Raw genomic sequence first — 111,210 nt, forward strand, 5'->3', positions numbered from 1 at the left:
AGCGGCAGTTTTTTGCGCACAAGGCTGGCGAGCAGCGCGAAGTTGCCCCTTGCGCCCGGGCCGTAGACCAGGGGCGGGCGGATGATGACGGCTTCCATGCCTGTGCGTGCTGCGATGTCGCGCAAGCCAATTTCGCATTCCAGCTTCGAAATGCCATAGGGATCGATGGGCTTCGGCGTGTCGTCGTGCCGGAATGGTCGATCGTTTTCTTCCCCGTTGACCTTGATGGTGCTGATGAACACGAACCTTTTTACGCCGGCGCGCGCAGCCTGTTCGGCGAGATTCAAAGTGGCGGCGGTGTTCGTTCGGCGGAATTCCGCAAGCGGGTCGGCCGCCCGGTCGTTCATGATGTGAACGCGGGCGGCGAGATGAACGATGACATCCACGCCCTCAAGAGCCGGCGTCCAGTCGGTCGCCTCGGTCATTTCGATGGGGAAATGCCTGATATCCCCAGGGAAGGCGGAGGCCTGAGATCGCGTCGTCACCGAAAGCTCTGAGATGCTCTCCCTGTGCAGTCTTTCGACGAGGGGACGGCCGACGAACCCGGCTGCGCCGGTGATGAGGCATCGCATGATCTTTTCCCTGTACTGAAGCAGAATTCTGGCTAACCGGAACTGACGATCGCATCAATCAAAAACCGCGGCTATTCCCGCTACCGGCCCGACATGCGTCGGCGTCCGATCCTTGCGTGAAGCTTGCGGTGACGGCGCTCCCCAACTTGACCGGAATCGAATTGCAGCAGATTCATCCTGAACTTTCTGGTTGAGGTGGAGGGACTGCGCATGCAAAAGAGCCTTGTGGCCGAATTTCTCGGCACGTTCTGGCTGGTCTTCGGCGGATGCGGCAGTGCCGTGCTTGCCGCTGCCTATCCCGAGCTCGGGATCGGATTTACGGGCGTGGCACTGGCGTTCGGCCTGACCGTGCTCACCATGGCCTATGCCGTCGGCGGCATATCGGGCGGTCATTTCAATCCGGCCGTTTCCCTGGGTCTTACGGTGGCGGGACGGTTTCCTGCCGCTCGCCTCGTTCCCTATGTCGTCGTGCAGGTGATCGGCGCCATCGCCGCTGCCGCGCTGCTTTATCTCATCGCCAGCGGCAAGGCGGGTTTCGAACTCGGCGGCTTTGCCGCAAACGGATATGGCGATCATTCCCCAGGCGGCTATTCGCTGCTTTCGGCGCTGCTGATCGAAGTGCTGCTGACCATGTTCTTCCTGAGCATCATCCTGGGATCGACCGGCAGCCGGGTGCCGGCAGGCTTTGCGCCGCTTGCGATCGGCCTCGGGCTGACGCTGATCCATCTCGTGTCGATTCCCGTGACGAACACCTCGGTCAATCCGGCGCGTTCCACCGGCCAGGCGCTGTTCGTCGGCGGTTGGGCGCTGCAGCAGCTCTGGCTGTTCTGGATCGCGCCGCTGGCGGGCGGGGCGCTCGGCGGGCTCGTTTGGAAGTTTCTCGACGACGCCGAGTGACTGCAGGATACAGCTATCCCATTGAGCCCGCGCGGTTTTTCCGCGCGGGCTTTTCCGTTTCCGCGGATCGGCGGGCCTGGTTGCTCTGATGGTCCCGAAAAAGCGAAGGTTAAAAAATCAAGGGCGCGGCAAGACGGAGTTAACGAAAGTAAACACTTCATTAACCATAATGATGCTCTAATGAGGGCCGGTCGGACAAAGGCCTGAAACGGCGCAGACAGCTTCGCGCAAGCGTCGATTTCAAAAATAAAGGTTATTTTTGGGGGTGTTGATGAGTCGCAAGCATGTCGCTGTCCTGATGGGCGGATTTTCCTCGGAAAGGCCGGTCAGCCTTTCCTCGGGAAAGGCTTGCGCAGAAGCCCTCGAAGCCGAAGGCTTCGAGGTGACGGTGATCGATGTTGCCCGCGACGTTTCCGAGAAGCTTGCTGCGTTAAAGGCCGATGTGGTTTTCAATGCGCTTCATGGCCCCTTCGGCGAAGACGGCACCATCCAGGGCATCCTCGAATATCTCCAGATCCCCTATACGCATTCCGGCGTGCTTGCCTCGGCGCTGGCGATGGACAAGGACAAGGCGAAGCTGGTTGCCGCCGCCGCCGGCATTCCGGTTGCCGAATCGCAGGTGATCAACCGTTTCGCTTTTCCCTCGACCCATCCGATGAAGCCGCCTTATGTGGTGAAGCCAGTGCGCGAGGGGTCGAGCTTCGGCGTTGTCATCGTCACCGAAGATCAGGCGCATCCGCCGCAGGTCGTGAGCTCCCCCGAATGGCGTTATGGCGAAGAGGTTCTCGTTGAGCGTTATGTCTACGGCCGTGAGCTCACCTGTGGCGTCATGGGCGAGACCCCCCTTGGTGTCACGGAAGTGGTGCCGCAGGGACACAATTTTTATGATTACGACTCCAAGTACGCGGCCGGCGGTTCAAAACACGTCATCCCGGCGAAAATTTCACCGAATATTTACCAAAAAATACAAACATTGGCCCTAAGGGCGCATCAGGCAATCGGTTGCCGCGGCGTCAGTCGGTCCGACTTTCGTTACGACGATCGTTTCTCCGAAGACGGCGAAGTCATCTGGCTGGAGGTCAACACCCAGCCCGGCATGACTCCAACCTCGCTCGTGCCCGAAATGGCCGGTCATGCCGGCTATTCATTTGGTCAGTTTCTCCGGTGGATGGTGGAGGACGCGTCTTGTTTGCGTTGACGGTCAAGAGGATAGGGCGTCCCAGCCATCATGCCGTGCTTCCGATCGTGGAAGCCGAAGAGCGATTCGTGCTGCCGCGGCCGTTGCGCCGCGTTACCCGCTTCCTGATCAGCCTCTGCAGCGGCCGCATCTACATTCCAGCTCATACGGGCACGGTCTCGGCACTTGCATTCCTGGCTGCAACGGGTCTCTACGGCATGTCGCTCGGCGGTCATACCGAGGCCGTCGCGCAGGCAACGACGACGGCGGCGGGTTTTGCGATCGAGGACGTGAAGGTCTCCGGCAATTCGGAGACGTCGGAAATCGAGATCCTGCAGCTGATCGGCCTTGACGGTACGACGTCGCTGGTTGCGCTCGACGTCGATGCGGCCCGGCAGAAGATCGCGCATCTTCCCTGGGTCGAGAGCGTCGAGGTTCGCAAGGTCTATCCCAAGACGATCGAGGTGAAGCTCAAGGAGCGCCAGGCCTATGCGATCTGGCAGCACGGACAGGAGCTTTCCCTGATCGAGAAGAACGGTAGCGTCATTGCGCCGCTGCGCGACAACAAGTTTTCGTCGCTGCCGCTCGTCGTCGGCCGCGATGCGGAAACGGCAGCGGCCTCGCTCGACGATGCCTTCTCGAAGTGGCCTGACGTGAAGGCCCGCGTGAAGGCCTATGTCTGGATATCGGGCCGTCGCTGGGATCTGCATATGGACAACGGCGTCGTGGTCAAGCTGCCGGAAGATGGCATCGACCAGGCGCTCGCCACGCTTTCGAAGTTCGACAAGCAGCAGCAGCTCCTGGAGCGGGATATTGCGGCGGTCGATTTGAGATTGCCTGACAGGACCGCGATCCAGCTGACGCCGGAAGCGGCAGTCCGCAGGCAGGCGGCAGTGACTGAGCGTACCAAGGAATTGAAGAAGGCGGGGCAGAGTATATGAGCTTATTCGGTTCATCCCATTTCGGATTGCCGCGCCTGAAGCCGCTTTCGTCGAAGCGGTCGCATATCGTTTCGGTGCTCGACATCGGCTCGACCAAGGTGGTCTGCATGATCGGCCGGCTGACGCCGCGCGAGGAGAGCCAGATTCTCCCGGGCCGCACGCACAATATCGAGATCATCGGCATCGGCCATCAGCGTTCGCGCGGCATCAAGACCGGCGTCATTGCCGATCTCGACGCGCTGGAAGGCGTGATCCGTCTCGCCGTCGATGCGGCGGAACGCATGGCGGGGCTGACCGTCGAGAGCCTGATCGTCAACCTGACGGCCGGCCGCCTCGGCAGCGACATCTACACCGCGACGATCGATCTCGGTGGCCAGGAAGTCGAACTCAACGACCTGAAGAAGGTGCTGTCGGCAGCCTGCCAGCAGTCGCTGCGGCAGGACCGCTCGGTGCTGCATTCGCTGGCGACCGGCTTCTCGCTCGATGGCGAGCGCGGCATCCGCGATCCGCTGGCGATGTACGGCGATGCGCTCGGCGTCGACATGCATGTCGTCACGGCGGAGCGCTCGGCGCTGAAGAACCTCGAACTCAGCGTCAATCGCGCGCATCTCTCGGTCGAAGGTATCGTCGCGACGCCTTATGCGTCGGGCCTTGCCGCTCTCGTCGACGACGAGGTCGAGCTCGGCTGTGCCGCGATCGACATGGGCGGCGGTACAACGACGATCTCGGTCTTTGCCGAGGGCAAGCTCGTTCATACCGATGCCGTCGGCCTTGGCGGCCATCACGTGACCACGGATCTCGCGCGCGGCCTCTCGACCCGCATCGAGGATGCGGAGCGGCTGAAGGTCGTGCACGCCTCGGCGCTTCTGAATTCCTCCGACGAGCGCGAACTGATCTCGATCCCGCCGATCGGCGAGGACGATCGCGACCAGCCGTCGCAAGTGCCGCGGGCGCTGGTTTCGCGCATCGTGTCGGCCCGTATCGAAGAGACGATGGAATTGATCCGCGACCGTATCCAGCGCTCCGGCTTCAGCCCGATCGTCGGCAAGCGCGTCGTGCTGACCGGCGGGGCGAGCCAGTTGACCGGCCTTGCCGAAGTGGCTCGGCGCATCCTTGCCCGCAACGTTCGCATCGGCCGCCCGATGGGCGTCTCGGGATTGCCGACGGCGGCCAAGGGGCCGGCCTTTTCGACGGCGGTCGGCCTGATGATCTATCCGCAGGTCGCGGACATGGAGACACATGCGTCACAGAGCGGTCTGCTCATGTCGCTTGGGGGAAATAACAGCCGCATAGCCCGCATGGGACAGTGGCTGAAGGAAAGCTTCTGAAGTTTCAGTAATTGGCCGGCGTGGCGATGCGGCCAGAGAGAGAAGGAACAGGTACCATGACCATCAAGCTGCAAAAGCCTGACATCACAGAGCTGAAGCCGCGCATCACCGTGTTCGGCGTTGGCGGCGGCGGCGGCAACGCCGTCAACAACATGATCACCGCTGGTCTCCAGGGCGTCGATTTCGTCGTCGCCAACACGGATGCGCAGGCGCTGACGATGACGAAGGCCGAGCGCATCATTCAGCTCGGCGTCAACGTCACCGAAGGCCTCGGTGCTGGCTCGCAGCCGGAAGTCGGTCGCGCTGCCGCCGAAGAGTGCATCGACGAGATCGTCGATCACCTGAACGGCACGCATATGTGCTTCGTCACCGCCGGCATGGGCGGCGGCACCGGCACCGGTGCTGCTCCTGTTGTCGCGCAGGCCGCCCGTAACAAGGGCATCCTGACGGTCGGCGTCGTCACCAAGCCGTTCCATTTCGAAGGCGGCCGCCGCATGCGGCTGGCCGAAATGGGCATCCAGGAACTGCAGAAGTCTGTCGATACCCTGATCGTCATTCCGAACCAGAACCTCTTCCGCATTGCCAACGACAAGACGACCTTCGCCGACGCCTTCGCCATGGCTGACCAGGTTCTCTATTCGGGCGTTGCCTGCATCACCGACCTGATGGTGAAGGAAGGCCTCATCAACCTCGACTTCGCCGACGTTCGCTCGGTGATGCGCGAAATGGGCCGCGCGATGATGGGCACCGGCGAAGCCTCCGGCTCCGGCCGCGCGCTGCAGGCAGCCGAAGCGGCAATCGCCAACCCGCTGCTCGACGAAACCTCGATGAAGGGTGCCCAGGGCCTGCTGATCTCGATCACCGGCGGTCGCGACCTCACCCTCTTCGAAGTCGACGAAGCCGCTACCCGCATCCGCGAGGAAGTCGATCCGGACGCCAACATCATCCTCGGCGCCACTTTCGACGAATCGCTCGAAGGCATCATCCGCGTATCGGTCGTGGCGACCGGCATCGACCGGGCGATGAACGAAGCTGCCGAGCGCGACCTTCAGCCGGCGGCAAGGCCGGTTATCCGTCCCTCCGCGGCTGTTGCTCCGGCAGCGGCCGCAGTTCAGCCTGCCCCCGTAATGCAGGCACCGAAGGCCATCGATCCGATCGCGCAGACCATCCGCGAAGCCGAGATGGAACGCGAGCTCGAGATTCCGGCCCCGCGTGCCGCCGCACCGCTCCAGCAGCCGGTTGCACAGCAGGAAACCTTCCGCCCGCAGAGCAAGATCTTCGCGCCTGCACCGGAAGCTCCGGCCATGCGTCCCGCACCGGTGCAGCAGGCTCCGGCCCCCGTCATGAGCCAGCCGGTTATCCAGCAGCAGCCGATCCGGCAGGAGCCGATCATCCGCCAGGCGCCGGAACCGATGCGTATGCCGAAGGTCGAGGATTTTCCGCCGGTTGTTCAGGCCGAACTCGACCACCGCACGCAGCCGGCTTCGGCGCATCAGCAGGAAGAGCGCGGTCCGATGGGCCTGCTCAAGCGAATCACCAATTCGCTTGGCCGCCGTGACGACGACGCCGTCGCCGCCGACATGACCGCCGCTCCGCCGGCCGCTTCGCAGCAGCGCCGTCCGCTGTCACCGGAGGCAAGCCTCTACGCTCCGCGTCGCGGCAACCTCGACGACCAGGGCCGCGCGGTTCCGCAGGCCCGCATGATGCAGGAAGACGACCAGCTGGAAATCCCGGCATTCCTGCGTCGCCAGTCGAACTGATCAGGCGAATCGCCGCCGTTTATGCCCGGGATCAAGGTCCCGGGCATTTCCGTTTTGAAGCCTGAAATTTCAGAGCGATTTCAATCATATGACTTCGTAACAAAACGAAAGAAACAGTGATTTGGATTGGAGCGCCGGCGCACGTAAGTATGGTGCAAGGAAACTGCCCCAGGAGTCCCTTCAAAGGCTCCTTTTGCAGAACGAACGATAACCGCGCCGAACGGACAGCCGCTGGTGCGGAAGAATAAAGGCAGAATTAATGGCAATTGGCTTGCTGGGTTTTCAAACGACGGTATCGCGTCCCGTGTCGCTCACGGGCACCGGGGTTCATTCGGGCGCTGAAGTCTCGATCACCCTGAACCCGGCCGAGTCGGATACCGGCGTCGTTTTCCAGCGCCTGCATAGCAATGGCGACATTACCGAACTCAAGGCCGTCTCCTCGCAGGTCGGCAATACCGACCTCTGCACCGTGCTCGGCTTTTCGCCCGTCCATTCGGTTGCGACGATCGAACATGTCATGGCCGCCGTCTATGCACTTGGCCTCGACAATGTGGTGATCGAGGTGCAGGGCGCCGAAATGCCGATCATGGACGGCAGCTCTCTGCCCTTCGTCGAAGCGATCGAACAGGCCGGTCTTGTTTCTCTCGGCGTCAAGCGCCGCTACATCCGCATCACCAAGCCGGTTCGAATCGAACATGGCGGCTCCTGGAGCGAATTCCGCCCCTATGACGGCACGCGGTTCGAGGTCGAGATCGATTTCGAATGCCCGCTGATCGGCCGGCAGAAGTGGGCCGGCGACATGAGTGCTTCCGTCTTCAAGACCGAGCTTTCCCGCGCCCGCACCTTTGGTTTCATGCGCGATGTCGAGCGACTCTGGGCATCGGGCCATGCGCTCGGCTCCTCGCTCGAAAATTCCGTCGTCATCTCGGACGATAACACCGTCATCAACGTCGAAGGGCTGCGTTACGCCAAGGATGAGTTCGTGCGCCACAAGACGCTCGATGCTGTCGGCGATCTCGCGCTTGCCGGCGCCCAGTTCATCGGCTGCTATCGTTCCTATCGCGGTGGCCACAAGATGAATGCCAATGCTCTGAAGGCTCTGCTCAGCGATCCCACCGCCTACGAGGTTGTGGAGACGTCGACGCCGCGCCAGCGCGTCGCCGCCCGCGAAATGATCGCGGTCAGCGCGTCGGAATTCGCTCCCTGGTCGGCATGACCTCCAGCATATTGTTAAGACCAGGCCGCCTCTTTCCCGGGGGCGGTTTTTTTATGTGCCGATATGTCTGCGGCGACGGGCCATCTTTCAGATGCTCCATTTAAGGAATGGCGCATGAAAATCGACCGAGCAGTTCGGCAGCATGCTTTCGCTGCCACAGATCGGGAAAGAAGATGAAAAGCCGGGCATTCCGGCCGCCGTTGCCACAAAAATGCGTTAATGCCTTATCATTGCGTTGCTCTTGATGCACATTTATGGCTAGAAACGCCAGCGAGGCGTGGCTGCCGTGGAGAGAGCGGCGGCAGTGGGGTTCTTTTGAATGGGTTATGCAGGATCTGAAGGTATGATGAAGACAGCGCGCGCTTTGTTGGCATCGCTTCTGGTGCTCAGCGCAGGCGCCTCGATATCCGGCTGCCAGTCGGACCCCGATATCGACATCACCAAGCTCGGTCTCGAAACCGATCCGCCTGACGTGCTCTACACCCAGGGCCTTGCCAACATGAAGGCCGGCAACATGGCCGAAGCGGCGCGCAAGTTCGATGCGATCGACCGCGAGAACCCGTTCTCCGAATGGGCGCGCAAGGCACTCGTGATGAGCACCTTCGTCAAATACCGCCAGGGCCGCCTGGATGATGCGCTTGCATCAGGCAACCGCTACATGGCGCAATATCCGAAGTCCCAGGATGCCGCCTATGTGCAGTATCTCATCGGTCTCACCTATTCCAAGCAGATCGTCGACGTAACGCAGGACCAGCGCGCTTCGGCCAAGACGGTCGAAGCGATGCAGGCCGTCATCGACAATTATCCGAACTCCGAATATGTCGACGACGCGCAGGCCAAGATCCGTTTCGCCCGCGACCAGCTCGCCGGCAAGGAAATGCAGGTCGGCCGCTATTATATGGAGCGGAAGGAATATCTCGCCGCGGTCTCGCGCTTCCGCATCGTCGTCGAGAAATATCCGAACACGAACCAGATCGAAGAGGCTTTGGCGCGTCTCGTCGAAGCTTATTACGCGATGGGCATCGTCGACGAGGCGCAGACGGCGGCTGCCGTTCTCGGCCACAATTATCCCGACAGCCAGTGGTACGCCGATTCCTACAAGCTGCTGCAGACCGGCGGCGCCGAGCCGCGTGAAAACAAGGGCTCGTGGATCGCTGCGGCAGGCAAGAAACTCCTGCTCGGTTCATAAAACCAATGCTGATCCAGCTTTCGATCCGCGATATCGTCCTGATCGAGCGGCTGGATCTTGCCTTCGAGACCGGTCTTTCCGTGCTGACGGGCGAGACGGGGGCGGGCAAATCCATCCTGCTCGACAGCCTGTCGCTGGCGCTCGGCGGACGCGGCGACGGCGGCCTAGTGCGCCACGGCGAGGACAAGGGCCAGGTGACGGCCGTGTTCGACGTCGGCATGGACCACGGCGCCCGCGCGCTGCTGCGTGAAAACGGAATCGACGACGAGGGCGACCTGATCTTCCGCCGCCAGCAATCGGCGGATGGGCGCACCAAGGCCTATGTCAATGATCAGCCGGTCAGCGTGCAGCTGATGCGCCAGGCCGGGCAAATGCTGGTCGAGATCCACGGCCAGCACGACGACCGCGCCCTTGTCGACACCAATGCCCACCGCACCCTGCTTGATGCGTTCGCCGGCCTCACCGAGGAGGTTTTAGAGGTGGCCCGGCTTTACCGCCTGTGGCGCGACAGCGAGCGGATGCTGAAGAAACACCGCGAGAAGGTGGAGAGTGCTGCGCGCGAAGCCGATTACCTCCGCGCCTCCGTCGAGGAGCTGGAGAAGCTCTCGCCGCAGGATGGCGAGGAAGACGAGCTCGCCGATCGCCGGCAGAAGATGATGAAGGCCGAGCGGATCGCCGGCGATATCGCCGAGGCCTCCGAGTTCCTGAACGGCAATGCCTCGCCGGTGCCTCACATCGCTTCGCTGGTGCGCCGTCTGGAGCGCAAGAGCCACGAGGCGCCTGGGCTGCTCGAAGAGACCGTCGCGCTGCTCGATACGGCGCTCGACCAGCTCTCCAACGCGCAGATGGAAGTCGAGGCGGCGCTGCGCAAGACAGAATACGATCCGCGCGAGCTGGAGCGGGTGGAGGAGCGGCTTTTTGCGCTGAGAGCCGCCTCGCGCAAATATTCCGTGCCGGTCACCGAGCTGCCGGCGCTTGCCGTGCGCATGATCGCCGACCTTGCCGATCTCGATGCGGGTGAGGAGAAGCTTGCCCGGCTCGCGGCCGAAGTCGGGCAGGCGCGGGAAAATTACGATGCGGCGGCGCGCGCGCTGTCCGACAAGCGTCATCACGCCGGCACGGCGCTCGCCGAAGCCGTGATGGCCGAACTGCCGGCCTTGAAGCTCGAACGCGCCCGCTTCATGGTGGAGATCACTACGGACGCAGGAGAGGCGCTCGCCGAAGGCATCGATGTGGTCGAATTCCATGTCCAGACCAATCCGGGCACGCGGCCGGGCTCGATCATGAAGGTCGCCTCCGGCGGCGAGCTGTCGCGTTTCCTGCTGGCGCTGAAGGTGGCGCTGGCCGATCGCGGATCGGCGCCGACGCTCGTCTTCGACGAAATCGATACCGGTGTCGGCGGCGCCGTGGCCGATGCGATCGGCCAGCGGCTGAAGCGGCTGTCCGAGCGGGTACAGGTTCTGTCGGTCACACATGCGCCGCAGGTCGCGGCGCGGGCGGCGACCCACCTCTTGATCTCCAAGGGGCCGGCGGCCGACGGCTCTGAAAAGATTGCCACGCGGGTCGCGACGATGGCCCAGAAGGACCGCACCGAAGAGATCGCCCGCATGCTCGCCGGCGCCTCGGTGACCGAGGAGGCGAGGGCGGCGGCGAAGCGGCTGCTCGCCGGCAACGGCTGATTTCCAGCCCTGCTGTCGGTGACGAACTTCTCGCTTCGCGCTATCTGTGACATTCCGATCAGCGACGATCCGCCCGGTCTGCCGCATTGAGCATGCCGACTCGAAGTTTCAGATCGAAGAGGTCGACTGCACTTATTCAATTGCCGGTGGAGGACATAGCAAAGGGGTCACGGAAGTGATTATATCTAGCTAACGTTGGAAGGCCGCTTTGCCGAAACCATCAAATGAGCCAGTAGGTTTAGACCTGGCCTGGAGCTGGAACGGACTTAGCGCCAAAGTCCGAAGCCGACTAGTGTCGGCCCTAGATCGCGCTGGAGCAAGAAAGATCGATCAGACCGGCCTTGAGGACGAGCGTAGAGCGGCAGTGCATCAGGCATTAACCGATACGCAGCTTAAGCTGATTGCGGCCTCCACAAAGGTGCTGGAGGAACGACTTCAGGCCGACCCCGACCTAGCGCAAAGGGCACTGACAGCATTCAGTCGCGCAGAAAGACAAGCAGAGAATGTCGAAGCGTCACTGGTGTTAGCCATTGAAGATTTGAAAAACAAGCCTTCTGCGGGGGCGGAGCCGGCAGACTCGCCCGATACGCTGGACCCGGAGTTTCTGAACCGATGGGAACTCTACGCATCAGGCGCAACATCCGAAGTCGTGCGCGAAAAATGGGGGCGCATACTGTCATCTGAGATCAGGGAACCGGGAACATTCTCGCTGAAAACACTCCGAGTGATCGATGAACTCGATCACGAGACAGCGATCTTGTTTCAGCGATTTTGTCAAAGCAGAATAGGCCAGTGGGCGCCGGAGCTGCTCCTTGATCTAGACGCCTCCGAACTAAGCGCCCTTGAACAAGCTGGACTGATTCTCGATGCGGAGTTCGGAAGAGCGGTGACGTTCTCGCAAACCATCGATGGTCATGGCGCAAAGTGGTGGGCATTAGGAAGCGATACGATGGGGGTAGCCGTCAGACAAGATCCCATGCCTTCAACCATAACGACAGGACCCTTCAACCTTGATCCCTTGAGAATTATGGACGAAAAATTAAAGATGAACGTCAGCGTATTGAGCAGAGTTGGCGGAGCACTTGCGGTGATTATTCCTCACAACGAGGAAGAGGTATTCCGTCGCCTTGCGAAGGTAATCTCAGGGGACGTCGCCGGAGCCGCCGTAATGGTACGCAGAACAGCCGAGGGCATCATGTCCGACGACGGGAGCGAAAACGCCCCGCCAATGCCTGCCGATGGCATTGTCACCCCGGGGTGAATACGCAGGGAAAGCCAACAATTTCGGCGAAGGCGTTCAGCGGTCGATTTGCCTTAACGCAGCCGACGCTTATCGCGGAGATCGAATACCGAGCCTGGACGGAAGACGAAAGCTGCGGCATGCCTCTTACAAGGGGTTACGCGAGGTGCAGGACAACGTGGATCTGGTTTCTGTTGCTATTCGATTTTGCGTGCTACACCATTCACGGCGCAGACGCGCCGTGGCTGGATTCCTGTGACAGGCACAGGAATGAAGGCGGAGAGGTGAGCCGGTCGATCTTCCAGAGTCGGCAGATACGGCCTCTCTTTTCATCCGGTGATTTTGCTCTAAAAACAATGCAGATTTCTGGCCAGATTCTCTGGAGTGCTGTTCCATGTCCACCGAAGGTTCCGCCGTCGATACTTTGACGATCGAAGAGGCTGCCGCCGAGCTTGAACGGCTGGCAAAGGAGATTGCGCATCACGATGCGCTTTATCACGGCAAGGACCAGCCGGAGATTTCGGATGCGGATTACGACGCGCTGAAGCGCCGCAACGATGCGATCGAGGCGCGCTTTCCCGAGCTGATCCGCGAGGACAGCCCGTCGCGGCATGTCGGTGCAGCACCCTCCGTCACCTTCGCGCCGGTCGTTCATGCGCGGCCGATGTTGTCGCTCGACAACACCTTTTCGCAGGAGGACGTGCAGGATTTCGTCGCCGGCGTCTATCGCTTCCTCGGCCGCCTGCCGGACCAGTCGATCCCCTTCACCGCCGAGCCGAAGATCGACGGTCTCTCGATGTCGATCCGCTACGAGAACGGCATACTGGTGACGGCTGCCACGCGCGGCGACGGCACGACGGGGGAAAACGTCACTGCCAATATCCGGACCATTGCCGAAATCCCGAACAAGCTGCCGAAGGGCGTTCCCGCGGTCGTCGAGATCCGTGGCGAGGTCTATATGGCCAAGAGCGATTTCCTGGCGCTGAACCGGCAGATGGAGGCGGAGGGAAAGCAGACCTATGTCAATCCGCGCAACACGGCCGCCGGATCGCTGCGCCAACTCGACGCCAAGGTGACGGCGAGCCGCAAGCTGAAATTCTTCGCCTATGCCTGGGGCGAAATGTCGGAAATGCCGGCCGATACGCAATTTGCCATGGTGCAGACCTTCAAGGAGTGGGGTTTTCCCGTCAATCCGCTGATGAAGCGGCTGAATTCGGTCGCCGACATCCTGGCGCATTACGACGAGATCGGCCTTGAGCGCCCGGACCTCGATTACGACATCGACGGCGTCGTCTACAAGGTGGACAGCCTCGAGCTGCAGGGCCGCCTCGGCTTCCGCTCGCGTAGCCCACGCTGGGCGACGGCGCACAAGTTTCCGGCGGAGCAGGCCTTTACCGAAGTCGAGAAGATCGAGATCCAGGTCGGCCGCACCGGCGCGCTGACCCCGGTGGCGCGGTTGAAGCCGATCACGGTCGGCGGCGTCGTCGTCACCAATGCGACGCTGCACAACGAGGACTACATCAAGGGTATCGGCAATAGCGGCGAGCGCATCCGGCCGGAGGAACACGATATCCGCGAGGGCGATACCGTCATCGTCCAGCGCGCCGGCGACGTCATTCCGCAGATCCTCGACGTGGTGATGGAGAAGCGGCCGGAGGCGGCAAGGCCCTATGAATTTCCGAAGACATGCCCGGTCTGCGGTTCGCATGCCGTTCGCGAGGTGAACGAGAAGACCGGCAAGATGGATTCCGTGCGCCGCTGCACCGGCGGCTTCATCTGCCGGGCGCAGGCGACGGAGCATCTGAAGCACTTCGTCTCGCGCAACGCCTTCGATATAGAGGGGCTCGGCGCGAAGCAGATCGACTTCTTCTTCGAAAACGAGGACCCGTCGCTGCAAATCCGCACGGCGCCCGAAATCTTCACGCTGGAGAAGCGCCAGCAGCAGTCGCTCACCAAGCTGGAGAATATCGACGGTTTCGGCAAGGTCAGCGTCGGCAAGCTCTATGCGGCGATCAACGAGCGGCGCAGCATCGCTCTCCACCGCTTCATCTATGCGCTCGGTATCCGCCATGTCGGCGAGACCACGGCGAAGCTGCTGGCGCGCTCCTACGGCACTTATGAAGCCTTTTCGACCGCGATGAAGGAGGCGGCACCGCTTTCCGGCGACGCCTGGAGCGATCTCAACGCCATCGAGGGCATCGGTGAAGTCGTGGCGCGCGCCATGGTGGAGTTCTACAAGGAGCCGCGCAATGTCGAAGTGATCGGCCGCCTGCTCGACGAGGTGACGCCTGAGGAGGCCGAACAGCCGGTCACGTCAGGCAGCCCGGTCGCCGGCAAGACCGTGGTCTTCACCGGCTCACTTGAAAAATTCACCCGCGACGAGGCGAAGGCGAGAGCCGAAAGCCTCGGCGCCAAGGTGGCGGGATCGGTTTCCAAGAAGACCGACATCGTCGTCGCCGGTCCCGGCGCCGGTTCGAAGCTCGACAAGGCCCGCGAGCTCGGGGTCCAGACGATGGACGAGGATGAGTGGCTGGCGCTGATCGGCGGGTAAGCCCAGACCGGTTTGGAACTTCGCGGTTTACTCAGCGTCATCCTCGGCCTTGTGCCGAGGATCTGCTGCCGTTGCAGATGCTCGGGACAAGCCCGAGCATGACGGAAGAGTCCTTGGCCGCCATTGCAGATAATCCAAGGCCGGCCTTAAACCGGCCTTTTGTTTCAGGCTCTCAGCCGCGCCATCGTATAAGCATCGACATATTGGCCGGCGCGGTAGCCGAATGAGCGCAGAAGCCCTTCCTTCTCGAAGCCGAACTTCTCGTAGAGCCGGATCGCAACGTCGTTGTCGGTGTAAACGGTCAATTCCAGCCGTTTGACGTCGAGCCAGTCGTCGGCGGCATCGACCATGGCGCCGAGCAGGACGCGGCCGAAGCCGCGGCCGGTGAAGTCGTCATGCACGCCCATGCCGATGCTCGCGACATGCTGCCTGCGGCCGGCGAGGCGATTGAGGCCGCAACTGCCGACGATCTTGCCATTCAGGGTGACGACGAGGTTAAGCGCACCCGGCGACGGATTTTCCATGTGCTTGCGCACCTCTTCGACCGTTTGGTACGGCGGCCGCAGGGTGCCGGCCCGGACGCCTGGCAAATTTATGAGATCGGTGACCTCTTCGGCATCGGAAAGACGCACGGCGCGCACGACGACGCCGTCCGGCAGGCGCGCTCGGTCGCGTGGCTCATTCTCTTCGCTTTCAGACATTGGATGCTCTCCTAGGGTTTTGAGGAGGAGAGCCGGATTTCGAAAACCCTGCTCGCCTCGGCAGGGGTTTCGGGATGATCGGACGGCTAGTGACGCACCATCGCTCCCGCGTACCCTGGAAGGGTCGTGGCGATATGATGCATGGTTGATGTCACAGAGTTGATCATGCACAAAAGTTTCCCCATTTGCGTGCAGATGTCAACAGGTCGGAATTTGCCTTCGGATGCGGCTATGATTATTCCGGTAGGGCAGACGATTCGGATATTTGCTTTGAAGACCATCGCCATCGATTTCGAGACAGCCAACGAGCAGCGCGGTAGCGCTTGCTCTGTCGGGCTTGCCTGGATCGAGGAGGGCAGGGTAACGCGTGTTGAGGAGCGGCTGATCCGGCCGCGCGACATGCGCTTTTCCGGGATGAATATCGCGATCCATGGCATCCGGCCGGAGCATGTCGAGGACGCGCCTGAATTTCCCGAGGTGATGGACGAGTTCCACGACGATATCCGCGGCGCGACGATGATCGCGCACAATGCCGCCTTCGATTTCAGCGTCTGGCGCGCAAGCCTCGATCTCTACCGGCAGTCCTATCCTGAACTGACCTATCTCTGCAGCCTGAAGATGGCTCAGCGGATCTGGCCGCATTTTCTCTCGCATCGGCTGAACCTGATCGCCGAGCATCTCGGCCTGCGCTTCATGCACCACAACGCTGCCGAAGATGCGGCGGTCTGCGCGGCGGCGGCGATCGAGATGGCGAAGGCGGTCAAGGCGAGAGCCGTGGAAGCGATCCCGGCGCTGATCGGCATGACGCGCCGGGGCGGCTGACGGCGAAGGGCTATGCGCCCTGCACCTGCCGCAAGGCCTGAGCGTTCTCCCCGCATCGGCGATTCTTGCAAAGCATGGGCGCGTACTTATCTAGAAAGCGCCGATTCAAAGCGATAGAGCGCCTTTGGCACGTCCCGTCGGACGCGCGGCGCTTCAGGGAGCCGCCATGTCCAAGCCGCGCAATCTTTTCCTTGCCGCCCTCTCTCTCGCCGTCCTTTCCGCGGGCGCCGTCTCGGCCGAAGTCGTCGGCAAGGTCGGGGTCGACTGGATCGGCAACGACATCATCGTCGAGGCGGTTTCCGATCCCGAGGTCAAGGGCGTCACCTGCCACGTCACCTATTTCGACCGCAGCCTGATCGACCGGTTCAAGAACGGCAACTGGTTCGAGGATCCGTCCAACAATTCCATCGCCTGCCGGCAGACAGGGCCGATCGAGATCGGCAATATCGACCTGTCCAAAGACGGCAGCGAGGTATTCCGCCAGGGCATGTCGCTGATCTGGAAGACCCTTGTCGTCAACCGCATCTACGACAAGGCCAACGACACGCTGATCTATCTCGCCCATTCGAGGGAGCTCACCGACGGTTCCGCGAAAATGTCGATCTCGACCATTCCGCTCTATGGGCAGAACGTGATCTGGAAGAATGGGAAGCCGTAGGGCGGGAGATTCTTTCTTCTGATGTGCCGTAGGCCCCCTCATCCGACCCTTCGGGCCACCTTCTCCCCACTGGGGAGAAGGGATATGCGGCATCGTCTCCGCATATTTTCGAGGCTATGTTTGTCACGTCCCCTCTACCCTCCGGGGAGAGGGTTAGGGTGAGGTGGCTGCACACGCAAAGTCTGCTTGCTCTCCAGACCGAAACGAAAAAGGCCCGGACGAGCCGGGCCTTTGAAACTGGACATCGGCAGCGCTTAAGCAGCCTGCGTCAGCTCGTCGGCGATGACGGTGTCGAGGTTCAGGAAGCAGACCATGGTCTTCTCAAGCGCGACGATGCCGCGGCAGAAGGCGCGCTGGGCTTCCGGGATGATTTCCGGCGGCGGCTGCAGGTCTTCGCTCTTGATGGTCATCATGTCGGAAACCTGCTCAACCAGCAGGCCGACCAGCTTGCCGGCGATGTCGGTGACGATGATCGCCGAGCGCTCGGAGGGCTCGGTCATCTTCATGCCGAGGCGGCAGGCCATGTCGATGACCGGGATGACCGCGCCGCGCAGGTTGATGAGGCCGAGCACGTAGGGCGGAGTGTGCGGCATCGGCGTCACCGGCGCCCAGCCGCGGATTTCGCGGATGGCCATGATGTCGATGCAGAATTCCTGGTCGCCCAGGTGGAACGAAACGATTTCGAGATAGGCGCCCGACTGCTTGATGGCGTTGTTGTTCATGGTCAGAATTCTTCCCAGTTGTTCCCGGCGGGAGAGGCGATGGCTGTGGCGGCAGAACCGCCGTTGAATGCGCCCGCGACTTTGCCGATCAGGCTGCGTGCGGGAGAAGGTCTCGAATGCGAGGCGGGCGTTGCCTCTCGCTGCGTTTGCCGGGCGGTCATGCCCTCGCCGATTTTGAACTGCTTGACCAACTGCGTCAGGTTTTCAGCGTCGATGGCGAGCCTATGGCTTGCGGCATTCGCCTCTTCCACCACGGCCGCGTTCTTCTGCGTGACCTGATCCATCCGGCTGATCGATGTATTGATTTCGCTCAATCCAACCGATTGTTCGCGCGCAGAGGTTACGATTGATTTAACGTGTTCGTCGATGCGCAGAACATCTTCGCCGAGCTGGCGGAGCGCTCCACCGACCGCCGTCACCAGGTCACCACCAATCTTCACTTCCTCGCCGGATTTCCCGATCAAAGCCTTGCTATCCCCACGCCGCCGAGCGTCCTCGGCAGACTTCATGTCAGAACGGCACGAACACGCCGCACGCATTGCTAAATATAGATATGACCGCTTAAGTCTTTCCTAATGATATGCATCTCGCTATTGCCGGTCGGTCTAGAAAGCAAAGCGTTCAAAACATGATGTTTTTTTTTACCCATGCCGATGGCGACGCGCGGATTTTTCGAAAACCGCGGCGGTGATCGCTGAGACAATTAATCACGGGTCAGAAAACATATTCTTGAATTGCGTGCATCCGGCCGAGACTATAATCACCGGAACGCGCAGGGGTGGGCGGCGCATATCCGCCCGGATCGAGGTTCATGCCAATGAAGACATTCCGCATCGTCATCTGGGTCGCCGTGCTGTTTATCGCCGGCGTTCTCGGCGTATTGACGCTCTATCCCATGAAATCTCGGGAGATCGTGGCGGAAGCGCCATTCGGCGTGCCGTTCACCTTGGTCTCCCAGAGCGGGCAGCCGATCACCGAACAGGCGTTGCGCGGCAAGCCGACGGCGCTGTTCTTCGGTTTCACGCATTGCCCTGAGGTCTGCCCGACGACGCTTTTCGAGCTGAACGGCTGGATGGAGAAGGTCGATCCCGACGGCACCAAGCTGCAGGCCTATTTCGTGACCGTCGATCCGGAGCGTGACACGCCCGAGATCATGGACCAGTACGTTTCCAACGTTTCCAAGCGCATCACCGGCATTTCTGGCCCGCCTGACAAGATCGCCGAGGTCATCAAGGGTTTTCGCGTTTACGCCAAGAAGGTGCCGGTCGATGAGAAGAACCCGAACGGCGACTATACGATGGATCACACCGCCTCGGTCTTCCTGCTCGATTCTGCCGGGCGTTTTTCCGGAACGATCGCCTATGGCGAAAACCCGGACACGGCGGTAAAGAAGCTGGAGAATCTCGTCAGCAAGGGGTCATAGGGCGCTGGCCCGACCGGCGGCGGGCAAGGAAAACGGAAAGACCGCCTATCGTGAGTGAAATCCGCCTTTATGTGTCGACGACCGAAAGCAAGGCCGAGGAGATTCTCGACCTTCTGAGCGAGGTCTTCGGTGAAGAAGACTTTGCCATCGGCACCACCGAGATCGACGAGAAGAAGGACATCTGGGAAGCCTCGATCTATATGATGGCCGAGGACGAGGCGGATGTACGTTCCCGCGTCGACGGGGCGCTGAAGAGCGCCTTTCCCGAGGCCCGGCTGCAGCGCGAAGTCATCCCCGATGTCGACTGGGTGGTGAAATCGCTAGAGGGCCTGAAGCCCGTCAGGGCAGGGCGCTTCCTGGTGCATGGATCGCATGACCGCGACAAGGTTCGCCCCGGCGATATCGCCATCGAGATCGATGCCGGCCAGGCCTTCGGCACCGGCCATCACGGCACGACGGCCGGCTGCCTTGAAGTGATCGACGCCGTGGTGCGCTCGCGCCCGGTCCGCAACGCGCTCGATCTCGGCACCGGCAGCGGCGTGCTGGCGATCGCGGTGCGCAAGCTCAAGAACATACCGGTGCTGGCGACAGATATCGATCCGGTCGCAACCAGGGTGGCGGCCGAGAACGTGCGCCGCAACGGCATCGCATCCGGCATCGTCACCCGGACCGCGCCGGGCTTTCATTCGACGGCCTTTTCCGAGCACGGCCCCTTCGATCTCATCATCGCCAACATCCTGGCGCGGCCGTTGATCCGCATGGCGCCGCAGCTCGCGATGCATCTTGCGCCGGGCGGATCGGTCATTCTTTCAGGCATTCTGGCCAGCCAACGCTGGAAGGTGATTGCCGCCTATAGCGGCGCGAGGCTTCGCCATGTCAGGACGATTTGGCGCAATGGCTGGGTGACCATCCACTTCGACCGGCCTTGACGAGGGAGAGAGTTGGGGCTGACGGTGCGGCAATTTCCCTCTTCTACCCAGCGGGGAGAAGATGCCCGAAGGGCAGATGAGGGGGTGAGCGGCGAAGAGCCGCGAATGCGCTGAGCGCAAGCGAAGGGCAATGAATGGTGTGCCGCGCGGCCCCCTCATCCGCCTGCCGGCACCTTCTCCCCGCCGGGGAGAAGAGGCATGCCGCGACCTCGGTCATTCCACAGGACACATTTCACGTGCCCTCACCAACACAACAAAAAAGGCGGTGCCGATGGCACCGCCTTGGACCGGTCTATCCGGTCAATGCCCGCGAGCTCGAAGGAGGAGGAGCGCTCGAGCGGGCTCTACTGCATTCCAATAGGCCGGTCCGGGAGGGAGGAGACGGACGGGCTTTCAGACTTAGAACGCGTAGCTGGGAGCGCCCTTGTGGCGCGTGGCGCGCTGGCCTGCACCGAGCAGCTTGAGGCTGTCTTCGTTCTGCGGGCGGCGGGCGCCGATTACGTGACGCACGGTCTGGCGTTCGCCAGCCTGCACCGGGCTGCTGTATGCGAAGCGCGAGAGAGAGGCGGTCATTCAAAAATTCCTTTGTTTGCTGGTTCATCCGAACCGTTCGATGGCGTCTATATAGCTATTCTGAAACGCGGAGGCAGAGGGTTTCGCTCATGGGAGCCATGCGGCCAATGCATAAAGCGTGCCAAATTAACTTTTGTCGTCACAGTTCTGTCAAAATATCGAGCGGGCTCAGCGGTTTCGACTCGTTTCGTCGCTTTTTCTCCCCATCGATTGAAATTTCGCTAACATGGCGGCCATCCCATTAACCGGATTCGTCTCAACCATTCGGGTTTTCAGCATGTTCCAGTCCTTCGACCTCACCTCCACGCCGCAATTCGGCAGGGATCGGGTATCGGCGCTGCGCGCTACTTTCGATTCGCTCGGCATCGACGCCTTCCTCGTGCCGCGCGCCGACGAATTCAACGGTGAATATGTTCCCGCGGGCTCGGAGCGACTGGCCTGGCTGACGGGCTTTACCGGCTCGGCTGGCATCGCGCTCGTCCTGCGCACCCAGGCGATCGTCTTCGTCGACGGGCGCTATGTGACCCAGCTTGCCGAACAGGTCGACGGTTCGGTCTTCTCAGGTGGCGATCTCGTCAACGAACCTCCGCATCTCTGGCTTGCCGCCAATGGCGGGAAGGGCCTGCGGCTCGGCATCGACCCGTGGCTGCATGCCGGTGCGGAAGTTCGCCGCCTGGAAAGGGCGCTTGCGGAAATCGGCGGCACGCTGGTCTTCCTGTCGCACAATCCGCTCGACAGGCTCTGGAGCGACCGGCCGGCCGACCCACTAGGCGCGGTCAGCATCCAGAATGTCGCCCAGGCCGGGGTGCTGGCGAGCGACAAGATCGCGACGATCGCCGCCGATCTGAAGAAGAAAAACCTCGCGGCGGTGCTGATCGCCGATCCCTCCTCGGTCGCCTGGACCTTCAACATCCGCGGCGCCGACGTGCCGCACACGCCGCATCCGCTGGCGCGCGCCATCATCCATGCCGACGGGCGGGCCGAACTCTTTCTCGACAAGCGCAAGACCGGCATCGAGCCGGAGGCCTATCTCGGGCAGATCTCGACGCAACTGCCGCCCTCGGCCCTGGAGGAGAGGCTTGCCGCCGTTTCCCGGAATGGCGGCCGCGTGCTGATCGACCCCGATATCGCTTCCCATGCGCTTTCCGAGATCATCCGCAAGGCGGGCGGCGAAGTGGTGGAAGGCATCGATCCGGCCAAGCTGCCGCGCGCGGTGAAGAACGACGTCGAGATCAACGGTTCGGCCGTGGCCCATCTGCAGGACGGGGCGGCGATGGTGGAATTCCTCTACTGGCTGTTGCAGGAAAAGCCGGGCACGGTGAGCGAGATCGCCGCCGCCGAGCGTCTCGAAGCGGCGCGCGCCCACGTCGGCCAGAGCATGCAGAACCCGCTGAAGGACATTTCCTTCGACACGATTTCGGGTGCGGGCGAACATGCGGCGATCATGCACTACCGCGTGACGACCGAGACCAACCGGATGATCGAGGCCGGCGAACTCTTCCTGATCGATTCCGGCGCGCAATATATCAATGGCACGACCGACATCACCCGCACCGTCGGCATCGGCGCGGTTTCCGAGGAGCATCGCCGCTTCTTCACGCTGGTGTTGAAGGGCATGATCGACATCAGCACGGCGCGTTTTCCGAAGGGTACGCGCGGCTGCGACCTCGACCCGCTGGCGCGCATCGCGCTGTGGCGGGCAGGGGCTGATTTCGCCCACGGCACCGGCCATGGCGTCGGCTCCTATCTCTCGGTGCACGAGGGACCGCAGCGCATCTCCAGGCTTTCGACGCAGGAACTGCTGCCCGGCATGATTCTCTCGAACGAGCCTGGCTATTACCGGCCGGGCAGCTTCGGCATCCGCATCGAGAACCTGATTTATGTCCGTGGAGCCGAGGAGATCGAGGGCGGCGACATGGCGATGCTCGGTTTCGAGACGCTGACCTTCTGCCCGATCGACCGCAGCCTCGTCATTCCGGAGCTTCTGACCCATGACGAGCTGCATTGGTTCAACGACTACCACCGCCGCACGCGCGAGGCGCTGATGCCGCTGATCCATGATCGCGACGTCAGGGCATGGCTCGAAAACGCAACGTTGCCGCTGGAATATTAGACCAACGGCGTCTGAGCATCGGCGTCGAGCCGGTGCTCAGAGCCCACCGGCATGGCGCCAGATCATCACGACGATCCAGGCGGCGACCAGCATCCACGTATGCGAGATGCGCAGGCCGACGAAGAGGGCGACGACCAGCGCCAGTTTCGATTCCCAGCCGCCGATGAAGAAGGCGGGTGCGACGAGCGTCGTCAGCACGGCGGCCGGCACGGCATTCAGCGCCGCCTCCATACGCGGCGGAATGCTCTTCATTCGAGTGATGAGGATATAGCCGCCGATGCGGGTGGCGAAAGTGGCGACGGCTGCGGCAATGATGACGAGCGCCATGTGAAGATCGAATTCCATCACTCAGACCTCGTGCACTTCGGATTGAAGGGCGTCGGCTTCAAGATCAGGCTCTTGCGGCGGCAGCGGCAGCAGGGCGGCGAGGACGATGCCGGCGGCAGCACCGAGGCTGACATGCCAGGGCGAGCCGACATAGCGATAGGCGAATACGGAGGCCACGGCACTGACGAGCGCCACGGGCAGGAAATTGTCGCGCTTGCGGAAGCCGAGGACGATGCCGAGGAAATAGGCCGGCAGCAGGATATCGAGGCCGATCGCCTTGGGATCGCCGATGAAGCCGCCGAGCAGGCCGCCGGCGATGCTGGTCAGTATCCAGGGAATGTAGATGATGATGGCGAAGCCGAAATACCAGGCGAAGGTAAGGGACCGGCCGGCCTCGCCGTGCTTCACCGCCGCGGCAAATTGCGGATCGACGAGCAGGAAGAAGGTGAAGAATTTCTGCACCGGCGTGAAATGGCCGATATAGCGCGCTAGGGCCGCCGAATAGAGCACGTGGCGGAAGTTGACGGCGAGGATCGACAGCACGATCAGCCACGCCTGGACATGGTGACCGAAGAGCTCGATGCCGACCATCTGGCTGGCGCCGGCATAGACGGTGGCGCTCATGAAGGCGGCCTCGGAGAGGGACATGCCGTTCTCGACCGCCAAGGCTCCGAAGAGAGCGCCAAAGGGTGCCGATGCCAGCGCAACGGCAAAGCCACCTCGCAAACCTTCAATAAAGTCGGCGCGATTCATCTGGGTGATCCTGTTGGAAATTCAGGTTTCCCTTATGGTCTATGGCTTGGCACGGCAATTGAATTTCGTTGATTGACCGATCGATTTCGCTGAAGCATCAAGGTCCTGATCGCATTCGGCAGAAGGGGAACCCATGAAGAAGATCGAATTTTCCAAGGAAGAGAAGGCAGAGATCGTTTCGCGTATCCGCGCCTATTTCGACCGGGAACTCGATCCCATCGGCGCGCTGCCGGCGGAATTCCTGCTTGATTTCTTCGCAGAGGAGGTCGGGCCATACTTCTACAATCGAGGGCTGAGAGATGCGCATGCGGCCCTGTTGAGAAGATTGGAGGATGTGGGCGAGGATATTCATCTGCTTGAGAGGGAGGAAAAATCCTAAAGCGCGTGGCGATCTTTCAGCCTTAGCTTCCCGAAATCAAACCGGAGCCGACACTTAACGCCAAATTATGTCGGTGCCGATATAGTCGTGATCCTTTCGTTCACCGGGTTGCGCGTTATTTGGCCTTGATTGTCTCTGCTATCGATGAACCTCGATCCGCCAGGTTCGGCAAGGTGTTGACCTTTATGGTCTGGCTTGCGCTGGCGTCTGCCCTTTGCTGGTCCGAAACGGTTTGGCGTGACGAGGTTCGCGCCTTGTCATTCGCCATTCAGGGAGACAATTTCATCGATATGCTTCGCCTGATGCAGGGTGATGGTCATCCTGCCCTCTGGCATATCCTGCTTCGCGCCGCCTACGCCGTGGTCGGCTCACCTGTCGTCCTGAAGATCGTCGCACTGACGATCGCGGCGACTTCGGCCTATCTTCTTGTTTTCAGGCTGAAACTGCCGATTTCTATCATGCTGCTATCGTTGTTCGGCAGCTTTTCGATTTTCGACTATGCCGCGATGGCGCGAAATTACGGCATCAGCATGCTTGTGATCTTCCTGATCGTCCTGAGTTGGGAGAAAGGGGCACGTAACGGCATATTGCTCGGCCTGTTGTTCGCCTTGCTGGCAAATACCAACGTCCATTCGGTCGTTATTGTCGGCGGCTTCCTTGCCTATTGGTTTTTCGATTTGGTTCTGACACGACCAAGGCCTGCCCTGACGGCATATCGGGCCTTTGCGACAGCCGCTGCCATTGCCGCCGTGGGAATTATTTTATGTTTCCTGACGGTCTATCCGACCTTCAATGATGCGGCGCAGAACGATCTCAGCGGCGAGAATTTCGCGTTGCTTGTCCTTCGCGCTCTCGTCGCGCCCGGCTCGCATTTTTTGGCGTTCTATCCCGACGCCTTTATTGAACTGGTCGTTGCCTATCCGGTGGCCTCTCGTCTTTTAGCGGCGTTGATGTCCGTGCTGGTCTGCGGCAGCCTGTTGACTTTGGCGAACCGGCTGCCGGCGCTGATCGCCGCAGCGCTGGTTCTTGCAGGGTTTTTGTTGCTTTTTGCGCTGGTCTATCCCGGCGGATACAGGCATCAGGCGCTTTGGCTGGTTTTCATGATCGCGATCACCGCTTTGACCCAAGGCAGGGCGACGGGCGTTGCCGGTAACGAAGCTGCCAGCGGCATCGTGAAGTTCGGGCGACTATGCTTCCTGATATTGCTGACGCTGCAGGTGATGTCCGGTATCGAAAAGGTCAATCGGGCATTTATCGCCGAAATACCGCTGAGCCGAAGCAAGGAGCTCGGTGCGTTCATTCAATCGCGTCCTGATCTCAAGGACGCGATCATCATGGCGGATCCCGACTATCTTGTGGAAGCCTTGCCCTATTATATCCCCAACCGCACCTATCTTCTGCGGGAGGAGCGGTTCGGCGCCATCGTGCGATTTACCCGGAACGTCCGGCTTTCGCTGAGCCTTGCCGATATTCTGCAAACCGCCCATCGCTTGCAGGAAAGCGAGCATGCGCCCGTCGTCATTCTTCTGTCGCAGCGGCTCGATCAGGTTAGCGCACCCGTTTCCGTGCGTGAAAGCTACGTTTGGCGGCTATCTCTGACGCCCGATGACATTGCTGCCTTCCAGAGCGGGACAAACCTCGTCAGGCGCTTCGGCCCGGTTGCCGGAAGCGATGAGACGTACGACGTCTACGTCGTGAAATAAGCAGCCTATTCGCGCAACACGTCCGCGCTTTTGATCACTGCGATGCCGTGGGCGCGCATCTCCTCGATTGCGGCGGCCACACCTTCGGGGGTGATGCCGCGGCTTGCATCTTCGATGAAGCGCACGCGCACATCAGGCATCATCTCCAGCGCGTCAAGCGCAGAGAACTTGACGCAGTAATCGGTCGCAAGGCCGCAGACGTCGAGATCGGTGACGCCCTGGTCCTCGAGGAAATCGGAAAGGCCGGTCGAGGCATCCCGGTCATTGTCGCGGAAAGCCGAATAGCTGTCGATCCTGGGATCTTCGCCCTTCTGCTGGATCAGATCGATCTCCTCGGATTTGAGCGCGGGATGCAGCTCGGCGTCAAGCGTGCCCTGGATGCAGTGGTCGGGCCACATCATCTGCGGCTTACCGGAGAGTTCGCCCATCTCGAAGGGGGCGGCACCCGGATGGGCGGAAGCGAAACTGCCGTGGCCCGGCGGGTGCCAGTCCTGCGAAGCGACGATCAGATCATATTTGCCGCTGTCGATCAGGCTGTTTGCGACGGGAACCACCTTGTCGCCATCGGGTACCGGCAGATTGCCGCCCGGACAGAAGCCGTTTTGAATGTCGACGAGCAACAGCGCTTTCATCAAGGCCAATCCCTTCGCTTTAAATTCAAGATGCAAATGCACTGGATGCATCAACTAGTGAATTTCCGGGCGCGCGCTTGCAAGTGTTAATTCTGGCACTTGCGGTAGTAAGTGGCTGAAACAGAAGGCTCTAATTCAACTATAAGAGTAGTTTGGATTGGCCCGTATGTCGAAATGGAAGGGAAGGTTCTGAAGTAATCAGCAGGCAACAAGCCGTGGCGACGGCGGCGATCGCCGCCAAATTCGGCCCGCCGCATAGGCGTTTTTTTGCGCTGTCGATGATCGAGGCTCCCCCGGCGGAGCCTCATCTCGGCCCGTCAGGCCGCGGTCACGTCGTCGGTCGCGGTATCGGTTGCCACGGCGGAAGCGCCGTAGGTATTGCGGTAGGCCTGAAGGGCCGTCTGCATGTCGGTCAGGACCTTGGTGAGAAGCGGATCGCTGTCGCCGGAGGTCTTGATGCTGTTCGGATCGGCGGCGAGGAATTCGGACTCGGTCAACTTACCGTCGCCATTCTTATCCATCGCCGCGAAGACGCCTTTGGAGGAGGAATCGTTCTGATCGCTGCCGTCGCCCTGATCGTCGCTGCCGTCGGTTTTCTGCATGGAGAGCATCAGCGACAGGATGTCGGCGGTGATCTTCCTGACGACATCGCTGCTCTTGTCGTCACTGTCACTGTCCGTGGCGGCCTTGCTTGATGTCGAAGCCTGCGAAGCGGCAGCCAACTCGTCCGCCGAAATCACGCCGTCGCCATTCTTGTCGAGACTGGAAAGCGGGGACTGGTACTGGGTCAATGTGCTGCCGAGGGATGAAACACTGGTCACTTGAACCTCCTTTGAAAAGTTCGTCGTGAAGCCCGCCTTTCATGGGTGGGCAATATCGTCGCTAAGCTGATTTGCGCATAGCGTCAAAGCGACGTTTTGACAGGGCAGAAGTGCGATTGACGAGGCGGGGCGACGCGCGTTAACCTTTCGGTTACCAAAGTTATTTCATTGAAATTGTTGGGTCTATTCGTCGCCGATTTGCTCGGGCGAGCGGTAATTTACGCTGCTGGTTGCATGAGGTTGGGTTGTCACACCTTGTGGGATGGGCAGGGAGCGGTTCGCACGCCCCTGTGGCGCTGCGGCATTTCGTCCGGCTTCAGTGACGTGCGCTGCCTGGTCCACCTTGCCCCCGGTCGCGATTTCTGCCTTTCTTAGCCTTAGAAGCGGGAAGCGAAGCCATGTCCGAGCCCGATCCAGACGAAAAGATCGATGCGACGTTCCGCAACGGCTCGCTGACGGCGGCCGGGATCATCCTTGGTTTCTCGCTCAACTTCATCAGCGTGTGGGTTTCCAATCCCAATGACTGGAGCCGCATCGATATCCTGCCGATGTTGTTCCTCGTCGCCGGCATTGCCGTCCAGGTGAAGGTCTTTGCCGATCTGCTGGCGCGCGACTCCCTTGTCGCCGTCAAATATGACCGGTCGCGCAAGCTCTTTTTGATCGGATTGGGAATCGTCGCCGCGGGCATGGGCATCGCGCTCGTCAACGATATTCTCGGGCTTGGAAAGATGCGGATGCTCGGGTGAGCGTTTTCGCGGCGCGCAAATACGAGCTCAGACGCGCTCCACAAATCCATCCAACACCCGCTTCTGTCCGGCGCGGTCGAACTCGATCGTCAGCTTGTTGCCTTCGATGCCGGTGATGTTGCCGTTGCCGAATTTCAGGTGGAACACGCGGTCGCCGAGGGTGAAACGCGACGGTTCCGACGAAGTGGATTTCGCCACCAGTTCGCCGTCGATCGTGCGCCCTTTCGGGCCGCTTTCGCCGTAGCCGATGCGCTCGACGGCGTGGCCGGAGCGGGTGCCCCAGTTGTCGCGGGTGGCGTCTGATTTGTTGGCCTGGGCGCGTTTCCAGCCGGGGGTGGAATAGGAGTTGGCGAAGGGCTCGGCCTTGTCGAAGCGCGACTGGCCGTAGCCGCCGCGGCCATAACCGCCATAGCTCTGCTCCATCTCGGCGACCTCGACATGGGTTTCCGGCAGTTCGTCCAGGAAGCGCGAGGGCAGGGTCGATTGCCAGAGCCCGTGGATGCGGCGGTTGGAGACGAACCAGATGTGGCAGCGATGCTTGGCGCGGGTGATGCCGACATAGGCGAGGCGGCGTTCTTCCTCCAGGCCGGCGCGGCCGCTTTCGTCAAGCGAGCGCTGGTGCGGGAAGAGGCCTTCTTCCCAGCCGGGCAGGAAGACGGTGTCGAATTCGAGACCCTTGGCCGAGTGCAGCGTCATGATCGAGACGGCATCGAGGTTCTCATTGGTTTCTGCGTCCATGACGAGCGAGACGTGCTCAAGGAAGCCGCGCATCGACTCGAAGCTCTCCATCGAGCGGATGAGTTCCTTCAAGTTTTCGAGGCGGCCGGGCGCTTCGGCGCTCTTGTCGTTCTTCCACATGTCGGTATAGCCGGACTCTTCGAGGATTTGCTCGGCAAGTTCGGTATGCGGTGTGTTTTCAAGCAGTTCCTGCCATCGGCGGAAAGATTGAATCACGTCGAAGAGGGCCTTGCGCGCTTTCGGCTTCAGCTCGTCCGTCTCGATGATATCGGTGGCGGCCGCAAGCATCGGAATGTCTCGGGCGCGCGCATAATCGTGCAGCGCGCGGACCGTCGTATCGCCGAGGCCGCGCTTCGGCGTGTTGATGATGCGCTCGAAGGCGAGGTCGTCGGCCGGCTGCGCGACCAAGCGGAAATAGGCCATGGCATCGCGGATTTCGAGACGCTCGTAGAAGCGCGGGCCGCCGATCACGCGGTAATTCAGGCCGAGGGTGACGAAGCGGTCTTCGAATTCGCGCATCTGGAAGGAGGCGCGCACGAGGATCGCCATGTCGTTCAAAAGATGCTTCTGGCGCTGGAGCTGCTCGATCTCCTCGCCGATGGCGCGGGCTTCCTCCTCCGAGTCCCAGGAGGCGTGGACCTGCACCTTGACGTCGTCAGGATCGGAACGATCGGTGAAGAGCGTCTTGCCGAGGCGGCCTTCATTATGGGTGATGAGATGGGCGGCAGCACCGAGGATATGGGCCGTCGAGCGGTAATTGCGCTCCAGCTTGATGACCTTGGCGCCGGGGAAATCCTTTTCAAAGCGCAGGATGTTGTCGACCTCGGCGCCGCGCCAGCCATAGATCGACTGGTCGTCGTCGCCGACGCAGCAGACATTCTGCGGCTCGCCCTTGGGGCGCTGGGCGAGGAGCCGCAGCCACATGTACTGGGCAGTGTTGGTGTCCTGGTACTCGTCGACGAGGATGTAGCGGAAGCGGCCGTGATATTCCTTCAGGAGATCCGGGTTCTTGCGGAAGATCGCGATCGGATGCATCAGCAGGTCGCCGAAATCGCAGGCGTTCAGCGTCGAGAGGCGTGCCTGATAGGCGAAATAGAGGTCGCGGCCCCGGCCGTTGGCGAAGGCGCGGGCATCACCCTCGGGGATATCGGCAGGGCCGAGGCCCTTGTTCTTCCAGGTGTCGATCATGCCGGCGAACTGCTTGGCCGGCCAGCGCTTGTCGTCGAGCCCCTCGGCCTGGATCAGCTGCTTGATCAGTCGGACGACGTCGTCGGTATCGAGAATGGTGAAATCGGAGCTCAGACCGACGAGTTCGGCGTGGCGGCGCAGGAGCTTCACGCCGATCGAGTGGAAGGTGCCGAGCCAGGGCATGCCTTCGACGGCGCCGCCGACGAGCAGCGCGATGCGCTCCTTCATCTCGCGGGCAGCCTTGTTGGTAAAGGTGACGGCGAGGATCTGCGAGGGGAAGGCGCGGCCGGTGTTGAGGATATGGGCGATGCGGGTCGTCAACACGCGCGTCTTGCCGGTGCCGGCGCCGGCGAGCACAAGCACCGGGCCTTCCAGCGTTTCGACGGCTTCCGTCTGCTCGGGGTTCAGCCCGGCGAGATAATCCGGCCGCTTGCCGCCGTCGCGGGCGGCCATGGCGCGAGCGGCGATGCCGCCACCGGCGGCGGGTACTCTTCCGGCGGGTGCCTGGGGGGATTGCTGCTTGCGCGGCGCCTCGCCCGGCTCTTCGTCGAAGAAGGGAATATCGTCGAAACTATTGCTCATGGCGCGTAATGTAGTGATTCGGGAAGGAAAGACCAGAAAAGATGTTCTGCTTTCATTCCCGAACCGGCGCTATCCAGCGGCTATTGCTCAGGCAGCCTGCTGCGGGGTTAGCACGAGGCCGAGCGAGACAGCGGCAAAGAGCGGCGGCAGCGCGAAGCACCAGGTTCCCACGATGGTATAAAGCAGGGCGGCCAGGCCACAGCCGAGCGCGAAGGCGGAAACCGCGATCACCATGCGGCCGAGGCGTCCGCGCAGGGTCTTGCCCGTGTCTCCGTCCGCGCCGTTGGCGAGGTCGGCGAGATCGATCATGATCTGCGTCGTCGTGCCGGTCATCAGCGTCGACGGCGGGGCCTGCGGCAGGTGGATACGGTGGGCGGCATTCTGGATCGCCATGGCGACCACCAGCAGCATACCGGTGAAGACGAGCGGAAAGCCGTCGGGATTGGTGAAGGGCGCAAGAGCGATGGCGCAGGCGCCTCCGACGATCAGGAAAACCAGTTTGAAGGCCAGCAAGATCTTCAGGCTGAGCTGATCCGGCACCTCGAAGCGCCGGTTGACATAACGAAGCGCGAGGACCGTCAGGCAGAAGACCGGCAGCGCCAGCAGCTTGGCGATGATACCAGACGTGCCATGGGCAAGAGCTGCGCCGAGCGTCACGAAATTGCCGGTGACATGGGCAGGGAAGAGGCCGCCGAGCGCGAGGAAACCTGATGTATCGACATAACCGCCGGTCAGGCTCAGCAGGACGGGAAGGGCTGGGCGCATCGTCGTGTCCGTTTTGCGAGGGCAGGGGATCGGTTCGGATTACTTTGCCGCGGTGGCGTGGATTTCGGCAACATAGCCGCCGGGGAATTCCACCATCGCCGCCCTTCGATCGCCCGACTGGTAGGGTTCGACGAGGATCTGGGCGCCGCTCTCCTTCGCCTTGTCAAGCGTCGCATCGAGATCTGAAGTCTCGTAGCCGGTCGTGTCTCGGCCATAGGGGAAGGGCAGGTGACCGTCGGTGACGAGAACGGTCATGCGGCCGAAGATGGATTCGATGCGCAGGCGGTGGAAGGTCTCGTCCGGCCGGCCGATCTCGATGCCTGGTGCCTTCGGATCGTCGGAGACCACCTTGCCATGGGAGAAGGCGATGAAATCATGGGTGAAGGCGGCGACCCGGTCAGCCGAAACATAGACCCGGTTTTCCGGGATCGTTGTCAAAGCCGGATAATTGGCCGCCGTCGTGTGCCAATAGAGCTGCATGTTGACGCCGCCCGGCCACTGGATGACGGCGTCGCGGCCGATCGGGTCCTGGAAAGGCGCGACGATGATGTCGGCGCCGGCCGACTTTGCCGCCGCGACCGCCTTGTCGAGATCGGTGACGAGATAGCCTGATCGCTCGGCGCCGAAGGGATAGGGGATCGGCGTCTGGAAGCCGAAGAGCGAGACGGAGCCGACCGGGGTCCGCAGGAGTTGCGAGGTGGTACTGCTCGGTGTCGGCGTGACCGATGCCGTCACCTGCTTGGTGCTGGTGCCGCCGAAGGTGGCGAGGAAACTCTTGACGAAGGCGTCGACGTCGCTGGGCGCGACATAGACATGGGTCGTGTCATATTGCGCGCCGACGCCGAATTGCGCGCCGACGCCGAATTGCGGCGTGACGGCGAGAGCAGGAGAAGCGGCCAGACCGAGAAGAGTAACAAGGGTTAGCGGCAGGCGAAGCATGCGAGACCTCCTTTGACACGGGTGCCCAGCGCATAGCCGCGAAAACCGGAATCGATTCTCGGAAAGGATTCTGCGAAGTGCCAGGGCGTCCTTAGCCCGTCTTTCTCCTTTTGGCGACCGTCGTCAGGATCGTCGAAGCGGCGAAAGCAGGACGAAAATTCCAATGACGAAGATGTCGGGATCGGGGTGACGGGAACGTCCTTGGGCCATCGGACAGCGGTCCGGATCAATGCCCGTCAACAAGGAGACTGTTTCATGCCGAAGGTCGTTTCAAATCTCTGGTTTGCGGAAGAAGCCCGCGAAGCCGTCGAATTCTACGTGTCCGTCATCCCCGATTCCCGGATCGGCCGCACAACGATATTGCCGGCGGAAACGCCGAGTGGGCCTCCAGGCAGCGTCGAGCTGATCGAGTTCACGCTCGGCGACCAGGCATTCCTGGCGATGAAGGCAGGTCCGCTCGACAGCTTCAACCATTCCTTCTCGATCGCCATTCTCCTGGAAAGCCAGGCCGAGATCGATCGGATATGGGATGCCTTCCTCGCCAATGGCGGCACGCCGGAGGCCTGCGGCTGGCTTAAGGATCGCTGGGGCCTTTCGTGGCAGATCGTGCCGCGCGTGCTCTCCGAGATGATCGCCGACGGCGACCGCGAGCGGGCAAAGCGCGTAACCGAGGTGATGCTCGGCATGGTCAAGATCGATGTCGCCGCATTGGAGAAGGCGTTCAATGGCTGAGAGGCAGCGGCGAGAGAATCAGAATAGCGGGCGCATGACCGTCATGCGCCCGCTTCCTAATAGAATATCCCCAATTTCAGGATGCCGCATGGCCTCGCACATCGCTGCCGGCCCGGTCGAGGCGGCCTTACAGGCTGCCGATCGCTGATTTTTCGAATTCTCGAATCACGGGCGACATTGCACACCTTTTCGATCTTCTTGTCACGTCGTGAAATGTGCTGATACCGCGACTACGCCTTTCTCAACTATACTGATCAACAGTTTCGTAGAGTAAATAAAGAACCGGTGGATGCACAATTTCGTGCATTGCTAGAAACGGCCGGTGAGCGTGGAATATACTAACGAAACTATTGATTCTCAGGAACGTCGTGGCCATCTCGATGGTTATAGGGACACCTGAAGCCTGTGGCATAACCTTGATGGAGGGCCCATGCTGAGCGAATCCGTATTCGATGCGTTCACCCGCAGTTATGAAGCGCGCCGCGAGGCCGACATGTCGGTCGCGGAATATCTCGATCTCTGCAAGAAAGAACCGATCGCCTACGCCAATGCGACCGAGCGTCTGCTCGCCGCGATCGGCGAGCCGCAAATGGTCGACACCGCCAAGGACGCGCGCCTCGGGCGGATCTTCATGAACAGGACCATCCGGATCTATCCTGCCTTTGCCGGCTTCCACGGCATGGAAGAGACGATCGAACGCATCGTTTCCTTCTTCCGCCACGCCGCACAGGGGCTCGAGGAGCGCAAGCAGATCCTCTATCTCCTCGGCCCGGTCGGCGGCGGCAAGTCGTCGCTGGCGGAGCGGCTGAAGCTTTTGATGGAAATCCATCCGATCTATGTGCTGAAAGCGGGCGACGAGATCAGCCCCGTTTTCGAAAGCCCGCTCAATCTCTTCGACCCGGAAACCATGGGGTCGCTTCTCCAGGAGCAATACGGCATTCCCCTGCGGCGCCTAAGTGGGCTGATGAGCCCGTGGTGCCTGAAGCGGCTCGATGATTTCGGCGGCGATATTTCCCGCTTCCGCGTCGTCAGGATACAGCCGTCGCGGCTGCGCCAGATCGCGATTGCCAAGACCGAGCCCGGAGACGAGAACAACCAGGATATCTCCTCGCTGGTCGGCAAGGTCGATATCCGCAAGCTGGAGACCTATTCGCAGAACGATCCCGATGCCTACAGCTATTCGGGAGGTCTGAACCGCGCCAACCAGGGCATCCTTGAATTCGTCGAGATGTTCAAGGCGCCGATCAAGATGCTGCATCCGCTGCTGACGTCGACGCAGGAAGGCAACTATATCGGCACTGAGAATATCGGCGCCATACCCTTCTCCGGCATCGTCCTTGCGCATTCGAACGAGGCGGAATGGCAGACCTTCAAGGCCAACAAGAACAACGAGGCCTTCATCGACCGTATCTGCGTGATCAAGGTGCCTTACTGCCTGCGCGTGACGGAAGAGCAGAAGATCTACGAAAAGCTGATCGAGGGATCGGAACTCGCGGACGCGCCATGCGCGCCGGCGACGCTCGAAATGCTCGCCCGCTTCTCTGTGCTTTCACGCCTGCGCAAGCACGAGAATTCGACCTTCTTCTCGAAGATGCGCACCTATGACGGCGAGAGCCTGAAGGAGACGGATCCGCGCGCCCGCAGCGTCCAGGAATATCGGGATGCGGCCGGCATCGATGAGGGCATGGACGGCATATCGACCCGCTTCGCCTTCAAGGTGCTTGCCTCCACCTTCAATCACGACACTACCGACATCGGCGCCGATCCGGTTCATCTGATGTATGTGCTGGAGCAATCGATCCGCCGCGAGCAGTTTTCCGACGACGTCGAGAAGCGCTATCTGGAATTCATCAAGGCCGATCTTGCACCACGTTACGCAGAGTTCATTGGCAATGAAATCCAGAAGGCTTATCTTGAATCCTACGCGGACTACGGACAGAACCTGTTCGACCGCTATGTGGATTATGCCGATGCCTGGATCGAGGACGTGGACTTCAAGGATCCCGATACCGGCCAGCTTCTCGATCGCGAGCTCCTCAACCAGGAACTGACGAAGATCGAAAAGCCGGCGGGAATCGCCAATCCGAAGGATTTCCGCAACGAGATCGTCAAGTTCTGCTTGAGATCGCGGGCAGCCAACGGCGGAAAGAACCCGTCATGGACGAGTTACGAGAAAATCCGGGAGGTCATCGAAAAGCGAATGTTCTCGCAGGTCGAGGATCTTTTGCCGGTCATTTCCTTCGGATCGAAGAAAGATTCCGAAACGGAAAAGAAGCACAGCGAATTCGTCTCGCGCATGGCCGCGCGGGGTTACACCGAGAGGCAGGTTCGACGCCTTGTGGAATGGTACATGCGCGTCAAACAGGCAAGCTAATGCGGAGCCATTATGCACATTGTCGACCGGCGGCTAAATCCGCGCGGTAAAAGTCTGGAAAATCGGCAGCGGTTCCTTCGACGCATGAAGGGCGCCGTGCAGCAGGCGGTAAAACGTTCTCTGCAAAACCGTAACATCCGTGATGTGCTCGACGGCGGGGAAATCAGCCTGCCGATCGATGGAATGGCCGAACCGAGCTTGCGTAGGGGCGACGGCGGCATCCGCGATCATATCCTGCCTGGAAACAGGGCCTTCGTCGAAGGCGACATTCTCCCACGCCCGCCCGGCAGCCGAGGCGGAAAACCCAAGGATGCGGGCGAGGGCGACGGCGAGGACGGCTTCCGCTTCGTGCTGACGCGCGAGGAATTCCTCGATGTGTTCCTGGACGATCTGGAACTGCCCGACCTTGCCAAGCGGCGTCTGGCCGAAACCGAGGAGGAAACGCCCTTCCGGGCCGGTTATTCTGTGTCGGGATCGCCGGCCAACATTGCCGTCGGTCGCACAACCAGGCTCGCGATGATGCGCCGTGTCGCGCTTCATCGTCCGCGCCGCGAAGAAATCGAAGCCCTGCAACGGCAGATCGAGGAATGCGAGGACGACGAGAGCCGCCTGGCGCTTGAGGCAAAACTCAAATCCCTGACGGAAAAAAGCCGGCGCATCCCCTATATCGATCCGCTCGATGTCCGGTATCGCCGCTTCGAAAACGAGCCGAAGCCAGTGGCAAAGGCGGTGATGTTCTGCCTCATGGACGTCTCCGGCTCCATGTCGGAACATATGAAGGACCTCGCCAAGCGGTTCTACCTGCTGCTCTATCTCTTCCTGTCGAGGCGCTACAAGAAAGTGGAGATCGTCTTCATCCGCCACACCGACAGGGCCGAGGAGGTGGACGAGGAAACCTTCTTCTACGGTCCGGCGACCGGCGGCACGTTGGTATCCAGTGCGCTGGCGGCAATGCGGGCGATCATCGCGGCGCGTTTCGATCCGGCGGAGTGGAACATCTACGGCGCCCAGGCCTCGGACGGCGACAACGCCCATTCGGACGGAAACCTGACCGGCCATCTGCTGCAGGAAATTTTGCCGCTCTGCCAGTATTTCGCCTATATCGAAGTCGGCGAAGAGGGCGGCGACTCTTCGATATCCCGGTCGCCTCTCTGGCTGCTCTATGAGGGGATCCGGTCCGATCTCCTGCCGCTCTCGATGCGCAAGGTCTGCCGGCGAGGCGAGATATTCCCCGTCTTCCACGATCTCTTCCAGAAACGTGACGCACAGTCGAGGGTGACGCCATGACAACCACGCTGAGGCCGAAAGAGCTGCGTCTGTTCGAAGGTGCCGACTGGGACTTTTCAACGCTGCAGCGCATCCACGATGCCTGCGAGGAAATCGCGCTCGGCGAACTCGGCCTCGATGTCTACCCGAACCAGATCGAAGTGATCACGTCGGAGCAGATGCTGGATGCCTATTCATCGACCGGCATGCCGCTCTTCTACCGCCATTGGTCCTTCGGCAAGCATTTCGCCCATCATGAAACCTTCTACCGCCGCGGCATGCGCGACCTTGCCTATGAAATCGTCATCAACAGCTCGCCCTGCATCTCCTACCTGATGGAGGAGAACACGGCGACGATGCAGACGCTCGTCATCGCGCACGCCGCCTTCGGCCATAACCACTTCTTCAAGAACAACTATCTCTTCAAGCTCTGGACCGATGCGGAGGGCATCCTCGATTATCTCGATTTCGCCAAGGGCTATATCTCCCGCTGCGAGGAACGTTATGGCGAGGTGGCCGTGGAGCGCACGCTCGACGCGGCGCATGCGCTGATGTCGCATGGGGTGCATCGATATGCCGGCAAGAACACCCTCGACCTTCGCCAGGAGGAGAAGCGGCTGCAGGAACGCCGCGCTCACGAGGAGCAGATGTTCAACGACCTGTGGCGCACGGTTCCCGTCGGCAAGACCAAGAAGGCCGGCGACTTAGGGCTTGAAAAGCGCCGCGCCGCCCTCGGTCTCCCACAGGACAACATCCTTTATTTTCTCGAGAAATCCGCGCCGCGGCTGCAGCCGTGGCAGCGCGAAATCCTTCGCATCGTCCGCCATGTCGCACAATATTTTCATCCCCAGCGGCAGACCAAGGTGATGAACGAGGGAACCGCTACCTACGTCCACTACCAGATCATGAACCGGCTTCACGCAAGCGGGCAGATCACCGACGGAAACTTCCTCGAATTCCTGAAATCGCATGCCAATGTCGTGTTCCAGCCGAACTACGACGACCGTCGCTTCTCGGGCTTCAACCCTTATGCACTCGGTTTTGCGATGATGCAGGACATCGAGAGGATCGTTACGAAGCCGACGGAAGAGGACCGCGTGTGGTTTCCCGATATCGCAGGACGCGGCGGTGCGATGGGCGTCCTGCGCGACATCTGGGCCAATTACCGGGACGAGAGTTTCATCAGCCAGTTCCTGAGCCCCAATCTGATCCGGCAGCTGCGGCTGTTCCATCTCTACGATGATCCGGATCAGACCGAGGGAGTGCTGGTTTCGGCGATCCACAACGAGCGCGGCTATCTCCGCATCCGCCGCCAACTCTCGCGCGAATATGATATCGGCTGGACGGATCCGGCAATCGATATCGTCGACGTCGACCTCGCCGGCGACCGCCGCCTTCTCTTGCAGCACATCGTCGTGAACGACTGCTATCTCCAGGAAACCGACATGAAGCTCGTGCTGCAGCATCTTGCCGATCTCTGGGGCTACGACGTATTGCTTCAGGAAATCGACGGTTCCAACGTCGTGGCAAGAGAGCACACGGCGAGCCCGCGCAAGATCGTTCAGTGATCGGGCGCTTCGTGAGACGCCGAACTTAGAGGATCGGAAGCCTTTGGCGTGTCGGGTGAAGCACTTGTTTCGTGCCAGCCAAAGGTATATATCATGGTAGCTATCGCAGACGCGGGGGCCATCATGGCAACGAGAACAGCTAAGATTTTTACAACAGGTCGCAGCCAGGCTGTTAGGCTCCCCGCGGAGTTCCGCTTCGCCGAGAGTGAAGTATTCGTCCGTCGTGATCCAAAAACCGGCGATGTCATTCTGTCACGCAAGCCGGATACTTGGGATGGTCTCTTTGAACTCTACGGCAAGGATCATGTTCCGGATGATTTCCTGGGGGCGGACGACCGTCGGCAGCCTCCGCAGGATCGTGATCCGTTCGAGGGCTGGAAGGAATGACAGCCTGGATGCTCGATACCAATATCGTCAGCCACGTCATCAAGGGCGATCGGCCGGAGATCGTCGCACGGTTGGCCGTCCTTCCGATGGAGGACATTGTCATCTCGTCGGTAACCGAAGGGGAGATGCTTTACGGTCTCGCTAAGCGAGGTTATCCGACAGCCCTGTCGGAACGGATCAGACAATTCCTGCTCAGGGTCGATGTCCTCCCCTGGGATCACGATGTTACGCGAACATATGGCGACCTGCGTGCCGCCTGTGAAGCCAAGGGCGTAACCCTGGCGCCGCTCGACATGATGATTGCCGCTCATGCCGTCGCAACCGACGCAACCCTCGTCACACGCGACAAGGCTTTTGCTCAAGTTTTAGAACCTTTAAAGATCGACAATTGGGAGAACGAGCGAAGCTGACCGTTGACGCAGCCTTGTGACAGCTTCTTCTGGCTCAAAACTTTGATGCCACATAGAGGAGACGGAGGATGGACCGATTCAAGGGCGGCTGTCTGTGCGGCAATGTCCGGATTGTGGCATCGGGAAGCCCCTACCGGGTCGGCATTTGCCATTGTCTCGACTGCCGCAAGCATCACGGCGCGCTTTTTCACGCTTCCGCGATATTTCCCCAGCATGCGGTGACGATCGAGGGCGAAACGCGTGATTATGCCGGGCGGTTTTTCTGTCCCCGCTGCGGCTCGTCGGTTTTCTCTCGCACCGCTGATGAAATCGAAGTGAACTTGGGATCCCTCGACGCGCCCGACCAGCTGATGCCGACCTATGAACTGTGGACGGTTCGTCGCGAGTCCTGGCTGCCGCCGTTTCCGCTTGCGAGACGTTACGACCACGATCGCGACGCCACGAGACGCTTCGAGGAATAGCCCCCGCGTGCGGCAACGACGTCGCGAGGGGATCGAGCGGTATGGCCTTGCCGCGGCTACTTCAGAATGACGACGGCTTCGACTTCGAAGAGCATCGGGTCGATTGCCAGCTTCGGGACGGGAATGAGGGTCTGCGCCGGCAGCCTCTCGCCGAACATGTCCTTGACGTTTCTGGTCAGCACCTCAAGCTTGGACATGTCGTGATCGACCACGAAGACCGTGAGTTTGGCGACCTGATCCGGCTTCGCGCCGAGCGCATCGAGGGCCGCGTGCAAATTCGCGTAGGCCTGTTTCACCTGGACGGCGAAGTCGGGCGATAAGGCTCCGGTGCTGTCTTGGCCGCCCTGTCCGGAGATGTAGGCCAAGCGGGCTTCGCTGGGCACAATCACCGCCGTGCTGTAGCCGTTCGGCGTCGGGTCGTAGAGGTTTTGCGGATTGACGATGGTCAGCTTGAGATCATTCTCGCTCGCTGTCGCCGCATTGAAAACTCCCATGGTCATGATGATTAGCCCTCCGATGAGCAGATGCTTGATTGCGCGTGACATGATTTCCCCTTGGTTCTGAGGGCCGCGGGCAAGATACCCCCGCGGCTGCAGGATTGAAGTTAATCGTACACCGTACCATCAATTATCTCGTACGCCGTACGAGTCAACTGTTCGGGATCGACAATCCCCGTGTTGTCGGCTTAAATCGGCTCCGGATCGGCAGGGAAGATGGATGGCAGGCAAACGCAGCGGCGCTCAGAGCAAGCGGTCTCAACGGACACGGTCCGCCGAGCAGCCGCGCCATGATCCGGCTCTCTCCCTGGAACGGATCGTGGCGACCGCGGTGGAACTGCTGGACGCCCATGGTATCGATGGATTGACGATGCGCCGGCTCGCCGATCACCTCGGGTCTGGCGCAATGAGCCTGTATTGGCACGTCGATAACAAGGAGAAAGTCTTCGATCTGGCGCTCGACTCGGTGCTCGAATATCGCGAGCTGCCTGAAACAGCTCAGTCTCGAGACTGGCGCGGGGAAGTCGTTCATATGCTTCAGGACTGGCGCGCCGGCATGCTGCGCCATCCCTGGTCGGCGTCGCTGCTGCCACGCCGGGCGCTCGGGCCGAACATCCTCAGGCGCCTGGAATTGCTGAGCAGGACCTTGTCCGGAGCCGGCGTCGCCGACGCGGATTTGAACGTCGCGATATGGTCGCTCTGGAACTATGTGATAGGCGCTACCGTCACCCGGGCGAGCTTCGATCTCTCGGACGAGGACATGGCCGCCGCGCAGCAGCGCCTTGCGCTCGTCAGCGAACACTACCCGACAATCGAACGCTCTCGTCTGCTGCTTGATGATGATTGGGATGGCGCTTTCAGGAAGGGGCTCGACTTCCTGCTCGACGGGCTCGCTCCGAAATATTGAACGCCGCAGCCAAGGCTGCATGACGCGCCGACGACCAGCAATTATCGGTGGCAACGAACACAAAGGCTTAGTAACCTGACGCCGCTGCAATCGCCCGTATGATTTTCCATTCAAGCAGGTTCGGCCTTTGCAGTGATCTTTCCGGAGCGGATGGCGCGGGGACGAAAGACCATGGATGAAACGCGGCGCAAGCTCACGACGATCTTCTGTGCTGACGTGCAGGACTATACGCGGCTGATGGGCGCCGACGAGGAGGGGACGCTTGCGAGCCTGAAGCGTTGCCGGGAGGCGATGGGGCGCCTCATCGAAAGCCATGGCGGCCGTGTCATCAACACCTGGGGCGATGGGCTGATCGCCGATTTCCCGAGCGTCGTCGAGGCGGTGCGCGCGGCGGTCGACACCCAGAACGAACTCGCCGGCTTCAATGCCAGCCGCCCGAGGGACGGGCGTATGCTCTTCCGCATCGGCATCAATCTCGGCGACGTGATCGTCGAAGGCGACGACATCTATGGCGACGGCGTCAACATCGCCGCGCGGCTGCAGGCGTCGGCCACGGCCGGCGGCATCGTCATTTCGAGCACCGTCTACGACCAGGTTCGCAACAAGGTGGCAGTCGGTTTTGAGTTTCTCGGGCCGCTGGCGGTGAAGAACGTCGAAGAAGGCGTGCCGAGCTATGCGGTGAGAATTGGCGATGGAAATGACGACGCGCAGCCTGGCGAACGACCCGCCGCGCGATCGCCGCGGCCGGCCGCCGTTATGACCGAACCGCAGCCGGCGCCGCAGAGGCGGCGATCGTTTGCCTTGCTCGGCGTCGTCTCCGCCGTGCTCGTCGGCATCAATCTCCTGACGTGGGACGGCGTTTTCTGGGCGCACTTTCCGCTGCTTGCCTTCGCTGTCATTGCCGCGCTTGCCTGGAATCGTTCCCAGACCCGTTTCGACCGCAGGTTGGCCGCGCTGGCGATCCTGGCGCTCGGCTTCATCTGCATCAACCTCTTCACCTGGAGCGGAACGTTCTGGGCGGTATGGCCGATACTGGGAGTGGCCGCAGTGAGTGGCCTGCGCTGGTCGATGCGCCGCTAGTTTGCCGCGCGATATTCGCCGATAAACCGGCGGCGTCGAAGACGTTTGCGCGGTTCGATCAAGCAAAAGTGAGCGGCCGGGTTATTTCCATTCTTCGCTGATATTACAAATCGGTAATGCCGGGTGCTGACGCTTGCCGCTAAGCTGCAAAAGCGCGATATTGTCGCACCCGGTGTGTAACCTGGTCCCGCAGCGCCTCTTTCGACCGACCCTGGTCCAACCTCGAGTCCCTCCGGAGACGTGAATGGCTTTTTGGAAGCAGCTTGCACTTTCGCTCATCGTCATCATCGCCGGTTTTGCCGCGTGGGTTTTCTTTGCGCCTGACGCAGGCGACACGATGCGCAATGCCGGCATTCCCGATAGCCTCGTTTCCAAGATTACGCCGAAAGCCGAGGAGAGTGCGGATGCCGGCGGTTCCTCGCGGGCCGAAGGGCAACAGCAGGGACAGGGTCAGAATCGCCGTAACGGCGGCGGGCGCAGCGGCGCCATTCTGGTCGCCACGCAAGCCGTCGTCCAGGGCGTCGTCAACGACCGGCTGAACGCCATCGGCACGGGGGATGCGATCCGTTCGGTCGCGGTGACGCCGCAGGCAACGGGCACGATCCGCGAGATCCTGATCAAATCGGGCGACATGGTGAAGGCCGGCCAGGTGCTCGCCAAGCTCGACAGCGAGGAACAGGTGATCGCCCGTGGCCAGGCAGACGTGGCGGTGAGGGCTGCCGTCGAGAAGTCCAATCTCTATCACAACATCAAATCCAGCGTGTCGCGCATGGATGTCTTCGATTCCGAGATCGCCGAGCAGGGCGCGCGGCTGCAGCTGCAGGCCGCCGAACTCAATCTCGCGCGGCGCAACATCATAGCTCCGATCGACGGCATCGTCGGCATCGTGCCCGTCAATATCGGCGACAATGTTACGACGACGACGCCGATCGTCACACTCGACGACCGTTCGGAAATCCTCGTCGACTTCTGGGTGCCGGAGCGTTTCGCCAATACGGTGAAGGTCGGCCAGCCGGTCGACGCCATGTCGGTTGCAAGACCGGGGCAGATGTTTTCAGGCGCGATCGAGGCCGTCGACAACCGCATCGACGCGGCAAGCCGCACGCTGCGCCTGCGGGCCAGGATCGACAATTCGTCGGATGAGCTGCGCGCCGGTATGTCCTTCAACGTCAGCATGAAATTTCCCGGCGACAAATATCCGGCGGTCGATCCGCAATCCGTGCAGTGGGATTCTCAAGGCTCCTTCGTCTGGCAGGTGACCGACGACAAGTCGCACAAGGTGCGGGTCAGCATCGTGCAGCGCAATCCCGATTTCGTGCTCGTCAACGCCGACCTCAAGGATGGCGACAAGATCGTGACGCAGGGCCTGCAGCGCGTGCGTGAGGGTGGGGCGGTTCGCGTTTCCGCCGATGTCGCCTCGAACGGCGAGGTGACAACCCGATGAGCGTGACCGAGATGCCTCAGGACAGGGCGTCGGGCAAGCAGAGCTTCACCGCGCTTTTCGTTCGCCGGCCGATCCTCGCACTGGTGTTCAATACGCTCATGGTCGTCGCCGGCCTTGCGGCTTACGTCGGCGTCGAAGTCCGCGAATTGCCGGATGTCGACCGTCCCGTCGTTACCGTGCGCACCACGTTCGACGGCGCATCGCCGCAGACGATCGACCAGGAACTGACCAAGGTGATCGAAGGCGCGGTCGCGCGCGTCAGCGGCCTCAAGTCGATCTCGTCGACCTCTTCCTTCGGCCAGAGCCGGGTGACGCTGGAATTTTCCGATGCGATCGATCTCTCGGTTGCCGCCAACGACGTGCGCGATGCGATCGGCCGCATCACCCAGAACCTGCCGGATGAGGCGGATGCGCCTCAGATCGTCAAGGCGGATTCGGATTCCTCGGCGATCATGCGCCTTGCCGTCACCTCCACCAAGCTCAACATGGACGACCTGACGCAGCTCGTCGAGAACGAGGTGGTCGATCGGCTGGCCTCCGTCGATGGTGTCGCCGACGTCGAGGAATATGGCGACCAGGAGAAGGTCTTCCGCGTCGATGTCGACCAGGGCGCGCTTGCCAGCCGCGGGCTCACCATCGGCGACCTGATCAAGGCGCTCGACAATGCCGCGCTCGACGTGCCGGCCGGATCGCTGAAGAGCAACACGCAGGATATCGTCGTGCGGGCTACCGCCAACCTGCAGACGCCGGCGGATTTTTCCAATGTCATGCTGCAGGACCGCGTCCGGCTCGGTGACGTCGCGACCGTGACGCTCGGACCCCGGGACGGCGAGACGGCGCTGCGCTCGAACGGCAAGCCCGGCATCGGCCTCGGCATCATCCGCCAGGCACAGTCGAATACGCTCAACATCTCGACCGGCATCAAGGCCGCCGTCGCGCAGCTCTCGAAGACGCTGCCGGAGGGAACGACGATCGCCATCACCAGTGATGACGCCGTCTTCATCGATGGCGCAATCCATGAAGTGGTGCTGGCGCTGGTGCTTGCCGCCGTCATCGTCACCGCCGTCATCTATCTCTTCCTGCGCGACTGGCGGGCGACGCTGATTCCGGCGGTCAGCATGCCGGTAGCGCTGACCGGCACGCTGGCGGCGATCTACATGGTCGGCTTCTCGATCAACATCCTGACCCTGCTCGCCATTGTGCTGGCGACCGGCCTCGTCGTCGACGACGCGATCGTCGTGCTCGAAAACATCGTGCGCCGGCGCGCCGAAGGCATGGGGCCGCGTGCGGCCGCCGTGCTCGGCACGCGCGAGGTGTTCTTCGCCGTCATCGCCACGACCGCGACGCTGGCGGCCGTCTTCATCCCGCTCTCCTTCCTGCCGGGGCAGGTCGGCGGCCTCTTCCGCGAATTCGGCTTCGTGCTCGCCTTCTCGGTCGGCCTGTCGTCGATCGTGGCGCTGACGCTGTGCCCGATGCTCGCCTCACGCATGCTGACGAAGCCGATGCTCGAGGATCATGGCTTGCTCGGCCGTTTCGGCGGTGCGCTTGCCAATCTTTACAAATGGGCGCTGCACGGTTGTCTCGGCGCGCCCTTCGTCGTCATCCTGTTCTCGGTGATCTTCGCCGGCGCGGCTGTTATCGCCTTCTCCACAGTCAAGAGCGAGCTGACGCCGCAGGAGGACCGGTCGATGGTGATGATGCGGCTGACGACGCCGCAGGGTTCGAGCCTCGAATATACGCGCGACAAGATGCAGCTCCTCGAGGAATATCTGCAGCCGCTCGTCGACGGCGGCGACATCCGCAACGTCTTCTCGATCTCCGGCCAGGGCGGTTCTTTGAACAGCGGCTTCATGGTGCTGACGCTTGCCCCCTGGGGAGAGCGCCACCGGACGCAGGCTGAGATCGTCGGCGACATCAACCAGGCGGCCGCAAGGGTGCCGGCGCTGCGCGGCAATGCCATTTCCTCCAACAGCCTGCGCATCCGCGGCGCCGGTAGCGGCGTGCAGATGGCGCTTGTTGGTAACGATCACGAGGCGCTGACGGCGGCTGCCGCCAAGCTGGTGCAGGCGCTCGACACCACCGGCCGATACGATACGCCGCGCCTGACCAACGAGCCCACCCAGGCGCAGGTGTCGGTTGCGATCGACCGCGAGCGCGCCTCGGATCTCGGCATCGACATCACCGGGCTTTCGACGGCGATCCAGTCGCTGCTCGAAGGGCGCTCGGTGGTCGACGTCTTCGTTGGCGGCGAATCCTATCCCGTGCTGCTGACTTCGACGACGCGGCCGGTCGACGACCCGACCGACCTCGAAAACGTGTTCCTGAAGACCGGTGACGGCAAGATCGTGCCGATGTCGGTTATCGCGACGATGACGGAAGGGTCTGTTGCGCCGCAGCTGAACCGCGAGCAGCAGCTCGCCTCGGTCGCGATCACCGCCGGCCTAAAGAACGGGATGTCGCTCGGCGATGCCGTGAAACAGGTGACCTCGCTTGCCGAGCCGCTGCTACCGCCGGGTTCACGCCTGGTGCCGCTTGCGGAAGCCGCGACGCTGGAAGAGAATTCGAACGGCATGGCGCTGACCTTCGGCTTCGCCATCGTCATCATCTTCCTGGTGCTCGCCGCGCAGTTCGAGAGCGTCTTGTCCTCGCTGATCATCATGTCGACGGTGCCGCTCGGCCTAGCCTGCGCCGTCTTTGCGCTTGTCATCACCGGCTCCAGCCTCAACATCTACAGCCAGATCGGCCTGGTGCTGCTGGTCGGCGTCATGGCGAAGAACGGCATCCTGATCGTTGAATTCGCCAATCAGCTGCGCGACCGCGGCGAGGATGTGCGCTCTTCCATCGAGAAGGCCTGCGCGCTTCGCCTGCGCCCGGTGATGATGACGATGATCGCGACCATTCTTGGGGGTGTTCCCTTGGTCTTTGCGCATGGGGCCGGTGCGGAAGCGCGCGTGGCGCTCGGCTGGGTCATCGTCGGCGGTCTCGGCTTTGCGACGCTGATGACGCTGTTCATCACGCCGGTCGCCTATCTCCTGCTTGCCCGCTTCGCCAAGCCGCATGCCCATGAGGAAGCGCGCCTGCACGAGGAAATGTCGATCGCCACGCGCCCGCGCGCCGTAGCCGGCGAAAAGCAGCTTCAGGCCGCCGAATAAGGCTTCGCATCGATTTGAAAGAACGCCGCCGGATCTTTTCCGGCGGCGTTTCTCATGGTGTATGAAGTCTTGCGAAATAAACTCAATTCGCTCTGAAGATTAGCCGTTTTTTAAGCATAAACGGCAATGATTGTTACCAGCAACCGACGGGTCTTCTTCGTTTCCTGAAGGCCGATGCGCTGGGATTCCAGCGGCCCGGGACATGAGTGTCCGAGCGGCGCGGTTCATTTTTGTACAGTTTGCGTTTGTTGTGTTTTGGAGTTTAGTTCCGTGAGTATTTATCAGCGCACCTCCGTGGATGCGGCGCTTTACGTGCTGCGCGATACCAATCGGAAGATGACGGTTACGCAGAACCACATCACGACGGGCATGCGCGTCGCCAAAGCCAGTGACAACGCCGTCTACTGGTCGATCGCCACCACCGCACGCACCGACAACAAGGCGCTTTCGGCCGTCCAGGATGCGCTTGGCATGGCGGCCGCCACGATGGGAACGGCCTATACCGGCGTCCAGAATGTCATTGACGTCGTCTCCGAGATCAAGGCCAAGCTGGTTGCCGCCACCGAAGACGGCATCGACAAGAACAAGATCAACGAAGAGATCAAGCAGCTGCAGGAGCAACTGCGCAGCGTGTCGGAATCGGCGACCTTCAACAGCGACAATTGGGTGATCCTCAACGACGACGCGACGCCGACGCAGCCGCGCCAGATCCCGGCCTCCTTCATCCGCAATTCCGACGGAACGGTCTCTGTGGGCATGCTGAGCTACCATATCGACACGACGCCGGTCGGGGCCACATCCTCCAAGGATGCGCGCTATCTGATCGACGACCGCGCCACGGGGTCTGGCGAATATGGTGTGCTGACATCGGCCTATTTCGCCACCGAACTCGGCGCCTCGCAGGACTACGTGCTGATGACGAGCAAGAACGGCACCACGACAGGCCAGGTGGTGATCTCGGTGGCATCAGGCATGACGAAGGGCCAGATCGGCCAGATGATCAGCGTCGTCGATGCGGCGCTGTCACAGCTGACAACGGTCGGTTCGGCCTTCGGTGCGCTGGAAAGGCGCATCAACCTGCAGAACGACTTCGCCACCAAACTGCACGACAACATCACCGCCGGCATTGGCCGGCTCGTCGATGCCGATATGGAGGAGGAGTCCAGCAAGCTCAAGGCGCAGCAGACGCAGCAGCAACTCGGCCTGCAATCGCTCAACATCGCCAACGCCTCGTACGACACGGTCAGGCAGCTGTTCCAGAATTTCTAACCTTCGATCACCCAGCCCCCCACCCTCGTGGTTCGAGACGGCTCCCGGTTCGTCACCGCAATCGATTCACTGGATCGATTGCTCCGCTCCGCGGACCGTTCCTCACCCTCACCATAAGGGCGGATCGTCGCTCTTTGCCGGCGCGCGAGCCCCGCCGATCCACTAAAACTGGTGATATCAGCGCATTGCTGCAACATGGCTGCTGTTTTGGCGCCTAAAATTCCCCTATCAAGAGAACATCTTCATTTTCTTGCCGTAATCCTTGCCATTTGCTCGCATCAGTTTTGAACGGAGACCGTCCTGTCCATGATCAAGAAATTCGTACTTCTGGCTGTCGTAGCAAGCTATCTCAGCGCCTGCACGACGACCGATCCCTATACCGGTGAGCAGAAGGTTTCCAATACCGCGGGCGGCGCGGCGCTCGGCGCGCTCGGCGGCGCCCTCGTCGGTGTGGCCGTCGGCGGCGGCGGGCACGGCAAGCGCAATGCGGCGCTGATCGGCGCCGGCATCGGGGCTCTGGCCGGCGGCGCGATCGGCAACTACATGGACCAGCAGGAAGCCGAGCTTCGCGCCCAGCTCGAAGGCACCGGCATTTCGGTGACCCGCAACGGCGACAACATCATTCTCAACATGCCCTCGAACATCACCTTCGACGTCGACCAGGATGCGGTGAAGCCGGGCTTCTATCCGACGCTGAATTCGGTGGCGATCGTGCTGCGCAAGTTCAATCGCACGCTGATCGACGTCAACGGCCATACGGATTCGACCGGCAGCCTGCAGCACAATCAGGACCTGTCGCAGCGCCGCGCGCTTTCGGTTGCCGATTATCTCGGCGGCCAGGGCATCGACCAGCGCCGCGTCTCGGCCGTCGGCTTCGGCCCGTCCCAGCCCGTCGCCTCCAATGCGAGCGAAGCCGGCCGCGCCCAGAACCGCCGCGTCGAGATCCAGATCGCTCCGATCACGCAGGGCTGATCCCACGCTTTTCCAGACGACAAAAAGGCCGGGTCATTGCCCGACCGGGTCATTGCCCGGCCTTTTTCATCTCCAGCATTCCATCAGTGCTGCATCGTCGCACCCTTGGTGATCTTGTCGACGATTTTCTTTTCGGCGCGCAGCGCAATGCCGACGACCTTGGCGTCTTCGGGCGTATACTCGGCAAAGACGGCGCGGTTGGCCGTGTCGTGGCCGGTTGCAAACATCTCCTCGATGAAGAGCGATGCGGTGACATCGCGTTCCAGCGTGCGGCGATGAATGGTCGATATCGTCGCCTCGTCGGCGGAAAGCACGATGATCGGCTGGATCGACAGCGGATTGTAGAGATTTCCGGCGCGGTCCCTGTAGGGTTCGCCGATGATTTCGGGATGGCTGCCGGCAATCCCCGTCATCAGGAAGGCCGTGACGTTCAGCTTCTGCCAGCCGGCAAGATTGTTTCGCAGGACGACGGCAATTTTGGTATCAAACATCGGACGGTCTTTCACCTCTCAACGGGACATGAAGTTTGAGCCAGGATCTACATCCGCAGGTCTTCGAAGGTCTTGAACGTTTGTGCGCGGCGCCATCGGGCAACGGCATCCTGACGGCGCCTGCCTTTCCCGGCATCGAGCGCATCGGAGCGCAGTTCTCGGGCAATGCCTTCGAGCCGCACCGGCATGATACCTATGCGCTCGGCGTGACGCTGAAGGGCGTGCAGACCTTTCGCTATCGCGGCGAGCGGCGTTTCAGCCTGCCCGGGCAGGTGATCGTGCTGCATCCCGACGAGGAGCATGACGGCGGGGCGGGGACCGAGGACGGTCTGCAATACCGGATGCTCTATCTCGAGCCATCGCTGCTTCTCGAATGCCTGGAGGCGGACGGTGTCGGCCTGCCTTTCGTCGACGAGCCCGTCATCGGCGATCCCGCGCTGGCGGCTGTGCTGCTGGCAGCACTCGGCGAACTCGACCGCGAGCTGGACGAGCTTTTCGTCGACGATTTCGTCAGCCGGGTGACCGGCGGGCTGTCACGGCATGTGCGCTTGCCGCGCCGGCCTCTCGGCGGCGTCGCCTGGCGACAGGCGCGGGCGGCGCGGGATTATCTCGAAGCGCATGCAACGCGGGCGGTGCGTTCAGGCGAACTGGAGGCGGTGACGGGGCTCGACCGTTTCGCACTGTCGCGGCACTTTCGGGCAGCCTTTGCCACCAGCCCGCACCGTTACCTGCTGATGCGGCGGCTGCAGCAAGCGCGCGCGATGATCGGCGCGGGCGAGGGTATATCAGATGTGGCGGCGGCAACCGGCTTTGCCGACCAGAGCCATCTCAACCGGCATTTCAAGAAAGCCTACGGCATGACACCCGGCCAATGGGCAACCCTCGCGCATAAGCCTGAAAACCGGAAGCGAATTTCAGGATTACGCGCCGATTCAAAGCGATAGCTTAGCTGTATCTTGGAGTTATGCCGGCATCCTTCAGTGCGTCGGCACCCAAGAGATTGGACCGGCCCTAGAACAAGGCGAAGAGGTCGCGCCGACCGTCTACCACCCGTACGATCTCAACCGTATGAATATCACCCTCGTCAGTGTCAGGCCTGGCTTCGTAAAGGATGACATAAGGGGTTTCGACAAGCATCCGCGCGCTCTGGAAGATTTCCGGATGGCGTTCGCCAAGGCGGGGATGCTCGATCAGCATTTCCGCCTTGTGCCGGAAATTGGCAAAATACCGCTCCGCGCTTCGTGGCTGGTCTTTACCGATATCGACGTAGATTTTCTTGACGTCGGCCCGGGCCTGAGGTGTCCAAACAAGTCTAGCGGGCATGGGTCGCGATAGGCAGTTCTTGGCGCGCCTCGTCCAGGGCGGTATCAAAATCCACATCCACGGCAGGGCCGCTGGCCTTGCCTTCATTCCACATGGCTTGCAGCTTGGCGATGTCCTCGCGCTTCTGCATCCACTTGGCCGACCAGTCGCGCATGGCTTCGCGGACGACCTCGCTTCCGCTGGCATAAGCTCCGCTCTGCACGGCATCGCGTAACAGCGCTGCATGCTGCGGCGTCATTGAAATGCTGACTTTTTCAACATTGGACATGGGTTCAACTCCATCTACCCTTTGGTGGTAATTATTACTACCAACTGCCGGCGGCGGCAAGAATTCTCAGAGGACGGGAATGCTCAATTGCGATCTGCGCGCCTTTGGCGTTTAAGCGGGATTTTCCGCAAGGCCGGAGCGGCGGGCGATGAAGCGGGCGAGTGTCGGGCCGATCAGTAGAATGACAAGGAAGCGGCCGGTCTGCATTGCCATCACGAAGGGTACGTCGACATTGCTTGACGCGGCGATGATCGCGACGGAATCGGCGCCGCCGGGGCTGGTGGCGAGATAGGCGGTCAGCGGATCGATGCCGGCGAAGACGTGAAGTGCCGCCGCCATGCAGCCGCAGAGCGCCATCAGCAGCACGAGGCAGGCCGATACCCGCGGTAGGGCGCGCGCCACATGCTTGAGGATCGAGCGGGTGAAGCGCAGGCCGATGCTCCAGCCGACGAGCGCATAGGCGACGGCGAGCAGCCGCATCGGCAGCTCGATCTTCAAGAGGCCGATGCCCTGCAGGAAGGCGCCGAGAAAAAGCGGCACGATGATCATGCCGCCCTGGATGCGCAGGCGGCGCACGCCATAGGCGCAAAAGCCGGCAAAGACGATGGTCGCCGCAAAGGCCGGCCAGTCGACCGTGGGAAAGAGGACAAGCGGCGGCGGCTCAGTGCCGTCGGCCGCTACCCAGAGGCGCGAGATCACCGAAGCGCCGACGGCGACGAAGACGACGCGCAGATACTGCATGAAGGCGACGAGCCGGGCATCGGCGCCGTAGGCTTCCGACATGATGACCATGGCGGAGGCAGCACCCGGCGAGGAGCCCCAGACAGCGGTCGTTCCCGGCAGCACCTGCCAGCGCGTCAGGAGCCAGCCGAGGCCGGTGGCGATGGCGATGACGGAGAAGACGAACAGCAGGAAGAGCGGCACGTCCTTCGCCATGACGCCGAGAATATCGGGGGTGATGGTGCGCGCCATCATGAGGCCGACGAGGACCTGGCCGAGCTGCAGCGGCCAGAGCGGCACGCGAAGCTTTCCCTTACCGACGGTCAGCGCCAACAGGATGGCGGCGACCATCGGCCCGATCAGCAGCGAGGCGGGTAGGGCGAAGAGTTCGAGGAAGACGGTGAGGGCGGTGGAGAGTGCAAGCAGCAGTGCCCATTTCGGCAGGCCCGCGTCGCGCAGCAGGCGGCGTGCGTCGCTGAATGACATGATCCCCGTATCTTTCCTGGCCGGTGCCAAGCCCTGAGGCTGGAGATGGGAGGACGCTCCGGCATGACGAAGAGAGACCGGCCGCAAGGGCCGGCTGGCGCGGTTTCGGTATAGGCGGGTGCGGCGAGCGCGGTCAATTGCGAAATCTGGCTTCCCGGCGGCCTGTCATGCGAATTTGATTCAAGCGGCCGCTTCAAGTCGTTGTTTTCTCATCAGAGGCGCGCATGGCTGGCGAGGAAATCGAGCAGGGCTCGCACGCGCGCCGGAAGCGGACCGCCCTGGCCCATATAGAGGGCGTAAAATTCCTCGAGGTCGCCGGGATTGGCCTCTTCCAGCACCGTCACCAGCCGGCCGGCATCGATATCGGCGCGCACGGTGAAGTCGGCAAGACGGGCGAGGCCGGCGCCTGATAAAGCGAGGTGGCGCATGGCTTCGCCGTCTGCGACCTGCACGCCCGGCGTGATCGGCACCGTCACCGTTTCGCCGTCCTCGCGCATCGGCCAGCCCTCGACGGCGCGGGCATAGGAAAAGCCGATGCGGCAATGGCGGCGGAGGTCGGCGAGCGTGCGCGGCTCGCCGTGACGTTTGAGATAATCGGGCGAGGCGACGATGCGCTTGCCGGTGGCGCCGAGCTTGCGGGCGATCAGGCTGGAGTTCTTCAAGGGGCCAGCGCGGATCGCAACGTCGGCGCGCTCCTCCATCAGGTCGACGATCCTGTCGGTGTGGGAAATATCGAGCGTCACGGCGGGATGAAGCGCCATGAAGGCGGGCACGAGCGGCGCCAGCACATGATTGCCGAAGGAGCCGCTGGTGTTGATGCGGATGCGCCCAGAAGCCTGTTCGCCCGATGATGCCTGCCGTTCGGCCTCGGCGATATCGGCGAGGATGGCGATGCTGCGCTCATAGAAGGCGCAGCCTTCCGGCGTCAGCTGCAGCTTGCGGGTCGAGCGATTGACAAGGCGGGCGCCGAGGCGCACCTCCAATCGGGCAACGAGCTTGCTGACGGCCGACGGCGTCATGCGCCGGGCTGTCGCGGCCGCGGAGAAGCCGCCGCGCTCGACCACGCTGACGAAGACTTCCATTTCCCCGGAACGGTTGATGTCCTGACGACTCATGATGAATTCAAGTCACAGATGATTTGCTTTCAGGCAATCTATATCAACGATGGCGTCGGGTCTATCTCAGAGGAAATAAAGGAGACAGAGCCATGGAATATAGAAATCTCGGCGCATCCGGCCTCAGAGTGCCGGTCTTGGGCTTCGGCGCGGGCACGTTCGGCGGCAGTGGCCCGCTGTTCGGCGCCTGGGGCAATACCGAAGGGGAGGAGGCGCGGCGGCTCGTCGATATCTGCCTCGAGGCCGGCGTCAATCTCTTCGATACGGCTGACGTCTATTCGGCCGGCGCCTCCGAAGAGGTGCTTGGCCAGGCGATCCGCGGCCGGCGCGATGTCGTGCTGATTTCGACGAAAACAGCGCTGCCGATGGGCGAGGGGCCGCAGGATTGGGGCTCGTCGCGGGCGCGGCTGATCCGGGCGACGGAGGATGCGCTACGCCGGCTCGGCACCGATTATATCGACCTGCTGCAACTCCATGCTTTCGATGCCTCGACGCCGGTCGAGGAGGTGCTGTCGACACTCGACGGCCTCGTTGCCTCAGGCAAGATCCGCTATGTCGGCGTTTCCAATTTTGCCGGCTGGGAATTGATGAAGTCGCTCGCCGCCGCCGAGCGTCATGGTTATCCGCGTTATGTCGCCCATCAGGTCTATTACTCGCTGGCAGGGCGCGACTACGAATGGGAGCTGATGCCGCTCGGCGCCGACCAGGGTGTGGGCGCCGTCGTCTGGAGCCCGCTTGCCTGGGGACGGTTGACCGGCAAGATCCGTCGCGGCGAGCCGCTGCCCAAGGCAAGCCGGCTGCATGAGACGGCGCAATATGGCCCGCCCGTCGATGACGAGAAGCTGTTCGACATCGTCGAGGTGCTCGACGCCATTGCGGCGGAGACCGGCAGGACCGTGCCGCAGATCGCCATCAACTGGCTGCTCGGCCGGCCGACGGTGTCGAGCGTCATCATCGGGGCGCGCAACGAGGAACAACTGCGGCAAAACCTCGATGCGGTCGGCTGGAGCCTGTCGAAAGACCAGATCGAAAGGCTCGATGCCGTCAGCGCGGTCACGGCGCCCTATCCCTATTTCCCTTATCGGCGACAGGAGGGCTTCGCGCGGCTCAATCCGCCGATTGTCTGAGCCGGAGTCTTTGCACAGCCGGGGTTGAGGCCGTGCGGCCTCAGTCCCGTCCCGTCAATTGAAACTGGATGTCTTCAGGAATTCCGCGAGACGCTGCGTCTTCGGCCGCACGAACATTTCCTTCGGATCTCCTTCCTCGCAGATCACGCCCTGGTTCATGAAGATCACGCGGGAGGAGACCTCGTAGGCGAAGCGCATTTCGTGCGTGACGAGCAGCATGCTCATGCCGTCGGCGGCGAGCCCCTTGATGACCTGCAGGACCTCGCCCACGAGCTCAGGGTCAAGCGCGGAGGTGACTTCGTCGAACAGCATCAGCCTCGGGTTCATGGCAATGGCGCGGGCGATTGCGACGCGCTGCTGCTGGCCGCCGGAAAGCTGGCCCGGATAATTATCGGCGCGGGCGGCGAGGCCCACACGGTCGAGCCACTTTTCTGCGACCGCCCGCGCTTCGTCGCGCGGCATCTTCTTGACCTTGACGAGGCCGAGCATGACGTTGCGGACGGCCGTCATATGCGGAAACAGGTTGAACTGCTGGAAGGCCATGCCGGTCAGCGCCCGCTGGCGGGCGATTTCCTTTTCGCTCTTGCGTCGGCGCACGCCGCCGGACTGCTCATAGCCGATCTCTTCGCCATCGAGCCGGATGTGGCCGCCCTGGAAGTCCTCCAGCATGTTGATGCAGCGCAGCATCGTCGTCTTGCCGGAGCCGGAGGAGCCGATGATGGAGATCACCTCTCCCTGCTGCATGGTGCAATCGACGCCCTTCAACACCTCGACGGGGCCATATTGCTTGTGAAGCCCCTGGATTTCGAGAAGTACCTTGCTCATGGTCGAGCCCTCACGATGGAACGACCGTCTTGCGCTCGACATATTTGCCGAGGCGCTCGATGCCGTAATTGATGACGAAGTAGAGAAGCCCCGCGAAGAAATAGAACTGGAGGCTCAGGAAATTGCGCGAGATGATCTCCTGCGTGCGCAGCAGCAGCTCGGCCACGCCGATGACGGAGAGCAGTGTCGAGGCCTTGACCATTTCGGCTGCTGTATTGACCCAGGCGGGCAGGAACTGGCGCAGCGCCTGCGGCCAGAGAACATAGGCGAAGGTCTGGCGGAAGGTCAGACCGATCGCCTTGGCCGCTTCGGTCTGGCCCTTGGGGATCGCCTGCAGGCCGCCGCGCACGATCTCGCCCACATGCGATGAGCAGAAGATCGCAAGGGCGAGCACGCCGGCCTGGAACGGGCCGAGCTCGATGCCAACAGTCGAAAGCACGTAGTAGCTTGCCAGCACCAGAACCAGCACCGGCGTTCCCCGGATGAAGTCGGTATAAGCCCGCACGATCAGACGCAAAACGCGGTTGCCGTAAACGAGGGCGAGACCGACGAGCACGCCGAGCAGCGATCCGGCGACGATTGCCAGCGACGAGATCGAGACCGTGACGCCGAGCCCCTTGAGGATCACGAAGCGGGCGATCCAGAGCTGGTCGAGAAAAGCAGTAAGACCCGTCATGACATCACCTCGGAACGGCAAGCCGGCGCTCGACGACGCGCATCAGCGCGGCGAGCACGGAGCAGGTTACGACATAGAGGCCGGAGGCGACGATCCAGGTTTCGATGACGCGGAAGGTCTCGACGTTGATCTTGCGTGCCTCGAAGGTGAGTTCGGGCACCGCGATCGCGGCGGCGAGCGAGGTGTCCTTGAACAGCGAGATGATCGTCGAAGACAGCGAAGGCAGGACATTGCGCAGCATCAACGGGGTGATGATCGAGACGCGGATCTGCATCGGCGTCAGGCCGATCGCAAGGCCCGCCTCCGTCAAGCCTTTCGGAATGGAGAGCAGTCCCGCCCGGAACACCTCGGCCAGATAGGCGCCGGAGTAGATCGACAGCACCGCGATGAAGCTCTGGATCTTGCCCATCCGCACGCCAAGCTGCGGCAACGCGAAGAAGGCGAAAAGAACGAGAACCAGGATCGGCAGGTTGCGGATGATCGTGACGTAGAGCGCTGCCGGGCGCTGCAGCCATCCGCTTTTCGAGGTCAGCGCAAAGGCAACGATGAGGCCGATCGCAGCGCCGATGAGGATGGAAATGAAAGCCAGGCCGAGGCTGAGCAGCAAACCTTCGAGCAACTGGTCGAAGCTGCGCCAGACGGCGGCGAAATTGAGCGTATAACCCATGGCGCAATCCTGCAATCAAGGGTGAAGAACGGGCGGAAGGAAACCTGCCTGGCAGGAAGCCCGCCTGGGCAGGAGACCTTCCGGGGATGTAGGCCTCCGGAGGGGAGATTTCCCCGGAGGCCTCTTCCGTCCCAGGCGACCTTACTTGAATTCGACGGGGAAGCCGATCTGGGGTGGCGTCAGATCCTTGCCGAACCAGGTCTTGAACGACTTGGCGTAGAAGTCGAATTCGACGCCGGTCATCGCCTCGTGCAGAGCCGTGTTGACGAAATTCAGCCAGTCCTGATCGCCGCGCTTGACGCCGCAGGCATAGGTTTGCGGGTTCCAGCCGTAGCCAGCATCCTTATAGCGGCCGGGGTTCTGCGTCATGTACCAGGCGAGCGACGACTGGTCGGTCGCCACAGCGTCGGCGCGGCCCGATTCCAGCGCCTGATAGATCAGGTCGACGGATTCATACTGGTCAACGGTCGCTTCCGGCAGGGCGGCATGCACCATGGTTTCGGCATAGACATTCTGCAGCACCGACACCGTGACGGACGAACCGGCAGCCTTCAGCGCGGCATAGTCGGCATATTTGCCGTCGGACTTCAGCATCAGGCCGACACCCTCGCGATAATAGGGGATGGTGAAGGCGATCTGCTGCGCGCGTTCGCCGGTTACGGTCATGAACTGGCAGGTGATATCCACCTTGTCGGTGGTGATGTTGGGAATGCGGGCGTCGGACGACTGGTTGACGAACTCGATCTTCTCGGGATCGCCGAACAGCGCCTTGGCGACGATGCGGCCCATATCGATGTCGAAGCCCTGAAGCTTGTCATCCGCGCTCTTGAAGTGCCACGGCGCGTTGGTGCTGCCGGTGCCCATGACGAGATGGCCGCGGGCCAGCACCTCATCGAGCTTGCTCTTGGCCTCCTCAGCGGCGGCAGGCATGGCGGAAAGAACGAGAGCGGTTGCCAGCGAAAGCGCGCTGGTGCGGAGCGAGACGGTCATGATGGTTCCCCTTGTTTGACGCTCTGAATTTGATCCAATATATTGGACACGTGTCTTGTTTATTGGATTTGCATATCGAGCGACATCACCGGTGACTTGTCAATAGGCAGGTCCAAGAAAAAGGCATGGGGAGGAAGCGGTCCAGCGAACGGACAGGCCGCGCGCCCGGAAGGGGCTGGGCGCGTATAACAAAGGGGGAATGAAATCTTCTCCTAATCTTAACTGGACAGCAGCTTTGACTTGCCGCATACCCGGCCTATCTGCGGGAATAGATGGGCATCCGTGGAATGGCAGGGAGATCAAAGGGATGGCGTTGAAGGACGCGAAAGCCGGGGTACGCAACGAGGCGGGGATCTCAGCCGTGCTCGGCATTCTCAAGCAGAGCTTCGGCGAGCGCTTCCAGACCGGCCAGTCCTTCCGGGCCCAGCATGCCCATACGACGACCTATATTCCCGCGCAGCTCCCCGATGGCGTGCTCTTTGCCGAGAGTGCCGAGGATGTGAAGGCGGCGGTCAGGGTCTGTGCCGCCCATAAGGTGCCGGTGATCGGCTTCGGCGTCGGTACGTCGCTGGAGGGCCAGGTCAACGCCGCCAATGGCGGGATTTCGATCGATTTCAGCCGTATGAACCGGGTGCTCGAAGTCAATCCCGAAGATCTCGACTGCACGGTCGAGCCCGGGGTGACGCGCGAGGCGCTGAACATCCACCTGCGCGATACCGGCCTGTTCTTCCCGATCGATCCAGGCGCCAACGCCTCGATCGGCGGCATGGCTTCGACGCGGGCCTCCGGCACCAATGCCGTGCGCTACGGCACGATGAAAGACAATGTGCTCGCCGTCACCGCGGTCACCGCCAATGGCGAGGAGATCCGCACCGCCCGGCGCGCCCGCAAATCCTCGGCCGGCTACGACATGACGCGGCTTTTCGTCGGTGCGGAGGGCACGCTCGGCATCCTGACCTCGGTGACGCTGCGCCTGCAGGCGATCCCGCAGAAGATCGCCGGCGGGGCCTGCGCCTTTCCGAGCATCAAGGCCGCCTGCGACGCCGTCATCATGACGATCCAGATGGGCATTCCGGTGGCGCGCATCGAGCTGCTCGACACGATGCAGATGCGGGCCTGCAACGCCTATTCCGGGCTTTCCTACGCCGAAAGCCCGACGCTTTTCCTCGAGTTCCACGGCACCGACGAGACCGTGCCGCTGCAATCGGCGGGTTTTGCCGAGATCGCGGCGGAATGCGGCGGCGGCGAATTCCTGTGGACCGCCAATGCCGAGGAGCGAACGAAGCTCTGGAAGGCGCGCCACGACGCCTATTGGGCCGCGCGAGGGCTGGCGCCCGGGCTTGCCGCACTTTCGACCGATGTTTGTGTTCCGATATCGAGACTTGCCGATTGCGTTTCCGAAACGCAGGCGGATATCGAGGAGCATGGGCTGCTGGGCCCGATCGTCGGCCATGCCGGCGACGGGAATTTCCATGTGCTGCTGCTGTTCGACGACAAAAGCGCCGAGGACATCGCCAAGGCCGAGAGCTTCGTGGAGCGGCTCAGCCGCCGGGCGCTCGACATGGACGGGACATGCACCGGCGAACATGGAATCGGGCAGGGCAAGATGGCGTTCCTGGAACAGGAGCTCGGCGGCACGGTGGATCTGATGCGACAGGTGAAGCGGGCGCTCGATCCGGACGATATCTTCAATCCCGGCAAGATTTTCCACCAAGGCTGAAAACGGAATATTCTCATGAACTTGGGCCTTGCTCTCGAATCCCGTTCTTCATTAAAGAGTTAGAGCATGATGTCGCCCGAAAACCGCTCACACTTTTCGGCACCATGCTCTAGTGTCGGCAACAGAATCCCGAATGGAGAATCCTTGCATTGGTAGGCCGGTTCCTCGTCTTTCTGGGGGGAGTGATCGTCGCGGCGCTCTTTGTGGCGCTGCTTGCGCCGCTGTTCATCGACTGGACGGATTTCCGCAAGAATTTCGAGGACCAGGCAAGCCGCATCATCGGCAAGAAAGTCACCGTCCACGGCACGGTGGATGCCCGCCTGCTGCCCTTTCCCTCGGTCACGCTGCACGACGTGCGCGTCGGCCAGGAGGCGGACGGCACGCCGATCGTCAAGATCGAGCAGTTCTCCATGGATGCCGAGCTTGCGCCTTTCCTGTCGGGCGAGGCGCTGATCTTCGACATGCGCGTCGTCAAGCCGAAGGTGCGCCTGAGATTGCTGAAAGACGGCACGCTTGACTGGATGCGCGGCAGCCGCCCGGAAATACCGGCAAAGACCGTCGTTCTCGAAAACGTGCATGTCAGCGGCGGCGAGGTCGAGTTCATCGACGACCAGTCGGGCCGCTCGCGCCACATCACTGGCCTCGATGCGGAAATGTCGGCCAAGTCGTTGGCCGGCCCCTGGCGCATCGAGGGTGATGCAGCGCTCGACGGCGAGCACGGCAATTTTTCGATTTCCAGCAGCCAGCCGGACGAGAAGGGCGCGCTGCGCGTGCGCACGAAGCTCTCGCCGGACAAGCACCCTGTCAGCGTCGATCTCGACGGCGAACTGAAGCTCGTCGACAGCAAGCCGAATTATCAAGGCCAGCTTTCGGCAGCGATCGAAAACGGCAACAGCGCCAAGCCCGCCGACAAACGTGTTCAACCACCGCGCGTCAAGGGCCGCTTCGAGCTCACCAACGAACGCATCCGCATCCCCGAATACCGGATGGAGATCGGCTCGACCGACGATCCCTATGTCATTACAGGCGAGGCGACGCTCGATACCGGCAATGCGCCGGTATTCCTGCTGACCGCCGACGGACAGCAGATCGACGTCAACCGCATCGGCAATCAGGGCGAGTCCGGCAAGACCACGCGCGATGCGGCGGTTTCGGCGCGCGAGCGGCTGAGTTCGCTGATCGATATCGTCGGGCAGGTGCCGATCCCGCAGGTGCCGGGCAAGGCAAGCGTCAAGCTGCCGGCGATCGTCGCCGGCGATACGACGCTGCGCGATGTGCAGCTGGAGCTTGAGCCGGCCGGCACGGGCTGGATGATCGACAGCGCCACCGGCACGCTGCCGGGGCGCACTCAGGTGGAAGGCAAGGGCAAGCTCCTGCTCAAGGGCGACCCCTCGTTCAACGGGCAGATCGTGGTGGCCTCCAGCCAGCCGACCGGGCTTGCCTCCTGGCTTGCGGGCTCGGTCGATCCGGCCATCCGGCAATTGCGGCAGGCGGGCTTTTCGGCCAATGTCAGCCTGACCCACGAATTGCAGCGTTTCGAAAATCTCGAAGTCGCCATCGGTCCGGCGACGCTGAAGGGGCGGCTGGAGCGGCAGGCGATCTCCGGCCAGACACCGACATTGTCGGTGGCGCTGAACGGCGATACGCTCGATCTCGATGCGCTGCAGGCGCTGACCGGTCTGCTGATCGGACAGGATGCCGGCGACAATGTGCTCGACCACAAGATTGCCGCCCAGCTCAAGGCCGACAAATTCAATGCCTTCGGCGTCAGTGCCGAGAATGTCGAAACCACGTTTACGATCGCCGACGGCGCGCTCGCCGTCGACCGGCTGTCGATTAAGAATATCGCGGGCGCCGAGCTGACGGCGACGGGCAGGGCGGAAGGCTCGCTGCTCGACTATAAGGGCACCGGCGAGATCACCTTCAAATCGGCCGATCCCGGCGGCTTCTTCACCATGCTGCGCGAGCACCTGCCACATCATCCCGTGCTCGACCGGCTGGTGCGCAATGCCGGCTGGTACGGCAATACGGCGCTGCGTGGCGCGCTGACGCTCGGCGGCGACGAGGGCAATGCGCTGACGGTGACGCTTGCGGGCGTCTCGAACGGCAGCCGCGTCAACCTGGACTACCGCATGTCTGATCTCCTGGCGCTGACCGGCAACGGCACGACCAGCCTGGAGGCGACGCTGGAAAATGCCGTGCCGTCCGTCCTGTTCGGCCAGGCCGGGCTCGATCCGCTGCCGGTCGATGTTGGCGCCAACGGTCGTTTGACGCTCAAGGTGCAGGCATCGGGCAACGACCCCGCCGACGCGGCGCTGACCTTTGCCACCGACCGGACCTCGTTCACCGCCAACGGCAAGGTCGATGTGCGGCCGGAAAGCTTCATGAACGGGAAGATCGCGCTTTCGCTCGACAGCACCGATATCGACCCCTACCTCATCATGAACGGCATCGCTCTGCCGCAGACCGGGGCAGGGCTGCCTTTCGGCCTGCAGGCCAAAGCCGCCGTCGACGGCGACAAAATCGTCTTTTCCGATCTCAAGGGCCATGCGGCGGATAATGAATTTTCGGGCGCGCTGACCTTCGACCGGAAGGCGGCGAAGACGACGGCAAACGGCGAACTGACGCTTGCCGAGGCCGATGTCGGCTGGCTCGGCGAAGCGGTGTTCGGCCAGATCATCGATCCTGCCAAAGGCACGCTGACGACGGCGCCGCTGGGGCTGCCGATCTTCAAGGATCTCGACGTCAACGTGAAGGTCTCGGCCAAGCAGTTCTGGCCCGGCCTGCCGGAAACGGCGGTTTCCGACTTCACCAGCAACGTCGCCTATAAGGGCGACGAGCTGCAGCTCAACGACATGGCCGGCACCTGGGACGGAGGCAAGCTTTCCGGCAACCTGCTCCTCACCAATGCCGACGGCACCGGCTTCCTGCAGACGAAGCTTTCGCTTACCGATTCCGACCTTGCCGGCGTCGTCTGGCTGCGCGACGGCGCGCCGATCGCCAACGGCAAATTCGGCCTATCGCTGTCGATGGAGGCTTCGGGCAAGACGATTGGCGAGATCGCCAGTTCGCTCAACGGCTCGGGCGAACTGAAGCTCGGCGAGACCAGCATACGCGGGCTGAACCTTGCCATCCTGCCGCCTTTGCTTGCCGCAACCGATACGATGCAGGAGCAGATCACCGCCGGCAAGGTGCATCCGATTATCGAGACGCTGCTCAGCAACGGCGAGGCTAAGCTGCCGCCACTCGGCATTCCCTTCAACGTCACGGACGGGACGCTGAGAGTGCAGAATGTCGCCATCGCCAACGATCTTGCCCATATCAGCGCCGATGCGCAGATCGCGCTGCCGGAGGAGCGGATCAGCGCGACGCTCGGCGTCGGGTTCAACCCGGGCCAGGAGGCGCTTTCCGGCGCCGAGCCGGCGCTCAGGCTGAATTTTTCCGGCATGCTGCCGTCGCCCGGCAAGACGATGGATGTGACCGATATCACCAGCTACCTGTCGCTGCGCGCCTTCGAGCGCGAGCGCCGCCGTGTCGAACGGCTGCAGGCGATCGTGCTGGAAAAACAGCGGCTGCGCCGCGAGGTCGCGCTCTACCGCTTCAACGCCGCCGAGCGCGTCAAGGCGGCGGAGATCGAACGGCAGCGGCAGGCGGAGGAAGAGCGCCTGCGCGCGCTGGCGCAGCAGGCGGCCGAAGAGAAGGCTGCCGCCGATGCCCGCGCGGCAGCCGAGGCGAAGGCCAAGGCGGATGCTGATGCGAGGGCAGCAGCCGACGCGGAAGCGGCGCGGCGCAGCGGGCAGGGCCAGCCCGGTCCGCTCAATTTCGACCAGGTGCCGGGCGTTCAGGCGCAATAACAGCGCGCACGAGAATCCGATTCAAGCGACAGGCTTCAAGCCCTTGTTTTCATGCATGCCGTCGCTCACGGCTGGGCGGCCGCTGCCGTCCTTCGCCCAGGCAAGCACATGAAGCCGCAGCGCCGAGGAGAGGTTGCTGTCCGGCGGCCGGTGGTCGTCGATCTCGGAAATCAGCGCGGCAAGCGGCATCGAACGGCTTGCGGCGATCGTCTTCAGCTCGGCCCAGAATTCGTCCTCCAGCGAGAAGCTGGTGCGATGGCCGTGCAATGTCGCCGAATGCTTACGGATCATGAAGCGGCGTCTCGGTTGAGTTTTTCGCGGATTGATTCAAGGAAACTGCATAAGTGGTTGATCGCAGATTCCATTCCGGCTCTTCAAGTTTTGCTTGAGGGCTTGCAGCGTGGCGTGTCTTTCAGGCGTGCAAAGACACTGCCTTTCGGGCCGATGGGTCAGGCACCGTCGTCATCCATTTCGATCCGGCCGGCAAGATGGGCCTTGTCGGCCTTCTCGTTCAGGGCGTGGGTGAGCTGCTTCTCGGCCTTGGTGCGCCCGAAGGAAATGCGGTTCTGCTCGGCCTGCTTCTCCTTTTCGGAGCGAGCCTGCTTCTTGCGGAACTGGCGCAGATTGACGATTTCGGCGCTCATGTGGTGCCTGTCTTCCTCATGAAAAAGGGAGGCTCGGCCTCCCTTGAAATCACTGCTTTTTGCGGAAGGAGTCGAGCGAGACGACGGAGCCCGGTTTCTTCTCCTCGCCGTCCGCGGGCTTTGCCGCGGCGTCGTCGGGCTTTCCGGCTGCATCCACCGGATAGGCGGTGATTTCGCCTGATGGTAGCTCTTCGCCGTCGACGAGCGGCACGTCGAATTCGAGCTCGAAATTGACGGAAGGATCATAGAAGCCGCGGATGGCATTGAACGGGATGACCAGCTTCTCAGGAACGTCGGAGAAGGAAAGGCCGATCTCGAAATGCGTCTCGGTGATCTTCAGGTCCCAGAACTGGTGCTGGATGACGATGGTCATCTGCTCGGGATATTTCGACTTCAGGTGCTGCGAGATGCGTACGCCGGCCGCACCGGTGAGGAAAGTGATGAAGAAATGATGGTCGCCGGGCAGACGGCCCGTCGTTCCTACCTCCGCCAAAACCTTGCGGATGACGCCGCGAAGTGCATCCTGCGCCAGAATGTCGTAGCGGATATGATCCTGCCCCATGCTTTTCCTGTCTTTCGTCGGTTCTAAAGTCTTTTCACAAGGTATATGCCACGTTCAGGCGCCTTGGGAAAGTCCGGAGCCGAGTCACGCTAATAACGAGCATACATGATTATTGCGGCAGGGAGAAGGTGAAGGCTTCTGTTGCCAGGTGCCTTCGGACCCCGCCTAGAGGTGCGAACCACTAGGACTTTGATTGAAGTGTCACACCGCGATTAAGCAGCGAGACGAGCTTCCGCATAGTTGTCGTTTGCAACTACAATTTTAGCCCGATAACGGCGGTACAATGCCGAGCAAAAAGACGATCTTTACACCCTTGTCGATCCTGTTTCGCCCCCATCAAAAGCCGGCCTTCAAGACCGCCGGTTTTTGGTGGAGGCGCCGGGTACCGCCCCCGGGTCCAATAGGTTTATTACACCGCTCATTTATCGCCATAGCCGGCCCGAAAGCCGGCAGGGTTGATATAGTGATTTCCTCTGCCCAAGGAAAGGGCAAACGTCATAAAAGCTTTATCTCCCGGCAGAAATTGCGGGAAAACGCGCGGGGGGCTGGCTTCCCGCCGCCGAAGACTTAAAATCAGGCGAAACGGAATCAGCGCGCCATGAAGCAATATCTCGATCTCCTCAGTCATGTGATGGAAAAGGGCTCCGACCGGGGCGACCGCACCGGCACCGGCACGCGCTCGGTCTTCGGCTACCAGATGCGCTTCGACCTCGAAGAGGGCTTCCCGGTCCTTACCACGAAGAAGCTGCATCTTCGTTCGATCATCCACGAGCTGCTCTGGTTCCTGAAGGGCGAGACGAATATCCGCTATCTCAAGGAGAACGGCGTTTCGATCTGGGACGAGTGGGCCGACGAAAACGGCGATCTCGGGCCGGTCTACGGCGCCCAGTGGCGCTCCTGGCCGGCGCCTGATGGAGGCCATATCGACCAGATCGCCAATCTCGTCAAAGGCATCGTCAACAATCCGAATTCGCGCCGCCACATCGTTTCGGCCTGGAATCCGGCCGAGGTCGACCGGATGGCGCTGCCGCCCTGCCACTGCCTGTTCCAGTTCTACGTGGCCGACGGCAAGCTCTCCGGCCAGCTCTACCAGCGCTCGGCCGACATCTTCCTCGGCGTGCCGTTCAACATCGCCTCTTACGCACTGTTGACGATGATGGTGGCTCAGGTGACCGGGCTGAAATCCGGCGATTTCGTCCACACGCTCGGCGACGCCCATCTCTACCACAACCATTTCGACCAGGCGAAACTGCAGCTGACGCGCCAGCCCAAACCGCTGCCCTTCATGCGCATCAACCCCGACGTGAAGGATATCTTCGGTTTCACATTCGAGGATTTCGAGCTGGTCGGCTATGAGGCCGAGGCCAATATCAAGGCGCCGATCGCGGTCTGATCGGAGACATTTCATGGCCGACATCCGCAAGACCATTGTCGTCGCCGTTTCCCGCAACGGCATCATCGGCCGTGACGGCGATATGCCCTGGCGGCTTTCGAGCGATCTCAAGCGTTTCAAGGCGCTGACGCTGGGCAAGCCCGTCGTGATGGGCCGCAAGACCTACGATTCGATTGGCAAGCCGCTGCCGGGGCGGCCGAACGTCGTCATATCGCGGCAGGCGGCGATAGATCATCCCGATGTCAGCATGGCGCAGTCGCTGCCCGAGGCGATCGCGCTGGCCGAAAGACTGGCGCTCGAGGCCGGCGTCGACGAGGTCTGCATTGTCGGCGGCGGGCAGATCTATGCCCAGGCGATCGGCCTTGCCGACCGGATGTGTGTCACTCATGTCGAGGTCGACCTCGAAGGGGATGCGGCGTTTCCGGCGATCGATCCCGACGTCTGGCAGGCAGGGGAGGCGCTCGCGGTGCCGGCCGGGGAGAAGGACAGCTATCCCACCCGCTACGTCGTCTATGAACGGCGCCAGGCCTGAAAACGAACTATTTTCCAATTAAATTGACCAAGTTTCTCACGCTGCGTTGAAAGCCGGTGCGGCGATACCTATAACGGTCACCAACGCATCCGACGGTCGGCCCCCACGGTCCCGGATGCGCCGAAGACTTAACGAACAACGAGGTTTTGATGCCCTGGAGCAATCAGAATGGCGGCGGCGGCCCTTGGGGCGGCGGCGGCGGTAATAATCAGGGACCATGGGGCCAGGGGCCGAACCGCCCGCGCGGCGGCGGCAACAAGGGCGGACCGCCCGATCTGGAAGACATTATCCGGCGCGGCCAGGATCAGCTGCGCAACATCATTCCCGGCGGCTTCAACGGCGGCGTCGCCGCGATCGTCGCGGCGATCGTTGCGGTGTTCTGGCTGATCCAGTGCGTCTACACCGTCCAGCCGGACGAACGCGGCGTCGAGCTGCGCTTCGGCAAGCCGCGGGACACGGTATCGATGCCGGGCCTGCATTTCCATTTCTGGCCGATGGATTCGGTCGAGATCGTCAAGGTCACCGAGCAATTGCTGAACGTCGGCGGCACGCAGGGCAGCAGCAACACGGCCGGCGGCCTGATGCTGTCGGGCGATCAGAACATCCTCAACGTCCGTTTCAACGTGCTCTACCAGATCAGCGATGCGCGCGCCTATCTCTTCAACGTCGAAAGCCCGGCGCAGACGCTGCAGCAGGTTTCCGAAAGCGCGATGCGCGAAGTGGTCGGACGGCGTCCGGCGCAGGACGCGTTCCGCGACCGGCGCCTGGAGATCGCCAGTGAAGTCGCCAACATCATCCAGGATACGATGTCGCGCTACAGTTCCGGCATCTCGATCAACAAGGTGACGATCGAGGACGTGGCGCCGCCGCGTGAAGTGGCCGATGCCTTCCAGGAAGTGCAGCGCGCCGACCAGGACAAGCAGCGCCTGGTGGAAGAAGCCAATCAATACGCCAACCAGAAGCTCGGCCAGGCCCGAGGTGACGGTGCCCGCATCCGCGAAGACGCCGCCGCCTACAAGGACCGCGTCGTCAAGGAAGCGGAAGGTGAGGCGCAGCGCTTCATCGCCATCGACGAACAATATTCGAAGGCGCCCGACGTCACCCGCAAGCGGCTGTTCCTGGAAACGATGGAACAGGTGCTCAAGAATTCCAAGAAGGTCATCATCGACGAGAAGCAGGGGGTCGTGCCCTATCTGCCGCTCAACGAAATCACCAGACCGTCGCAGCAGGGAGGTTGAGCCATGACTTCGAACAGGCTTCCCGTCATTCTCATCATCCTCGCGGTTCTGCTGCTCGGTCTCTATTCCTCTGTTTTCGTGGTCAATGCCCGCGAGCAGGCGATCGTCGTGCGCTTCGGTGAAATCCAGTCGGTCAAGACCGAGCCCGGCATCTACTTCAAGCTGCCGTTCAGCTTCATGGATGCCGATCGCGTCCAGCTCGTCGAAAAGCAGAAGCTGCGTCTCGACCTTGACAATATCCAGGTGCAGGTCAAGGGCGGCGCGACCTTCGATGTCGACGCCTTCGTGATCTACTCGATCAACGATGCCCGCCGCTTCCGCGAAACCGTCTCCGGCGACCGCGATTCGGCTGAAGCACGGCTGCGTACCCGTCTGGATTCGGCGCTGCGCCGCGTCTACGGTCTGCGCGAATTCGATGCCGCACTTTCCGACGAGCGCGTATCGATGATGCTTGAAGTGCGCGACGATCTGCGTCCCGACGCCGAGCTTCTCGGCCTCAACATCGAGGACGTGCGCATCCGCCGTACCGATCTGACGGCCGATGTGGCGCCGAACACCTATAACCGCATGCGCTCCGAGCGCCTGGCCGAAGCCGAGCTGCTGCGCGCCCAGGGCACGGAAGACGGCCTGCGCCGCCGGGCGATCGCCGACCGCCAGGTGGTCGAGATCACCGCTGACGCCCAGCGCGACGCGGAAATCCTGCGCGGTCAGGGTGACGCCGAACGCAACCGCGTCTTCGCCGACGCATTCTCCAGGAACCCTGCCTTCTTCGAGTTCTATCGTTCGATGGCGGCCTATTCCTCGGCGCTGTCTTCGCAGGATACGACGCTGGTGCTGTCGCCGAATTCGGAATTCTTCCGCTATTTCGACAATGCCGACGGCGTCTTGCGATCGCCGCCAAACCCTGCGGCACCGGCTCCGGCAACACCGGGGGCAACTGCTCCGGCAGCGCCGGCCCAGCCGGCGAACTGACGGTAAGGGATGCCTTCCGCATCCCGGAAAATTCAAAGGGCCGGCCGTGCGCCGGCCCTTTTTTCATGGAATGATTGCGGTAATCCGGCTTTTGCGAGGACTTGTCAGATTGCACGGGGATTTCGCGAAAAGGTGATTTCGCCCTCCATCATTCCGCCTTATGCTGGTGCTCAATGTGCGCATTTACCCCCTTATGAGGAAGCTTGATGGCCCCCACGATACGCTCGCCCTTCAGACGAACGCTCGCGCTACTGGCCAGCGCCGCAATCCTGGCGCAAGCCGGCGTGAGCGGGATTGCCCATGCGCAAACCGCTCCTGAAGCTGCCGCACCAGGGATGGCCACGCCTCCTGCCGCCGCGCAGACGGCCCCTGCGCCCGCAACACCACAGCAGGTCCCGCCGATCCAGTCCACCGTGCCCAACAACGGTCCGGCTTCTGTCGCCGATCTTGCCGAAGGCCTGCTCGATGCCGTGGTCAATATCTCGACTTCCCAGAACGTGAAGGACGACGAGGGCGCGGGGCCTGCGCCGCGCGCGCCCGACGGCTCACCTTTCCAGGAGTTCTTCAACGACTTCTTCAACAAGAAGCAGGGCAACAAGGGCGGCAATCATAATGTCAGCTCGCTCGGCTCCGGCTTCGTCATTGATCCCACAGGCTATATCGTCACCAACAACCACGTGATCGAGGGCGCCGACGATATCGAGATCAATTTCGCCAATGGTTCGAAACTCAAGGCGAAGCTGATCGGCACGGATACGAAGACCGATCTTTCGGTGCTGAAGGTCGAGCCGAAGACGCCGCTGAAATCAGTGAAATTCGGCGATTCCAGCAAGATGCGCATCGGCGACTGGGTGATGGCGATCGGCAATCCCTTCGGCTTCGGCGGTTCGGTGACGGTCGGCATCATTTCCGGGCGCGGCCGCAACATCAATGCCGGCCCCTACGACAATTTCATCCAGACGGATGCGGCCATCAACAAGGGCAACTCCGGCGGCCCGCTCTTCAACATGAAGGGTGAGGTGATCGGCATCAACACGGCGATCATCTCGCCGAGCGGCGGCTCGATCGGCATCGGCTTCTCGGTGCCGTCGGAGCTTGCCTCCGGCGTCGTCGAACAGCTGCGCGAATATGGCGAGACACGGCGCGGCTGGCTCGGCGTGCGCATCCAGCCGGTGACCGACGATATCGCCGACAGCCTAGGGCTCGATTCCGCCAAGGGAGCGCTGGTTGCCGGCGTCATCAAGGGCGGGCCTGTCGACGACGGCTCGATCAAGGCGGGCGACGTCATCCTGAAATTCGACGGCAAGACCGTCGCCGAAATGCGTGACCTGCCGCGCGTCGTGGCGGAAAGCGCCGTAGGCAAGCAGGTCGATGTCGTCGTGCTGCGCGACGGCAAGGAGCAGACCGTCAAGGTGACGCTCGGCCGGCTCGAGGACAGCGATCAGCCGGGCGGAACTGACGATGCCGCACCCGACGGTTCGCAGGATGATGGCGTGATCACGCCGGATCCCGGCGAGAACAACGATATGGACCAGCCTGACACCGGCGATCAGGCCAAGCCCGCGCCCGACCAGCATCAGGGCCAAGGTCAGGGACAAACGGCGCCGGATGCGGCAACGCCGAAGAATGTGCTCGGCCTGTCGCTCTCGCTCCTGAGCCCCGAGACGCGCAAGGCTTTCGGTATTGCCGAGAGCGTCGACGGCGTCGTGGTGACCGAGGTGACGCCGGGTTCCGCCTCGGCCGAAAAGGGGCTGAAGCCCGGTGACGTGATCGTCGAGGTGGCGCAGGAATTCATGAAGTCGCCCGATGCGGTGGTCGCCAAGGTGCAGTCGCTGAAACAGGAAGGCCGCCGCAACGCCCAGCTGATGATCGCATCGGCGAACGGCGATCTGCGGTTCGTCGCGGTGCCGATGGAGTGAGGCGGCCGGACGAAGACCGGCGATTAGAGATGTAATTGGTCGGTTGCGGCGCCTGTCGGAGTTTTCCCCTGTGGCGGAGACAGGAATGATGGAGCAAGCAGCAACTCCGTCTAATCTTTCTTACCTGACCGAGAAGGAGGGCAAGGCTCCGCGGCATGCCTCTTCTCCCCAGCGGGGAGAAGTGCCGGAGCGATAGCGAGGCGATGAGGGGGTGAGCGGCAAAGCCGCGAATGCGCTGAGCGTAAGCGAAGGGCAACAATGGATGATGTGCCGTGCAGCCCCCTCATCCGACCCTTCGGGCCACCTTCTCCCCGCTGGGGAGAAGAGGGAGCAAGCCAAGGCCTCGGTTATCCTACAATGCGTATCAGAGCGCGCGCAGTGCGCGGAGTTCGGCCATCTGTTCGTCCGTCAAAGGTCGCTTGCCCATATCTCTCCTCTGGCGCGGTATCGCCTTCAAACCGTGACGAAATCCGTCTTCCGGTAGCCCTGGATATAAAGCAGGGCGGTCAGGTCGCCGTGGTTGATGCGCATCTGCGCCTCGGCGGCGACGGCGGGCTTGGCGTGGAGGGCGACGCCGGAGCCGGCGAGGTGGAGCATGCCGAGATCGTTGGCGCCGTCGCCGACGGCGATCGCCTCTTTCGGCGAAATGCCGAGGCGTGCCGAAATCTCGTTCAGCGCGTCCACCTTCGCCTGCTTGCCGAGGATCGGTTCGGCGACGAAGCCGGAGAGGATGCCGCCGTCTTCGAGCAGTTTGTTGGCGCGGTTTTCGTCGAAGCCGAGGGTGGCGGCGATGCGGCTGGTGAAGACGGTGAAGCCGCCGGAGACGAGGGCGGTGTAATGGCCTTTCGACTTCATGGTGGCGATCAGCTCCGGTCCGCCCGGGGTCAGCGTGATGCGCTTGGCGATGACCTCGTCGACGACTGAGATCGGCAGTCCCTTCAAGAGGGCAACACGTTCGCGCAGGGCCGGCTCGAAGGCGATCTCGCCGTTCATGGCGCGGGCGGTGATGGTGGCGACCTTCTCCTTCAGGCCGACTTCGGCGGCGAGTTCGTCGATGCATTCCTGGCCGATCATCGTCGAATCCATGTCGGCGATCAGCAGTTTCTTGCGGCGGCTGTCCTGCTCCTGGATGACGAGATCGATCGGCGCGCCTGATATGACGGCGAGGATATCGGCTTCGGCTGCTTGCGCATCCGTGCCGTCGCGCAGCGCGATATCGCAGGCAATGCCGTCGGCCAGCCAGTAAAGGCCGGACGCCGTCACGGCCTCGGCCGCCCGTTCGGCGATGCCAGGGGTCAGCACGGGATTTGACGGATTGGCAACAAGCGTGGCAACGAGGGCCATGATGGAAAACCTTCTGAGCATAGAGAACGCGATCCTGATAACCGGGCCGACCGCCAGCGGCAAGTCCGCGCTCGCCGTTGAATTGGCGAGGCGCCACGGAGGCGCGGTCGTCAATGCCGACAGCATGCAGGTCTACGACACGCTGCGGGTGCTGACCGCGCGCCCGTCGGAAGAGGAGATGCAGGGCGTGCCGCATCATCTCTACGGCCACGTGCCGGCGGGTGCCGCCTATTCCACGGGCGCCTGGCTGCGCGATGTCGCAGCGCTGCTGCCGGCGCTCAGCGCCGCCGGGCGACTGCCTGTTTTCGTCGGCGGCACCGGGCTTTATTTCAAGGCGCTGACCGGCGGCCTCTCCGATATGCCCGATATTCCCGAGGCGCTGCGGGAAGAGCTGCGGGCCCGGCTCGTGGCGGAGGGGCCGGACAGGCTTCACGCAGAGCTTGCCGAGGCCGATCCCGCCATGGCGGCAAGCCTCAACCGCCAGGACGGGCAGCGCATCGTCCGGGCGCTGGAAGTGGTGAAGGCGACGGGGCGGTCGATCGCCGATTTCCAGGGCCGGTCCGGGCCTGTCGTGATCGACGCCGCCAAGGCCCGCAAGATCGTCGTGCTGCCGGATCGGGCCGTGCTGCATGCCCGCATCAACGGCCGTTTTGAAAAGATGCTGCGCGAGGGCGCCGAAGACGAGGTGAGGGCGCTGCTTGCGCTCGGCCTGCCCGCCGAGGCGCCTGTCATGAAGGCGATCGGCGTCTCGCAGATCGCGGCAATGCTGAGTGGCGAGATGACGCGCGACGAGGTGCTGGAGAAAGGTGCGGCGGCGACGCGGCAATATGCCAAGCGGCAAATGACATGGTTCCGCAACCAGATGGACGAGAGCTGGGAGCGGCTGACGGTTTAGCCGAGGGCCAACCCGTCAGCCGCCGCCTCTATGTCGGGGGTGCCGCTGGCATAAGGCCGTGACGGCGCATGATTTCCGCCATCTTGGCCCGGTCCGGCGGACCGCCGGCCGCAGCGTTGAGCACCGCGAAAGCCTCGCGGAAATACTCTGGTCCGATCGCTGCCGGCGTGACCACGCAGAGCGCCTTCACGTCCTGGCTGCCGTTGTTGTCGAACCGATGAACGGCGCCACGCGGAATGCAGAGCGCTTGCCCCGGCCCGACGTCGATCTGTTTTCCGTCGACCGTCCAAGTCAGCACCCCCTCGATGCCGTAAATCGTCTCTTCGTAGTGATCGTGGCTGTGCGCCGGGGCCGGCAGGCGCAGCGCGGCCGGGACCATGAGCTCGAAGGCGGAAACGCTGCCGTTCGAGTTGTCCGCAGTCAGCAGGAAGCGAACCGCGAAGCCTTTGGTGCCAATGGTTTCATCAGAAGGATTGACGCGAGGATCGATGGTTCTCTGTGGCATTTTGAAAACACCTTCGGTAAACTACGTTTACTATTCACTAGTAAACTCAATTTACCGGATCGTCAATGCCGCCATCCATGAAAGCTTGCCAATGAAAACCGAGGACATGCTGATCGGCGCCCTGCTGCGCGTCCCGGCCCAGGCGATCCAGCGCCGGCTGATCAAAGGGCTGAACGACGCCGGTTTTGACGAGCTGCGTCTACCGCATATGGCGGTTCTGCAGTTTCCAGGCCCGGACGGGGCGCGGCCGGGCACGATCGCCGAGCGCGCCGGCATGAGCAAACAGGCCATCAACCAGCTGCTCCGCAGCCTCGAGGGTTTCGGCTACATCGTCCGCTCCGACCTTCCCGGTGAAGGCAGTGCGCGCATCGTCCGGTTTACCGAACGTGGACACGCCGCGTTCTCCGAGATGGTCGACATATTGCGCGACATCGAGGACGAGTGGCGCGCCGAGCTTGGGCCGGAGCGTTTCGCCCAACTCAAAGCGCTGCTGTTTGTCGTCTGGGACAGTCCATTGGCGCGCTAGCCGAAGCCATCTGCAAATTCGTCACGCATTCACAGTGGCCTATGCCGCTTGTCCGCCGTTTCACGAAGTCTCAGCAGTCTGGCGAGTTCACCGACCGCGGCTTGCAACTGCTCCGGCAGGAAGCCTCCGAAGCCCAGCATCAGGCCGGGGCGCGCGGGCTGGCCGGCATACATGGGGGAGATCGCACGAACGGCGATGCCGGCCGAAAGCGCCCGGGCTGCGAGCCGCACGTCGTCGGCGCCTTCGGGCAGCCACAGGAGGATGTGCATGCCCTGGTCGCTCGGTTCGACGCGGCAGCCCTCGGGCAAGGCGCGTTCGAGGGCCGACAGCAGGATTGCGCGGCGTTCGGCATAGAGACCGCGTATGCGCCGGATATGGGCTTCGAAATAGCCCTCCTTCATGTAGGCCGCGAGAACGTGCTGTTCTGTGGTCGGCGAATGCCGATCGAGAATGGCGCGTGCGCCGGCGAAGGCTTCCGCAAGCTGTGAAGGCGCGATGACATAGCCAAGACGCAGAGACGGAAACAGCACCTTGCTGAAGGTGCCGAGATAGATGACGCGTGACGGACGCAATCCCTGCATCGAAGGGAAGGGGTGTCCAGCATACCGCAATTCGCTGTCGTAGTCGTCCTCCACGATCCAGGCGCGGTTCTGGTCGGCCCAGGCGATCAGGGCGTTGCGCCGCGCCATGCTGAGCGGCATGCCGATCGGATATTGATGTGACGGCGTCACGAATGCGGCGCGTGCCTGCGGGCAGAGTTCGAGGCCGCGTTCCACGTTCATTCCCTGCGCATCGACCGGGATGCGGTACGTGCATACGCCGAGATCGTCGAGCACGGCGGTCAGGCCGGGATAGGCGGGGTCTTCGGCCCAAACGGGATCGTCGCGCGACAGAAGCACGCGGCCGGCCATGTAGAGACCTTGCTGGGTGCCCGACGTGACGATGACCTGTTCCGGCTCGCAGTGCACGGCTCGTGCGCGGCGCACATGTTCGGCAATGGCGACGCGCAGCTCGAGCAGTCCCATCGGATCGTGATAGCCCGAGGGTGCCGCCTGTTTCCAAGCGCGCACGCGGTTGCCGAGACGGCGCCAGTTGTCGTCGGGGGCGATGCCGGAGGCCGGGACGGCGATGGCGAAGGGAACGGGCGGGTGAGGCGCGAGCGCGCGGGCAATCGCCATCAGCCGCGCCGCCGGGGACGGAAGGTCGATGGCAGCCTCGGCCTGTGGCGTTACCTGCTCGGGCGGGAGCATCGGCGGCGTGTCCCTCAGGGCAGCAGCAATGCGGGTACCGGCGCCAACCCGCGCTTCGAGATAACCTTCGGCGGTCAATTGATCGAACACCTCGACGATGGTGCCGCGCGCGATCTTCAGGGTGGCCGAAAGGGTGCGCGTCGAAGGAAGGCGTTCGCCCGGCCTCAACTCGCCGCTGGCGATTGCGTTCCTGAGGGCCTGCGCAAGCTGGCGACCGACATGGGCCGTTCGGTCGATCGCGTTGAGCGACGGGATTTCGATGGTGCTGCGTCGCTTGGACATTGCAAAATGGTCCATGAACATTCTTGAAAATGGCGCTTCATGATGGACCAATTTTCGAGGAGAAGAAAGCGGATTGGCGGCTCCTCCGGTTCGGGGCGGTATCCGCGCGCAGATGGCCAAACCTCGGGAAAAGCAAATGCAGGATCTTATCGTCGTCTATATCGCCTACATGATTGCCGCAGGCAGTCCCGGGCCAAGCAACATGGCCATCATGAACGTGGCGATGAGCCAGGGACGCCGACCGGCACTTGCACTTGCCGCCGGGGTCATAACCATGTCGACATGCTGGGGGCTGATCGCGGTCACGGGCATCTCGACGCTGCTCGTGCGCTATGCCCATGCGCTGCTGTTCCTCAAGATCGCAGGCGGGCTCTACCTTCTCTGGCTTGCCTGGAAAGCGGCTCGCTCGGCAGTTCGGGATGCGCCGGCAAGCGAGGTCATCCGGCCTGCCGCGGAACTCGGCGCGCTCTATCGCCGCGGCATCCTGATGCATCTCGGAAATCCCAAAGCGGTTCTCGCCTGGGTGGCGATCATGTCGCTCGGCCTCAAACCCGGCGCTTCGCCTCAAATGGCCATCACGGCCTTCGGCGGCTGCGTGCTCCTCGGGATCTCGATCTTCGCCGGTTATGCCTTGCTCTTCTCGACGGCGCCGATGGTGCGCGGTTATGCCAGGGCGCGCCGCTGGATCGAGGGAAGCCTCGCCGTCTTCTTCGCAGGCGCCGGATCGCGCCTGTTGTTTTCCCACTGATCGTTTTTCAGGATCGCATCATGTCTTCTTCACCATTTCATGGCCTCTCGGCCTTTCCGCCAACGCCTGCCGACATCCATGGCCGGGTCGATACGCAGGCCCTCAGCCGCCTGCTGGAACGCCTGTGCGAGGCGGGTGTTGCCTCCATCGGCCTTCTCGGCAGCACCGGGATCTACGCCTATCTCACGCGCGAGGAGCGGCGGCGGGCCGTCGAGGCGGCGGTCGAATGCGTCGGCGGCCGTGTTCCGCTTGTCGTCGGCATCGGGGCTCTGAGGACGGATCATGCGCAGGACCTCGCCAGGGATGCCGAGGCAGCGGGCGCGAATGCTCTTCTGCTTGCGCCGGTGTCCTACACGCCGCTGACCCAGGAAGAAGTCTACCAGCATTTTCTCGCGGTGGCGGAGACGACCAGGCTTCCGCTTTGCATCTACAACAATCCCGGCACGACGCACTTCACCTTCACCCGGGAGCTTCTGCAGCGTCTGTCGCACATAGAGACGATCAGGGCCGTGAAAATGCCGCTGCCGGCGGACGGAGATTTGCGCGGGGAACTCGCGGCATTGCGGGAAAAGACCAATCTTGCGATCGGCTACAGCGGCGACTGGGGTGCGGCCGAAGCGCTGCTTTCAGGCGCTGACGCCTGGTACAGCGTCCTCGGCGGCCTGCTGCCGCGCACAGCCCTTGCCTTGACCAAGACTGCCATGTCCGGCAATGGTGATGAGACGCAACGGCTCGCCGGGCTCCTGCAGCCGCTCTGGGAAACGTTCAAGGCATTCGGAAGCATCCGCGTGGTCTATATGCTGGTCGAGCATCTCTCACTCGGCCGCGCGGAGCTTCCGCGGCCTCTCCTGCCACTCAACCCTGTGGACCGACAACGTGTGCTCGATGCCGCCCGGCCGCTGATCGCTCAGGAGATGGGGCTGACGCCTCAATCCTTGTTGTAAAGGCTGCTCAGCGGTTTTTTCAGGATGTTTTCACGCAGCGACGTGCCGGGCTCCCGGCGGGAGATCGCCGGCTGGTCGGTCGGCGGCGCCGGGCGGGGAAAGACCGGCTCCTCGCGGCGCATCTCGCGGCGCAGCGCATCGAGCCGCGGGTCGATCGAAGGAGACACGGCCGGATCCAGCCGCGGCGCCTGCGGCAGCAATTCGCGCCGGTAGGATTCGAGCGGCGCGGTGGCCGGGTCGGGTGGCGTATAGGGCCTGGCGTCGAGATCCTCGTCGGCGGCATCAGGCTCGTCGAAGCTTGCCGCAGATGCGGCCATGCTCTGCTGGAAGTTCGAAATATCGGGTCCGACGGTTACCGCCCGCATGCGGGTGACGATCTTGCGTAGATCGACCGTATCCGGATCTTCCTCGCTATGTTTGCTGTTGGCGCTGTGCGCCTTCGGCAGCAGGCTCTCGTCGACGCGGGAAAAGCGCATGCGCATCGGCACGCTGATCGCTTCGCCGAAGGCGATCGCCTCGCCGTTGCCGATCGAGGAGATGAAGCTCGTCGTCGAGATCGACGAATTCGGGATGGCCGAGCGGATGATTTCCTGGTCGCGGTCGTTGGCAAGGCGCATGGCAAAAAGCGTCGAGCACTGCGACAGGATCGTCTGGTCGAGCTCGCCCGGCCGCTGGGTGATGATGCCGAGCGAGACACCGTATTTGCGGCCTTCCTTGGCAATGCGGGCGATCGCCTGGCGCGTCGGCACGAAGCCGAGGCTGGGATCGGAGGGGATGTAGCGGTGGGCTTCCTCGCAGACGACGAGCATGTGGATCGCACCCTCGCTCCAGAGCGCTACCTCGAAGGCCATGCGGCAGAGCACTGACGCGACCGAGTTGACGACTTCGGACGGAATGCCGGCAAGCTGGAAGGTGCAGATCGGCTTGCCATCGCCGGGGATGCGGAAGATCTGCGCGATCGTTTCGGTGATCGTGTCGCTGATCGTGTTGTTGGAAAACATGAAATGATAGCGCGGATCGTTGATCGCGGCGATGAGGCGCATCTTCAGCGAACGCAGGAAGGGTTTTTCCGAGCGGCCTTCCAGGCGGCCGATGCGCTCGTCGATCAGCGCCAGCAGATCGGCCATGCGGTAGGGGACCGGCGTATCAGCGGTGATCGAGCTTTTTTCCGTCGTGCGGCGCACCAGCGAATTGTCGCTGCCGCGGAAGGCGCGCTTGGCCTCCGGCAGGATATCGCGCAGCATGTCGAGTTCGTCGGGCACAGGCGGGCGGCCGCGAAAGACGACTTCGGCGAATTCTTCGAGCCGCATCAGCCAGAAGGGCAGGTCGAGCGTGTCGGTGTCGATGGTGACGGCGTGCTTGGGAAAGGCGGCGGCGAATTCGTTGTGCGGATCGAGGATCAGCACGCGCAGCTTCGGGTTCGCCGCGATCGCCTTGTGCAGCAGCAGCGACACGGCCGTCGACTTGCCGACGCCGGTCGAGCCGACGACGGCGAAATGCTTGGAGAGCATCGAGGGGATGTGGATCGCCGCATCGATGCTTTCGTCCTGCGTCAGCTTGCCGATGACGGCTGTCGTGCCTTCGCCGGCGTCGTAGATGCGGATCAGGTCGGCGGAGCGGATGCGGTGGGCGATGGCGCCGAGATAGGGGTAGCGTGAGATGCCGGTCGAGAATTCCTCGGTGCCGTCCTCATCGACGCGAACTTCGCCGAGAAGTTCGGTCTCGATCTTGAAATAATTGTCCTCGCCTTCACCCCAGGCATGGCTGCCGGTGTTCATCTGATAGACGAGGGCGACGACGCGGTTGCGGCCGACGCTGATCGAAATCAGCCGGCCGACGGACCAGAGTTCGGTGAGATCGGTGCCGCCCTGTTCGGCAACGGCGGCAATCGTCGCCCTGGAGCCGCTGCATGCAACGACGCGGCCGAGAAAGCGATTCCCCGGCGCATGGCCATCGCGGCGATCATGCTCGCCTGCCTTGCCAGACGTGCGCAAGTCGTTGTTGAGCAAAGGGCTACTCCATGCGGTAGCGTATAAGAATAAAGTCGATCCTTTAACAAATCCTTCATCCTATGGATTTTCGGGGATGCAGGCGTGGGGCAGTTTTTTATTGCGGCATGCGTTGACGCTGCGAAATTTTCTGTCTATCACTTCCGACCATGAAAATCGCAACGGCTCTTATCGTGGTGGGAAAGCGCATGGGCAGGATGGTGTAACCATCCGGCGATAGCCACCCATGCGCTAGATGACAGGCTCCTCCGGGGCCTTTTTTTATGCCCGAAATCAGGGCTTCCGGCCACAAACGCAATCCCAGCATCAAACGGAACAGACAGATGAGCACGGACAATCAGGCGGCAGGCAATCGGATGACGGGAGCGGAGATCGTTCTCAAGGCGCTGAAGGACAATGGCGTCGAACATATCTTCGGCTATCCCGGCGGCGCGGTCCTGCCGATCTATGACGAGATCTTCCAGCAGGACGACATCAAGCACATCCTCGTCCGCCACGAGCAGGGGGCCGGCCATGCGGCCGAAGGCTACGCCCGCTCCACCGGCAAGGTCGGCGTCATGCTGGTCACCTCGGGTCCGGGCGCCACCAATGCGGTCACGCCGCTGCAGGACGCGCTGATGGATTCGATCCCGCTCGTCTGCCTGACCGGCCAGGTTCCGACCTCGCTGATCGGCTCCGACGCCTTCCAGGAATGCGATACGGTTGGCATTACCCGGCCCTGCACCAAGCACAACTGGCTGGTCAAGGACGTCAACGAGCTCGCCGCCGTCATTCACGAGGCCTTCCGCATCGCCCAGTCCGGCCGTCCGGGTCCCGTCGTCGTCGATATTCCGAAGGACGTGCAGTTTGCGACCGGCACTTATACGCCGCCCGCCGACTACCCGGTCCAGAAGAGCTATCAGCCGAAGATCCAGGGCGACCTCAACCAGATCCATGCGGCGATCGAGCTGATGGCGAGCGCGCGTCGTCCCGTCATCTATTCCGGCGGCGGTGTCGTCAATTCCGGCCCGGAGGCTTCCAAGCTGCTGCGCGAACTGGTCGAGCTCACCGATTTTCCGATCACTTCGACGCTGATGGGCCTCGGCGCCTATCCGGCTTCGGGCAAGAACTGGCTGAAGATGCTCGGCATGCACGGCTCCTACGAGGCCAACATGGCGATGCATGACTGCGACGTCATGGTCTGCATCGGCGCCCGCTTCGATGACCGCATCACCGGCCGTCTCAATGCGTTTTCGCCGAACTCGAAGAAGATCCATATCGACATCGATCCGTCCTCGATCAACAAGAATGTCCGTGTCGATATCGGCATCCGCGGCGACGTCGGCCATGTCCTCGAAGACATGGTTCGCCTGTGGCGGGCGCTGCCGAAGAGGCCGGAGAAAAACCGCCTGGAGGACTGGTGGAGTGATATCGCCCGCTGGCGGGCGCGCAACTCCTTCGCCTATACTAGGAACAGCGACGTCATCATGCCGCAATATGCGCTGGAACGGCTGTTTGCGCATACCAAGGATCGCGACACCTATATCACGACCGAGGTCGGGCAGCACCAGATGTGGGCGGCGCAGTTCTTCGGCTTCGAACAGCCGAACCGCTGGATGACCTCGGGCGGTCTCGGCACGATGGGCTACGGCCTGCCGGCAGCACTCGGCGTCCAGATCGCCCATCCCGACAGTCTCGTCATCGACATTGCCGGCGACGCCTCGATCCAGATGTGCATCCAGGAAATGTCGACGGCGATCCAGTACGATGCGCCGATCAAGATCTTCATCATGAACAACCAGTATATGGGCATGGTGCGCCAGTGGCAGCAGCTGCTGCACGGCAACCGTCTCTCTCACTCCTATACGGAGGCGATGCCGGATTTCGTCAAGCTGGCGGAAGCCTATGGCGCTGTCGGCCTGCGCTGCGAGAAGCCGGAGCATCTCGACGACACCATTCTGGAGATGATTGAGGTCAAGAAGCCGGTCATCTTCGATTGCCGCGTCGCCAATCTCGCCAACTGCTTCCCGATGATCCCCTCGGGCAAGGCTCACAACGAAATGCTGCTGCCTGACGAGGCCACTGATGAAGCGGTCGCCAACGCGATCGACGCCAAGGGCCGCGCGCTCGTCTGATTAGGGAAGAGGTTTAAGGACATGAACGCACATCTACAGCCCACGGGCTCCGCCTATTTCATCTCGCCGGAAACGACGGCGGTCGAAAGCCACACGCTTTCGGTTCTCGTCGACAACGAGCCGGGCGTTCTTGCCCGGGTCATCGGCCTGTTTTCCGGGCGCGGCTACAATATCGAGAGCCTGACGGTCTCCGAGACCGAGCATCAGGCGCATCTTTCCCGCATCACCATCGTCACCCGCGGCACGCCGCACGTGCTGGAGCAGATCAAGGCTCAGCTCGAGCGCATCGTGCCGGTGCACCGCGTCGTCGATCTCACGGTGCGGGCCCGCGAACTCGGCCAGGACCGCCCGATCGAGCGTGAAGTGGCGCTGGTCAAGGTGATCGGCGAGGGCGATATGCGCGCCGAGACGCTGCGCCTTGCCGACGCTTTCCACGCCAAGGTGGTGGATGCGACGGTCGGCCACTTCATCCTGGAGATCACCGGCAAATCTTCGAAGATCGACCAGTTCGTGGCGATCATGAAGCCGCTCGGCCTCATCGAGGTCTGCCGCACCGGCATCGCGGCGATGAACCGCGGCGCGCAGGGCATGTAAAAGTCGGATTCTGTCATGCATGATGTAGCATGACGGAATCTGCCGAGCTCAGACAATGCCGGGCCACTTTCCTAAACCGCGGAAGTTCCGATGGGTGCGGATCGTCGGCTCGGCATGAATCACCGATCTTTCTTCGATAGGGCCACCGTCGCCATGTAAGGCTCGTGGGGTCTGGGGTCTTTCGACAGGCGATGCTCGAAACGGCTAAACAGCTCGTCGACAAATACGGTCTGCTTTCGCGCGTGTGGCGCCACGCTGGCAATCAGCGGGCCGCTCCATGCGCGCGTCATGTTCGCATGATGCCTGGCGAACGCCAATCTGTCGCCGCTGCCATCGAATTCCCGCCTGAATGGATCGCTCACTTTCACCCGATCCAGGTGTTCCAGCGTGAGGTCTGCGAAAGATCCGGATTGTCTGAAAGGGGCCTGAATATCCTCCAGGGACCGAAGGCCGATTGGTATGGTAATCTGCTCCTCTTCCCGTTCCGAGAGCAAACCGTCGTTCCTCATGTCTCCGACTGCCGACCATAGTTCGCCAAGAAGCCACTCCCAGCCGGTGTCAGCTTCTGCGCGGGCGGTGAACCCGGCCACGAGTTTCGCACCTGGCCGCATCTCCCGTGATCGCTGGGTCAGAAAACATTCCCAATCGCGCGCCTGCTGCGCCGCGACCGCAGCGGCAACGGCTGGTGAACTGCTCATTCCTGCTAGGATATGATCTGGCGCATCAATTGCGTTGGTGCTCATCCACTGCAACGCCCAGGTCGACCAGCCAAGGTGCACGCGGCCGGGCGATAGCAACGGCGCAAAATATGATTTGCCGATCGCCAGAGGAAAAACATCGGAGGTTCCCGTCATATAGCTATTCGGGTCTGAAATCAGCGCTTCGAACAGGGACGAGAAATCGTTGGATGGAAGGTCGGTGTGGACGACTTCGATGGGAATGGTTGCGCCCGCTCTGAAACGCAAGACGTCAATCGCCTTTCGCATCGGGATCATCGAATTTCGGCCTTGCGAGCAGCCATAATCGACGATGGTCACTGGGCCATCGCTGATGTCCACGGTCCGGCACGCGGCTTCCCATACGGGAAGCAGAGCGGCAATGCCGATGGCCTGCATGGCGGAGTGCCTGTTATAGAAGCCGCCCCCTTGCATAGCTGCTAAATCACTTCGCGTCGGACCGCCTGGCATGGGATCGCCTCGCTTGGTGTCCGCAAAATTATCAGGCTTTTTTCGGTATAGCGAGCCAATTCCCTTGCACCGCTGAAGGTCAAAGCATCTCCAGCGACCTTTTGCCTGTCGGTGGCGGGAAGGCCGCGTCGAGCGCCTTCCAGTCCTCGTCGGTAATGTCGAGGGAGACGCAGTCGCGGTTTTCGCGAACGCGCTCGACATTGGATGTCTTCGGAATGACAAAGACGCCGTCGCGTTCCAGGAGGAAGGCGAGAGCCACTTGTGCGGGTGTCGCCTGATTGGCCTTGGCGATGCGGATCAGCTCGGGATGGTGCAGGATACGGCCCTGTTCGATCGGCGAATAGGCCATGATCGGGATGTTGCGGCTCTGGCACCAGGGCAGCAGATCGAATTCGACCCCGCGACGGGAAAGATTGTAAAGCACCTGGTTGGCGGCGACATTGGCGCCATCGGGCACGCGGAGCAGTTCCTGCATGTCGTCGGTATCGAAGTTGGAAACGCCCCAGGCGCCGATCTTGCCCGCTGCCTTCAGCGTCTCGAAGGCTTCGACCGTCTCGGCGAGCGGATAGTTGCCGCGCCAGTGCAGGAGATAGAGATCGATGCGGTCGGTGCCGAGCCGTTCGAGGCTGTTTTCGCAAGCTTCGACCGTGCCTTTCAAGCTGGCGTTCCAGGGATAGACCTTGCTGACGATGAAGACCTCGTCGCGCCGTCCTTTGATCGCCTGGCCGACGATCTCCTCGGCGCCGCCGTCGCCGTACATTTCGGCGGTGTCGATCAGCGTCATGCCGAGATCGATGCCGGCCTTCAGGCTTTCGATCTCGGCTTTCGCGTAACCGGCATCCTCGCCCATGGCCCAGGTTCCCTGGCCAAGTGCCGGCACCTCAGCGCCGTTCGGGAATTTGACTGTCGGGATCGGATCATCTTGCATGATTTTTTCCATTTTGCAGGAGATTGCGCGGCGTTCTTATCTTTCAAGTAATCCTGTCACCATGACAATGATGTAATGGCATCAAGAGTTTAGGACAGTTATGCTGACCTAAATAAAGCAGACGAAGGAAATGCCGACTTTGGAGGTCGCATGCCGCCGGATACGTTTTTAGCTCTCTTTCTCTTCGCCTTCACGACGTCGATCACGCCGGGGCCGAACAATATGATGCTCTTCGCCTCGGGCGTGAATTTCGGCTTCCGCAGGACGATCCCGCATATGCTCGGCATTGGCGCAGGCTTCTTCTCACTGCTCATCGGCGTCGGCCTCGGGCTCGGCGCGCTGCTGCACACGGTGCCCGTGGTCTACACCGCGCTGAAATTCGCCGGCGGCGCCTATCTCGTCTGGATCGCCTGGAAGATCGCCTCCTCGCGTTCGCTCAGCGAAGGCAAGAGCGGTGCGGCGCCGATGTCCTTTTTCGCGGCGGCGGCTTTCCAGTGGATCAATCCGAAAGCCTGGGTGATGGCGGTCACGGCGATGGCGACCTACACCAATCCCCAGCTCTATCTCATCAGCGTGCTGATCGTCGGCCTGGCTTTCGCGATCGTCAATGTGCCGAGCGTTTCGACCTGGGCGGGCTTCGGCTCGGCGCTTCGGGAATGGCTTTCCGATCCGGTGCGGCTGAAATGGTTCAATATCAGCATGGCCGTGCTTTTGGTGGCGAGCCTCTGGCCGATGCTAAAATAGGGTGATCGACGGTTTCGTCAGCATCAGCCAGAAAATGCCGAGGACGGCAAAAAAGGCAGGAAAGCCGCAGGCGAACCAGATGCGATAGAGGCCGTAATAGCTGGGCGGGAGGGCACTTCCTGAGCTTGCTGCGGCGCGGGCGAGATCGCGCAGGCGGATCTGGATCCAGACGACCGGCAGCCAGAACAGGCCGGTCACGACATAAAGCAGCAGCGACAGCGCAATCCAGCCTTCCCAAAGGTCCCAGCCGATCGACCGTGCCAGCAGATAGCCTGATATCGGCTGGAGAACGGCAGCGGTGGCGGTGAAGACGGTGTCGGCGACGACGACGGTTGCTGCGACATGGGCGATCAGTGCGGGATCACGCGTGCGATGCGCCATCACCATGAAGAAGGCGATGCCGGCACCGGTGCCGAAGAGCACGGTCGCGCCGATCACATGGACGAGCAGCAGCGGTTCGGCAAGCATCAGCGTTCGTCCAGAATGGCGAGAGCGGCGAGTGTCAGGAGTACCGACGGCAGCACCTTGACAAGGGGGCCGAGCGGATCGAGCCAGAGCGCGGGTTCGAGAAGGGTGGCACCGGCGAGATAGGCGAGCGACACGGCCAGCATCCCAAGAAGGGCGCGCCTGGCGAGCGGGCGGACAAGGACGGCGGCGCCGAGCGCGATATCGATCAGGCAGGTTGCAAGCGTCAGCGCCATTGCCACGGCCTCAGGCATGAACGGCAGGAAGTGAGCGGATGTTTTTTTCAGCGCTAGAAGCGGGATCAGGCCCGATAGCAGCCAGAAGGCCGACAGGCCCGATATGACGAGCGGCTTCAGGAGATAGAGCCGGGCAAACCAGAGATCCTGCACACCGGAAGGATTGGCTGAGAGCGTTGCGGCTGCTGATGTCGCGGCGAGACCGTTTCCGGCTTTCACGCTTCTGATGCCTTCCGACATGACCCTCATCGCCGTCGAACGCAGCGGCGAACGCCAGCCGAGCAGGCCCGCCATATCCGCGAGCCGCGTTACCGGCCGCGCAAGCCAGGGGACAAGGGCAATCACGCGGGCAGGCGGCAGGCCCAGCCATTGCCGGTGAAGGCGGACGAGATCCGCGAGCGTCAGCACCTCGTCGGCGGCGAGAACGAGATCCCCGCGGAGATCGCCTGCAACAGCCCGCGACACGGCTTCTGCCACGTCGTCCACGGAAAGCGTTTCGACCGGGCTTTCAGCGTGGACGAGCGGCAGCGCCAGGGGGAAGGCTGCAAGGGCGCGCAAGAGCGACGAGCCGCCGTGGGCATTGCGGCCGAGAACGAGGGCGGGGCGCAGGATGAGATGAGGCAGGCCGCTTGCCGCCAGCGCCTCGTCGGCCAGCCGCTTGGTGGCGAGAAAGGGCAGGTCGCCCGCCGGGCCTGCCGTCCTTGCGGATATCTGCACGATCAGAGGGCGCGTGTGTTTTGCGGCGGAATAGAGCGCCAGCATCGCATCCGCCTGGGTGGCCGCCAGATCGTCCGACATGCCGTCCTGCAGGGCGCCGGCGCAATTGACCACGGCATGCTGGCCTTCGAGGAGATCGTCCCAGTCCTCGGGCTTCGCCATGCGGGAGAGATCGGCCTGGCGCCAGCCGATCGCAGGCTGCTTCAGCCGCGCCCGCGCCGGATTGCGCCCGAGCCCCATCACGGCGTGGCCGTCGGCGACGAGCCGGGCCGCGACGACGGAGCCTATGAAGCCGGTTGCGCCGAGAATCAGGATGTTCATGGCGGGAGATTAGCGGAAAAGCGCATGACGTATAGAAGGGCTTGGCGGGTGTGTGGTGTGTGTTTAGAAAGAGGAGAGACGTTTCCACGAGCGATGCGTTGAGGGAAGAGCGAGACTTCGCCGCTGTCCCTCTTCTCCCCAGCGGGGAGAAGGTGCCGGCAGGCGGTTGAGGGGGTGAGCGACGGTAGGAGCGAATGCACGGAGCGCAAGCGAAGAGCAATGAAGGGTGTGCCGTGTGGCCCCCTCATCCGACCCTTCGGGCCACCTTCTCCCCGCTGGGGAGAAGAGGGAGTGAGCCGTAGACTTTGTCCATTCTTCAGGCCGTCGCCAGAGAGAAGGGGCGGAAGCCGCCTATATGCTGTTAGGAGAGGACTTCGACTTGCACGAAGAACACCGCGACCACAATCATATCCATAGTCATGACCACCACGACGACCATCATCACCACGACAACCACTATTCCGACATGCAGGCGCGCGTGAAGGCGCTGGAGACATTGCTGACGGAGAAGGGGTTGATCGAACCGGCGGCGATCGATGCGATCGTCGAGACCTACGAGACGAAGGTCGGCCCGCGAAATGGCGCGCATGTCGTCGCCAAAGCCTGGAGCAATGCCGATTTCGCCGACTGGCTCAAGCGCGATGCGACGGCGGCGATCGCAAGTCTTGGGTTTACCGGCCGGCAGGGCGAACACATGCGCGCCGTCTTCAATACATCAGAGACCCATAACCTTGTCGTCTGCACGCTCTGCTCCTGTTATCCCTGGTCGGTGCTCGGCCTGCCGCCGGTCTGGTACAAGGCGCCGGCCTATCGCTCGCGCGCGGTCATCGATCCGCGCGGCGTGCTTGCCGAATTCGGGCTGACGCTGCCCGAGGAGAAGAAGATCCGCGTCTGGGACTCGACGGCGGAGCTGCGTTATCTCGTGATCCCCGAACGCCCGGCGGGCACGGAAGAGATGGACGAGGCCGCACTTGCGGGCCTCGTCAGCCGCGACGCGATGATCGGCACGGCCATTGCCGGCAGTCCGGAGGCTCTGCGATGAACGGGCCGCACGATCTCGGCGGGCAGATGGGCTTCGGGCCTGTCGCGCCTGAAAAGGACGAACCCTCTTTCCATGCCGAATGGGAAAAGCGGGCGCTCGGCATCACGCTTTCTTGCGGCGCTTTCGGTGCGTGGACGATCGATGAAAGCCGGCATGCGCGCGAGAATATTCCACCGGCCGCCTATCTCGCCGTCAGCTATTACGAGCTCTGGATCCGCGGCGTCGAGACGCTGCTCGAACGGCACGGTTTTGCCACGCGCGAGGAGCTCTCGTCCGGGCGCAAGCTGCAGGATGGGACGGCGCCGAAGCGGGTGCTGAAGGCGGAGATGGTGCCCGCGGCTCTGGCGAAGGGCGGGCCTTGCGATCGCCCTGTCGAGACCGCGCCGCTCTTTGCGGCCGGCGAGCGCGTGAAGACGAAGAATTTCAATCCGGCGACGCATACGCGGCTGCCGCGCTATGCGCGCGCCAGGACCGGCATGGTCGAGGCGGTGCAAGGCTCATTCGTTTTCCCCGACGACAACGCGCATGGCAAAGGCGAGAACCCGCAATGGCTTTATACCGTCGTCTTCGACGGTGCGGAGATCTGGGGCGAGGGGGCCGACCCGTCACTGACGGTGTCGATCGATGCGTGGGAGAGCTATCTTGAGCGCGTGTGAAACGCCCTCTGAGCTCTCGCAATCGCCCGGCCTGCCGAAGTCGCCGCAGGGCGATCCCGTTTTCCCAGAGCCCTGGGCGGCCGAAGCTTTCGCCATGACCGTGCACCTGCACGAAAAGGGCGTCTTCACCTGGAGCGAATGGGCTGCTTCCCTCTCAACGGAGTTGCACAGGCCCGGCCGAGCCGAAGACGGCAGCGATTATTTCGACTGCTGGGTGGAGGCGCTTTCCAGCCTGTTGGTCAGTCGAGGCGTGGCGGATGCATCCGTCATCCTCGACCTGCAGAAGAGCTGGCAGCGGGCGGCCGAAGCCACGCCGCATGGCAAGCCGATCGAGCTTGGCAACGATCCGGTGCGGGAACGGCTCTAGGACGGGAACTGCCGGTAGCATTCCTCGGCCACGGCGCGCAGCGTCTCGCGCGAGATTTCGCCGGTGACGGCGTAGCCGAGTTCACCGTCGATCCAGTAGAAGGTCTCGAGATTGCCTGAGGAGGCGAAGCGGAAGCTCGTGGTGCGGTTTTCCGTGTTGCGGCCGACCATGACGGTCAGGCGCTCGCCGGCCTGGTTCTCATACATGAACATCGCTCCCGGCCTGCCGTCGACCGGCAGCAGGCGGCCGCCGACCAGCTTGAAGCCGAGCGGCTGCAGCGTCGGGATCTTGAGGTTTTCGATCGCCAGGCGCTTGCCGAGCCAGGTGGCAAGATGCGCCTCCTCATCGGCGAAGACCTCGACGGGGTGGCGGACCTCGGCGGCATAGACCATAAAGGCGGTCTCGGCCTGTTTCGGCAGGGTGTCGGAGCCGGCAAGCTGCAGCGTCGGCTTTTCCAGAAGCGCCGGGCCATAATGGCCGCTGACGGCACCGAGCGCGAAGACGAGGAGGGCAGCGGCAGCGACCGCCCAGCGTTTTGTTCGCGGGGAGACGGTGTGCGGGGGCGTCACGAGCAGCGGATCGGTATCCCTCGCCCTTTCGTAATCTGCAAACAGCGACCGGATGGCCCCGTTCTGCGCCTGCCAGCCGGCGATCGCCGCCGCTTCGTCGGGATTGTCGGCAAGGAAGGCCTCGACGCGGGCGCGTGCCGATTCCGGCAGCTGGCCGTCGGCATAGGCGTGGAGATCGGCTTCGGTGACGATCGGGTTGGCGTCGTTCATTTCGGTCTCCGAAGCGTAATGATGTTATCGGCCTTCAGCTGTTCGGCGACGCGCTGGCGGGCGCGCGACAGGCGGGACATGACGGTACCGATCGGGATATCGAGAGCGGCGGCGACTTCGCCGTAGATGTATCCCTCGATGACGACGAGCATCAGCACGGCGCGGTGCTCCTCCGAAAGGCTGTTCAGCGCATCGTTGAGCCGGGCGCGCTCCAGCGGATCGGCCGGCGGCTCGGGGGCTGGCATATCCTCGGCGGCATCGAGCTCGACCAGGCTGTCGCGCGTCTTGCCGCGCCGGCCGTTGCGGTAGAGATTGGTCATGATGGTCAGGACCCAGCCGCGCAGATTGAGGCCGCGCCATTGGCCGCGGCGGGTCAGGATCTTCTCGACGCAATCCTGGAGCAGATCCTCGCCATCGGCATCCGAGCGCGTCAGGCTGCGCGAATAGCGCCTGAGCGAGGGCAGGAGGGCCAGGATCTGGCCCTCGAAGGTTTCGGGTGCGGGTGTTTTCACGCCGGCAGCTTTCTCGCGATCAAGGGTTCTGGGATCAGGGTTTGGCGAGCTCCCAGTTGCCGCCGACGCCATCGCCGGTGATGTCGCCCATCTTCGTGTCCTTGGCCCAGAAATAGAGCGGCATGCCGTCCTTGGCCCATTGCTTCGTGCCATCCTTGCGTTCGATGATCGAATATGCACCATCGGCCTTGGCATCGGAAGCCGCCTTCAGCGGAGGCCAGTTCTTGGCGCAATCGCCGTTGCAGTTGGAAACGCCCTTGGCGTCCTTCTTGAAGGTATAGAGGGTCATGCCGTTTTCACCGGCAAGAACCTTGCCTTTGGTAGAATCGACTGTCTTGACGGGAGCGGCGGCAAAGGCAGCGGTCGCGGCAAAAGCGCCAGCCGCCACAATGGACAGGAATTTCACGGATTTCATGGTGTGTCTCCTCAGGTTGGGCACGCAATCCTGCGATACCTCCCATGAGACACGGGCCGAGGCGGTTTTATTCCCGACGCGGGAAAAGTTTTGACGGACGAGGCGAAATAAACCGCCTCGCCCGCGCATGGTGCGCTTCGTTACTGCCCCGAGCCGGCGGCCGCCATGTCGGCAAAGAGGGCTTCGAATATATGGCCATCCGGGTCCTCGAAGGCGCGGTTGTAGAGCCAGCCCATATCGGTCGGCGGGCGCGGATCGGCCTTGCCGCCGGCTCCCGCCGCCGCTTCGACGATCGCGTCCACCTCTTTACGGCTCTCCATCGTCAACGCGATCAGCACTTCGCTCGACTTCCCCGCCTCGGCGACGGGCTTCGGCGTGAAGGTCGCGAAGAAATCGCGCGTCAGCAGGTGGAGGAAGATGGTGTCGGACCAGACCATGCTCGAGGCCTGGTGGTCGCTGAACTGTTCGTTTTTTCTGCAGCCGATCGCTTCGTAAAAGCGGGTCGCAATGGCAAGGTTTTTCACCGGCAGGTTCACGAAAATCATCTTGGTCATTGCGGTTGTCTCCTCTTCCATTGTCCTGGCGTTCGGCCTTGCTCACACAAATTCCTGCACGATCGTATCGCTGGCATGAATGCAGACGACTTCGAGCCGTCCCGTGCCGATGTTCTCGAAGCGGTGCGGTGTGTTGGCGGCCACGACGACAATATCGCCGGGGAAGGCGCGGGTCTTGATGTCGCCCACGGTGAACTCGGCTTCGCCCTTCCTGACGGCCCATGTCTCGGAATAGGGGTGGACATGCAGATCCGGTCCCTGGCCCGGTTCGTTATCGACGATGAAGAGGGATATGCCGCCGCCATGGTCATGGCCCTCGAAACGGACCGTGCGGCTCTGGCCGGGCTGCGGCTCCTGGTGACGAAGAATCTTGAACATCATGTGCCTCCCGCATGTCGTCGAGTTATCTTCACGAGAAGATATATTTCGAAAACTATCTTCTCGTCAAGATATTTCCATGGCTCGGCCTCGGCGGAAAGTGTATGTGTCGGCGCTGTCACCGGTGCGTGAGGCAAAAATGACGGACGGAATTGAAAAAGAGGATCATGTCGATCGGCTGCAGCGCCAGTGGGCGCGCGAGCTGCCGGACCTCGATACACAGCCGATGACGATCCTGGGCCGCGCCTATCGGCTGTCGAACCTCGTGCGCCCCAGCATCGAGGCGACCTTCGCCGATTTCGGCCTCGACCGCGGCGAATTCGATGTGATCGCAACGCTTCGCCGTTCCGGACCGCCGTACCGGTTGACGCCGACCGACATGTATTCCGCGCTGATGATCTCCTCGGGCGGCCTGACTCACAGGCTCGACCGGCTGGAAAAGGCGGGCCTGATCCGCCGGGAAAGATCGCCGCATGACGGGCGAAGCGTGCTGGTGGCCCTGACGGAGGCCGGCGCAGCACTTGCCGAAAAGGCCATCCGCACCGACATGGCGAGCGAAGCCTCGTTTCTGCAGGGCCTTGACGCGCGGGAGCGCGAGACATTGGCAGCCCTGCTGCGCAAGCTGATCGGCGGCATTGAAAGGGAGCTGACGCCGAGCGGAGAAGAGATCCAGACTGCGGACTGAGCGTTAGGGAGCCGGCGTCAACCGTGCCGCTACGGCAGCAAGAGGCTGCTATTGCGGATCATTTACATCGTCTCGTTTTGTGGATATCATATATCCTTAATTCCGTTCGCGGACCAGCCGATACGAGTTGCCGAATGATCCTGAAAAGCCAGGTCGAGTGGGCGCTGCACTGCTGCGCCATTCTCGCCGGCCTGCCCGAGGGCAGGTATCTCTCCACCAAGGCACTCGCCGAGCTTCACGGCCTGCCGAAGGAGTATCTTTCCAAGGCGCTCCAGAGCCTTTCGCAAGCCTCGCTCGTCGAGACCACGCTCGGCCCGACCGGCGGCTACCGGTTGGCGAGGCCCGCCTCCGAGATCAATTTCCTCGACATGGTCGAGGCGGTCGAGGGAAAGGCACGCAGTTTCAGCTGCACGAACATCCGGGAGAACAATCCCTGCCGGCCACAAGGTTATTGCGACAGCAAGCCTTGCGCGGTCGCCCGCATCATGTGGGAGGCGGACGAGGCCTGGCGGACGTCGCTGAGGCGCGTCCGGCTCTCCGATCTCGTCGATACCTTGTCCGAGGAGGTGCGGCCCGACGTCTGGCAGAGCACGTTCGAATGGGTGCTCAAGCGCGCCGGCTGAGAGTCTGGCAATCTATGCCCTGAAAATGGTCCTGATGGTCTTCAGGATGGCATGCGCGCTGCGGATATGTTCGGGAGGCAGGGCAGCGCCGTCACGGAAGCGTTCTGCGCGACGGGCGAGGTCTTCGGCGATCTCTTCGGCCAGTGCGGGGCGTTGCATCAGCAGCGGCGCGAAGGCCTCCTGATCGATTTCATAGACGGTGATGGCAGTGACCGCTTCCAGTGTGCAGACTTCCTGCATGCCGGCGAGAAGCCCCGTCTCGCCGAAAAAATCGCCGGGCGCAAACCGTCCGCGCTCTTCGCCTGCGCGCCGCGCCGCGATGATGCCGGCGCGTACCATCATCAGCGACGGCAGCATTTCTCCCTCCCGCACGATCACCTCGCCCTTGCGGAATTCCCGGATGGTCGTGGTCTCTGCGAGCTTCTCTTTTTCCTCTGATGTCAGCGTCACAAAGATCGGAATGGCCTCGATCAGCGCCAGCGGCGTCACGCTCGGCGGCTGCGCTGTCTCCTCGGTCGGCAGATCTGATGTCAGGATCGTGGCGGAGGCGGGAAGGGCGAGCAGCAGGCCCGCGGATTTGCAGTGACGATAGACGAGATCGAGCACCTCGTTTCGTGCCGTCGCGCGCTGGCTGGGGCTCGTGACCTTGAACAGCAGCTCGACTTCGAGCGCCGTGGCGTCCAGCCCCTTCAATGCGACGACCGGCGGCGGCTCTCGCACAATCGAATTGCAGCTGGCGAGCGCCGTGGCCATGACCTGCCGGATCGACGCCGGCATCCGCGTCGGGGCGACGCGGATGGTGAGGACCAGGAGATGGGTCTCGTCAGGCCGGCTCACATTCGTAACGCCGAGCTTCGCCAGGAAGCTGTTCGGCAGGACGACGACATTATTTGCGCCGGTCAGGATGTGCGTCGCGCGCCAGTTGCTTTCGATGACGCGCCCTTCGGTGCCGTCGCTCAAAAGGATCCAGTCGCCGATGACATAGGGCCGGCCGAGGGTCAGCGCGATGCCGGAGAAGACGTCGGCGAGCGTATTCTGAAGCGCGAGGCCGAGGATGATGGCGACCACACCCGAGGTCGCGACGAGGGTTCCGATCGGCACGCCGAAGACGAAAGCCAGGATCGACAGCGCGATGCCGATATAGACGACGCCGATGACGAGATCCTGGAGCAGGCGGGCTTCCCGCGGGCTGCCCTCCAGCACCAGATAGAGCCTGATGAAGCCGATGACGGCCCATGCGAGGTGAACCCACCAGAGCGATTTCGCCAGGATGACGAGCAGGGCCTGCGGATCCTCAGCCTGATATCCCTGAAACCGGTGGGGTTCGATGCCGCTCCTGACGAGGATCAAGGTCATCAGGCCAAAGAAGAGGATCTGCACCACCAGCCGCGTCGTCGGCCGCTGGCTGGAGAGGAAGAACCAGACGACGATGCCGGCAAAGCCGACTGTAACAAGGGATATCAAAGGCTTGCCGAAGAGCGCGTCGTAGATCATCTCTCAGTCTCCGGGAGGGGCGGGCGGCACAAGATCCAGCATGTCGGCCGCCCGCGCAAGCATCGAGGCTTCGCGCGGCACGGCAAGACAGATCGTCACTTCTTCAGCGGGTAGGTCAGCTCTTTCTGGCTGGTGTCGACGACGAAGACGGCGAGCAGGCGGGCGGGCTTGGTGTCGCTGCCGTTGGCGCTGACGCCGTGACGGTCGCCCGGCATTTCGGAGAAGCTTTCCCCGGCTTGATAGACCTTGATCGGGCCGTCATTGACCTGGCTGCGGATCGATCCTTCGAGCACGGTGGCGTAGATGAAGGCCGAGTCGGGATGGGTGTGGCCTTCGGAGAAGCCGCCCGGACCGTATTCGACCAGCACACCCTTCATGCTCTTGCCGGGCACGTTGGGAAGTTCGTGCTCATAGACGAGCGTGACCTTGGCAGCCTTGCTGCTGTCATGCGCGCCGGCGCCGGTGGCGGCCAGAAAGGCGAGAGCGGCGGCGAGGAATGATTTTCTGATCATCGGAATCTCCTTGAATCTGGGTTGGGAAGGACCAGGCCCCATCACTTTGGTTGGGCGGACTTTGCGAACCACTGCTCGAAGGTGATCGAGCCGAGCCGCGGATTGTCGTCGGAGACCAGCGACTGGTCGTTGAGCCGTGCGCCGAAATATTTCGCTTCGGCATCGGCCTCGACGGTGCGCGGATCCTTCATCGCTGTCAGATATCGGGCGACGAGGTCGCTGAGGCGGACCCGTTCAGGACCTGATATCTCCACAGTCGCATTGGCAGGGGCGGAGAGCGCCACGTCGGCCATGGCGTCGGCGACGTCGTCGGAGGCGATCGGCTGCACATAGGCCGGCGACAGGTGGACCGTCTGGCCGACGGTGCCGGATTGGGCGATGCCGCTCAGGAATTCCATGAACTGCGTCGAATGTACGATCGTATAGGGAATGCCCGACGCCTTGATCAGCTTTTCCTGGGCGAGCTTGCCGCGGAAATAGCCGCTTTCCTGAAGGCGCTCGGTGCCGACGACCGACAGCGCGATATGGTGCTTCACGCCGGCGACTTTCTCGGCGGCGAGAAGGTTGCGGCCGGAGGTCTCGAAGAATTCGAGCACGGCCTTGTCCTCGAAGGAGGGCGAATTGGCAAGGTCGAGCACGACTTCGGCGCCCGCGAGTGCCTCGGCCAATCCTTCGCCGGTGATCGTGTTGACGCCGGAATTCGGCGAGGCGGCAATCACGTCATGTCCCCGCTTGCGCAGGCGTTCGACAGTCTTCGAACCGATGAGGCCGGTTCCGCCGATGATAACGATTTTCATAATAGATCTCCCGTTCGCTGCCGCGATGCGGCAGCGTCAAAGTTGAATCTTCTCAATGAATTGCGAGGGTTAGTTCAGGCCTGCCTTGTCGAGGCCGTAAGCCTTGTCGGCCGAGCCGGGCACCGTCTTGAAGCCGACATTGACGCGGTTCCAGGCATTGATCGCCATGACGACGAAGGTCAGGTCCGAAATTTCCTTCTCCGAAAGCTGGCCGCGAACCCGTTCGTAGATCTCATCGGGAACGCCGCCTTCCGGCAACTCGGTCAAGGCTTCGGTCCAGGCAAGGGCAGCGCGCTCGCGAGGAACGAACAGGTTCGATTCCCGCCAGATGGCGACGTGGTGGATGCGCAATTCGCTCTCGCCGAAGATCTTCGCCTGCTTCACATGCATGTCGAGGCAAAAGCCGCATCCGTTGATCTGCGAAGCGCGGATCTCGATGAGGGCCTGAAGCTTTTCGTCGATCACGCTGTTCTTCAGCGCCATGCTGAATTCCATGAATTTCTTGAAAAGCTCGGGGGACTGCTGGGCGTAGTTCAATCGCTGGGTCATGTCATTTCTCCTCTAATTAAGGATACCTGATATCCTTATGGACAAAAGATATCCTTAATCGCTGGACTGTAAAGCTATTCCAGCTTAGTCTGGCCGCATAAAGCCTATGCACAAAAGTATGAGGGGTGGGGATGGATATCGTTTCGGCATTGCGGACTTTCCTGCGCGTCGTGGAGACGGGCTCGTTTTCGGCGGCGGCGCATGATCTCGACGTGACGCAGCCGTCGGTCTCGCGGCAAGTCGCAGCCCTTGAGGGGCATTTCAACACCCGCCTCCTACATCGCACGACGAGCGGCCTGTCGCTGACGGCGGAGGGGGAACGGATGATGCCGATGGCGCTGCGGATTCTCGAAGCGGTGGAGGAGCTCGGCGATGCCGCCGGATCGGGAGGCACGGTAGCCTCCGGCAAGGTCCGGCTCAGCGTTCCCGCGCCGCTCGGCCTCTTTTTGAGCGAGCGGCTGGGCGATCTTCTTGCCGCCCACCCCAAACTCTCGGTGGAGCTGATGTTCAGGGAGCAAAGCTCCCACATGATCGAGGAGCGCCTGGATCTCGAAGTGCGGTTGGGTTCGGTCGCAGACAGCAGCCTCGTCTGCCGGCGGATCGGCTGGACGACCGCCTTCCTCGTGGCGTCACCCGCCTACCTCGCGCGCAAGGCGCCGCCGCGCCAGCCGCGGGATATCAAGGACCATGAATGCCTGTGCTACAACAGGGCGGGCGAGGCCAATGCATGGTCCTTCTCGAACGGCTCGGAGGACATCTCCGTCAGGATCTCGCCGCGGCTGACCGCCTGCAGCGCTGTTGCCATTCACAGGGCAGCTCTTGCCGGCGCGGGCCTTGCGGTGCTCTCCCACATCATCGCCGTGCCCGATATCGTCGCCGGCCGGCTGATCCCGGTGATGGAGGGTTTCCAACCGAGCCGGCTGCCGATCACCGTCGTTTACCCCTCCAGGCGCAACATGGCGCTGCGCGTCAAGACGGTCCTGGACTTCCTCACCGATACGATCGGGCAGGACCCCTCGATGTGCGCGAGCGGCTGAGCCCAGATCGAATTGCCTTCGCATTGAGGCGGATGGACTGGCCTATTGACCGACTGGAGCTGCGAGTGGAGAAGCGACTTGAGCCTTGTTGCGCATGGCAGTCAGCAAGGTCAGCAGTCCGTCGCGCTCATAGCCTCTGTACCAGTCGGTGCTGTCTCGGCGCACCTCGATGGTGTCGTCCACAAGCGCGGCGGCGAATTTGCCGTCTCCGTCGAGGGTGAAGATAAACGGAATGCCAGAACCGAGATGTTCGGCGGCACCCGTCAGGTTGAGCACATCCATGCCATTCGCATATTGCTGGTCGATGTGAAGCACGACGAAATTGTCCGCCACATAGGCATTAAGCCGTTCGGCGCTTTTCGAAATATCGGAAGGCGGACGTTCGTAAATTGTTGCGGTCTGGCTGGGTTCAGGGCGGCTCGGGCTACCAAAGCGATAGGTGAATATATCCGTCTCGCCATGAATATAGGCGTCGAAGACATGGCACCAGATGCACCATTCGGCACCGAAGGAGACCAGCACGGTCTTGTGTTCCGCAGCTGCCTTCGCCACCGCCATTCGATAAATCTGGACCTGGCCAGAACACTGGTCATAAAGCGTGGCCCGCCCATCCCGGCACGTTTCACTTGTCTTCCCCGGAAAACTTTCGATGGGCTTTTGCGCGAAAGAGGGGCTAGCGGGATAAAACACAGCGGCAATCCCGATCACGGCAACCAAAGCAGCGCAAGCAAAGGCAGTTTTCTTTAGCGATATCATATTGTTCTACACGACAACCCCAGGAGGTTATCTCTTTGCAGGATTTTGCAACGGTTGTCACCAGTATCCACTTAGGATGACCGTGATGAAGTGGGGGCATCGCCTTGCCGGCAGGCGGACAAGCCGTCCTCGGCCATGCCGCGTCAGTTTCCGCCTTGCCTAATACCGGCGAATCCTGCCAAGTCCTGCGATCATGCAATTTGCGCCGCAACAAGACGAAGCCCTGAAGGCTGTTTCGAAATGGCTGAAGGAAGGGCGCTCGCCGCTCTTTCGCCTGTTCGGCTATGCCGGAACGGGGAAGACGACGCTTGCCAGGCATTTTGCCGAGAATGTCGACGGCGACGTGCTGTTTGCCGCCTTCACCGGCAAGGCCGCGCAGGTGCTGCGCTCACGCGGCGCCTCCAACGCCAAGACGATCCACTCGCTGATCTACCGCCCGCGCGGCGAGGAAGAGGTGGAGAACGAGGAAACCGGCAAGACCTCGATCGCGCCGATGTTTTCGATCAACCGGCAGAGCCCGGTCGCCAAGGCCGCGCTGATCATCGTCGACGAATGCTCGATGGTGGACGAGGCGCTCGGCAAGGACCTGATGAGCTTCGGCACGCCGATCCTGGTGCTCGGCGATCCCGGCCAGTTGCCGCCGGTCAGCGGCGGCGGCTTCTTCACCAATGAGGAGCCGGATTACCTCCTGACCGATATCCACCGGCAGGCGCGCGACAATCCGATCATCAAGCTCGCCATGCAGGTGCGCGAAGGCAATGAGGTGATGTACGGCGATTACGGCACGGCCAAGGTGATCTCGAAGAACGAGGTGACGCAGCAGCTCGTGCTCGATGCCGACCAGGTGCTCGTCGGCACCAACAGGACAAGGCGGCGCTACAATCAGCGCCTGCGTGAATTGAAGGGCTTCAGCGCCGATTATCCGCAGACCGGCGACAAGCTCGTCTGTCTGAGGAACGATCCGGCCAAGGGCCTGCTCAACGGCTCGCTCTGGCAGGTGATGACTTCATCCAAGGAAACGACGAAGCCCGGCATCAACCTGCTCGTCCGTCCCGAGGACGACGACATGGACCGCGGGGCGGCCAAGATCAAGCTGCTTAAGCAGGCCTTCGAGGATGTCGAAGGCGAGATCCCCTGGAACACGCGCAAGCGCTACGACGAGTTCGACTATGGTTATGCCCTGACCGTTCATAAGGCGCAGGGTTCGCAGTGGAACGACGTCGTGCTCTTCGACGAGAGCTGGGCCTTTCGCGATACGCGGGAGCGCTGGCTCTATACCGCGATCACGCGCGCGGCCGAGACGCTGACGATCGTGCGTTGATCGCGATCATATCCACGATCACGTCCGTGATGCTCATCACAATCGTGATGCGGTCAGGCGCGGGAAGGGACGGGGGCGGCCGTCGGGGAATGCCTCAGGCCTGCACGATGCCGAGCAGAACCGCCTTGGCGATCGCCTGGAAGCGGTTGTTGGCGCGGAATTTCAGGATGATTCCGGCTTCGAGATCCCTGGTCTCGTCATGCTTCAGGTCGAGTGCGCGGGCGATTCGCTGGGTGGAATAGCCCTCCGCCATCAGTTCCAGGCAGCGAAGCTCCCGCGGGGTCAGGCTGGAGCTGTCCTGATTGTCGTTCAGCGGCGCCATCTCCATGCCGCCGTCGAAATCCAGGAGGTCGCCGACCTGCTGGAGCTGGCGGTGCAGCGTCGACATTTCGGCCGTCAGCTCGCGCTTGCGCACCTGCAGGGCCTCGCGGAACATGGTCTCGGCCGATTCCTGCGAATCGGCCTTGCGAAGCTCGTCCATCAGTTCCTGGATGACGGCGATCGGCATGCCCGTCTCGCGACAGACGGTGATGACAGCCATGCGCATCACGTCGTCCTGACCGTAGACCCGCATCAGGCCGATGCGATTGGCAGAGATCAACCCCTTTTCTTCGTAGAAATGCAGTGTCCTGTGCGTAACGCCGAATGCGTTGGCCATATCGGCAATGGGCACGGGACCGTCTGGTAGATCCGGCGGCAGCGCAGCCGAAGGCAGAAACCGGTATTTCGACCGGGCCTCCGAAGCAATACCGGCGGTGGCAAACAGGCGTTTGGAACCGTCTGGCATGAACCCTCCTGGGGCATCTTGTTGCACCTCATGCGGTTTTGCCAGTTGCTTCCCGGGCGCGGCGAGTGGGGTTTCCTCTAGGCGTTCTTGTCATTGGGAAAGAAGCAGTACGCGGCCTACCAACGCGATACGATGTCCAGGTTATGCGGGAACGATCTTTTTTATAAGTGCTAAAAATAATCTCTTTTAAATGGGATAGCAACGTGACGGCCTAATTTACCAAGGCTTTAAGTGTGCTGCAGCAAAACATGCGCTGCATTGCGGCATTGGCTGGTCGTCTTTCGAGGCGACGGGAATTACTGTTTGCGGTACGCCGGTGCTGTCGAATGATCCGGCCAAACGCAATGCCCATCAGCGATCGGCATCGCATCCATCTGCGAATCTCGTTGGTCATCGCAGGGCACTTGGCATAAAAGCAGGGCCTCCCGTTTCCGTGACCGATGGATGCCAGCCATGCCCGCCAAGCTCTCCGTAAACCTCAACGCCGTCGCCATGCTGCGCAACCGGCGCGACCTGCCCTGGCCGAGCGTCGAAGCGCTCGGGCGCATCGCGCTGGCCGCGGGGGCCAGCGGGCTGACGGTGCATCCGCGCCCGGACCAGCGCCATATAAGATTTTCCGACCTGCCCGTTATCCGCAACCTGATCGACGACGAATTCCCCAAGGCCGAGTTCAACATCGAGGGCTATCCGACGGACGAATTCCTCGATCTCTGCGCCGGCGCCGCCCCCGAGCAGGTGACGCTGGTGCCCGACGATCCCTCGCAGGCGACCTCCGATCACGGCTGGGATTTCCGCAAGCATCAGGCATTCCTGACCGTTACAGTCGCGCGGCTGAAGGCAATGGGATGCCGTGTCTCGCTGTTTGCCGACGGCGACGGGGATGCGGAAGCGGTCAAGATCGCCAAGGCGGTCGGCGCCGACCGGATCGAACTTTACACCGGCCCCTATGGCGGCTGCTACGATGCGCCGGAGCGGGCCGCCCCGATCCTCGAAGCGCTCGGCCGGACGGCGGACGCGGCCCTTGCCATCGGCCTTGCCGTCAATGCCGGTCACGATCTCACGGTCGCCAACCTGCCGGCGCTCGTAAAGCGCATTCCTGCGCTGGCCGAAGTCTCGATCGGCCATGGCCTCACCGCCGACGCGCTGGAATACGGCATGGCGGAAACGGTGCGGCGGTTCTGCCGGGCTTGCGGCCAGGCGGTTTGACGGCATCGTCGATCGGCGATACGGCGGTATAAACTGGGTCTTGCTGCCGGACTGGCAGTGCCTGGGGCACCCCCCCTCTGCCCTGCCGGGCATCTCCCCCACAAGGGTGGAGATCGGCAAGATGCTTGACCATCGCTCCCTCTCAGACGGCACCGACGACCACAATGCTTGAGTTGTTTGGGGAAGCCGGTGCGCCCAGCCAATCTCCACCCTTGTGGGGGAGATGCGCGGCAGGGCAGAGGGGGGTGTCACACGGCACGCCCTCTCCTCATTCCTGTCCTCAGGGCTTTGCCCCGAGGATGTCACAGGAACCCACCCAGGGCGCGTCCGCGCCGTGGGTGACCCATCTGTCTGACGTGATGACATTTCCTCATTCAAAGTCCAACTGCTCATCCCTGCGGCGAGCGCAGGGATGAGCGGAAAGCTCAATGGCCTCCGGCGCTGCCTGCAGCCGTCAAAGCAGCCTTATGCGCCACGAAGAAATCCTTCAGTGGCTGCGGCTTCTTGCCGGTCAGCTTGGTGAAGTCTTCGGTGAGGATGGCGAATTTGCCGGCGCGGGTGTTGGCGTCGGCCGAAACCAGCATGTCGGCGACGAAGCCGGGGAGGCCGGCGCCGCGGATGCCCTGGCCGAGCTGCTCGTCATTGACGTCGACCACGTCAAGCGGCTTGCCGGCGACTTCGGAGACGATGGCGGCGATCTGCCGGTTGGTCAGCAGTTCTCCGCCGGTCAGGGTATAGGTGGCGCTGTCGGAGGTGCCGGAGGCGAGGGCGGCTGCGATCGCCAGCGCGCAGTCGTCGCGCGAAATGGTCGAGATCTTGCCGTCGCCCGTGGCGCTGTACCATTTGCCGCCCTGGAGGTTGTGCGGCATGCCGTGCAGGTAGTTGTCGTGATACCAGGCGTCGCGGATGATCGTGTAGCCGACGCCGCTCGCCTTGATGGCGTTTTCGGTGCCGAGGTGGTCGGGCGCGAAGGTGACGAGCGAATCGTCGGGCGCCGGCATTGAGGTATAGGCGATGTGCTTGACGCCTGCCTTGGCGGCGGCAGCGACGGCGGCCTTGTGCTGGGCGAGACGCTTGCCGGGAGTATCGAGAGCATCGGTGCTGATGATCAGCAGCCGGTCGACGCCGGCGAAAGCCTTCTCCAGGCCGGCAGCGTCATCGAAATCGGCTTTGCGGGTGACGACGCCCTTGTTTGCGAGCTCGGCAAGCTTTTCCGGGCTGCGCGTTGCCGCGACGATGTTGCCGGGGGCGACCTTGTAGGTCTCGATCAGGTGATGGATGACACGCTGGCCGAGCTGTCCGGCCGCGCCGGTGACCAGGATGGTTTCGCTCATAAGTCGTTTCCTTCTGCGTTCCGATGGTGGTCTCAAAAAGAGAGTAACACTAGAATAGGAATTGACTTCGCGGTGTAAAGGAGGCAGTTTTTCGGCTGTACGTTACCAAAAGGGAACCAGCAGATGAGCGGCGCAGTCGTCAGTCTGAAGAACAGGACGCCGGGGATGCGGCGCGAGATCGATCTCGCCGATCTCGATTTTTCCAATTGCCCGGTCCGGGACATGATGCAGCAGATCGGCGGCAAATGGTCGACGCTGCTGCTTGAGGTGCTGGCAGCCGAGCCCCATCGGTTCGGCGAGCTGCGGCGCTTGCTCCCCGATATCTCGCAGCGCATGCTGACGCAGACGCTGCGCGACCTGCAGAGGGATGGTTATATTGCCCGCGAGGTCTTCCCGACCAAGCCGCCGAGCGTCGAATATTCGATGACCGATCTCGGCCGCTCGCTTTACCAGCCGCTGTCGCAGCTGTTGAACTGGGCGGAGGCGAACCACGAGGCGGTGCGCGCCGCCCGCTCGCGTTTCGATTCTGTCGACAGCTAGTGGCGTCAGCGTTCATTTCGTCGGTCGCGTAAACAGAGCGCGGAACAATTCCTCCGATCGCCGCAATCCTTCTTCGCTGAGGACGACAGACTTGGCCTTGCCTGCGGGATTTTCAATCAGGCCCTTCCGATGCAGGCGGTCCATCACGTCCCAGTCGAAACCCTTCCAGGCGCGGTCTCCGTCATGCAGCGTCAGCCATAGCAATGCCAGAACGGCATCGTCGATCTTCTCTTCGTCCATGTCCATGTTGGAAACATCCCATAAAAACGAAAATTCTTGAGCGGTGAGCGGGGGTGCGCCCGCTCACCCGATGTCTGCATTTATAAGCCCGCATTGAGGATTTGGATATCGGGTCTCAGATTTTGCCTTCCTGCTTGCCGCGTCCTTCCGTCAGGAACAGGAGGAAGGCCAGCGCGGGGAAGCAGAAGCCGATCCAGGCCGTCATCGTCCAGCCGCCGGTCGCATAGGCCCAGCCGCCGAGCGCGGAGCCGAGGGCGCCGCCGGCAAAGAACGTGGCCATGAACAGGCCGTTGAGCCGGCTGCGGTGTTCCGGGTTCAGCCCATAGATGGCGCGCTGGCCGCAGACGAGATTGGTCGTCACGCCGAAATCAAGAAGGATCGCCGCCGCCGTCAAGAGCAGCAAGGCGGTGAGCGAGCCATCCGTGGCGAAATGGCTGATCAGGAAGGAGGCCATGCCGAGCAGCATGGCGATCGTCGAGGCGATCTTCGTCATGCCGCGATCGGCAAGCCGGCCGGCGATCGGCGAGGCGACCGCGCCTGAAGCACCGGCGAGCGCGAAGAGGGCAATGCCGTTCTGTGTCAGGCCGAAGGCCGGACTTGCGAGCAGCAGCGGCGTCGTCGTCCAGAACAGGCTGAAGGCGCCGAACATGCCGGCCTGATAGAGGGCGCGGCGCTGCAATACGCGCGAGGTCAACGCCAGATGGGCCATGGAGGCGAGCAGCTCGCCATAGCGCAGCTTCGTCTTCGGCAGGCGGACCGGCAGATTGGCGCGGAGCACGATGGCGAGCACGATCATCAGCCCCGCGGTGACGTAATAGACGACGTGCCAGGACGAGGCCTCGGCGACGAAGCTTGCGAATGGGCGGGCGAGCATGATGCCACAGAGCAGGCCGCTCATGACGTTGCCGACGACCTGGCCGCGTGTGGCATCCGGCGCCATGTTCGCGGCGAAGGGAACCAGCACCTGAACGGCGACCGAGGCGAGGCCGATGGAGAGCGAGGCGGTGAGGAAGGCGGCAGGCGTCGTCGACAGCGCCGCACCGATGAGTGCAACGGCGGAGACTGATATCAGCAGCAAGACCAGGCGACGGTTTTCCGTCAGGTCGCCGAGCGGCACGATCAGCAGCAGGCCGAGGCCGTAGCCTATCTGCGTCAGGGTGACGATCAGGCCGGTGGCCGCGGGTGTGAAGCCGAGATCGGCGCTAATCGGGCCGGCAAGCGGCTGGCCATAATAGAGATTGGCGGCCACCAGCCCGCAGGCGGCGGCGAAAAGGAAGGTGAGCCAGGGCGATAGCGCTCGTGGGATAGCCCTATCCGGCGTGGTGGCTGAAATGCTCATCGGAAACTCCGGTGTCCAAAGATTTTGGGGATTGAATGCAAAAATGCTGGCTGCGGCCACCCGATCCTTGACCGGGTGTCGTTATTTTCGATCGTCTGGGGCGCGGCCATAAAGCGCGCCGCAATCTTTCAGATTGGCTCCCCGCGCATGTCGTGATCGCAAAAGCGCTGCACGGTTTTGCGCGACAGGATTTACGTCACGAGCTTCATCGCCGCTTCGGCCGCGGCGACCATCTCCTGCCTGCTGCGTCCTGTTTTGCCGATGACACGCAAGCCCTTGGTGAAGCAAAGAAAGGTGAGGGCGGCGGCATCCGCCTCCACCGTCTGCGGAATGCTGCCGTCGGCCTGGCCGATGCGGATGAGATCAGCCATCAGCTTCTCGTCGGCGGCAAAGGCAGCCGCGACATGGGCGGCGGATTCCTCGTCGAGCAGGGAAAAATCGTTGGCGCCGCCGACGACGAGGCAGCCTTTGCGGCCGTCATCGCCATAGGAGCGGTCGGTGTAATACATCACCATCTGGAAGACTTTCTCGCGGCCGGTTTCCGCAGACGCGATCATCGCTTCCAGGCGCCGCCGGCCGAGTTGCCGGTAACGGGTAAAGGCTGCGAGAAAGACGCCGCGCTTGTCCTTGAACGCCTTGTAGATGCTGCCCGAGGTCAGGCCCATTGCCTCGGTCAGATCGCTGATCGAGGTCGCGTGGTAGCCGCGTTCGGAAAAGACCTGCAGGACGGCATCAAGTGCGACATCCATATCGAACTCGCGCGGACGGCCACGGCTGCGGGTTTTTTCATCTGATGTGAGGTTGGCAACGGTCATGGCTCTTAATTAGGGAACGATCGTTTCCAAATCAAGCGAAATTTTTGCGACCCAACAAATCGCTGGACGAGATCAGAGGGTCAGAACCCAGTTCTGGCCGTTCGCCTCGGGGCCGAACATGCGATGTCTCTCCTCGGAGACAAGGCGGAAGCCTGCTTTGACGTAGATGGCGCGGGCGGTCTCCAGCATGTCGTTGGTCCAGAGTGAAAGCTCGCGGTAGCCCTTATGCCTGGAGAAGCGGATGCATTCGTCGACCAGCAGCTTGCCAAGGCCGAGGCCGCGGGCCGATTTGTCGACATAGAGCAGGCGCAGCTTTGCGATGCCGTCGCCGCCGTTGGTGACGAGGACCGAGCCGACATTGACGCCGCCGCGCTCGGCGATCCAGCAATATTCCAGGGCCGGATCGAAATTGGCGAGGAATTTTCCCGCGACTTCGGCGACCAGCGCCTCGAAGCGTAGATCCCAGCCATACTCCTCGGCATAGAAGCGGCCCTGGCTCTGGACGATCCAGCCGATATCGCCGGCGCGATGGGCACGGATGACCGCCGGCGCGGGCTTGGCCGCCGGGTCGAGCAGGGCGCGGATCGTGCCCATGGCGCGGACCGCTGCCTCCGGCTCGCCGGCCGCGAGATTGTCGAAACGGGCGGCGATCTGCGCGTTGGCGCGCCGGCCGAGCTCCTCGAACTGCTCCCGTCCCCGGTCGGTGACAATAATGACCTGGCTGCGCAGATCGGCCGGATCGGGACTGGTTTCGATCAGCCCTTCGGCGCGGAAACGCTTGAGGATGCGGCTGAGATAGGCCGGGTCGAGATGCAGGTCGCGGACAAGTGCCGTGGCGCTGACGCCATCGTGCGAGCCGATCTCGAAGAGGATGCGGGCATCCGTCAGCGTAAACGGCGAGTCGAGATAGGCCTTGTTGAGAAGGCCGAGGAAATTCGTATAGAAGCGGTTGAAATCGCGGGCGGTTTCAATGAGAGCGGTGTCGGACATGGCAAAGGTCTCCAGGTGGAGATTCTTGCCAATTTGCTGACAAACCTCGCTCTTTGCTCGGCGTCATCCCAGGCCTTGTGCCGAGGATCTGCTCCATCTCAACCGGCTGCAGATGCCCGGGGACAAGCCCGAGCATGACGAAAGAGAAGCTGGCCGACCTGTCAGCAGTGCGGCAAAGGTCTCCGAATGAAGACCTTTGTCCTGCATTTAGTTGACTGAGTCAACTAAATTGTCAATTCAAGCGGCTTCCTCTTCGGCCGCTTCCTCGGCGCCGAGCGCGAAATCGACCGCCGCGCGCGCATGGATCGCAGTCGTATCGAAGCCCGGCAGCGGCAGGCGGTCGGGATCGAGGATCAGGCAGATCTCGGTGCAACCGAGGATGATGCTGTCGGCGCCGCGATCCACGGCGCGGTCGATGATATCAATCAGCTTTTCGCGCGAGCTGTTGTGCACTCTGCCGGCGCAGAGCTCGTTGAAGATGATGTCGTGCACGGTGGTGCGGTCGCTCGCATCAGGCACCATGATGTCGAGACCGAGGCTCTTCATGCGCTCGGCGTAAAAGCCGTGCTCCATCGTGTAGCGGGTAGCAAGCAGCAGCGGGCGCTTGCGGCCGGCGGCATGCAGCGATTTCGCCGTCTCGTCGATGATGTGGATCAACGGCACGGAGATCTTCTTCGCAACCTCATCGGCGATCAAATGCATGGTGTTGGTGCAGATGAGGACGCAGCTGGCACCGCCTACCTGCAGGCGCAGAGCCACGTCGGCGAGGCGACGGGCGGCCATATCCCAGTTACCGGCCTTCTGAAGGGCGACGATCTCCTCGAAATTGACCGAATGCAGGATGAGCTCGGCAGAGGCGAGGCCGCCCCTGCGGGCACGCACCATCTCGTTGACGAGGCGGTAATAGACCGCCGAACTTTCGAAACTCATGCCGCCGATCAGACCGATCGTTTCCATCTCTTCATGCTCCCATGCTTGAACTTCGAAAATGATGCCGCATTCCCGGCGCGGCGTGTTTGCGTTGTTTGTCCTCCATACGAGGAGTGTGCTACAATTTTGCGCGATTTGGTAATATTATGCAAAATGAAGGCGCGAGGTTGACTTCACACACATGCTGGACGATCGCGACAGACGTATTCTCGACATGCTGCAGAAGGATGCCGGCATATCCGTGACCGACCTTGCCGAGCGCGTGGCGCTTTCGGTATCGGCCTGCTCGCGGCGCATCCAGAGGCTGGAGGAGAGCGGCCATATCGCCCGGCGCATCGTCGTGCTCGACCGGGAGCGGATGGGCGTGCCGACGACGGTCTTTGCCCTCGTCAAGACGGCGCATCATTCCGACGAATGGACGGAAACTTTCCGCAGGATCATCAGCGACATTCCCGAAATCGTCGAGGCGCACCGGCTGACCGGCAACCACGATTACATCCTGAAGATCGTGCTGCCGCGCGTCGAACATTACGACGTGATCTACAAGCAGATCGTGCGCAAGCTCGAACTTTTCGACGTCTCGGCGTCGATTTCGATGGAAGAATTGAAACAGGGAATGGCGATACCCGTGGGTTACGCCAGGTGAAGAGTGGATGAACGCCTGGCACCCGGTTTTGTCGGGAAAAGGCAAGATTGGATCGCTGGAAGAGCCGATAATCCTCAGCGCCATCGCCAGCGATTAATTTGTCTCTCTACGGAACGTTTTTCGACATATTACGTTCACCTTTGGTTCAGGAGGAGAGGAAGATATTGCCTCCACTTGGAGGAGGAGAGGAGAACGGTCATGAGAAAGCTAAGCGTCGCTGCGTTATGCTTGATCATAGGTGCCCCCGGCATCACGCCGGCTCAAGCGTTTCCGGCTATCAACCCACCCCGGATCGATGCGCAGCCGCAGATAGAGCAAGTGCAATGGCGCGGCCATGGCGGCGGTCACTGGGGTGGTGGCCACTGGGATGGCGGCCATTACGGAGGCGGGTATTACGGCCATCATCACAATGGATCGGGCTGGGGCTGGGCCTTGGGTGGTCTGGCCGTCGGCACGATCATTGGCGGGGCATTGGCACAGCCCTATTACGGCGGCTATTATGGTTCACCCTACGGCGGCTATTACGGCTCGGGCGGCTATTACGGCTCGCCCTACGGCTATTACGGATCGCCTTACCGCTATTACGGCTCGCCCTACCGCTACTATGGACGACCCTATCGGGCCTATGCGTCGACTGCCTATTATGGAGGAGGCGGCAACCACGAGAGCTGGTGCTATGCGCGCTATCGCTCGTACAGGGCGTTCGACAATACCTTCCAGCCCTATCACGGACCGCGTCGCCAGTGCGTCGGTCCCTATTGAGGGTACGTTACGCATCTGCGCTGTGAACTGGTTCCTGGCCGGCTATCGGTCGAACGGCACGTCTGTATTGCAGCCCAACCGAAGCTCGGTCTGGGCTGCATAACTGTGCCTGACTTCCATTCCATGAGCTTCGCAGGGTCGGATTGCCGGAGAAGCGGATAATCTGAGCGCCACCAGCTGCCGGTGGCGCAGGGCAGGCATGCCGAAACGGCGGTTGCAACCTTCGCGGCAAAGGCCACATTGGCTTTCAGCGAAATGGCGCAAAGGGGCAGGTCATGGGCGATCATCATGTCGTCGTTGTCGGCGGCGGTTTCGGCGGGCTGCAGCTCGTCAACGGGTTGAAGGGCGCAGGCGTGAAGATCACCCTCGTCGACCGGCGCAACCATCATCTCTTCCAGCCGCTACTCTATCAGGTGGCAACGACCATCCTCTCCACCTCTGAGATCGCCTGGCCGATCCGCCGCCTCTATGCCGACCGGCCCGACGTGACGGTGCTGCTCGGTGAAGTCACCAGCGTCGACAGCGGCGCGAAGACGGTTTCATTACGCAGCGGCATGACTCTCGGTTATGACACGCTGGTGCTGGCGACCGGGGCGACGCATGCCTATTTCGGCCGTGACGAATGGGAGCCGGTGGCGCCCGGCCTGAAGACGCTGGAGGATGCGACGACCATCCGCAGGCGGGTGCTGCTTGCCTTCGAAAAGGCGGAGATGGAGGCCGATCCCGCCGTGCGCGATGCGCTGCTGACCTTCACCATCGTCGGCGCAGGGCCAACCGGCGTCGAGCTTGCCGGCATCATCGCCGAGCTTGCGCATTTCACGCTGCCCAAGGAATTCCGCAACATCGACACGCGCAAGACCCGCGTCGTGCTGGTCGAGGCCGGCCCCCGCGTGCTGCCAACCTTCGCCGAAGAGCTTTCGGCCTATGCCGAAAAGGCGCTTGAGAAGGTTGGGGTCGAGGTTCTTCTCGGCAGCCCGGTGACCGATTGCAGCGCCGACGGCGTGCAGATCGGCGAGACCTTCATCCCGAGCCGGACGATCGTCTGGGCGGCCGGCGTCACCGCCTCGCCGGCGGCGCAATGGCTCGGCGTGCCGGCCGACCGGGCAGGGCGCGTCGTCGTCGAAAAGGATCTGAGCGCGCCTGGCCTGCCCGACGTCTTCGTCATCGGCGACACCGCCGCCGTACTGCGGGAGGACGGCAAGCCGGTGCCGGGCATCGCGCCCGCCGCCAAGCAGCAGGGCGGCTACGTCGCCAAGGTCATCCGCGCCCGCCTGTCGGGCAAACCGGCGCCGGCGCCTTTCAGATATTGGCACCAGGGGAGCCTGGCGACGATCGGCAAGAGTGCTGCGATCATCGATTTCGGTCGGATCAAGCTGAAAGGCTGGCTAGCCTGGTGGATCTGGGGCATCGCCCACATCTACTTCCTCATCGGCACCCGCTCACGCTTCTCCGTCGCCTGGAGCTGGCTGTGGATCTATCTCAGCGGCCAGCACAGCGCCCGGCTGATCACCCAGCGGGAGACGATGCGGGAGGAGGGGTAGGGGGAGCCCATGACAAGGGAGAGGGTGCCGTGAGGGGGCTTACACGGCATCCCCTTTCCTCCGTCATTCCTGTGCCTGTCACAGGAATCCCAGCCACGGCGCGTCTGCGCCGTGAATGACTCTCATAGGCAAGGGATTCTTCCGCGCCCAAGGACTTGGGCTTGCTGGATCCCTGTGACAAGCACAGGGATGAGGGTGGGAGTGACGTCTCGCGCTAGATTTCCGCCACAGATGACGCGTGAGCTGGCTTTTAGCCATACGGCGGATGGGCAGCATGGTCCAAGCTTGACATATCTCCGCACACACCCTTAGCATTGCCCCCGCGTCTCCCAACCACCGGGAGTTACGCATCCAAGCCGTAACAACGGGTAGAGGTTCCAATGCGCCGATTCACTTCTCACGAAAATCACATCCGAATTTCCGAGAAGTTGGTGGTTTATGCGCACTTTGAATCTGGGCATCCTCGCCCATGTGGATGCAGGCAAGACTAGCCTTACCGAAAGACTGCTTTTTAACGCCGGGGTTATCGACAAGCTCGGCAGCGTCGATACCGGCAATACACAGACGGACACTCTCGAACTCGAGCGGCAACGCGGCATCACGATCAGGGCCGCGGTGGTGTCGTTTGCGATTGGCGACAGGGTCGTCAATCTGATCGACACACCCGGCCATCCCGATTTCATCGCCGAGGTCGAGCGGGTGCTGGGATTGCTGGATGCCGCGGTCGTCGTCGTTTCGGCGGTCGAAGGCGTGCAGGCGCAGACGCGCGTGCTGGTGCGGGCGCTGCGGCGGCTCGGCGTTCCCTTCGTCTTCTTCGTCAACAAGATCGATCGTCCTGGCGCGCGTTATCGGGATGTGATCGAGACCCTTGCCGCGCAGCTGGCGGTCCGCCCCATCGCCATGTCCTCGGTCATCGATGCCGGAGCCAAGCTTGCCCGGCTGGAGACGCTCTCTCCGGGAGACGAGCCGCTCTTTTCGGCGCTCTGCGAGACGCTCGGGGAAAGTGACGAGGCGCTGCTCGATGACTATGTCGTCGCTCCCGATCGGCTGACGGAGGAAAGGCTCGGGCGCTGCCTGGCCGATCAGGTGGCGAGAGGGCTCGTGCATCCCGTCTTTGCGGGCGCTGCGATGACCGGCGTCGGCATCTCCGCTTTGGCATCGGCCATTGCGACGATCCTGCCGGCGCGGCGCCCCGATCCGGATGGTCCGGTCGCCGGCAGGATCTTCAAGATCGAACGCGGCTGGGGCGGCGAAAAGCTCTCCTACATCTACCTGAACTCAGGCACGGTGCGGCTCCGGCAATCTCTGGACCTGCCCAAAGGCCCGGAACGGGTGACCGCGATCCATGTTTTCGAGGCCGGCCGGGTTCATGGCGCCGAGAGTCTTCGCGCCGGGCAGATCGCGCGCGTCAGCGGCCTGGCCGGCGCCCGCATCGGGGATGCGGTGGGCTGTGATTCCGCGGGCGGACGGGTTCACTTCGCGCCGCCGACGCTCGAAACCCGCGTTTTTGCCCGGCGGCCTTCCGACAAGGCGGCGCTCTGGCTGGCGCTGAACCAGATGGCCGAACAGGATCCCTTGATCAATCTGCGCCGGAACGAGGAGGCGGACGAAGTCTTCGTGTCGCTTTACGGCGAGGTGCAGAAGGAGGTTATCCAATCGACCCTGCTGGCGGATTTCGGCATCGAGGCA

General features: G+C 62.2%; 109 protein-coding genes, 1 other RNA gene and 2 pseudogenes (2 of these 112 running past the window's edge). 61 read left to right on the forward strand and 51 right to left on the reverse strand.

Features of this window, described 5'->3' with window-relative positions; genetic code table 11:
- Positions 1–572, reverse strand: partial view of a UDP-glucose 4-epimerase family protein gene (locus EFD55_RS05385; RefSeq protein WP_125843586.1) — the 5' portion only. 358 nt of this gene lie to the left of the window's left edge; only the first 572 of its 930 coding nucleotides appear in the window; it begins with the start codon at positions 570–572; the stop codon falls past the left edge of the window.
- Between the two features lie 210 nt (positions 573–782).
- Between EFD55_RS05385 and aqpZ the strand changes: the two genes are divergently transcribed.
- From aqpZ to ligA, 10 genes are all read left to right on the forward strand, one after another.
- Positions 783–1,469, forward strand: coding sequence for an aquaporin Z (aqpZ, locus tag EFD55_RS05390; RefSeq protein ID WP_125843587.1), 687 nt, complete (start codon positions 783–785; stop codon positions 1,467–1,469).
- A 271-nt stretch (positions 1,470–1,740) separates the two neighbouring features.
- Positions 1,741–2,667, forward strand: coding sequence for a D-alanine--D-alanine ligase (locus tag EFD55_RS05395; protein ID WP_125843588.1), 927 nt, complete (start codon positions 1,741–1,743; stop codon positions 2,665–2,667).
- A complete protein-coding gene (locus EFD55_RS05400) occupies positions 2,655–3,587 on the forward strand; it encodes a cell division protein FtsQ/DivIB (protein WP_125843589.1) in 933 nt (310 codons plus the stop codon). The genes EFD55_RS05395 and EFD55_RS05400 overlap by 13 nt, the downstream gene beginning before the upstream one ends.
- Positions 3,584–4,915 (forward strand): cell division protein FtsA, encoded by a 1,332-nt coding sequence (gene ftsA / locus EFD55_RS05405; RefSeq protein WP_011426086.1) that lies wholly within the window; start codon positions 3,584–3,586, stop codon positions 4,913–4,915. The genes EFD55_RS05400 and ftsA overlap by 4 nt, the downstream gene beginning before the upstream one ends.
- Positions 4,916–4,971: 56 nt before the next feature.
- On the forward strand, positions 4,972–6,675 hold the full coding sequence (ftsZ, locus tag EFD55_RS05410) for a cell division protein FtsZ (protein ID WP_125843590.1): 1,704 nt from the start codon (positions 4,972–4,974) through the stop codon (positions 6,673–6,675).
- 259 nt (positions 6,676–6,934) lie between these two features.
- On the forward strand, positions 6,935–7,891 hold the full coding sequence (gene lpxC / locus EFD55_RS05415) for a UDP-3-O-acyl-N-acetylglucosamine deacetylase (RefSeq protein WP_125843591.1): 957 nt from the start codon (positions 6,935–6,937) through the stop codon (positions 7,889–7,891).
- Between the two features lie 319 nt (positions 7,892–8,210).
- Positions 8,211–9,080: an outer membrane protein assembly factor BamD gene (locus EFD55_RS05420; protein WP_183604840.1), complete on the forward strand. Its 870-nt coding sequence runs from the start codon at positions 8,211–8,213 to the stop codon at positions 9,078–9,080.
- 5 nt (positions 9,081–9,085) lie between these two features.
- Positions 9,086–10,759 (forward strand): DNA repair protein RecN, encoded by a 1,674-nt coding sequence (gene recN / locus EFD55_RS05425; protein ID WP_125843593.1) that lies wholly within the window; start codon positions 9,086–9,088, stop codon positions 10,757–10,759.
- A gap of 292 nt (positions 10,760–11,051) precedes the next feature.
- Positions 11,052–12,020, forward strand: a complete 969-nt coding sequence (locus tag EFD55_RS05435) for a DUF2806 domain-containing protein (protein WP_165504824.1) — start codon at positions 11,052–11,054, stop codon at positions 12,018–12,020.
- Positions 12,021–12,393: 373 nt separating this feature from the next.
- Positions 12,394–14,550 (forward strand): NAD-dependent DNA ligase LigA, encoded by a 2,157-nt coding sequence (ligA, locus tag EFD55_RS05445; RefSeq protein ID WP_125843596.1) that lies wholly within the window; start codon positions 12,394–12,396, stop codon positions 14,548–14,550.
- Between the two features lie 164 nt (positions 14,551–14,714).
- Here ligA and EFD55_RS05455 read toward each other — a convergent pair whose 3' ends face one another.
- Positions 14,715–15,251, reverse strand: coding sequence for a GNAT family N-acetyltransferase (locus tag EFD55_RS05455; protein ID WP_125843597.1), 537 nt, complete (start codon positions 15,249–15,251; stop codon positions 14,715–14,717).
- Positions 15,252–15,521: 270 nt separating this feature from the next.
- Here EFD55_RS05455 and EFD55_RS05460 point away from each other — a divergent pair.
- Positions 15,522–16,114 (forward strand): annotated as a pseudogene (locus EFD55_RS05460) (3'-5' exonuclease).
- Positions 16,115–16,239: 125 nt separating this feature from the next.
- A complete protein-coding gene (locus tag EFD55_RS05465; protein WP_125843598.1) occupies positions 16,240–16,731 on the forward strand; it encodes a CreA family protein in 492 nt (163 codons plus the stop codon).
- 254 nt (positions 16,732–16,985) lie between these two features.
- Here the strand turns inward: EFD55_RS05465 and EFD55_RS05475 are convergent, their stop codons facing one another.
- Both EFD55_RS05475 and EFD55_RS05480 read right to left on the reverse strand, forming a co-directional pair.
- On the reverse strand, positions 16,986–17,453 hold the full coding sequence (locus tag EFD55_RS05475) for a chemotaxis protein CheW (protein ID WP_017965084.1): 468 nt from the start codon (positions 17,451–17,453) through the stop codon (positions 16,986–16,988).
- Between the two features lie 2 nt (positions 17,454–17,455).
- Positions 17,456–17,929 (reverse strand): annotated as a pseudogene (locus tag EFD55_RS05480) (methyl-accepting chemotaxis protein); the annotation flags it as partial.
- A gap of 341 nt (positions 17,930–18,270) precedes the next feature.
- Here EFD55_RS05480 and EFD55_RS05485 point away from each other — a divergent pair.
- Together EFD55_RS05485 and EFD55_RS05490 are read left to right on the forward strand one after the other, a co-directional pair.
- Complete coding sequence (locus EFD55_RS05485) at positions 18,271–18,876, forward strand: SCO family protein (protein WP_125843771.1); 606 nt, start codon at positions 18,271–18,273, stop codon at positions 18,874–18,876.
- Positions 18,877–18,926: 50 nt separating this feature from the next.
- On the forward strand, positions 18,927–19,805 hold the full coding sequence (locus EFD55_RS05490) for a 50S ribosomal protein L11 methyltransferase (RefSeq protein ID WP_125843601.1): 879 nt from the start codon (positions 18,927–18,929) through the stop codon (positions 19,803–19,805).
- A 399-nt stretch (positions 19,806–20,204) separates the two neighbouring features.
- Here the strand turns inward: EFD55_RS05490 and EFD55_RS33050 are convergent, their stop codons facing one another.
- Positions 20,205–20,378 carry a hypothetical protein gene (locus tag EFD55_RS33050; RefSeq protein ID WP_003541368.1) on the reverse strand — a complete coding sequence of 58 codons (174 nt, stop codon included), beginning with the start codon at positions 20,376–20,378 and terminating at the stop codon, positions 20,205–20,207.
- Positions 20,379–20,655: 277 nt separating this feature from the next.
- Here EFD55_RS33050 and EFD55_RS05495 point away from each other — a divergent pair, with 277 nt between their 5' ends.
- Positions 20,656–22,491 carry an aminopeptidase P family protein gene (locus tag EFD55_RS05495; RefSeq protein ID WP_125843602.1) on the forward strand — a complete coding sequence of 612 codons (1,836 nt, stop codon included), beginning with the start codon at positions 20,656–20,658 and terminating at the stop codon, positions 22,489–22,491.
- A gap of 36 nt (positions 22,492–22,527) precedes the next feature.
- On the opposite strand, the gene EFD55_RS05500 is transcribed toward EFD55_RS05495, so the two are convergent.
- The gene (locus EFD55_RS05500; RefSeq protein WP_125843603.1) at positions 22,528–22,836 is read right to left on the reverse strand and encodes an AzlD family protein; all 309 of its coding nucleotides are present in this window, start codon (positions 22,834–22,836) and stop codon (positions 22,528–22,530) included.
- Between the two features lie 3 nt (positions 22,837–22,839).
- The gene (locus EFD55_RS05505; RefSeq protein ID WP_245438398.1) at positions 22,840–23,544 is read right to left on the reverse strand and encodes an AzlC family ABC transporter permease; all 705 of its coding nucleotides are present in this window, start codon (positions 23,542–23,544) and stop codon (positions 22,840–22,842) included.
- On the opposite strand from EFD55_RS05505, the gene EFD55_RS33635 reads away from it, so the two are divergent.
- From EFD55_RS33635 to EFD55_RS05515, 3 genes are all read left to right on the forward strand, one after another.
- Positions 23,465–23,647, forward strand: coding sequence for a hypothetical protein (locus EFD55_RS33635; protein ID WP_245438402.1), 183 nt, complete (start codon positions 23,465–23,467; stop codon positions 23,645–23,647). The genes EFD55_RS05505 and EFD55_RS33635 overlap by 80 nt on opposite strands.
- A gap of 57 nt (positions 23,648–23,704) precedes the next feature.
- Complete coding sequence (locus EFD55_RS05510; protein ID WP_125843605.1) at positions 23,705–23,950, forward strand: DUF2164 domain-containing protein; 246 nt, start codon at positions 23,705–23,707, stop codon at positions 23,948–23,950.
- 119 nt (positions 23,951–24,069) lie between these two features.
- Positions 24,070–25,653 (forward strand): hypothetical protein, encoded by a 1,584-nt coding sequence (locus tag EFD55_RS05515; protein ID WP_125843606.1) that lies wholly within the window; start codon positions 24,070–24,072, stop codon positions 25,651–25,653.
- A 5-nt stretch (positions 25,654–25,658) separates the two neighbouring features.
- On the opposite strand, the gene pncA is transcribed toward EFD55_RS05515, so the two are convergent.
- Together pncA and EFD55_RS05525 are read right to left on the reverse strand one after the other, a co-directional pair.
- Entirely contained in the window at positions 25,659–26,285 is a 627-nt protein-coding gene (gene pncA, locus EFD55_RS05520; RefSeq protein ID WP_125843607.1) for a bifunctional nicotinamidase/pyrazinamidase, read from the reverse strand.
- Positions 26,286–26,602: 317 nt separating this feature from the next.
- Positions 26,603–27,106 (reverse strand): EF-hand domain-containing protein, encoded by a 504-nt coding sequence (locus EFD55_RS05525; RefSeq protein ID WP_125843608.1) that lies wholly within the window; start codon positions 27,104–27,106, stop codon positions 26,603–26,605.
- Positions 27,107–27,504: 398 nt separating this feature from the next.
- On the opposite strand from EFD55_RS05525, the gene EFD55_RS05530 reads away from it, so the two are divergent.
- The gene (locus tag EFD55_RS05530; protein WP_125843609.1) at positions 27,505–27,852 is read left to right on the forward strand and encodes a hypothetical protein; all 348 of its coding nucleotides are present in this window, start codon (positions 27,505–27,507) and stop codon (positions 27,850–27,852) included.
- A 27-nt stretch (positions 27,853–27,879) separates the two neighbouring features.
- Here the strand turns inward: EFD55_RS05530 and EFD55_RS05535 are convergent, their stop codons facing one another.
- The 3 genes from EFD55_RS05535 to EFD55_RS05545 all read right to left on the reverse strand — a co-directional run bounded on the left by EFD55_RS05535 (position 27,880) and on the right by EFD55_RS05545 (position 32,064).
- On the reverse strand, positions 27,880–30,360 hold the full coding sequence (locus EFD55_RS05535; RefSeq protein ID WP_125843610.1) for an ATP-dependent helicase: 2,481 nt from the start codon (positions 30,358–30,360) through the stop codon (positions 27,880–27,882).
- An 87-nt stretch (positions 30,361–30,447) separates the two neighbouring features.
- Positions 30,448–31,125 carry a YoaK family protein gene (locus tag EFD55_RS05540; RefSeq protein WP_125843611.1) on the reverse strand — a complete coding sequence of 226 codons (678 nt, stop codon included), beginning with the start codon at positions 31,123–31,125 and terminating at the stop codon, positions 30,448–30,450.
- Between the two features lie 39 nt (positions 31,126–31,164).
- Positions 31,165–32,064, reverse strand: coding sequence for a glyoxalase (locus EFD55_RS05545; protein ID WP_125843612.1), 900 nt, complete (start codon positions 32,062–32,064; stop codon positions 31,165–31,167).
- Between the two features lie 255 nt (positions 32,065–32,319).
- Here EFD55_RS05545 and EFD55_RS05550 point away from each other — a divergent pair, with 255 nt between their 5' ends.
- The 7 genes from EFD55_RS05550 (at position 32,320) to EFD55_RS05580 (ending at position 39,262) form a co-directional block, all read left to right on the forward strand.
- The gene (locus EFD55_RS05550; protein ID WP_125843613.1) at positions 32,320–32,796 is read left to right on the forward strand and encodes a VOC family protein; all 477 of its coding nucleotides are present in this window, start codon (positions 32,320–32,322) and stop codon (positions 32,794–32,796) included.
- Between the two features lie 430 nt (positions 32,797–33,226).
- Entirely contained in the window at positions 33,227–35,170 is a 1,944-nt protein-coding gene (locus tag EFD55_RS05555) for a PrkA family serine protein kinase (RefSeq protein WP_125843614.1), read from the forward strand.
- Positions 35,171–35,182: 12 nt separating this feature from the next.
- Positions 35,183–36,457 carry a YeaH/YhbH family protein gene (locus tag EFD55_RS05560; RefSeq protein ID WP_125843615.1) on the forward strand — a complete coding sequence of 425 codons (1,275 nt, stop codon included), beginning with the start codon at positions 35,183–35,185 and terminating at the stop codon, positions 36,455–36,457.
- The gene (locus EFD55_RS05565; protein ID WP_125843616.1) at positions 36,454–38,004 is read left to right on the forward strand and encodes a SpoVR family protein; all 1,551 of its coding nucleotides are present in this window, start codon (positions 36,454–36,456) and stop codon (positions 38,002–38,004) included. Before EFD55_RS05560 ends, EFD55_RS05565 begins: the two co-directional genes overlap by 4 nt.
- A 123-nt stretch (positions 38,005–38,127) precedes the next feature.
- Entirely contained in the window at positions 38,128–38,391 is a 264-nt protein-coding gene (locus EFD55_RS05570; RefSeq protein WP_125843772.1) for an antitoxin, read from the forward strand.
- Positions 38,388–38,801, forward strand: coding sequence for a type II toxin-antitoxin system VapC family toxin (locus tag EFD55_RS05575; RefSeq protein ID WP_125843617.1), 414 nt, complete (start codon positions 38,388–38,390; stop codon positions 38,799–38,801). Before EFD55_RS05570 ends, EFD55_RS05575 begins: the two co-directional genes overlap by 4 nt.
- A 68-nt stretch (positions 38,802–38,869) precedes the next feature.
- Positions 38,870–39,262 (forward strand): GFA family protein, encoded by a 393-nt coding sequence (locus EFD55_RS05580; RefSeq protein ID WP_125843618.1) that lies wholly within the window; start codon positions 38,870–38,872, stop codon positions 39,260–39,262.
- A 56-nt stretch (positions 39,263–39,318) separates the two neighbouring features.
- Here EFD55_RS05580 and EFD55_RS05585 read toward each other — a convergent pair whose 3' ends face one another.
- Positions 39,319–39,807: a RidA family protein gene (locus tag EFD55_RS05585; protein WP_125843619.1), complete on the reverse strand. Its 489-nt coding sequence runs from the start codon at positions 39,805–39,807 to the stop codon at positions 39,319–39,321.
- Positions 39,808–39,979: 172 nt separating this feature from the next.
- Between EFD55_RS05585 and EFD55_RS05590 the strand changes: the two genes are divergently transcribed.
- From EFD55_RS05590 to EFD55_RS05615, 6 genes are all read left to right on the forward strand, one after another.
- Positions 39,980–40,666, forward strand: coding sequence for a TetR/AcrR family transcriptional regulator (locus EFD55_RS05590; RefSeq protein ID WP_125843620.1), 687 nt, complete (start codon positions 39,980–39,982; stop codon positions 40,664–40,666).
- A 171-nt stretch (positions 40,667–40,837) separates the two neighbouring features.
- Positions 40,838–41,746 carry an adenylate/guanylate cyclase domain-containing protein gene (locus tag EFD55_RS05595; RefSeq protein ID WP_125843621.1) on the forward strand — a complete coding sequence of 303 codons (909 nt, stop codon included), beginning with the start codon at positions 40,838–40,840 and terminating at the stop codon, positions 41,744–41,746.
- A gap of 244 nt (positions 41,747–41,990) precedes the next feature.
- The gene (locus EFD55_RS05600) at positions 41,991–43,190 is read left to right on the forward strand and encodes an efflux RND transporter periplasmic adaptor subunit (RefSeq protein ID WP_125843622.1); all 1,200 of its coding nucleotides are present in this window, start codon (positions 41,991–41,993) and stop codon (positions 43,188–43,190) included.
- Positions 43,187–46,342: an efflux RND transporter permease subunit gene (locus EFD55_RS05605; protein WP_125843623.1), complete on the forward strand. Its 3,156-nt coding sequence runs from the start codon at positions 43,187–43,189 to the stop codon at positions 46,340–46,342. The genes EFD55_RS05600 and EFD55_RS05605 overlap by 4 nt, the downstream gene beginning before the upstream one ends.
- Before the next feature lie 270 nt (positions 46,343–46,612).
- Complete coding sequence (locus tag EFD55_RS05610) at positions 46,613–47,611, forward strand: flagellin N-terminal helical domain-containing protein (protein WP_125843624.1); 999 nt, start codon at positions 46,613–46,615, stop codon at positions 47,609–47,611.
- A 306-nt stretch (positions 47,612–47,917) separates the two neighbouring features.
- Complete coding sequence (locus tag EFD55_RS05615; RefSeq protein ID WP_125843625.1) at positions 47,918–48,583, forward strand: YiaD family glycine zipper/OmpA-like lipoprotein; 666 nt, start codon at positions 47,918–47,920, stop codon at positions 48,581–48,583.
- A gap of 83 nt (positions 48,584–48,666) precedes the next feature.
- Here the strand turns inward: EFD55_RS05615 and EFD55_RS05620 are convergent, their stop codons facing one another.
- Positions 48,667–49,074: a DUF2000 family protein gene (locus EFD55_RS05620; protein WP_125843626.1), complete on the reverse strand. Its 408-nt coding sequence runs from the start codon at positions 49,072–49,074 to the stop codon at positions 48,667–48,669.
- 35 nt (positions 49,075–49,109) lie between these two features.
- Between EFD55_RS05620 and EFD55_RS05625 the strand changes: the two genes are divergently transcribed.
- Entirely contained in the window at positions 49,110–50,018 is a 909-nt protein-coding gene (locus EFD55_RS05625; RefSeq protein WP_125843627.1) for an AraC family transcriptional regulator, read from the forward strand.
- Between the two features lie 67 nt (positions 50,019–50,085).
- Here the strand turns inward: EFD55_RS05625 and EFD55_RS05630 are convergent, their stop codons facing one another.
- The 4 genes from EFD55_RS05630 to EFD55_RS05645 form a co-directional block, all read right to left on the reverse strand.
- Positions 50,086–50,397, reverse strand: a complete 312-nt coding sequence (locus EFD55_RS05630; RefSeq protein WP_125843628.1) for a type II toxin-antitoxin system RelE/ParE family toxin — start codon at positions 50,395–50,397, stop codon at positions 50,086–50,088.
- Positions 50,387–50,665 carry a ribbon-helix-helix domain-containing protein gene (locus tag EFD55_RS05635; protein ID WP_125843629.1) on the reverse strand — a complete coding sequence of 93 codons (279 nt, stop codon included), beginning with the start codon at positions 50,663–50,665 and terminating at the stop codon, positions 50,387–50,389. The genes EFD55_RS05630 and EFD55_RS05635 overlap by 11 nt, the downstream gene beginning before the upstream one ends.
- 111 nt (positions 50,666–50,776) lie before the next feature.
- Positions 50,777–51,871 (reverse strand): AbrB family transcriptional regulator, encoded by a 1,095-nt coding sequence (locus EFD55_RS05640; protein ID WP_125843630.1) that lies wholly within the window; start codon positions 51,869–51,871, stop codon positions 50,777–50,779.
- A gap of 212 nt (positions 51,872–52,083) precedes the next feature.
- On the reverse strand, positions 52,084–52,986 hold the full coding sequence (locus EFD55_RS05645) for a LysR family transcriptional regulator (protein ID WP_125843631.1): 903 nt from the start codon (positions 52,984–52,986) through the stop codon (positions 52,084–52,086).
- Between the two features lie 92 nt (positions 52,987–53,078).
- Here EFD55_RS05645 and EFD55_RS05650 point away from each other — a divergent pair, with 92 nt between their 5' ends.
- Positions 53,079–54,113 (forward strand): aldo/keto reductase, encoded by a 1,035-nt coding sequence (locus EFD55_RS05650; RefSeq protein WP_125843632.1) that lies wholly within the window; start codon positions 53,079–53,081, stop codon positions 54,111–54,113.
- Positions 54,114–54,167: 54 nt separating this feature from the next.
- On the opposite strand, the gene EFD55_RS05655 is transcribed toward EFD55_RS05650, so the two are convergent.
- The 4 genes from EFD55_RS05655 to EFD55_RS05670 all read right to left on the reverse strand — a co-directional run bounded on the left by EFD55_RS05655 (position 54,168) and on the right by EFD55_RS05670 (position 57,271).
- Complete coding sequence (locus tag EFD55_RS05655; RefSeq protein ID WP_125843633.1) at positions 54,168–54,938, reverse strand: amino acid ABC transporter ATP-binding protein; 771 nt, start codon at positions 54,936–54,938, stop codon at positions 54,168–54,170.
- 10 nt (positions 54,939–54,948) lie between these two features.
- Positions 54,949–55,614, reverse strand: coding sequence for an amino acid ABC transporter permease (locus tag EFD55_RS05660; RefSeq protein WP_125843634.1), 666 nt, complete (start codon positions 55,612–55,614; stop codon positions 54,949–54,951).
- A gap of 4 nt (positions 55,615–55,618) precedes the next feature.
- Positions 55,619–56,281, reverse strand: a complete 663-nt coding sequence (locus EFD55_RS05665; RefSeq protein ID WP_125843635.1) for an amino acid ABC transporter permease — start codon at positions 56,279–56,281, stop codon at positions 55,619–55,621.
- A 141-nt stretch (positions 56,282–56,422) separates the two neighbouring features.
- On the reverse strand, positions 56,423–57,271 hold the full coding sequence (locus tag EFD55_RS05670) for a transporter substrate-binding protein (RefSeq protein ID WP_125843636.1): 849 nt from the start codon (positions 57,269–57,271) through the stop codon (positions 56,423–56,425).
- A 307-nt stretch (positions 57,272–57,578) separates the two neighbouring features.
- On the opposite strand from EFD55_RS05670, the gene EFD55_RS05675 reads away from it, so the two are divergent.
- Positions 57,579–58,991 carry an FAD-binding oxidoreductase gene (locus EFD55_RS05675; RefSeq protein WP_125843637.1) on the forward strand — a complete coding sequence of 471 codons (1,413 nt, stop codon included), beginning with the start codon at positions 57,579–57,581 and terminating at the stop codon, positions 58,989–58,991.
- A 149-nt stretch (positions 58,992–59,140) separates the two neighbouring features.
- On the forward strand, positions 59,141–62,845 hold the full coding sequence (locus EFD55_RS05680; protein ID WP_125843638.1) for an AsmA family protein: 3,705 nt from the start codon (positions 59,141–59,143) through the stop codon (positions 62,843–62,845).
- Positions 62,846–62,866: 21 nt separating this feature from the next.
- Here the strand turns inward: EFD55_RS05680 and EFD55_RS05685 are convergent, their stop codons facing one another.
- From EFD55_RS05685 to ssrA, 4 genes are all read right to left on the reverse strand, one after another.
- Positions 62,867–63,136: a ribbon-helix-helix domain-containing protein gene (locus tag EFD55_RS05685; protein ID WP_125843639.1), complete on the reverse strand. Its 270-nt coding sequence runs from the start codon at positions 63,134–63,136 to the stop codon at positions 62,867–62,869.
- 158 nt (positions 63,137–63,294) lie between these two features.
- Positions 63,295–63,489, reverse strand: a complete 195-nt coding sequence (locus tag EFD55_RS05690) for a DUF4169 family protein (protein ID WP_125843640.1) — start codon at positions 63,487–63,489, stop codon at positions 63,295–63,297.
- 49 nt (positions 63,490–63,538) lie between these two features.
- On the reverse strand, positions 63,539–64,051 hold the full coding sequence (locus EFD55_RS05695) for an SspB family protein (RefSeq protein ID WP_125843641.1): 513 nt from the start codon (positions 64,049–64,051) through the stop codon (positions 63,539–63,541).
- 127 nt (positions 64,052–64,178) lie between these two features.
- Positions 64,179–64,541, reverse strand: a transfer-messenger RNA (tmRNA) gene (gene ssrA, locus EFD55_RS05700).
- Positions 64,542–64,649: 108 nt separating this feature from the next.
- On the opposite strand from ssrA, the gene EFD55_RS05705 reads away from it, so the two are divergent.
- The 5 genes from EFD55_RS05705 (at position 64,650) to EFD55_RS05725 (ending at position 70,105) form a co-directional block, all read left to right on the forward strand.
- Entirely contained in the window at positions 64,650–65,444 is a 795-nt protein-coding gene (locus EFD55_RS05705) for a thymidylate synthase (RefSeq protein WP_125843642.1), read from the forward strand.
- Positions 65,445–65,457: 13 nt separating this feature from the next.
- Positions 65,458–65,976 carry a dihydrofolate reductase gene (locus EFD55_RS05710; RefSeq protein ID WP_125843643.1) on the forward strand — a complete coding sequence of 173 codons (519 nt, stop codon included), beginning with the start codon at positions 65,458–65,460 and terminating at the stop codon, positions 65,974–65,976.
- 149 nt (positions 65,977–66,125) lie between these two features.
- Entirely contained in the window at positions 66,126–67,214 is a 1,089-nt protein-coding gene (gene hflK, locus EFD55_RS05715; RefSeq protein ID WP_125843644.1) for an FtsH protease activity modulator HflK, read from the forward strand.
- A 3-nt stretch (positions 67,215–67,217) separates the two neighbouring features.
- Complete coding sequence (hflC, locus tag EFD55_RS05720; RefSeq protein ID WP_125843645.1) at positions 67,218–68,186, forward strand: protease modulator HflC; 969 nt, start codon at positions 67,218–67,220, stop codon at positions 68,184–68,186.
- A 206-nt stretch (positions 68,187–68,392) separates the two neighbouring features.
- A complete protein-coding gene (locus EFD55_RS05725; protein ID WP_125843646.1) occupies positions 68,393–70,105 on the forward strand; it encodes a Do family serine endopeptidase in 1,713 nt (570 codons plus the stop codon).
- A gap of 453 nt (positions 70,106–70,558) precedes the next feature.
- Here EFD55_RS05725 and serB read toward each other — a convergent pair whose 3' ends face one another.
- Positions 70,559–71,449 (reverse strand): phosphoserine phosphatase SerB, encoded by an 891-nt coding sequence (gene serB, locus EFD55_RS05730; RefSeq protein ID WP_125843647.1) that lies wholly within the window; start codon positions 71,447–71,449, stop codon positions 70,559–70,561.
- On the opposite strand from serB, the gene miaA reads away from it, so the two are divergent.
- Positions 71,448–72,344 (forward strand): tRNA (adenosine(37)-N6)-dimethylallyltransferase MiaA, encoded by an 897-nt coding sequence (gene miaA, locus EFD55_RS05735; protein ID WP_183736665.1) that lies wholly within the window; start codon positions 71,448–71,450, stop codon positions 72,342–72,344. The genes serB and miaA overlap by 2 nt on opposite strands.
- A 28-nt stretch (positions 72,345–72,372) precedes the next feature.
- Here the strand turns inward: miaA and EFD55_RS05740 are convergent, their stop codons facing one another.
- Positions 72,373–72,849, reverse strand: a complete 477-nt coding sequence (locus tag EFD55_RS05740) for a cupin domain-containing protein (RefSeq protein WP_125843649.1) — start codon at positions 72,847–72,849, stop codon at positions 72,373–72,375.
- 91 nt (positions 72,850–72,940) lie between these two features.
- Between EFD55_RS05740 and EFD55_RS05745 the strand changes: the two genes are divergently transcribed.
- Positions 72,941–73,375: a MarR family winged helix-turn-helix transcriptional regulator gene (locus tag EFD55_RS05745; RefSeq protein ID WP_125843650.1), complete on the forward strand. Its 435-nt coding sequence runs from the start codon at positions 72,941–72,943 to the stop codon at positions 73,373–73,375.
- Positions 73,376–73,404: 29 nt separating this feature from the next.
- On the opposite strand, the gene pdxR is transcribed toward EFD55_RS05745, so the two are convergent.
- Positions 73,405–74,907, reverse strand: coding sequence for a MocR-like pyridoxine biosynthesis transcription factor PdxR (gene pdxR, locus EFD55_RS05750; RefSeq protein ID WP_183736663.1), 1,503 nt, complete (start codon positions 74,905–74,907; stop codon positions 73,405–73,407).
- A gap of 136 nt (positions 74,908–75,043) precedes the next feature.
- On the opposite strand from pdxR, the gene EFD55_RS05755 reads away from it, so the two are divergent.
- Both EFD55_RS05755 and EFD55_RS05760 read left to right on the forward strand, forming a co-directional pair.
- Complete coding sequence (locus tag EFD55_RS05755) at positions 75,044–75,655, forward strand: LysE family translocator (protein ID WP_125843652.1); 612 nt, start codon at positions 75,044–75,046, stop codon at positions 75,653–75,655.
- A 17-nt stretch (positions 75,656–75,672) separates the two neighbouring features.
- A complete protein-coding gene (locus EFD55_RS05760) occupies positions 75,673–76,599 on the forward strand; it encodes a dihydrodipicolinate synthase family protein (protein ID WP_125843773.1) in 927 nt (308 codons plus the stop codon).
- Here the strand turns inward: EFD55_RS05760 and EFD55_RS05765 are convergent.
- A complete protein-coding gene (locus tag EFD55_RS05765; RefSeq protein ID WP_125843653.1) occupies positions 76,584–78,608 on the reverse strand; it encodes an ATP-binding protein in 2,025 nt (674 codons plus the stop codon). The genes EFD55_RS05760 and EFD55_RS05765 overlap by 16 nt on opposite strands.
- Positions 78,609–78,931: 323 nt before the next feature.
- Between EFD55_RS05765 and EFD55_RS05770 the strand changes: the two genes are divergently transcribed.
- Together EFD55_RS05770 and ilvN are read left to right on the forward strand one after the other, a co-directional pair.
- The gene (locus EFD55_RS05770) at positions 78,932–80,722 is read left to right on the forward strand and encodes an acetolactate synthase 3 large subunit (protein WP_125843654.1); all 1,791 of its coding nucleotides are present in this window, start codon (positions 78,932–78,934) and stop codon (positions 80,720–80,722) included.
- 21 nt (positions 80,723–80,743) lie between these two features.
- Positions 80,744–81,316, forward strand: a complete 573-nt coding sequence (ilvN, locus tag EFD55_RS05775; protein WP_125843655.1) for an acetolactate synthase small subunit — start codon at positions 80,744–80,746, stop codon at positions 81,314–81,316.
- A 119-nt stretch (positions 81,317–81,435) separates the two neighbouring features.
- Here the strand turns inward: ilvN and EFD55_RS05780 are convergent, their stop codons facing one another.
- Entirely contained in the window at positions 81,436–82,503 is a 1,068-nt protein-coding gene (locus EFD55_RS05780) for a class I SAM-dependent methyltransferase (protein WP_125843656.1), read from the reverse strand.
- Between the two features lie 79 nt (positions 82,504–82,582).
- Complete coding sequence (locus tag EFD55_RS05785; protein WP_125843657.1) at positions 82,583–83,431, reverse strand: aldo/keto reductase; 849 nt, start codon at positions 83,429–83,431, stop codon at positions 82,583–82,585.
- Positions 83,432–83,581: 150 nt separating this feature from the next.
- On the opposite strand from EFD55_RS05785, the gene EFD55_RS05790 reads away from it, so the two are divergent.
- Entirely contained in the window at positions 83,582–84,175 is a 594-nt protein-coding gene (locus tag EFD55_RS05790) for a LysE family translocator (protein WP_125843658.1), read from the forward strand.
- Here EFD55_RS05790 and EFD55_RS05795 read toward each other — a convergent pair.
- Both EFD55_RS05795 and EFD55_RS05800 read right to left on the reverse strand, forming a co-directional pair.
- Positions 84,167–84,643 carry a DUF2269 family protein gene (locus EFD55_RS05795; protein WP_125843659.1) on the reverse strand — a complete coding sequence of 159 codons (477 nt, stop codon included), beginning with the start codon at positions 84,641–84,643 and terminating at the stop codon, positions 84,167–84,169. The genes EFD55_RS05790 and EFD55_RS05795 overlap by 9 nt on opposite strands.
- A complete protein-coding gene (locus EFD55_RS05800) occupies positions 84,643–85,914 on the reverse strand; it encodes an SDR family oxidoreductase (RefSeq protein WP_125843660.1) in 1,272 nt (423 codons plus the stop codon). The genes EFD55_RS05795 and EFD55_RS05800 overlap by 1 nt, the downstream gene beginning before the upstream one ends.
- Positions 85,915–86,323: 409 nt before the next feature.
- Between EFD55_RS05800 and nthA the strand changes: the two genes are divergently transcribed.
- The 3 genes from nthA to EFD55_RS05815 are packed head-to-tail and all read left to right on the forward strand — an operon-like array spanning position 86,324 to position 87,979.
- Positions 86,324–86,956 carry a nitrile hydratase subunit alpha gene (nthA, locus tag EFD55_RS05805; RefSeq protein WP_125843774.1) on the forward strand — a complete coding sequence of 211 codons (633 nt, stop codon included), beginning with the start codon at positions 86,324–86,326 and terminating at the stop codon, positions 86,954–86,956.
- The gene (gene nthB / locus EFD55_RS05810; protein ID WP_125843661.1) at positions 86,953–87,612 is read left to right on the forward strand and encodes a nitrile hydratase subunit beta; all 660 of its coding nucleotides are present in this window, start codon (positions 86,953–86,955) and stop codon (positions 87,610–87,612) included. The genes nthA and nthB overlap by 4 nt, the downstream gene beginning before the upstream one ends.
- Positions 87,599–87,979 (forward strand): nitrile hydratase accessory protein, encoded by a 381-nt coding sequence (locus EFD55_RS05815; RefSeq protein WP_125843662.1) that lies wholly within the window; start codon positions 87,599–87,601, stop codon positions 87,977–87,979. Before nthB ends, EFD55_RS05815 begins: the two co-directional genes overlap by 14 nt.
- Here EFD55_RS05815 and EFD55_RS05820 read toward each other — a convergent pair.
- The 5 genes from EFD55_RS05820 to EFD55_RS05840 all read right to left on the reverse strand — a co-directional run bounded on the left by EFD55_RS05820 (position 87,976) and on the right by EFD55_RS05840 (position 90,620).
- Positions 87,976–88,758, reverse strand: a complete 783-nt coding sequence (locus EFD55_RS05820; protein WP_125843663.1) for an anti-sigma factor family protein — start codon at positions 88,756–88,758, stop codon at positions 87,976–87,978. The genes EFD55_RS05815 and EFD55_RS05820 overlap by 4 nt on opposite strands.
- The gene (locus tag EFD55_RS05825; RefSeq protein ID WP_125843664.1) at positions 88,755–89,270 is read right to left on the reverse strand and encodes an RNA polymerase sigma factor; all 516 of its coding nucleotides are present in this window, start codon (positions 89,268–89,270) and stop codon (positions 88,755–88,757) included. Before EFD55_RS05825 ends, EFD55_RS05820 begins: the two co-directional genes overlap by 4 nt.
- A gap of 34 nt (positions 89,271–89,304) precedes the next feature.
- On the reverse strand, positions 89,305–89,685 hold the full coding sequence (locus EFD55_RS05830) for a COG4315 family predicted lipoprotein (protein ID WP_125843665.1): 381 nt from the start codon (positions 89,683–89,685) through the stop codon (positions 89,305–89,307).
- 140 nt (positions 89,686–89,825) lie between these two features.
- Entirely contained in the window at positions 89,826–90,239 is a 414-nt protein-coding gene (locus tag EFD55_RS05835) for a VOC family protein (protein ID WP_125843666.1), read from the reverse strand.
- A 42-nt stretch (positions 90,240–90,281) separates the two neighbouring features.
- On the reverse strand, positions 90,282–90,620 hold the full coding sequence (locus EFD55_RS05840; protein ID WP_125843667.1) for a cupin domain-containing protein: 339 nt from the start codon (positions 90,618–90,620) through the stop codon (positions 90,282–90,284).
- A gap of 136 nt (positions 90,621–90,756) precedes the next feature.
- Between EFD55_RS05840 and EFD55_RS05845 the strand changes: the two genes are divergently transcribed.
- Together EFD55_RS05845 and EFD55_RS05850 are read left to right on the forward strand one after the other, a co-directional pair.
- Positions 90,757–91,302, forward strand: a complete 546-nt coding sequence (locus EFD55_RS05845) for a MarR family winged helix-turn-helix transcriptional regulator (protein ID WP_125843668.1) — start codon at positions 90,757–90,759, stop codon at positions 91,300–91,302.
- 134 nt (positions 91,303–91,436) lie between these two features.
- The gene (locus EFD55_RS05850; RefSeq protein ID WP_125843669.1) at positions 91,437–91,925 is read left to right on the forward strand and encodes an RrF2 family transcriptional regulator; all 489 of its coding nucleotides are present in this window, start codon (positions 91,437–91,439) and stop codon (positions 91,923–91,925) included.
- Between the two features lie 12 nt (positions 91,926–91,937).
- Here the strand turns inward: EFD55_RS05850 and EFD55_RS05855 are convergent, their stop codons facing one another.
- The 4 genes from EFD55_RS05855 to EFD55_RS05870 form a co-directional block, all read right to left on the reverse strand.
- The gene (locus EFD55_RS05855) at positions 91,938–93,419 is read right to left on the reverse strand and encodes a cyclic nucleotide-binding domain-containing protein (RefSeq protein ID WP_125843670.1); all 1,482 of its coding nucleotides are present in this window, start codon (positions 93,417–93,419) and stop codon (positions 91,938–91,940) included.
- 95 nt (positions 93,420–93,514) lie between these two features.
- Positions 93,515–93,931 carry a cupin domain-containing protein gene (locus EFD55_RS05860; RefSeq protein ID WP_125843671.1) on the reverse strand — a complete coding sequence of 139 codons (417 nt, stop codon included), beginning with the start codon at positions 93,929–93,931 and terminating at the stop codon, positions 93,515–93,517.
- A 41-nt stretch (positions 93,932–93,972) separates the two neighbouring features.
- Positions 93,973–94,728 (reverse strand): SDR family oxidoreductase, encoded by a 756-nt coding sequence (locus EFD55_RS05865; protein WP_125843672.1) that lies wholly within the window; start codon positions 94,726–94,728, stop codon positions 93,973–93,975.
- A gap of 69 nt (positions 94,729–94,797) precedes the next feature.
- Positions 94,798–95,277, reverse strand: coding sequence for a carboxymuconolactone decarboxylase family protein (locus EFD55_RS05870; RefSeq protein ID WP_125843673.1), 480 nt, complete (start codon positions 95,275–95,277; stop codon positions 94,798–94,800).
- A 131-nt stretch (positions 95,278–95,408) separates the two neighbouring features.
- Between EFD55_RS05870 and EFD55_RS05875 the strand changes: the two genes are divergently transcribed.
- Entirely contained in the window at positions 95,409–96,314 is a 906-nt protein-coding gene (locus EFD55_RS05875; protein ID WP_125843674.1) for a LysR family transcriptional regulator, read from the forward strand.
- A 42-nt stretch (positions 96,315–96,356) separates the two neighbouring features.
- Here the strand turns inward: EFD55_RS05875 and EFD55_RS05880 are convergent, their stop codons facing one another.
- On the reverse strand, positions 96,357–97,070 hold the full coding sequence (locus tag EFD55_RS05880; protein WP_125843675.1) for a thioredoxin domain-containing protein: 714 nt from the start codon (positions 97,068–97,070) through the stop codon (positions 96,357–96,359).
- Between the two features lie 193 nt (positions 97,071–97,263).
- On the opposite strand from EFD55_RS05880, the gene EFD55_RS05885 reads away from it, so the two are divergent.
- A complete protein-coding gene (locus EFD55_RS05885) occupies positions 97,264–98,391 on the forward strand; it encodes an ATP-dependent DNA helicase (protein WP_125843676.1) in 1,128 nt (375 codons plus the stop codon).
- 94 nt (positions 98,392–98,485) lie between these two features.
- On the opposite strand, the gene EFD55_RS05890 is transcribed toward EFD55_RS05885, so the two are convergent.
- Positions 98,486–99,178 (reverse strand): MerR family transcriptional regulator, encoded by a 693-nt coding sequence (locus EFD55_RS05890; protein ID WP_125843677.1) that lies wholly within the window; start codon positions 99,176–99,178, stop codon positions 98,486–98,488.
- 453 nt (positions 99,179–99,631) lie between these two features.
- Here EFD55_RS05890 and EFD55_RS05895 point away from each other — a divergent pair, with 453 nt between their 5' ends.
- On the forward strand, positions 99,632–100,384 hold the full coding sequence (locus tag EFD55_RS05895; RefSeq protein ID WP_125843678.1) for a pyridoxine 5'-phosphate synthase: 753 nt from the start codon (positions 99,632–99,634) through the stop codon (positions 100,382–100,384).
- A 425-nt stretch (positions 100,385–100,809) separates the two neighbouring features.
- On the opposite strand, the gene EFD55_RS05905 is transcribed toward EFD55_RS05895, so the two are convergent.
- Positions 100,810–101,718: an SDR family oxidoreductase gene (locus EFD55_RS05905; RefSeq protein ID WP_125843679.1), complete on the reverse strand. Its 909-nt coding sequence runs from the start codon at positions 101,716–101,718 to the stop codon at positions 100,810–100,812.
- Positions 101,719–101,841: 123 nt separating this feature from the next.
- On the opposite strand from EFD55_RS05905, the gene EFD55_RS05910 reads away from it, so the two are divergent.
- A complete protein-coding gene (locus tag EFD55_RS05910) occupies positions 101,842–102,258 on the forward strand; it encodes a winged helix-turn-helix transcriptional regulator (RefSeq protein ID WP_125843680.1) in 417 nt (138 codons plus the stop codon).
- A gap of 12 nt (positions 102,259–102,270) precedes the next feature.
- Here the strand turns inward: EFD55_RS05910 and EFD55_RS05915 are convergent, their stop codons facing one another.
- The 5 genes from EFD55_RS05915 to EFD55_RS05935 all read right to left on the reverse strand — a co-directional run bounded on the left by EFD55_RS05915 (position 102,271) and on the right by EFD55_RS05935 (position 106,599).
- Entirely contained in the window at positions 102,271–102,504 is a 234-nt protein-coding gene (locus EFD55_RS05915) for a DUF6429 family protein (protein WP_125843681.1), read from the reverse strand.
- A 109-nt stretch (positions 102,505–102,613) separates the two neighbouring features.
- On the reverse strand, positions 102,614–103,837 hold the full coding sequence (locus tag EFD55_RS05920; protein ID WP_125843682.1) for an MFS transporter: 1,224 nt from the start codon (positions 103,835–103,837) through the stop codon (positions 102,614–102,616).
- A gap of 191 nt (positions 103,838–104,028) precedes the next feature.
- Positions 104,029–104,652, reverse strand: a complete 624-nt coding sequence (locus EFD55_RS05925; RefSeq protein WP_125843683.1) for a TetR/AcrR family transcriptional regulator — start codon at positions 104,650–104,652, stop codon at positions 104,029–104,031.
- A gap of 72 nt (positions 104,653–104,724) precedes the next feature.
- Positions 104,725–105,642, reverse strand: a complete 918-nt coding sequence (locus tag EFD55_RS05930) for a bifunctional helix-turn-helix transcriptional regulator/GNAT family N-acetyltransferase (protein ID WP_125843684.1) — start codon at positions 105,640–105,642, stop codon at positions 104,725–104,727.
- 237 nt (positions 105,643–105,879) lie between these two features.
- Positions 105,880–106,599, reverse strand: a complete 720-nt coding sequence (locus EFD55_RS05935) for an aspartate/glutamate racemase family protein (protein ID WP_125843685.1) — start codon at positions 106,597–106,599, stop codon at positions 105,880–105,882.
- 154 nt (positions 106,600–106,753) lie between these two features.
- Between EFD55_RS05935 and EFD55_RS05940 the strand changes: the two genes are divergently transcribed.
- The 4 genes from EFD55_RS05940 to EFD55_RS05955 all read left to right on the forward strand — a co-directional run.
- The gene (locus tag EFD55_RS05940; RefSeq protein ID WP_125843686.1) at positions 106,754–107,218 is read left to right on the forward strand and encodes an Lrp/AsnC family transcriptional regulator; all 465 of its coding nucleotides are present in this window, start codon (positions 106,754–106,756) and stop codon (positions 107,216–107,218) included.
- Between the two features lie 198 nt (positions 107,219–107,416).
- Complete coding sequence (locus EFD55_RS05945) at positions 107,417–107,980, forward strand: BA14K family protein (RefSeq protein ID WP_125843687.1); 564 nt, start codon at positions 107,417–107,419, stop codon at positions 107,978–107,980.
- Positions 107,981–108,255: 275 nt separating this feature from the next.
- Entirely contained in the window at positions 108,256–109,521 is a 1,266-nt protein-coding gene (locus EFD55_RS05950; RefSeq protein WP_125843688.1) for an NAD(P)/FAD-dependent oxidoreductase, read from the forward strand.
- 438 nt (positions 109,522–109,959) lie between these two features.
- A protein-coding gene (locus tag EFD55_RS05955; RefSeq protein WP_125843689.1) for an elongation factor G crosses the window boundary here: on the forward strand, positions 109,960–111,210 show its 5' portion. Its footprint extends 696 nt past the window's final position; 1,251 of the gene's 1,947 nt are visible here — the first part of the coding sequence; it begins with the start codon at positions 109,960–109,962; its stop codon lies beyond the right edge, outside the window.

The sequence above is a fragment of the Rhizobium pisi genome (assembly GCF_003938655.1).
Taxonomy (GTDB): Bacteria; Pseudomonadota; Alphaproteobacteria; order Rhizobiales; family Rhizobiaceae; genus Rhizobium; species Rhizobium pisi.

What these genes read in the sequence shown, in the direction of transcription:
- aqpZ (WP_125843587.1), top strand. Translation starts at nt 783, where the DNA reads ATGCAAAAGAGCCTTGTGGCCGAATTTCTCGGCACGTTCTGGCTGGTC.
- EFD55_RS05395 (WP_125843588.1), top strand. Translation starts at nt 1,741, where the DNA reads ATGAGTCGCAAGCATGTCGCTGTCCTGATGGGCGGATTTTCCTCGGAA.
- ftsA (WP_011426086.1), top strand. Translation starts at nt 3,584, where the DNA reads ATGAGCTTATTCGGTTCATCCCATTTCGGATTGCCGCGCCTGAAGCCG.
- ftsZ (WP_125843590.1), top strand. Translation starts at nt 4,972, where the DNA reads ATGACCATCAAGCTGCAAAAGCCTGACATCACAGAGCTGAAGCCGCGC.
- lpxC (WP_125843591.1), top strand. Translation starts at nt 6,935, where the DNA reads ATGGCAATTGGCTTGCTGGGTTTTCAAACGACGGTATCGCGTCCCGTG.
- EFD55_RS05420 (WP_183604840.1), top strand. Translation starts at nt 8,211, where the DNA reads ATGGGTTATGCAGGATCTGAAGGTATGATGAAGACAGCGCGCGCTTTG.
- recN (WP_125843593.1), top strand. Translation starts at nt 9,086, where the DNA reads ATGCTGATCCAGCTTTCGATCCGCGATATCGTCCTGATCGAGCGGCTG.
- ligA (WP_125843596.1), top strand. Translation starts at nt 12,394, where the DNA reads ATGTCCACCGAAGGTTCCGCCGTCGATACTTTGACGATCGAAGAGGCT.
- EFD55_RS05455 (WP_125843597.1), bottom strand. Translation starts at nt 15,251, where the DNA reads ATGTCTGAAAGCGAAGAGAATGAGCCACGCGACCGAGCGCGCCTGCCG.
- EFD55_RS05465 (WP_125843598.1), top strand. Translation starts at nt 16,240, where the DNA reads ATGTCCAAGCCGCGCAATCTTTTCCTTGCCGCCCTCTCTCTCGCCGTC.
- EFD55_RS05475 (WP_017965084.1), bottom strand. Translation starts at nt 17,453, where the DNA reads ATGAACAACAACGCCATCAAGCAGTCGGGCGCCTATCTCGAAATCGTT.
- EFD55_RS05485 (WP_125843771.1), top strand. Translation starts at nt 18,271, where the DNA reads ATGAAGACATTCCGCATCGTCATCTGGGTCGCCGTGCTGTTTATCGCC.
- EFD55_RS33050 (WP_003541368.1), bottom strand. Translation starts at nt 20,378, where the DNA reads ATGACCGCCTCTCTCTCGCGCTTCGCATACAGCAGCCCGGTGCAGGCT.
- EFD55_RS05495 (WP_125843602.1), top strand. Translation starts at nt 20,656, where the DNA reads ATGTTCCAGTCCTTCGACCTCACCTCCACGCCGCAATTCGGCAGGGAT.
- EFD55_RS05500 (WP_125843603.1), bottom strand. Translation starts at nt 22,836, where the DNA reads ATGGAATTCGATCTTCACATGGCGCTCGTCATCATTGCCGCAGCCGTC.
- EFD55_RS33635 (WP_245438402.1), top strand. Translation starts at nt 23,465, where the DNA reads ATGCCGTTCTCGACCGCCAAGGCTCCGAAGAGAGCGCCAAAGGGTGCC.
- EFD55_RS05510 (WP_125843605.1), top strand. Translation starts at nt 23,705, where the DNA reads ATGAAGAAGATCGAATTTTCCAAGGAAGAGAAGGCAGAGATCGTTTCG.
- pncA (WP_125843607.1), bottom strand. Translation starts at nt 26,285, where the DNA reads ATGAAAGCGCTGTTGCTCGTCGACATTCAAAACGGCTTCTGTCCGGGC.
- EFD55_RS05530 (WP_125843609.1), top strand. Translation starts at nt 27,505, where the DNA reads ATGTCCGAGCCCGATCCAGACGAAAAGATCGATGCGACGTTCCGCAAC.
- EFD55_RS05535 (WP_125843610.1), bottom strand. Translation starts at nt 30,360, where the DNA reads ATGAGCAATAGTTTCGACGATATTCCCTTCTTCGACGAAGAGCCGGGC.
- EFD55_RS05540 (WP_125843611.1), bottom strand. Translation starts at nt 31,125, where the DNA reads ATGCGCCCAGCCCTTCCCGTCCTGCTGAGCCTGACCGGCGGTTATGTC.
- EFD55_RS05545 (WP_125843612.1), bottom strand. Translation starts at nt 32,064, where the DNA reads ATGCTTCGCCTGCCGCTAACCCTTGTTACTCTTCTCGGTCTGGCCGCT.
- EFD55_RS05550 (WP_125843613.1), top strand. Translation starts at nt 32,320, where the DNA reads ATGCCGAAGGTCGTTTCAAATCTCTGGTTTGCGGAAGAAGCCCGCGAA.
- EFD55_RS05555 (WP_125843614.1), top strand. Translation starts at nt 33,227, where the DNA reads ATGCTGAGCGAATCCGTATTCGATGCGTTCACCCGCAGTTATGAAGCG.
- EFD55_RS05560 (WP_125843615.1), top strand. Translation starts at nt 35,183, where the DNA reads ATGCACATTGTCGACCGGCGGCTAAATCCGCGCGGTAAAAGTCTGGAA.
- EFD55_RS05565 (WP_125843616.1), top strand. Translation starts at nt 36,454, where the DNA reads ATGACAACCACGCTGAGGCCGAAAGAGCTGCGTCTGTTCGAAGGTGCC.
- EFD55_RS05570 (WP_125843772.1), top strand. Translation starts at nt 38,128, where the DNA reads ATGGCAACGAGAACAGCTAAGATTTTTACAACAGGTCGCAGCCAGGCT.
- EFD55_RS05575 (WP_125843617.1), top strand. Translation starts at nt 38,388, where the DNA reads ATGACAGCCTGGATGCTCGATACCAATATCGTCAGCCACGTCATCAAG.
- EFD55_RS05580 (WP_125843618.1), top strand. Translation starts at nt 38,870, where the DNA reads ATGGACCGATTCAAGGGCGGCTGTCTGTGCGGCAATGTCCGGATTGTG.
- EFD55_RS05585 (WP_125843619.1), bottom strand. Translation starts at nt 39,807, where the DNA reads ATGTCACGCGCAATCAAGCATCTGCTCATCGGAGGGCTAATCATCATG.
- EFD55_RS05590 (WP_125843620.1), top strand. Translation starts at nt 39,980, where the DNA reads ATGGCAGGCAAACGCAGCGGCGCTCAGAGCAAGCGGTCTCAACGGACA.
- EFD55_RS05595 (WP_125843621.1), top strand. Translation starts at nt 40,838, where the DNA reads ATGGATGAAACGCGGCGCAAGCTCACGACGATCTTCTGTGCTGACGTG.
- EFD55_RS05600 (WP_125843622.1), top strand. Translation starts at nt 41,991, where the DNA reads ATGGCTTTTTGGAAGCAGCTTGCACTTTCGCTCATCGTCATCATCGCC.
- EFD55_RS05605 (WP_125843623.1), top strand. Translation starts at nt 43,187, where the DNA reads ATGAGCGTGACCGAGATGCCTCAGGACAGGGCGTCGGGCAAGCAGAGC.
- EFD55_RS05615 (WP_125843625.1), top strand. Translation starts at nt 47,918, where the DNA reads ATGATCAAGAAATTCGTACTTCTGGCTGTCGTAGCAAGCTATCTCAGC.
- EFD55_RS05620 (WP_125843626.1), bottom strand. Translation starts at nt 49,074, where the DNA reads ATGTTTGATACCAAAATTGCCGTCGTCCTGCGAAACAATCTTGCCGGC.
- EFD55_RS05630 (WP_125843628.1), bottom strand. Translation starts at nt 50,397, where the DNA reads ATGCCCGCTAGACTTGTTTGGACACCTCAGGCCCGGGCCGACGTCAAG.
- EFD55_RS05635 (WP_125843629.1), bottom strand. Translation starts at nt 50,665, where the DNA reads ATGTCCAATGTTGAAAAAGTCAGCATTTCAATGACGCCGCAGCATGCA.
- EFD55_RS05640 (WP_125843630.1), bottom strand. Translation starts at nt 51,871, where the DNA reads ATGTCATTCAGCGACGCACGCCGCCTGCTGCGCGACGCGGGCCTGCCG.
- EFD55_RS05645 (WP_125843631.1), bottom strand. Translation starts at nt 52,986, where the DNA reads ATGAGTCGTCAGGACATCAACCGTTCCGGGGAAATGGAAGTCTTCGTC.
- EFD55_RS05650 (WP_125843632.1), top strand. Translation starts at nt 53,079, where the DNA reads ATGGAATATAGAAATCTCGGCGCATCCGGCCTCAGAGTGCCGGTCTTG.
- EFD55_RS05655 (WP_125843633.1), bottom strand. Translation starts at nt 54,938, where the DNA reads ATGAGCAAGGTACTTCTCGAAATCCAGGGGCTTCACAAGCAATATGGC.
- EFD55_RS05660 (WP_125843634.1), bottom strand. Translation starts at nt 55,614, where the DNA reads ATGACGGGTCTTACTGCTTTTCTCGACCAGCTCTGGATCGCCCGCTTC.
- EFD55_RS05665 (WP_125843635.1), bottom strand. Translation starts at nt 56,281, where the DNA reads ATGGGTTATACGCTCAATTTCGCCGCCGTCTGGCGCAGCTTCGACCAG.
- EFD55_RS05670 (WP_125843636.1), bottom strand. Translation starts at nt 57,271, where the DNA reads ATGACCGTCTCGCTCCGCACCAGCGCGCTTTCGCTGGCAACCGCTCTC.
- EFD55_RS05675 (WP_125843637.1), top strand. Translation starts at nt 57,579, where the DNA reads ATGGCGTTGAAGGACGCGAAAGCCGGGGTACGCAACGAGGCGGGGATC.
- EFD55_RS05685 (WP_125843639.1), bottom strand. Translation starts at nt 63,136, where the DNA reads ATGATCCGTAAGCATTCGGCGACATTGCACGGCCATCGCACCAGCTTC.
- EFD55_RS05690 (WP_125843640.1), bottom strand. Translation starts at nt 63,489, where the DNA reads ATGAGCGCCGAAATCGTCAATCTGCGCCAGTTCCGCAAGAAGCAGGCT.
- EFD55_RS05695 (WP_125843641.1), bottom strand. Translation starts at nt 64,051, where the DNA reads ATGGGGCAGGATCATATCCGCTACGACATTCTGGCGCAGGATGCACTT.
- EFD55_RS05705 (WP_125843642.1), top strand. Translation starts at nt 64,650, where the DNA reads ATGAAGCAATATCTCGATCTCCTCAGTCATGTGATGGAAAAGGGCTCC.
- EFD55_RS05710 (WP_125843643.1), top strand. Translation starts at nt 65,458, where the DNA reads ATGGCCGACATCCGCAAGACCATTGTCGTCGCCGTTTCCCGCAACGGC.
- hflK (WP_125843644.1), top strand. Translation starts at nt 66,126, where the DNA reads ATGCCCTGGAGCAATCAGAATGGCGGCGGCGGCCCTTGGGGCGGCGGC.
- hflC (WP_125843645.1), top strand. Translation starts at nt 67,218, where the DNA reads ATGACTTCGAACAGGCTTCCCGTCATTCTCATCATCCTCGCGGTTCTG.
- EFD55_RS05725 (WP_125843646.1), top strand. Translation starts at nt 68,393, where the DNA reads ATGGCCCCCACGATACGCTCGCCCTTCAGACGAACGCTCGCGCTACTG.
- miaA (WP_183736665.1), top strand. Translation starts at nt 71,448, where the DNA reads ATGATGGAAAACCTTCTGAGCATAGAGAACGCGATCCTGATAACCGGG.
- serB (WP_125843647.1), bottom strand. Translation starts at nt 71,449, where the DNA reads ATGGCCCTCGTTGCCACGCTTGTTGCCAATCCGTCAAATCCCGTGCTG.
- EFD55_RS05740 (WP_125843649.1), bottom strand. Translation starts at nt 72,849, where the DNA reads ATGCCACAGAGAACCATCGATCCTCGCGTCAATCCTTCTGATGAAACC.
- EFD55_RS05745 (WP_125843650.1), top strand. Translation starts at nt 72,941, where the DNA reads ATGAAAACCGAGGACATGCTGATCGGCGCCCTGCTGCGCGTCCCGGCC.
- pdxR (WP_183736663.1), bottom strand. Translation starts at nt 74,907, where the DNA reads ATGTCCAAGCGACGCAGCACCATCGAAATCCCGTCGCTCAACGCGATC.
- EFD55_RS05755 (WP_125843652.1), top strand. Translation starts at nt 75,044, where the DNA reads ATGCAGGATCTTATCGTCGTCTATATCGCCTACATGATTGCCGCAGGC.
- EFD55_RS05770 (WP_125843654.1), top strand. Translation starts at nt 78,932, where the DNA reads ATGAGCACGGACAATCAGGCGGCAGGCAATCGGATGACGGGAGCGGAG.
- ilvN (WP_125843655.1), top strand. Translation starts at nt 80,744, where the DNA reads ATGAACGCACATCTACAGCCCACGGGCTCCGCCTATTTCATCTCGCCG.
- EFD55_RS05780 (WP_125843656.1), bottom strand. Translation starts at nt 82,503, where the DNA reads ATGCCAGGCGGTCCGACGCGAAGTGATTTAGCAGCTATGCAAGGGGGC.
- EFD55_RS05785 (WP_125843657.1), bottom strand. Translation starts at nt 83,431, where the DNA reads ATGCAAGATGATCCGATCCCGACAGTCAAATTCCCGAACGGCGCTGAG.
- EFD55_RS05790 (WP_125843658.1), top strand. Translation starts at nt 83,582, where the DNA reads ATGCCGCCGGATACGTTTTTAGCTCTCTTTCTCTTCGCCTTCACGACG.
- EFD55_RS05795 (WP_125843659.1), bottom strand. Translation starts at nt 84,643, where the DNA reads ATGCTTGCCGAACCGCTGCTGCTCGTCCATGTGATCGGCGCGACCGTG.
- EFD55_RS05800 (WP_125843660.1), bottom strand. Translation starts at nt 85,914, where the DNA reads ATGAACATCCTGATTCTCGGCGCAACCGGCTTCATAGGCTCCGTCGTC.
- nthB (WP_125843661.1), top strand. Translation starts at nt 86,953, where the DNA reads ATGAACGGGCCGCACGATCTCGGCGGGCAGATGGGCTTCGGGCCTGTC.
- EFD55_RS05820 (WP_125843663.1), bottom strand. Translation starts at nt 88,758, where the DNA reads ATGAACGACGCCAACCCGATCGTCACCGAAGCCGATCTCCACGCCTAT.
- EFD55_RS05830 (WP_125843665.1), bottom strand. Translation starts at nt 89,685, where the DNA reads ATGAAATCCGTGAAATTCCTGTCCATTGTGGCGGCTGGCGCTTTTGCC.
- EFD55_RS05835 (WP_125843666.1), bottom strand. Translation starts at nt 90,239, where the DNA reads ATGACCAAGATGATTTTCGTGAACCTGCCGGTGAAAAACCTTGCCATT.
- EFD55_RS05840 (WP_125843667.1), bottom strand. Translation starts at nt 90,620, where the DNA reads ATGATGTTCAAGATTCTTCGTCACCAGGAGCCGCAGCCCGGCCAGAGC.
- EFD55_RS05845 (WP_125843668.1), top strand. Translation starts at nt 90,757, where the DNA reads ATGACGGACGGAATTGAAAAAGAGGATCATGTCGATCGGCTGCAGCGC.
- EFD55_RS05850 (WP_125843669.1), top strand. Translation starts at nt 91,437, where the DNA reads ATGATCCTGAAAAGCCAGGTCGAGTGGGCGCTGCACTGCTGCGCCATT.
- EFD55_RS05855 (WP_125843670.1), bottom strand. Translation starts at nt 93,419, where the DNA reads ATGATCTACGACGCGCTCTTCGGCAAGCCTTTGATATCCCTTGTTACA.
- EFD55_RS05860 (WP_125843671.1), bottom strand. Translation starts at nt 93,931, where the DNA reads ATGATCAGAAAATCATTCCTCGCCGCCGCTCTCGCCTTTCTGGCCGCC.
- EFD55_RS05865 (WP_125843672.1), bottom strand. Translation starts at nt 94,728, where the DNA reads ATGAAAATCGTTATCATCGGCGGAACCGGCCTCATCGGTTCGAAGACT.
- EFD55_RS05870 (WP_125843673.1), bottom strand. Translation starts at nt 95,277, where the DNA reads ATGACCCAGCGATTGAACTACGCCCAGCAGTCCCCCGAGCTTTTCAAG.
- EFD55_RS05875 (WP_125843674.1), top strand. Translation starts at nt 95,409, where the DNA reads ATGGATATCGTTTCGGCATTGCGGACTTTCCTGCGCGTCGTGGAGACG.
- EFD55_RS05880 (WP_125843675.1), bottom strand. Translation starts at nt 97,070, where the DNA reads ATGATATCGCTAAAGAAAACTGCCTTTGCTTGCGCTGCTTTGGTTGCC.
- EFD55_RS05885 (WP_125843676.1), top strand. Translation starts at nt 97,264, where the DNA reads ATGCAATTTGCGCCGCAACAAGACGAAGCCCTGAAGGCTGTTTCGAAA.
- EFD55_RS05890 (WP_125843677.1), bottom strand. Translation starts at nt 99,178, where the DNA reads ATGCCAGACGGTTCCAAACGCCTGTTTGCCACCGCCGGTATTGCTTCG.
- EFD55_RS05895 (WP_125843678.1), top strand. Translation starts at nt 99,632, where the DNA reads ATGCCCGCCAAGCTCTCCGTAAACCTCAACGCCGTCGCCATGCTGCGC.
- EFD55_RS05905 (WP_125843679.1), bottom strand. Translation starts at nt 101,718, where the DNA reads ATGAGCGAAACCATCCTGGTCACCGGCGCGGCCGGACAGCTCGGCCAG.
- EFD55_RS05910 (WP_125843680.1), top strand. Translation starts at nt 101,842, where the DNA reads ATGAGCGGCGCAGTCGTCAGTCTGAAGAACAGGACGCCGGGGATGCGG.
- EFD55_RS05915 (WP_125843681.1), bottom strand. Translation starts at nt 102,504, where the DNA reads ATGGACATGGACGAAGAGAAGATCGACGATGCCGTTCTGGCATTGCTA.
- EFD55_RS05920 (WP_125843682.1), bottom strand. Translation starts at nt 103,837, where the DNA reads ATGAGCATTTCAGCCACCACGCCGGATAGGGCTATCCCACGAGCGCTA.
- EFD55_RS05925 (WP_125843683.1), bottom strand. Translation starts at nt 104,652, where the DNA reads ATGACCGTTGCCAACCTCACATCAGATGAAAAAACCCGCAGCCGTGGC.
- EFD55_RS05930 (WP_125843684.1), bottom strand. Translation starts at nt 105,642, where the DNA reads ATGTCCGACACCGCTCTCATTGAAACCGCCCGCGATTTCAACCGCTTC.
- EFD55_RS05935 (WP_125843685.1), bottom strand. Translation starts at nt 106,599, where the DNA reads ATGGAAACGATCGGTCTGATCGGCGGCATGAGTTTCGAAAGTTCGGCG.
- EFD55_RS05940 (WP_125843686.1), top strand. Translation starts at nt 106,754, where the DNA reads ATGCTGGACGATCGCGACAGACGTATTCTCGACATGCTGCAGAAGGAT.
- EFD55_RS05945 (WP_125843687.1), top strand. Translation starts at nt 107,417, where the DNA reads ATGAGAAAGCTAAGCGTCGCTGCGTTATGCTTGATCATAGGTGCCCCC.
- EFD55_RS05950 (WP_125843688.1), top strand. Translation starts at nt 108,256, where the DNA reads ATGGGCGATCATCATGTCGTCGTTGTCGGCGGCGGTTTCGGCGGGCTG.